Source organism: Psychrobacter sp. BI730, from assembly GCF_013414195.1.
Classification (GTDB): Bacteria; Pseudomonadota; Gammaproteobacteria; order Pseudomonadales; family Moraxellaceae; genus Psychrobacter.
Genome location: NZ_JAATTV010000007.1, coordinates 115,343 through 207,652, shown reverse-complemented (window position 1 = coordinate 207,652; position 92,310 = coordinate 115,343). Strand labels below are relative to the sequence as shown.

Sequence of the window (92,310 nt, the reverse complement as noted above, 5' to 3'; positions counted from 1 at the left end):
TATGTTTGGCATGGTTTCCAGCCAGTTGTGAGTGCATTAGTTATTGTAAAATCCTCTGCCACTTTTGCAAGAGGTCTATTAATCTCTATTATTTCTAATCTTATGCTAAAAACTAGACGTAAAAAAGCCGACATATTTGTCGGCTTTTTTATTTTTAAAGTGAGCTCAATTAGCGGTTTTTACGTGGTAACTTTTCTGGTAGATAACAACGTAAATAAGCAATAAATGCTGTATTTGCTTCTTGGATATACTCTTCAGTAATACTCTGATGGCGGCGATATGACAAGGTGAATATGGCATTTACGATGCTATAAGCAATCAACAAGGTATCTTGGATATCATGGAAGTTTGGCATCTCATAACGCTCTGACAAACGCTTATAGACCAGATCAACGATTTGATGATCCATATCTTCACCAAAGCTGTCACCTTCAAAATCAGGTGTATTGGTGTCATAGATAAGCTTGGCTTTTGTCTCATCGTTATGGAATATCGTAATACAATGATCGATAAGCGCCGTTAAATACCCTTGCCATCTATCATAGTTACCAATATCGACCGTCTCTACCATCTCTAATATTTCAATCGCATTCAAAAAACGTAATGCTAAAAATATTGCTTCAATATTAGGGAAAAAGTGGTAAGCAGAGGCTCTTGGTATACCCGCTTCTTCACACACAGCTGCTAACGTAATATCGTTAATAGCATGCGTTTCGCTCAATTTTTTGGCACCAGCCAATAGTTTTTGACGACGTGCACGGCCTTGTTGGCTAGTAAACTTAAACTTATTAGGTACAAGCTTTTTTGCCAATTCCGAATCTACCAACACATCTTCAATCTTTTCGTCTTTATTATCACTCATTGTGAATCTCTTAATGTTGCGCCCTATTTTATAAATATAATCTTCATTGAATAGTAATTATCCTCAAATAAAGGATAGTTGCCTGTTGGCTAAAATATAAAGCCTGTATGGTCACTACTATATTCAATGCAGAGGCATCATAAACGCTTGCACATTATCAAGCAAGGGACATGAATAGGTTAAAAAACAATACTACGATCAGCAATTTAATAGAGCTAACCGTCTAATTTTATAAAGTTAATCATTGAGTTTTATTTTCGCCCTTATAATACCATGATCAGTGACTCTATCGGCATAGTCCCACTTTAAATGATCATTAAAATAATCGACCCGTTCGACATAACCGAGCGAAAACTTACTATCGGGCAAAAACTCTTCTGAGACAAATAACTGGTCGATAACTTCTGGCATACCTTGATATATATGGGTATAGGCAACATCTTTCATCCAGCCATATCTTGCTTGAATCCGAGCAGCATCAAAAAGTGCAACATCACGCATACTTTTATCGTAATTAACCTCCCCAGTTTCTGTCATTAACTGAGTAGTCACGCTACCTGTGACATCATTCATATCGCCCAATAGAATCAATGGTTCACGGGTATGTTGCAATCGCTCTATAATAGACATACGGATAGAGGCCGCTTCTGCCGCGCGCATACATAAACTACGAAGCTTGGCGCGAACTCGAATATTTGGATCGTCCATGTCTTCTAATAGGTCACCATTTTCGTCACGTAAGAAAAAAGCACGTTTGCTTTTTAGATGCGCTGTAATAATTGTGATGGGCTTCCCGTAGGCGTCAACACGTAATACTAATGGAGGACGGTTGAAGCGTTGATAAGGACCGATATCAGGCACATCAATAATGGCTTTTGGTGCTATATCCTCTAGCAAACTGGTTTCTAACTGTTCAAATCGGCTGATAATACCGACAGCAGGTGTATTCTGTGCACCCATGCCTTTGGTATATATACTCGAGCTATCGTTACTGGCAAGTGGAATGACCGCCTGCTCGGGCTTGAAACCTAGTGAAACAGCCAGCGCTTCTAATGCATCACTATCCCAAACCTCTTGTACTGCGATAATGTCAGCGTGCGCTTTAGCCAATAAATCTGTAAGACCTCGCAGCTTATGTTCATAGGCTTTATCGTTATAAGCTGGCGCATTTTCATAATAAGTTCGATTAGGGTTTGAAAAGTTCAGCAGGTTGGCTGTTGCGATATAAAACTGTTTATTGCCTTCAGTGTTATTACTCATATATTCCCCATCGCTCTCATTATTATAGTACATAATATTCACGTATATGTATACGCTGCAAGTTTTATGCCTAAAAAAACTCCCAAAGTTAAACTTTGGAAGTTTTAAAATAGCATAAATGTTGATAATTAGATTTATTAATAGAACTGGACATACAATTAATCTATTTTAAGTAATGGTATAGCAACCTCTAATATTAGCTAATTACTAAATGCATTGGTTGCCAAGCTGTTTGCCTAACCGTTCTATTAATTATTTAACTTGTCTTATGATACGCGGTTCCATGCATCACGTGATGCTTGACGCGCTTCGTTCCATTCCATACGAGACTCACCTTTTACTTCGTGCCATGAACGCTCTAGGTCTGTTTCATGATCTTCAAAACGAGCATCTACTGGATAACGAGCACGGTTCGCATAACCGACTGCATATGCTGGATGCAAGTCACGGTCGAAATCGTATTCTTCTCTATGGTAGTCAGCGTTTACATACTCTGCACGCCAGTACGCTTCTTCGTGAGTTGGGTCAATAGCTTCTGCTGCTGCATGACCTGCGCCGCCACCAACGATAGCACCAATAGCACCACCGATTAGCGTACCTAGTGGACCTGCCATCGTACCAATAGCTGCACCTGCTGCTGCACCGCCTACACCGCCGATACCTGTACCTACTGGATGTGAACCTGGCTCACCGGTAATGATGTCTGCGTTTAAATCTTCTTTTGTCTCTTTTGACATATGTTTTACTTCACTGCGATCGATAGCATCATGGTTACTCATAGTATTGTCCTTAAATTATTTATTATTTATTGAATTATTTATTTGCTAATTATTAGCGATCTTACTAAATCCAATTGAAGTATAGAAATTTATAGGTAAGTACAGATAGGCCGATTATGTAAACTGTGTCCGTATTGCGATTATCTTGCGTTACAGCCTGTATCTTTATCACATCTGTGTACGGCAGCCTCATACTTTGAGTAATCATAAATGTACGATCACAATAAATTTACTAAGTAAATCAATCTTATAACGGCATTAGAGACCTTTTGATAGCCTGCTGCCATTTAGCAAGATGTCGCTCACGAGCATCAGTCGACATACTTGGTTCAAACACGCGATCTACCTGCCATGAAGCTTTCATTGTCGATTCATCATATAACCCAGTCTTTAAACCTGCGAGTAGTGCCGCGCCCTTCGCTGTAATCTCTGTATCTCTAGGACGTAATACCGGAACACCCAACAAATCTGCTTGGAACTGCATGAGTAAATCATTATTTGCAGCGCCGCCATCTACCCTCAGCTCAGTCAAAGGATGAGGACTGTCCTTTTGCATAGCGATAAGCACATCATAGGTTTGATAAGCAACGGCCTCCAATGCAGCGCGAGCAATATGTGCCTTAGTAGTGCCGCGGCTCATACCAGTGATGCTAGCACTGATATCCGAACGCCAGTAAGGCGCGCCCAATCCAGTAAAAGCAGGTAATAGAACAACATCTTCGCTACTGTCCACTTGACGGGCTAAGTCTTCGACATCACTACTCTGCTGAATCATACCCAAATTATCACGCAGCCATTGAACGATAGCCCCTGCCATAAAGACACTGCCCTCTAGAGCATAAGTGACTTCCTTTTTAGGTGGCTGTAGCATGCGTTTGCCTGACTGTACGATTTGATCAAACGATAAATTATCAGGACGAATTGGTGAGGTTTTACGTTGCCATGCGATGGTAGTTAGCAGCTTATGCTCGCTCAATTTTGGCTGTTGGCCAATATTCATCAGCATAAAGCAGCCTGTGCCATAAGTGTTTTTGGCCATGCCTGCATCAAGGCAACCTTGCCCAAAGAGCGCTGCTTGCTGATCACCCAATACTGCTTGAATAGGTATTTGCTTTGCAAACAGGCCTCTTTTGGTTTTGCCAAAATCACCGTCGGATGGTAGTACTTTAGGCAATATATGCATAGGTATAGCAAATCGGTCACAGAGTGCCTCTGACCACGCCAGCTTATGGATATCAAATAACAATGTGCGAGAAGCATTGGTCACATCAATGACATGCTCCCCGCCTGTGAGCTTATAAATCAGCCAACTATCAATCGTGCCAACCGCTATCTCCCCTCTGCTGGCTCGTACACTCAGCTTCGGGTTATTTTCGAGTAACCAAGCAATCTTACTGGCACTAAAATATGGGTCTAAACGCAGACCTGTAATACGCTGAACCTCATGTGCCATGTTGACGCTATCAACGCTCGGATGCACAGGGTCATTCATACTATTGCCAGCGCTTTCAGCAGCGAGCGTCTTACAGTAATTTGCGGTACGCCTGTCTTGCCAAATAATGGCGGGAGCCAGTGGCTTACCAGTTTGCTTATCCCACATCACAATCGACTCACGCTGATTGGTAATCGCGATACTGGTAACATCGGTGGCAAGCAGTCCTGCCCGATTAATAACATCGTGTGCACAGCTAATCTGAGTTTGCCAAATTTGCTGTGCATCTTGTTCAACGAATCCAGCTCTTGGTGTTTGCAGCGTCGTTGGCTGTTGTACCATTTTGATAGGACGCGCATGATCATCGTACAATATCGCTCGACTCGATGTGGTCCCTTGATCCAACGCTAAAATATACCCTGCCATGACACACCCTCTACTAATATTATTTATTCTACTTAATAGCCATTTAGTGACTATTCATTGACTGATTCTTATTAATTGCTACTTATTGAGCATTTTTTATTTGTTAATTACTGCCTAAATGCTTTCATAATGAGATTAAAAACAAAATCTAACTAAAAATAAATCGCTTGAATCTAAAATACCTTGTTGGCTATGTTGTTACTTATAAACAGATATTTAAAAATTAAATCAAACCTCTATCATACTGCTACTGGTCGCACAATAGAAAACGGCAAAATACTGAGCATTGACCCGTCACCATTGTGGCTCTACAGTGTACCTCTTATGACGAATGACCGCTTGTTAGCGCTTTCAATATAGACGTATTTTCATATTAGAATATGAATGATTTATTTAAGCATCATTCTTTCGCTAGCTAGCAAATAGTCTATAATAGTTCAGCAACTTTATATCCTGAGCAATGAAACTTATCGGTGCTGTTCCTTATTTTATAATACCTTACATTCTAATTAATGGCTTATGTGACTTATGAAATTCATTTTATCAGCGCTACCGACTGCTATGATGACAGTTGCAGTCATGAGTGTGCCTGTCATGACTTACGCGAGCACTGCCGCTGACAGTATAGAAGTATCAGATGATGTTACACCAGTGGCTGTGACACAAATCATAGATGCTGATAGTCCAACTGATAATGATAAACCAGCTGTCGCGCCTTTTCTTACAGTACCAAACCCTCAAAACTTTGAGTCGCAGGCACTGTCTACGCTTGTTGACCCTATTACACATAAAACAGTCGATAACAGCTACGCACTAGACGTCTCAAGCTTTTTAAGCTTAGAGCAAGCGCAAAAGCTGCTGGTACAAGTATCACCTAAAATTGCTGCCAATCAAGCAGCGATTGCTGCCAGCGAATACCAAACTGACGCGCTCAGAACTATCGACAATCCGCTCGTATTTGCTCGAGTATCTGCCAGTGCCTATCATTTAGATGAGGATATAGACTTATCTTCTCTCAGAAGCGGTATCGTCAACGAAGTAAACAATGGCGTAGATAACATAGTCCCTCCTACAGCAGACCTACCAGACTTTGGTGAGCTGGTCGGTGAGCGTATTCCCGACTCTTATAACTTCAAGCGCTCAGGCTCTACGTCGGGTGCAGGTCTTGGTGTCGTTTGGCCTATTTATACTGCTGGGCGTACAGACGCATTGACTGGCGCCTCGGATGCACGTACACAAGAAGCGATGGCTGATAGCGTACTGGATAAAAATGAGCTTTATAATACGTTAATTGAGCGTTATTTTAAGGCACAGCTAGCGATTATCGCTGCTTACTTACGAGAAGACGCTTACGATACATTGCAACAGACCGACCATATGGCCGAGCGTCTGTTTGAAGAAGGTTTTATCTCACGTGTCGATAGACTAGAAGCACAGTCAGCGCTTGCGGATGCCAAGAGTGAATCCGTCAATGCGAATAATGACGCGCGCCTAGCCATGATTGCGCTACAGCGTCTACTACGTACCGACTACCGTATTAAACCGACCACGCCATTGTTTGTCTCTAGTCGCCCTCTACCAGATGTGAGCTATTTTCAGGACTTGGCACTAAACAACCATCCCGGACTGCAAAAAGTTGCAGCCAAGCGGGCACAGGCTCAGCAATTGCATGCGCTATCAGATACGGGCTACAAGCCTACGGTATTGCTATACGGTTATGGTCAGGTAGAGAAAGATCCAAGCTGGGTCGCTGGTATATCTGCCAGTTGGAAACTATGGGGCGGACTCGATAAAGCCGCATCATTAGCATCCAGTAGTGCCAAAATACGTCAGGCCGACCTCTCTGAGATTGAAGTCAGTGACAATTTATTGCTACTGGTAGAAAAAAACTGGCACGATGTCAATAATGCTCAATCACGCTATCAGGCATTGCAAAGTAATGTTGATTTGGCAGCAGAAGTATTGCGATTACGACGCTTAGGATTACAAGAAGGTGTAAATACTACCGTTGACGTGGTGCAGGCACAGACGCAATCGCTGAAGGCACGTACCGAGCAAGCACAAGCTGCCAATGACTATGTACAGTCACTGGCTGCCCTTATGCAAAGCTGTGGTACGCCACTTGCTTTTAATGCTTATCTCAATGCCGCTGATATTCAATTGCCTACTTTATATACTGAGCAATGATTTGATGTGATAAGCCATAAGTCGTGCTGATAAACGCTTTGTATTACCATAAAGCCGTCATCGAAAATACTATTACCAACCCTATTACGAACAGCTGCTTTTATGAAAAAATTGACCTCTAAATCGATAAAAAACTGGCTACAGACGTTACTAGAAACGTGGCGTATTGCCAATAACTCTAATGTTTGGGCGCATTGCGCAAGCGTAGGTTTCTTTGGATTCTTATCAATTTTTCCCGTGATGGCTGTGTTTGTTCTACTTTATGGTCTTGCGTTTTCTCTCGCCGAGATGCAAGAGCAAATCTCGCTTTTGAGTCAATTTATACCTGATACAGTATATGAAGTGCTCAACTCCCGTCTGAACGAGTTGGTTTCTACAACTACGTCTGCTCTGACTTTCAGCCTGCTTATATCGTCCTTGCTCGCACTTTATGCGGGCTCCAAAGGTATCAAATCTTTAATTATTCTTATTAATCTTGCGTTTCATATTACGCAAGAGCGTAGTTTTGTACAAAGCACGATTCGCGCAGTTGGTTTGACCTTTGCAGCAGTAGTCGTATTGATTATCGCGGTCTCCTCTATCGCGATTATTCCTTTGGGGGCGGCCTACTTCCCTTTCCCTCAGATAGCAAAGACAATTGCGCTTTGGAGCAGGTGGCCAATATTGACAGGTATCATATTCTTAAGCTTTTTGGGTCTTTATCGCCTAGCCCCAAATCGTGATGCCGTCGCTCTCAAAAAGTTGATGCCGGGCGCTGCGCTGGCAACGGTTTTATGGATTATATTGTCCATCTTATTTTCAATTTATGTGCAAAATTTTAATAACTATAGTGCTGAGTTTGGCGCGCTTTCAGCTGCTGTGGTCATTATGCTATGGCTCTATTATTCAGCATTTATCGTCGCTCTTGGTGCTATTTTTAATTCTGAAACCATAGACAACGCCAAGCCTTATGCGTTTCGAGTGTACTAGTAATAAACCCTTTATTTTCAACTTTGTTGCTTTAGGAATCTCATTGTCATGACAGAATTACCACGTGAATCAGACGACTCAAATAAATCAACTGATGCAACCGAGTCAGTGACCTCTCAAGATACACAAAATTCAGTCGATCCTGTAGAAGACGTGTCTGATATTAAACCAGAGCAACCGACACCTACTTATAATCGTGACGCCTCTAAAACTGACAAATCTGCACGTATGAAAAAAGGATTACTTGCACTATTCATACTGATTGTCCTTGGTACGATTGCGTACGGCTTATACAAAAGTAATGCGCATAGCGAGCCAGAAGTTATTACGCTACAAGGGCAAATGCAGATGCAGCAAACGTCTATCGCTGCAAAAGTACCAGGGCGTATTGCCCAAATTATGGTAACAGAGGGTGATACGGTAACGGCTGGTCAGCAACTGGTTGAGATGGATTCGCCTGAGATTAATGCCAAGATTAATCAAGCACGTGCTGGTAAGCAAATCGCGCAAAGCCAATTAGACAAAGCAGAAAATGGTGCGCGCCCGCAAGAAATCGCCCAAGCAAAAGCCGCTTGGCAAGCCAATAAAGCCGCGTCTGACTTGGCAGAAAATACCTATCAGCGTGTCAATCGCCTTTACGAAGAAGGACTGATGGCGCGACAAAAGCGCGATGAGGCGTATGCGCAATATCTCGCTACTCAAGACCAAACCGAAGCAGCCCGCTTGCAGTATGATCTGGCGCTAGAAGGCGCACGTACTGAAGATAAGTCAGCGGCCACTGCACAAGTCGCACAGGTCGATGCAAAACTTGATGAGGCGTTAGTAGCAAAAGAGGAAGCGAACCTAAGAAGTCCTATCGCTGGTATCGTTGATAATGTCATCGTGAGTGCTGGAGAAGTCATCGGTCAAGGGGTTCCGCTCCTGACGTTGGTGGATACCAATGACCAATGGGTGGTACTTAACGTCACTGAGTCTTACTTAAATCAATTTGCTATTGGTCAGACATTTACGGGTACTATCCCAGCACTGTCATCAGCGGATAAACCTTATACAAAACAGTTTACCGTCTATGCGACATCGACCCTATCAGACTTTGCCACTTGGCGTCCGACCAATAATGATGATGGTTTTGATGTGCGTACTTTTGAGGTAAAGGCACGACCATCTAAGCCCGATGCTCGTATCCGCTCAGGTATGAGCGTGGTCGTACGTATCAACCCTACTCCTGTCAATCAGAACCAAGAGTAAGCCATGCACTTGACTAAGTTAAGTGAGGCTTTTTTACGCAGTGCAGCCTACGAGCGCCGTTTTTTGGCAAAAAATCATTGGGACTTTAGCATGGTGGTATGGATACCACTGGCAACGGTGCTGCTAATATGGTGGATATTTTCACAGACTCAAATTACCGATTTGCCTATCGGAGTCATCGATCAAGACAACAGCGCTGTTGCCAATACTGCCGTCCGTTACTTAGAGGCCAGTCCTACTTTGACGGTCAGACAGCTGTATTACTCCCAAGCGGATGCAGAGGCTGCCATTTTACAGCGCGATATTTACGCTGTCGTCATTATCCCAGAGGACTTTTCTCGTAATATCTTATCGAGCCAGCCTGCTCCGTTGACTCTACAAGTTAATGCACAGTACGGTACGCACTCTGGTATTATTCAGGCAGGTGTCCAAGCGGTCGCTAGCACATTATCCGCAGGTGTAGAGATCAAACGTTTGGTCAAACAAGGCGTAGCGCCATCACAAGCGATGACGGCTTACGCGCCTATCAGTGTGCAGCGTATTAGCTTGTTCAATGCTGCGACCAATTATCAGCAGTTTTTGGCTTCGACCGTCATACCTGCCTTATTACATATATTGGCGATGGTCATTGGTGCAACGACGATTGGCCGCGAGTTACGTGATAAGAATATCGGTCGCTGGTACCGTTTTATTGATACAAGAAAGCCTCATTTAACGTTATCCAGAGCTACAAAAACGTCATCTTCGCTATCAACCAAACAAGATAGCAGCGATAACAAAACATCATCTTCAAGCGTAAAAGTGCCCAAATCGGTCAGCCTATCAGTGTTGATATTTGGTTTATTGGGTAAATACTTTTGGCCAATACTGGCATATAGCTTGTGGTCAGCGTTGATATTGTGGCTGGCAACGTCCAATCAGAATATCAACATCATGTCTCTCGTGGCAGTTTATGCTGGGTTTTTGTGCCTAATGATATTGTCGTTTTGGCTAGGTGCTATTTTTACTTTGAATTCTTTTTCATTACGTATGGGTCTATCGACCACCGGATTTATTTCAGCGCCTTCTTACGCCTTTGCTGGTGTTACTTTTCCTTATATTGCGATTAGTGATAGTGCGCAATATTGGTCAAATGCTCTGCCGCTAACGCATTACCTAAAGCTTCATATTGCACAGTTACAAATGCAAGCACCGCTCGCCATATCGCTACCTATCGTCTATGGCCTCATGCTTGCAGCCATAATAGCGCTAATACTTGCGGCACTATTAACCAAACGCGCATTGGCGCATCCTGAACGTTGGGGAGCACGCTAATGTCTGCACAATCAAACAATACACACTCAAAAACCAAATCAACAGTCACCCCCGCCCCACAAGGTTTTTGGAACAGCTTGATTCAAACTCTCAAAGACGTCTTTGGCGATAAAGGCGTACTTTTGATGTTGATTATTGCTCCTATTATCTATGGGTTTTTCTATCCTTGGCCTTACTCATCTGAGGTAGTCAACCATGTGCCAGTAGGTATCATTGATCATGACAACAGCAACTTATCGGGTACTCTCGTTCGCTATGCGAGTGCTAGCCCATATTTAGATACTGAACGATTTATCAATGAGCAGGCTGCCAAAGAAGCCATATGGTCAGATCAAATTGCAGGATATATGGTGATCCCAGCTGGTCTCGAAGAGCAAGTTCAGTCTGGAGAGCAAGCGCACGTCAGCGTACTGGGTAATGGCGGTTATTTTATTTTAAATAAAAACGTCCAACTGGGTTTCTCTCAAGCGGTAGGTACGGTATCCGCCGGCATAAAGGTAAAGAAAAGCATTGCGAAAGGCGCTTATGCACCTACCGCAGCACAGAATACGCAAGCTGTACCGCTACGGATTATGCCACTATATAACCAAACCGAGGGCTATGGTGCTTATGTCGTACCTGCTGTCTCTGTTATTATCTTACAGCAGACACTTTTGATGGCGACAGCAATGCTGATTGGCACATGGTATGAGCAGCGCCGTCACAGTACGAGTGTACGTGGCTGGTTAGGACGTATTGGAGCGCTAAGCTCACTTAGCTTTATCGTTGGCTGCTTTTATTATGGGTGGGCGTTTGAGCTACATCATTATCCACGCGGACAAAATATGCTTGGTACGCTGCTATTTTTGGCACTGTTTTGTCCGACAGTCGCAACGCTCGGCTGCGTGCTCGGATTATGGTTCCGGCAGCGTGAGCGCAGTATGCAAATATTAATTTTTATCTCATTACCGATATTTTTCTTAAGCGGCTACCCTTGGCCAGCAGACCAATTGCCTAAAGTATTACAAGTAATACGTTGGCTCGTACCGACTACGCCTGCAATCAATACCTCTGTGCAGCTTAACCAAATGGGTGCCAGTGTCTCTCAAGTCGCTATAGGATTTTATGCGTTGGCTGGCTTGTGGTTGCTCTATTTTGTTTTATTGCTATTTTTACGCAAGCGTATTCCGCAAAGAAGAGCCTACTTGTAAACCTTCAAATTAATGAAACCTATGAGCATAAAAAAAGCGCCTGTACTATTAATAATATAGTAGCAGGCGCTTTTTTATTTATACGATATAAATAGACAATGGTTTAAAACACTCGGTTCAAACCATTCAATGCTGCCACACGATAGGCTTCTGCCATCGTTGGATAGTTGAAAGTCGTATTTACAAAGTACTCAAGCGTATTGTTACTCTTACACTTCATCACGGCTTGACCGATATGAATAATCTCTGAAGCGTGGTTACCATAGCAATGGATACCTAGAATTTCTAACGTATCACGATGGAATAATATCTTTAATACGCCCGAACGTTCACCGATAATTTGGGCACGTGCCAGATGTTTAAAGAACGCCTGACCCACTTCATACGGAACTTTTTCATCCGTGAGCTCTTGCTCTGTCTTACCGATACAAGAGATCTCAGGAATCGTATAAATACCCGTAGGCACACTAGATACTGGCTCAGCATCGCTATCACCGACCATAAAGGCAGCAGCACAGCGCCCTTGGTCGTAGGCGGCAGAAGCTAACGATGGCCAACCGATGACGTCACCAGCAGCATAGATATTGTCGACGTCCGTACAGTAAGTATCATCTACTTTTAGCTGACCACGGCCGTTTGCTTTTAGCCCAATGGCTTCTAAGTTCAAGCCTTCAGTATTACCTGAGCGACCATTTGACCAAAGAATGGCATCAGATTTGATGCGCTTGCCGCTCTTTAAGTGTAAAACCACATAATCATCATGAGTCTCAAGATGATCAATCTCTTCGTTACTACGGATAAGCACACCGAACTGTCTAAAGTCATGCGCGATGGCATCACTGATTTCGCTGTCTAAGTAGTTGAGCAATTGATCTTGGTTATTGATTAGATCAACTTTGTAGCCAAGACCAGTAAAGATAGACGCGTACTCACAACCAATTACCCCTGCACCATAAATGATGATTTTTTTGACCACATAATCCATTTGCAAGATTTTGTCAGAGTCAAAAACGCGTGGATGGTTAAAGTCTAAAATCTCAGGACGGTAAGGACGACTACCGACAGTAATGATGGCTTTATTGAAAGTGATGGTTTCGTACACATTTTCATCGACTTCAATACGTAGCGTATGTGCGTCAATAAAACTTGCCCAACCTTGAATGACTTCAATACGGTTGCGCTCATAAAAACGTGTGTGGGTACTGACTTGACGACGGATAACTTGACGCGCCTTAGCCAATACTTCATTTAGCGGTACTTGTTTATATTCCATCGCCTTGGTAAACATTGGATCGCGGCGGAAATTAATCAAGTTAAATACAGATTGGCGCAGTGCTTTACTTGGAATTGTACCGACGTGAGTAGAGTTACCGCCTACTTGATCACGTGGATCGACAACGACCACTCTTTTACCAGACTTGGTCAGCTTCATAGCAGCGGCTTCACCGGCAGGGCCCGCCCCTAAAACAACGGCATCATACTCATACTCATGATCGTCACTTTTTAGACGGCGAGAGTCTTTGGTAAAACCAGATTTAATATCGATTCGTGTATCATCAAGCGGATTCACTAAGTCAGGATGATGCATGACATCATCAGTCACTTGCTCGTGAGTCTGCTCTATCTTTTCTTTTTTGTTCTTACCTTCGGTATGTTCAGGGCTTGGCACGTGTCCGCTAGATTTATTTGATACTTCGGTATGAATATCTTTACCAGTATCATTGGTCTCGTCGCTTGCACTTTTACTTACCATGATGTCCTCTTTATATTTATTTATCGAGTAAATGTTTGAGATATAAATGAATCAATATGTAGATGAGTTTGTATCATGTAGATAAATGAATGCTGCCCTACTAAGGCATGCCCACCATACGTTGTGACAATATGTTTTGCAATGTCCAGTGACCAGTAACGCTCTGTTGCCTTTCATCAATCTGCGGGCGGGCGCTAATGATGTACTCTGTACCAAGGGTTGGTTTGAAGTCGTCGATCCAGTCATAAGGAATCTGGAACACGCTACCGTCTTTAGACTTAGCAAGTAGGCACTGCATTGGCAGTTCTGAGGCACAGGCCACACGGTTTGGCATGACGGTCAGTGTCTGCGCTTCTCCTAATACGATACTTGGAATATAGCGCGGCTCAGGTACTGGATCCTTTGCAAATGGTGATGTTTGACAAGCACTCAGTAAAGTTGCTGCACTGATTAAACCTGCCATCAACAACGATGGCTTTATAGATTGATAGGCTGAAATCATAATATTCTCTATATGATAATTATCTAGGATGAAATGATGTATGTTTATTAGTGTTTTTTGCGCATTTATTAAAGCTGCCTGAACACTTATTGATACCGATTGAACAGATACTGTTTAAGCTGACATTCACTACCCGATACGGCGTTTGAGACCTGTCATCTGCAAAATACGCGTGGCAATCTCTTCAACAGACATCTCTGATACATCTAAGCTCGGGATACCATGCGTGATATAGATACCCTGAATCGCGCGCTGCTCTTGCTGGCATTGCTGATAGCTAGAATAACGACTGCCTGCACGGCGCTCTTGACGGATTTTTACCAAGCGATCAGTATCAATAAGCAAACCAAATAGTTTGTCTTTGTGCTCACGTAATGCTTTCGGCAACTGATTGTCGTACAAATCATCTTCGGTCAAAGGATAGTTAGCCGCTCGAATACCGAATTGTAATGCTAAATATAAAGAAGTCGGCGTCTTACCAGAGCGCGACACACCCACCAAAATAATATCGGCTGCATTATAGTGACGAGTACGCGCTCCATCGTCATTATCTAAGGCAAAATGCACTGCATCGATACGCTCTTTATAGGTTTCAGAATCGACATCATCATGTGCATGCCCTGAATGACCATCTGGCTCTACGCCAGTCTCTTCTGCAACACGGCCGATCAGACCTTCATACATATCTAAGTTACAGCTGTGTGCTGAGTTGATCTTTTCACGAATCTCAGGATTAACGATCGTATCGAAAACCAATGGCAACGATCCATCGCGCTGATACGCCAGATTGATTTGTTCAACCGCATCTTCCGCACGCTCTAAGCTATCGACGTATGGCAATACTCTTGTCTCAAAGGGAACTGAGGCAAACTGACTCAAAATAGCGCGTCCAAGTGTCTCAGCCGTAATCGCTGTGCCATCTGAGATAAAAAACGCCGTTCTAATGGCTTGTGAGCTGTCCAAGTTTAGCGCATGGCGATTTTGGATAGTGGACTTAACTTGTTCAGATGGATTGCTTGAGTACATATCGTTGACACCTCGGTTGAAAACTCAATAGTGACCTTCATTTAGTTTTTGGTATAGCTCTGGGTATTTGGTATAGATCTTAGTAATAATTCAGACTTGGTAAACGTTTAGCAGTTATTGACTATTAATGGCGTGAATTTTACTCGGCTTCTTATAGCTGCCTTTATAACTCGTATAACTAAGTTTTATAACTGCCTTCTTAAAACGAACCTTTTTCAGCACCTATACTGCACATTTACCATGCAATGTGCATCAACTATCTATGCGCTACATTATACGCATATTAGCCTCTTAATAGAAATCAATGTTACAGGCGTATACTTAGCACCAACATTATTTTTCATCTTGTCACCATAGTTAATTCACCTTTCATTGAGGTATTTTTTTATGCTTCTTCTATTATGCTTTGTTTATACAGATACATAAGATTGAAACATAAATTGTAGAAATACTCTAAATGTGGCTTATTTGAATACATCTATTTTATGCAGTAATTGGCTTTTGAAAGTGCATAACATCGTCACTAGCAATGAGATTTTTTATCTGAGTAAATACGAAACTTGATTAGACTGGCCCTAATTTATGTAGCAAACCCCACAATTTGTATATTTTTAACAAGTTTTTTGGTGAAAACCCTCGAAATTGTCCTAATATGGCGGTATAATTCACCGTTATAATCTTTACTAAATAACCTTATTTTCTGGAGTTATCATGGCAGCGCAATCTACAGCACTTGTAATCAATCTTGATCAGCTAGGAAAAGACGACATCGAAATGGTTGGTGGTAAGAACGCTTCGCTTGGCGAAATGATCAGCCATCTTTCTGATTTAGGCGTTAGTGTTCCAGGCGGCTTTGCCACCACTTCAAATGCATTCAACCGCTTTTTGACTGAAACCGGCTTGCTTGACAAAATCAACAATGAACTAAAAACATTAGATGTTGATGATGTAAAAAAACTTGCAGAAACTGGTAAAAAGATTCGTACTTGGATTATTGAGCAAGAACTGCCAAAAGATCTTGAGCAAGAAGTACGTCAATCATTTGAAACCATGAGTGGCGGCGAAGACATCGCTGTTGCTGTACGTTCTTCTGCTACTGCTGAAGATTTGCCAGATGCGTCATTTGCCGGTCAACAAGAAACCTTCTTGAACATTCGCGGTATTGATAACGTTCTAATTGCTATTAAAGAAGTATTTGCTTCTCTATATAACGACCGTGCAATCTCTTACCGTGTACACAAAGGTTTTGAGCACGAAGGCGTTGCACTATCTGCTGCTGTACAGCGTATGGTACGTTCAGAGACTGGTGCTGCTGGTGTTATGTTCACATTAGATACCGAAAGTGGATTTGATCAAGTGGTATTCATCACCTCAAGCTATGGCCTAGGTGAAATGGTTGTACAGGGTGCAGTTAACCCAGATGAGTTCTATATTTCTAAGAAATTGCTAGCCAATGGTAAGCCGTCAGTTATCCGCCGTAACCTAGGTAGCAAGCATAAGAAAATGGTTTATGGTGATGAAGGTAGCACCGCTAAATCAGTTAAGACTGTTGATGTTGAAAAACAAGATCGCATGCAGTTCTCTTTATCTACTGAAGAGCTAACCTCACTTGCCAAGCAAGCGGTAACGATCGAACAGCATTATGGCCAAGCGATGGACATCGAGTGGGCAAAAGATGGCGATACTAACGAAATCTTTATCGTTCAAGCACGTCCTGAGACTGTGAAGAGCCGTCAAGACAGCAACGTGATGGAACGTTATGTCATCGACACGACTGGCGCAAAAGTATTATGTGAAGGTCGTTCAATCGGTCAGCGTATCGGTTCAGGTAAAGTGCGTATCGTTAGCAACCTAAACGAGATGGACAAAGTAGAAGAAGGCGATGTGCTCGTATCAGACATGACTGATCCGGATTGGGAACCAGTTATGAAGCGCGCTTCTGCTATCATCACTAACCGTGGTGGTCGTACTTGTCATGCTGCTATTATCGCGCGTGAGCTAGGTGTGCCAGCTATCGTTGGTTGTGGCAACGCAACTGAGCTATTGGTTGATGGTCAAGACGTAACTGCTTCTTGTGCTGAAGGTGACACTGGTTTCATTTATGAAAGCCAGATTGATTTTGAAGTGCAGACCAACTCGGTTGAGTCTATGCCAGAGCTCGCATTCAAAGTCATGATGAACGTTGGTAACCCAGATCGCGCCTTCTCATTCACCCAGATGCCAAACGAAGGTATTGGTCTTGCGCGTTTAGAGTTCATTATCAACCGTATGATCGGTGTACATCCAAAAGCGCTGCTAAACATGAACAGCTTGCCACGTGAGATCTCACAAGCCATTCAAGAGCGTATCGCAGGCTATGCCTCACCTGTTGACTTTTATGTTGATAAATTGGTCGAAGGTATCTCAACCCTAGCTGTTGCCTTTATGGATCAGCCAGTTATCGTTCGTATGTCAGATTTCAAATCAAACGAATACGCTAACCTGCTTGGTGGTAAGTTATACGAGCCATCAGAAGAGAACCCAATGCTTGGTTTCCGCGGTGCTAGCCGTTATGTGTCTGATAACTTCCGTGACTGCTTTGAGCTTGAGTGTAAAGCACTAAAACGTGTACGTGATGACATGGGCTTGACCAACGTTGAGATCATGATTCCATTCGTACGTACTGTTGGCGAAGCCAAAGAAGTCATCGAATTACTTGAGAAAAATGGTCTAAAACGTGGCGAAAATGGTCTACGCGTCATCATGATGTGTGAGCTACCAACCAACGCCCTATTGGCAGAAGAGTTCCTAGAGTACTTTGATGGTTTCTCAATCGGTTCTAACGATTTGACTCAGTTAACGCTTGGTCTTGACCGTGACTCAGGTATCGTCTCACATCTATTTGATGAGCGTGATCCTGCTGTTAAGAAGCTATTGTCTATGGCTATCGAAGCTTGCCGTAAGCAAAACAAATACGTCGGTATCTGTGGTCAAGGTCCATCAGACCATCCAGATCTAGCGTTTTGGTTAATGGAGCAAGGTATCAGCTCAGTGTCATTGAACCCTGACTCAGTACTAGATACTTGGTTCTTCTTAGCTGGTGAAGAAGCGAAGTAAACCGCTACGTTTAGTCACAGCGGTCATTCACACAGTCATTAAAGATACCACTATTAGGGTCTATTTGATTTTTTCAAATAGACCCTAATATAATGTCCTAAGACATGACTAACTATGCAGGCAATTATGCAGATTTTCCTTGCTCGAAATAACGTACAAGCTGGCCCATATGAGTTGGAGCAGCTGAATATCATGCTGGCATCTGGTGAAGTATTGCTTGATGATTTGATGTGGCATGAAGGCTTAGCTCAGTGGCAGCGCGTAGGTGATCTTACCAATAACCAAACGGTGTATCGCCCGACCAGTGCTAACACGCCTGAAGTAAACGACTCTATCATCAATAACGTGACCGTCTTCCCTGAAGATACCAATAAAGCGAAAGATGATAAGTCAGTATCGTTAGACAGACTATATGGCAAGCCTGAACGTCCTAAAAACGTAAAAGCTGACATGACGACCAATCGTCATCAAACGCCGCACAACAATGTCTCACTGAATAAGTCTACTCTCAAAAAGGCTGTTGCAGACAATGATAAAGTCGTCGGCAACGTGGTACTTGCGCCAATCATGTCACGCGTATTGGCGACTGCATTGAATGGCCTACTTTATATATTGGCCATACTGCCGCTAGTAATGGCATTGACTAAGATGGATGTGGACTATACCAAGTTCCAAAACATTCAAGATATGGACGCCGCCTATCAATACTCAATGACGCTAATGGAAAGTCTTCCTAGTAGCACATTGATGATGTCACAGGTGATGGTCTTTGGACTATTTGCCTTACAATTGGTATTTATTACCATGCGTGGTCAATCGCTAGGCAAGCTGATCACTGGTATTCGTGTTGTGGATCAAACCACGCATCGCCTACCTTCGTTCATTAAGCTTATCGGTACACGTACGTTATTGTTATTTATTATCTATAACTTACTGTTTTCGTTTACTAGCTTTTTAGGCTTTGTGATTATCGCTATTCATTATTACATGGCATCTAAAAGCCCTGAAAATATTGGTTGGCATGACAAACTTGCCAAAACCTTAGTGGTCAAAGCAGACAGTAGCCAACTGGTAAAGAAGTCAAAATCTGAATAACAGTGTGTTGATTTGGCTATTGGTTTTATAGCTCGTTACACTCAAAAAAGCTGCGTACTATCGCGGCTTTTTTATTTAGCAAAGCTTATTTAGCCTCTTTTTATATTTTATTGGCAGTAGCTTGGTGATTAACCTTTGTGTTAGTTGCCGAGTACTGTTATAATACGGCGCTTTATAAACTAAGCTTATTCTTGATTGTTTTTTATAAAATATGACTAGAATTGGGCTTACCTTATAAATCTCCTTGCTATTAACATAGGGTTAATAGCTACTAATCCGTAAGGAGTCATAATGCGACATTACGAACTGGTGTTACTTGTACACCCAGACCAAAGCGACCAAGTGGTCGGCATGGTTGAGCGCTACATCAAGTTAGTTCAAGACAACAACGGTGTTATCCATCGTCTAGAAGATTGGGGCCGTCGTCAACTGGCTTATCCAATCAACAAGATTCACAAAGCTCATTACGTTCTTTTCAACATTGAAACTGACGGTGAAACTTTAGCTGAACTTGAAGAATTATTCCGTTATAACGACGCGATCATTCGTAGTCTAGTTATGCGCCGTGACGAAGCTGTCACTGAAGAGTCGCAGTTAGCCAAGAATGCCGATGAAAAACGCGCACGCAAAGCAACTACTCGTCGTCCAGACAATCGTGAAAACGATAATGACGACAACGACAACAGTGAAGACTAATTAAAGGAGAATACTCATGGCACGTTTCTATCGCCGTCGCAAATTCTGCCGTTTCACTGCTGAAGGCATCACTCACATCGACTATAAAGATGTTGAATTGCTAAAACAGTACATTAGTGATAATGGTAAAATCGTACCAAGCCGTATTACTGGTACATCTACTAAATATCAGCGTCAATTAGCGACTGCTATCAAGCAAGCTCGTTACTTATCGCTACTTCCATACACTGATAACCATCAAGGTTAACCGCTAACTAGGAATGACTCATGCAAATTATTTTGTTACAGCGTATCGTCAACCTTGGTAAACTCGGTGAAACTGTCGATGTAAAACCAGGTTACGGACGTAACTTTCTTATCCCTCAGGGCAAAGCGCTACCTGCTACTAAAGCTAACATCGAAAAGTTCGAAGCACGTCGTGCTGAACTTGAAGCTGAAGAAGCAAAAGAGATCGCTGTTGCTCAAGAGCGTGCTGATGCATTGACTGACGTTAATGTTATCATGCGTGCTAAATCAGGTGACGAAGGCAAGCTATTCGGCTCTATCGGTACTCGCGATATCGCTGAAGCATTGACTAACTCAGGTCTAGAAGTAGACCGTGCTGAAATCAAGCTACCTGAAGGCACTCTACGTCAAGTTGGCGAATACAATGTTGATATTCAGCTACATCATGACGTTACTGCTAGCATCTTAGTTACTATTCTTTCTGAAGATGGTAACAATGAAGATTCAGCTGACGAAGAAGCTGCTGAAGAAGACTATTCTGAAGAGTAATCTTCTATATAGTTAGACTCAGTCTGTAAAAAGCCAGCAACTTAGGTTGCTGGCTTTTTTACGTGCGTCATTTTTGACATTAGAGTTTATGTATTTAGACAATTTATATCACTAACTTGCACCCCTTTATCTCAATAAATGTGGATTTTATATATTCCTAAACAGCTTAGGGTTCTCAAAAAATCTATTGCTATGATAGCGGTGTTATCTATGCAATGTGTAGTAACTAAATGCAACAACTACCTTAAAAACGCTATACCAAACAACAAGATACTGCCTATATAATCATCTTTATTACTATTAGCAGAATTGATAATCTACTGCTATCTAATGTACTAATAGGGCGCAAGAACATGAAAGAAAATAATAACATCCATACCAATGACAAGCTTATCTGTACCCAAGGTAATGCATACTACTCCGAAGGAGAGGTGTATACAGTTGGCAGAATAGTCAATGACAAATACTTTCAGCTGCTGACCAGTGGCAATGATGATCATTGGTATGCTACGTTGGACGATCAAGGTATTTATGTCAGCTTTGATACTGCAACTGCTACCAATAACAAAGCTTTTTTTGATAAGATTGCCTAACTATAAATAACGGTACTTCTTAGAATACCTATCCTAAAAATAATCATTACTCAGGTAGGTAAATATTGTTTAGACAAAAACTGGTCATTATAAATGGCCAGTTTTTTTTTGGTTTGAAGTATTAGCAATTGCTAGTTATAAAAGTATTTCCACACACCTCTTCGACGTTTTATTACTAACTTCTCTCATTTCAAAATTAAGTATCTCTCGATTTTTTGTCAACAGCGCCAACTATTTAACGAATCTATTTCCTAGCGGCGTCTATTTGCTATAAAGTATGCCCCTTTAAAATTTCGTATCGTTAGTGATGCAGATAGTTGGTTCGATATCGTTTAAATGTAGACATGGTAAAAGCGCTTGAAAGCACTACGCAAAGTAGACTTAGCAAGCTATATACCGTGTTTAATCTCGATATAATTGGCTATATTGGCATTGGTAATCAATTAAGATATAAACCATATTGAGACAGTGATGATTGTATTTTGGCTTGTGCTGACCATTCTTTTTATTATTTTCGCTACCGCAAAACTAAAGTGGCATCCTTTTTTAGTATTGATCTTGTCTGCTTTTTTGGTCGCGCTATTTTATCAAGTACCACTTAACACGGTCGCAAAAACGATCTCTGATGGTTTCGGTGGTATCTTAGGCTATATCGGTCTTGTGATTGTATTTGGCACGATTATTGGCTTAATTCTTGAAAAAACGGGTGCTGCTATCGTAATGGCAGAGTCCGTTATTAAAGTATTGGGGCCACGCTTCCCTACTTTGACCATGTCTATCGTCGGTGCGGTCGTTTCGATCCCTGTATTTTGTGACTCTGGCTATATTATCTTAAACTCTCTAAAAGAGTCTTTAGCTGAGCGCTTACATGTATCAAGTGTCGCGATGAGCATTGCCTTGGCAACTGGTCTATATGCCACCCATACCTTTGTCCCACCTACGCCAGGCCCAATCGCAGCGGCAGGTAACTTAGGTCTAGAGTCAAATTTGGGTTTAGTCATCATGGTCGGTGTGGTCGTGACAGCAGTTGCAGTACTGGCTGGCTGGTGGTGGTCTAATCGCTTCCTTAACGCTACTCCTGACAATATCAATGCGGCAGATGCTCCAGCAGCCATGCCTGAAGGAATGAAAACTCGTGACGATTACAGCCATTTGCCTTCAGCGACAATGGCTTTCTTGCCGATTATCGTTCCTATCATATTAATCTGCCTGTCTTCGGTTGCTAATTTCCCAAGCGCACCGTTTGGTAGTAGCATGGTAGCGGAGATTTTGATATTCATTGGTAATCCGCTTACTGCACTACTTATCGGTTTGTTCTTATCCTTTTTCTTGATTAAATCAAGCCAAAAAACGCAAGAAATCAGCGATAGTATCTCGCAAGGTTTGGTAGTAGCAGCCCCTATCCTATTGATCACTGGTGCTGGTGGCGCATTTGGTGCCATGCTAAAAGTGACGCCGATTGGCGATTATCTAGGTTCGACGCTATCTGCCTTAGGATTGGGTATTTTTATGCCATTTATCGTCTCTGCTGCGCTAAAAACAGCACAAGGCTCAACCACGGTCGCATTGGTCACAACCTCTGCAATGGTTGCCCCACTATTGAGTCAGATTGGCCTAGACAGCGAACTTGGACGTGTGTTCTGCGTGATGGCAATTGGTGCCGGTGCCATGACCATCTCACATGCCAATGACAGCTTCTTTTGGATTGTTAGCCAGTTTAGTCGCATGAGTGTCGCACAAGCGTACAAGGCTCATTCAATGGCTACTGGTATCCAGGGTGTGACTAGCATCGTATTTATCTGGTTGTTGACCCTAGTGTTTATCTAGTTCATGAGATTGGGTACTTGTACAGACGTTTATTTGATGATTGCTAAATAAACGTTTTAAAACATGACACTATCGCAATGATCGTGTCATTAAGATATTCAAAGAGAGCCGTATGAAAATTTTGATCGCCCCTGACTCATTTAAAGAAAGTTTAGAAGCACTGGACGTGTGCCACGCCATTCAATCTGGCTTTAGTCAAGTGTTTCCAGATGCTGACTACAAGCTACTGCCAATGGCCGATGGCGGTGAAGGTACCTCAGCGGTATTGTCTTATGTATTGGGCGGGCGCTGGAAAGAAATCAGAGTACATGACCCATTGATGAGACCGATTATGGCAAAGTATCTGTTATTGCCTGACGCGACCGCTGTTATCGAAATGGCTCAAGCGTGCGGATTGCATCTACTGACAGCTGATGAGCGTAATCCTGTTATTGCGAGTAGTTATGGTGTTGGGGAGCTGATCGAAGATGCGTTAGAAGAAGGTGCTAAGCGTATCGTTATTGGTCTAGGTGGTAGCGCAACCAATGATGCAGGCCTTGGCATGCTAATGGCGCTAGGCATAACATTTCATGACATCAATGATAGCCTGCTGACTCATGGTGGTGGCGCACTTGCCAGCTTACATAAGCTCGATAATACTAGCCTGCATGCAAAGATATCAGACACAGTATTTGAAGTTGCTTGTGATGTGACTAATCCATTATGCGGTCTGCTAGGTGCAAGCGCAGTATTTGGCCCACAAAAAGGCGCTTGTCCAGAGCAGGTTAATACTTTGGACAAGGCACTCAGTCACTTTGCAACCATATGTGGACAGCATGGCTATGAAGACTGTCAATACGCTGAAGGCGCTGGCGCTGCGGGCGGTCTTGGCTATGCGATGATGACTTTCTTTCAAGCTCAGCTGAAGTCAGGCTTTGATACGGTTGCCGAAGTGGCCCACCTGTCACAGCATATCGCAGAGACTGATCTTGTCATCACTGGTGAAGGCAAGCTCGATGCGCAAACCGCCATGGGTAAAGTGGCAGGCGGTATCAGCCAAATCGCTAAGGCTAGCCGTACACCTGTTATCGCTATCTGCGGCAGTGTCGATGGACTAAAACCTGCTCAGACCAGTCAATTCGATGTGGTCATGCCGAGTATCCAAAAGGTAGACACGATCGATAACGTGTTAGGCTCTGCTTATAACAATATTGAAACGACTGCTGCTAATATTGCTGCAAGTATCAAACTTGGGCAGACTTTAAAATAGACGCAATCTTTCATAGTCGCAATTTATCAAAAATTGCATCCTCCACTAAGTGCACAGCTATCAAGCCTTTTATTAACTCTTTGTTAGCTGTACATTTATCATTCTCAACATATCTATAGCCATTTTTTTACTTCATCAATGACCGTATGCATTCTATTAGAGAGTGCCTGCTGTCGTCTGACTGCCAGATATAGCGTTTCGCTAACAGCAACTGGTAAATGATGACTGCTAATCAGCTCAGGCTTCGGATAGGCAGCCACGGCATGTGCTGGCAAAACAGTAAAGCCGATTCCTCTGCTGACGGGCTCTAGTATCAGGCCAATCTGATTCGAAAAGCCTTTTTTCTCAAAGTCATTGATATGCTGAAATTGCTCATAATTGGCAGTCAGTAGCATGCCTGCATGATGGGCACCATCTGGATGATCAATAAATCCAAGTGCCATAAGCTGCTCCCAGCTAGGCTCCACTGAAGTCGCAGGGGTTACTAGTATCAATGCTTCTTGCGCCATAGGCTTGCAGCTAACCGTTTCATCATCTGAGATATCCGTCATAAAGCCAATATCAATTTCGTGATTTGCCAGTGCCCGCTCTATATCAGAATTTGGAGCAAAACGATAATCAATCACTAGTTTTGGGTGCTGCTGCTGTAAAGACAAAAGCTGCGGATATAGTTTAAGTCCCACACTACCTGGTGACATCAACCGTACCAATCCTTCGTAAGGCGGATCTTCACCGATACGCTGTTCTAAATTTGATAATCGCTGCAATATCTCGCCTGCTTCTTTATAAAGCTGCTCACCTGCATTGGTCAATGAAAACTGCTTTCCTTGTCGAATCAACAAGTCCGTATCTAGTTGCTCCTCTAGCTTACTTATATGCTGGCTCACACCGGACTGCGTCATATATAGACGTTCAGCGGTACGGGTAAAGTGCCCAACTTCAGCAAGCGTGCAAAAGGTGCGTAACCATGTGATATTTATCATTACTTTTCATAATTATTTATATAATATTTGATAATTTTACATAATGAATATGCGTTTGTATACTGGCCTCACGTTAAACAAGAATACAGCAAACAGGAGCACAAACTATGAACAACGTTTATCCAAGAAGCTTTTCGCACATCGGTCTGTCAGTACCTGACTTAGATGCCGCCGTAAAATTTTATACTGAGGTGATGGGGTGGTACACCATCATGGAACCAACTGAGATTATCGAAGATGATAGCCCGATCGGTGAGATGTGTACTGAAGTATTCGGTGCAGGTTGGGGCAGCTTTCGTATCGCTCATCTATCTACTGGTGACCGTATCGGTGTTGAGATTTTTGAATTCAAAAATCAAGAAGACCCTGAAAATAACTTTGAATACTGGAAAACGGGTATCTTCCACTTCTGTGTTCAAGATCCAAACGTTGAAGAGTTGGCTGAGCGTATGGTTGCAGCAGGCGGTAAAAAACGTATGGAAAAACCACGCTACTACTACCCTGGCGAAAAACCTTACCGCATGATCTATATGGAAGACCCGTTCGGCAACATCGTTGAAATCTATAGCCACAGCTACGAGCTTATCTATAGCGAAGGCGCATACTAGGTTCAGTATAAATACAGCTTAGTATAAATTTAAATTAGTATAGAGTTAGCTTATAGTCAAGTCTATATAAATCCGCTACAGCGTCATCCTCGCTAAGCATACTAATGTATAACTTGCACTCGGTTTCCTTGTATCGAAATTATATTGAACTGACTATATATCTGACTGAAAAACCAATAGCGTACTCATCATCTGAGTGCGCTATTTTTTTCGTGCGCTTTCTATGTGCTCCATCTATTGTATAGAATATGAGCCATGCTACTATTTAAAACGCTTGATATAAATTCATAGATAGCAGCATTTGCCAAATCAAACCACCCATTATCAAGGATGATAAATGACTCAATCTGACATTACTCTAGACCTAGATGACCTTTTGGTTATTAGAGAAGACACTAAAGAAAGTGGCGTAGTCACGCTCACCTTAAACCAACCCAAACAATTCAATGCGTTGTCCGTTGAAGTTCTGTCTGCCATGCAAGCAGAGCTAGACAGTATCGCTCAAGACGATACGATCAGAGTCGTGGTTATTCAAGCGACGGGTAAGGCATTCTGTGCTGGTCATAATCTAAAACAAATGCGTGCACACTCAGAGGCAGCATTTCACCGCGCCCTATTCCAGCAATGCAGCCAAATGATGCTTACCATCAACCGTATGCCGCAAGTCGTTATTGCAAAAGTACAAGGCATTGCCACAGCCGCAGGATGTCAGCTGGTCGCAGCCTGTGATTTGGCCATTGCCACTGATGATGCAAAATTTGCTACTTCTGGGATAAATGTGGGACTGTTCTGCTCTACACCTGCTGTAGCCGTCAGCCGTAATCTACCTCGTAAGCAAGCATTTGAGATGCTAATTACAGGTGAGTTTATCGATCCACACACTGCCTTGCAATATGGCTTGATCAATCGAGTATCAGCAGCAGAGCAACTCGATCAAACACTACAGTCACTGATAACAGCAATCACTGCCAAATCTCCAATAGCAGTAAGAACTGGCAAAGATATGTTTTATAAACAGCTGGATATGAGTGTCGAAGACGCTTATGACTATGCCAGTGAGGTAATGACTTGCAATATGATGGCAGACGATGTGAGCGAAGGTATTGATGCTTTTATTGAGAAACGCCAAGCAGTATGGAAAGGATGCTAATTCCTATAATAATCATTGTATTGCTTCGCTGACGTTATACGGCGTGTGCTTGGATTAAAAAGCTAGCATATTCCTTTTCAATAATCGAGTTGGCTTATTGCTACGCATAGAAAAGGCCACGATATCATTATCATGGCCTTTTTTATTTCTATTTAATAACGGTACTACAGATACTACGAGCTGTTTATTACTCGGCAGCGATAGCGATCATCTCAACCAATAGCTCAGGACGTGCCAAAGCTGACTCACCACAAGCGCGAGCTGGTGGCTGAATACCTTCAAACCACTGGTCATAAACTTCATTCATGGCAGCAAAGTCAGCCATGTCTTTAATCCAAACCGTTACTGATAGTAGCTTTGATTTGTCACTACCCACTTCTTCTAATAGCGTTTGGATTTTTTCTAGACAAGTCAATGTTTGCGCTTTGATATCGTCTTCTGCATTACCGACCTGACCACACAAATAGATCGTCTGGTTATGGATTACGGTTTTGCTCATACGTTGATTGCTATGTAGCTTCTTAATCATGTCTATACCTTTTATTTATTAATTTAATTCTGTGCTAACTATAGTCAATCCACTATACAAGCGTTACAGCGTTAACCTCGCTTGAAGTATGACATATACATCTGCACTCAGTTGCCTTGTACCGCTCTTAAATTGGATCAACTATATATCAGATACGCGCTTAGTTAGAAAAGCGCTGGGCACTAAATGGTGCAAGATCGACCAATGCAGGCTTATCGTGAATCATTTCTTCAACCAGACGCCCTGTCATTGGCCCTAAGGTAAAGCCTTGATGGCTGTGACCAAATGCGAACCATAGTTTGTCATGCTTGTCAGCAGGACCGATTACTGGCTTCATATCAGGCATACAAGGACGTGAGCCTGCCCATGCTTCACTCTCAACTGCATCTTCTAATGGCAAGATTTTTTTAGCCAGCTTCAATACAGTTTTTAACTGACCAAAGTTCTTTGGCGCATTCATCGTGGTCATCTCAGCACCAGTGGTGATACGGATACCCTGCTGCATCGGCCCCATCACAAAACCTTTGTCCATATCAAACATACTGTGATTGATGGTGTTCTTTTCTGTCACTTTGAAATGCTGATGATAGCCGCGCATTGGGAACAATGGCAAGTTATAGCCAAGTGGTCTGATCAAATCATTAGACCATGGGCCTGCTGCGATAACCAATTTATCACTATAGTAGGTATCGTTATCAGTGATAATTTTCCAACCTTCGCCGTCTTTTATGATTTCTTTCACATCGCTTTCTTTGATCGTACCCTGCATATCTTGGAAGTTTTTTGCATAAGCTTTCACGAGTGAGCTTGGGTTCGATACTTGCCAAGAATTTTTCCAATGAATCGCGCCAACGAAACCTTCAAAATTGGCGCTAGGCTCCATTGCTTTTAGCGCTTCAAGGTTTAGTACGTTATGCTCAACACCTTGGTTAAGTGCGTCGATAGCTGATACTTGCGCTTCTTTGAACGTCTCTTCTGAGCGATGCAATTGCAACCAACCATCACGAGTAATGAGCTCGTCAGCACCAGAAGCGCTAATCATGGTTTGGTGCTCACTGGTACAATGCTCAATCAGCGTCTGCCACTCTGATTCAATTTTTTTGACTGAAGCCGGCGTAGAGTATTTCCAATACTGAAGCAGCGCTTGGTGATAACGCAAAATGGCCGGGATACGATAGCGAATATCGGTCCCTTGGTTTGGCAATACTCTGATCATTTCTGTCAGCTGACGAGGAAAAGGATGTGTATGAATGGCTTCGCGCTGAATCAATCCTGCATTGCCATATGAGGTCTCTGACCCTGGCAATTTTTTGTCTAACAATAATACATTTGAGTTATTTTTTTGTAGATGCCACGCGATTGACGTGCCAACCATACCTGCACCGATAACGATAACTTCGTAGCGCATAACCTATCCTTTTCTTAGGGTGTTAATACAGAGTATCAAATATAAGGGTCTAACAGAATTAGGTGGTAATAGTAACGCATTAGGATAAATTTGAAACCCTTATCTGAGAAATATTTTCGCGTCATATACTTTTGGTTATGGGGTTTTTGAGAAGGTATTTTTGATAGGAATAATATTGGCTTCGAGCAATAATCTAGCAACAAATTTAGTGAAAATAGTGTCAAATTATCCAATATTTTTGCACGTGAAACCTTCGACTATTCGAAAGCTCACTTATCTATATTACTGAATAGCTTTATTAGCTTATGTTTAATTGATTGGATAATCAACTAAACATAGAATATTACCACCAAATGGGATCATCGTCTTCTATCATGGTTCGCCTTGTCGTCTCAACCGTTACCTCGTCCGCAGATAGCTCAGCGATAAAACGTGACGGTTTGTCAAAGTATCCAGAATAACTAGAGAAGTAGTTTGGTGCCGTCAGATATAATTGCGTCTTTGCACGACTACAGGCAACATAAAACAGCTTACGCTCTTCTTCTAATGCTTCAAAGTCATCCAAAGAACGATGATGCGGCGTGATGCCATCTACCAATGAGTTAACAAACACTACTGGCCACTCAAGCCCCTTAGCACTATGAATGGTCGAGATAGTAACTTTGTCATTGCTACTGTCTCGTCCATTATCCGAATTGCCCATCACAGCCACCGAATCATTGGGCGGGTCTAAAGCGAGATTTTCTAAAAAGCTATCAAGGCTTGTGTGCTCTGTCGCTAGGTTCTTTAATACCCGAAAATCTTCGGTGCGCTCACGCCAATTTTCTTCAATCAGCTTTAACACTGGAATATAAAACTCAAGAATATGTTCAATAGCTGTCTCGACCGATTCAGCTTGCTGTGCCTTGGTAAGCGCATGATATAGAGGTTCTAGCTGATCACTTTTTTTCGAAAATGGCGCTGCCAGTAAAGATTCAAATGCATTATTGTCAGCAGTAATAGCTTGAGTTAAGCGCGTCGCCGTCACTGCACCCACCCCTTTAAACAAGGTTAAAATACGATGCCAAGCAATTGTGTCATTTGGGTTATAGAGTATTTTGACAAAGGCCAATACATCTTTGATATGACGTCTTTCAATGAACTTGATACCGCCCACGACGATAAAGGGAATATTGCGCGCCATAAACTCTAGCTGTACATAATTGGACTGAAAAGACGTACGGCATAATACTGCAAAGTCGTTGTAGTCATACTCTGGCTTTAGCGCGACAATCTTATCAGTGATATAGCCCGCTTCTTTTGGCTCATCACTGAGTCGTCGAAATACTGGTTTGTGTCCTTCTATCGGCGCATCAGAATACAGCTGCTTTTGATAGCCTAGCGTGATTTGCGCGGACAACGCGTTGATATAGGTTAAAACTGACGGCGCGCTGCGATAATTTTGCTCAAGCTTAATAAGTTTGGCTTGAGGATAAGTCTCACCGAATAGCAAAATGTTTTCGTAGTTGGCACCGCGAAAGGCATAGATGCTTTGATTGTCGTCACCGACGACCATTAGTGACACCGAATCAGGCTCACAGATCAAATCGATTAGCTGCTTTTGTGGAATGTTGGTATCTTGATATTCATCAACCATGACATAACGATACGTGTTTTGAAGTCGCTGCCTAAAGGTGTCATTGGTTTTTAGATGACGTACTACTTGGCTGATGATGTCATCAAAATCATATAAATGATTGGCGCGCTTATACTCATGAAAATCAATTGCTAATTGCTCGATGATAGGAATATGTACGGCGATATCAGGATAGCTACTTTCTATTAGGTCGCGAATAGGAATGCGTCTATTTCTAGACGTCGAGATGATATTTTGCAGCGTTTTTTTACGCGGAAAGGCTTGTGCCTTGGTTTGAGCAGGATACTTTTTTTCTTTATGCACCAAGTCGATAGCGTCCTCACTATCGCCAGTATCCAGAATCGTAAATCGCGGATTGATACCGAGTAGCCCTGAATATTGACGTAGTAACATATTACAAAACGAGTGAAAAGTACCACTAGTGATGCTATTTAATGCTTTATCAGTTGGCAGCTTATCCTCAGCCAACTCTTCATCTGATAGTTCTTGATTTGAAAGACTGCTTGCCAGCAAGGATTTAGCTCGATCTTTTATTTCATTTGCCGCTTTACGCGTAAAGGTCAGTAGCAAAATCTCTTTAGGCGATACTCCGTTTTCTAATAGATAACTGGTCCGATAGGTCAAGGTTTTGGTCTTGCCCGAACCTGCACCAGCAATGACCAATACTTTGCCGTCGATCGTAGTCGCGGCCATTAGCTGATCGGGATTTAGCTCACTGGCATAATCGACCTTTAACCCCAACCCGCTATCTAGTCTCTGCTTTAATAACTTAAGGTTTGTCGGCTCAGCAGTATCAATTAAGTTCGCTTCTAACTTTTTAATAGCCTGCTCAAGCCGAGTCAATTTAGGCTTCATCTCAAGGAAGTTCTGCGGGTATTTATAGTGGCGTGTGTCAAAAATCGAGGTTGTCATTGTCTAAAATTGCCTTACATTTTATTTTGGCGATATTATCAGCGTATGTCTGACTGTTTATAGCTTTAGGATAAGTATGATTTGCTAAAATTGACAGAGTATATGTGCTGAATTTACGTGAAGTTCAAGCCCTTATCTATGCGTGACAGTTTACCATATTAAAAAATAGGGTTTATCAGCCCACATAAACTACTTATCACTCGTATTGATTCGCCTTATTCATTTTCAAGCCTCAAATATGACCTGCTTTCATCATCAATCTGCGTATCATTATCAGGTAAAAATCTGAGCATATACCGTAACAACCTCACCCCTATTCAGGTAAATTTGCTACAATATGCCCAATTTTGATTTATCATTTAACCAAACTTTATACCAACTGATTTTATTAATACATTGAGAGAATGTTATGGGTTTTAATTGCGGCATCGTCGGCCTACCAAACGTGGGTAAATCCACCTTGTTTAATGCGTTGACCAAAGCGGGTATCGCCGCTGAAAACTTTCCATTTTGTACCAAAGATCCCAACACGGGTATCGTACCAGTACCAGACCCACGCCTAAAACAACTGGCTGACATCGTCAATCCTGAACGCGTATTACCAACGACGATGGAGTTTGTCGATATCGCAGGTTTGGTCGCAGGCGCGTCAAAAGGCGAAGGCATGGGTAACCAGTTCCTAGCCAACATCCGTGAGACCGATGCAATTGCTCATGTGGTACGCTGTTTTGATGATGACAATGTGGTACACGTTGATGGCCGCGTTAGCCCGATTGATGATATCGAAACCATCAACACTGAACTGGCACTTGCAGATTTAGAAGCTGTTGAGCGCGCAATCCACAACCAAACTAAAAAGGCTAAAGGTGGTGATAAGGATGCGCAAGCATTGCTTGATGTGTTCAAAAAAGTTGAACCATTATTAGCAGAAGGTAAAGCGGCTCGTGCTGCTAACCTAGACGCTGATGAGAAAAAACTGATCAGAAGCTATGGTTTAATTACGCTAAAGCCAACCATGTATATCGCTAACGTCGCTGAAGATGGTTTTGAAAATAACCCATACCTTGACGCTGTTCGTGACTATGCCACTGGTGAAGACTCTATCGTCATCGCCCTATGCAACCAAATCGAATCTGAAATCGCACAGCTCGATGAAGATGATAAGAAAGACTTCCTAGCTGAAATGGACATGGAAGAAGCCGGTCTTGATCAAGTAATCCGCGGTGGCTATGACTTACTTGATATGCAGACTTATTTTACCGCTGGCGTAAAAGAAGTACGTGCTTGGACTGTCGCTATTGGTGCGACAGCGCCGCAAGCAGCTGGCGTGATTCATACTGATTTTGAGCGCGGCTTTATTCGTGCTGAAGTCATTGCGTATGACGACTTTATCGAATACAACGGTGAAAAAGGCGCTGCTGCTGCTGGTAAATCGCGTTTAGAAGGTAAAACTTACATCGTACAAGATGGCGACGTGATGCACTTTAGATTTAACGTATAACTTTAAATAGTGTAGCGTGTTTAAAGTTAATTAGCCGATGTTGGATATTCTCCATCATCGGCTTTATTTTGTCAGCATATTGTTATATTATAACATATCTTTATTTTGCTTATTTGAGGGTTCATACTGTGACTAATTATTTTTCTTTTCCTTTTTCTAGACTTGCAGGTATTACGATACTAGGTAGTGTGATGGTAGGCTCTTTACTGGGTTGTCAGCCAAACAGCGATACCGATGCAGCGGTATCTGAAAAAGCAACAGTAGATAATCATGCCGAACATGAACAAGGTCATGAGATGCATGAAGAGCACGACCACGAAGAGCATAGTGATATGGAACATGACCATGAAGGGCCCGATGATGAAGGACACGATCATGAAAGTCATAGCCACGAGGAACATGCGCACGCAGGTCACGATCATGCAGCTCATGCCAACAACAGCACTCCTTTCTCTTGTGAGCCTACTGCTACTATCGGCGTTTCTTATCATAGCGACAGTACACCACAGACAGCGCATTTGCTCATCGATGGTATCGAATACGATTTAACGGCTACTGCTAATAGTGAAACTGATGCTGATAAGGGCATTTATACCAGCGATATTGGATTAGACGATACCCACGGCATCATATGGCAAGTAAATGGAGACAAAGCGACATTGCTTAATAAGACACTGGACAGCGATGTAGCTATCGACAAGGAAGACGTACTTTTTAACTGTCAAAAGTCTTAATATAGTCGTTTCAATATAATTTGGATACAAGCAAGGCGAGTGAAATTACTACCAGTAGTAGGCTAAGCAAGACTGACACCGTATCCAATTTATAGGGCATTAACTCTAGTCAAAGAAGTCAAACGGGTACAAGGCCGCCGACTACAGATTATACAAATAGTACCTCTAAGGAAGGTAACGCCGTAGCCGTTTAGTAGTTCCCTGACTATATAGCTGTACCAAGGGCGCTATTTTGCTATGCTAGAGGCTCCCTTGGTTCCGGATGTTTAATATGCTAAGTACACAAACCTCTTTGCCGTCCCCTACCACACAATGGTCACATCTCCTTAATTCACAACGTCTTGGTGCTTCCAAAAAATTTAACGCCAATACCAGTACTCGTTCTCAGTTTCACAAAGACTATGACAGACTGGTATTTTCTCACTCTTTTCGCCAGTTAAATCAGAAAACCCAAGTCCATCCATTGACCAATCAGCTCGGTATTCATACGCGTCTGACTCATTCGCTAGAAGTCTCTTCTATTGGTCGCTCTTTGGGAATGATGGCTGCCGAAAAAATTCATGATGCACTAGGTAGCGGCCTACCAGCAGGAGTTTCACCAGCAGACGTCGGTGTGATCGTACAAGCAGCTTGTCTCGCTCATGACATTGGTAATCCACCTTTTGGCCACGCTGGAGAATATGCGATCCGTGATTGGTTCAGACAGCCTGAACCGCAAGCGATTTTGCAAAACTTAAGCAGCAACGAGCGATTAGACTTACTGGCATACGAGGGCAATGCTCAAGGGTTTCGCCTATTGGCACGTAATGAGCATCATCCTGACAAGGGTGGCATGCGGCTCACCTGTGCCACGCTAGGCGCATTTATGAAATATCCGTGGTTGGCAACTCACAGTAACGATGTCAATGACAATCATTATAATGTGCAAAAATTCGGCTGCTTTTATAGCGAAGCGTCTCAACTAGAAGAATTAGCTGCGTGTTTGCATTTACCACGCTCAGAGCAACATGATGGCTTTGCGCGCCATCCATTGGCTTACCTGCTAGAAGCGGCAGATGATATCTGTTATGCGCTAATCGATTTAGAAGATGGCATCAATCTGAATATGCTAACCTATAGCGAAGTGGCTACGATATTTTATGAGCTGATTGGTGAGCGTCCAAGCAGCGTAAACTTGCCAGCGCATATGTCTGTCAGACAAAGTCTTGCCTCCCTGCGGGCACGAGCCATGATGCGGTTGGTCAATACCGTCACCGATGCTTTTGTCGCCAACAGTGATGCATTACTAGCTGGCACGTTGCAAGGCAGCCTGTTTGCCCATTGCGATACCAGCGTACAGAATGGTATCAATCAAGCTAAGCAGCTGGCACGCGAAAAAATATTTAACCATCCGAGCAAAGTAAGAATGGAGCTAATGGCCAATCAATGCCTGCATAGCCTATTGAATGCCTTTATGCCGCTCGCTTGGACTGGATCTCAAACTACAACCATGCAGCCGCCGATGTCTTTTGAGCAGCAACGTCTGTTAAGATTACTACAGCCCCATCTTGACGAACATCGCCGCATCTTGTCTGACGATATCTATCATAATGTCTTAAATATTTTGGATTTTATTACAGGTATGAATGACCACGAAGCATATCGACTGGCGCAAGAATTGCAAGGTCATTGGGGCACAGTGGTTTAAAAGACCAGTGCAGGCTTAGTAAATTAACATGAATGGCGTATTTCAGTCGTATTTATGCGTTGAAATGAGTATGATAAACACCTACCGGACAATTTTGAAATATTATGAGCAGTCGCGAACAAAAGAAACTTCAAACTCGGCACGCCTTTTTTAATGCTGTGCTCGATTTATGTATGACAGGGCAATCTTTTAGCTCTATCAGTCTCAGACAAGTAACACGCGAGGTTGGCGTTGTGCCGACTGCGTTTTATCGCCATTTTGATGATATGGAGTCACTCGGGCGCGCTTTGGTCATTGAGGAATTGGGCGGTACGTTGGCCACGTTAAGTGATAGCCTGCAGATTGGCCGCAAACGTAGCTTCGATCGTCAAATCGCAAAAAGTATTCAGCTATTCTTGTATATGGTCAGCGATCAGCCTTATTACTGGCAGTTTTTGGTCAGTGAGCGTTATGGTGGATCAGAAGCAGTACGCAAAGCCATCAATGAGTTGATTAAGATACATGCTCAAGGGTTGGCCGACGACTTAGCGTTGCAGCCAGCGTTTACCCATATCAATGCTTATGACCGTCGCCTATTGGCGGAGGCTGGCGTGAATATGTTCTTCTCTTGGATTATTGATTGGCTAGAGCTGACTTACACGGAAGATCACGATGATGAAATTGATCTAAACGAAATCGAAGAAAACAAGCAGCTAATGCTACATAACTGTACTCGTCAAGCACAGATGCTTTTTTACGGGGCTTATAATTGGAAGTCTAGCGAAGAAACACGCCTAAAAGACTAAATGTTGCTCTCAATACCATCCGCTAAAAGCTCGGACGAAATGCCCATAGTCGCTGTGTTACTACTTTGACTTCCTTGGGCATTTTACCGTCTACCCCACTACTATTACTCGCCTGATTATTATTAGCTGTCTGACTACTATTAACTGCCTGATTATTATCAACGACGGTTTTACTAATCAAAACAGTGGCAAAACGCTCTCTAGCCTGACCGACAGTTGCATTATCAGTCGCTGTGATAAGTGCCATAAATGCTTGGCTATCAACGGCGAGCATGGGTGTTAAAGCCTTTCGCTGCTCATCATTTACACTGCCAAATATCGGTAATTGCCATACTGCATCAATAGACGTCAGCGCCTGCTGTGCGCGCATATCTACCAGTGATTGCATCTGTTGACTGTTAGCACCATCCATTAGTGCGGCTAACAATACAGGACTGGCAGTATTGATATTAATAGGCACATAATAAGGCACCGCGGTAAGATAAGGCCGTAGTACTGCTAGAGTTTCAGCGCTCACCCCTGTCACTTCTAGTAGCTGATCGATACTAACAAAAGGCTGATTTGGCAGAGCATCTGTTGCTACAGCGTTTGACTGCTGCGCATATACCGTACTTTCATCACCACCATCTTGATATACCTCGCCGTCTGCATCTTGCCAATCAAGTATAGCAATAGCGATATCAGGCTCTAGATTTAGTTGCGTGAGTAGTCGTTGGAATACTGCTAAAGCAGTGGTATTGGCCGACCCATCTTGATACAAGTTATTAATGTTAAAACGACCAGACTCATCGCGTAGCTCGACGCTGACACTGTGACTAGCCAATGCATAAGGTGGTATGGGCTGCGCCCAGATATCTTGCGCACTATCAGTATCATTGATGTTGCTATCAGCGCGAATCATCGTCAATGCCAACTGTTGACCTGCATCGATATCTTGCAGCAACTGATTTTGATCGAACAACAAACCACTACGCCTAATTGCAATTTTTTGGCTAGCAAGCATCGATCCTGCAACCACAGTAATACTCACTACCAGTAATAAGATAGTCAGCAGTGCAACACCGCGTTGAGAGTTCGCAGTCATCGACATACATAGCCTTTGTTGTTGAGCAATTGATGCATTTTAACTACTACCTTCTCAATTATTCGTTCCTACATTGCTATCATCCGCACTGCTATTATTGTCACTACCATCATTACCGCTGTTGTCATTATTGGCATTATCATTGCTACCACCCTCTGTATTATTGGCGATGCTTTGACTATTGCTATGCGATATCGGTTGCGGGGCAAGTGCCCATTGCCAAGTGATTGGCATGTCTTGGTATGTAAAGCTAACCGCGACTCCTTTCGGTAATAAAACAGCTGTTGGCTTGGAATTCGCTGTATTCGCTGATTGTACTACTGCTACGCTTGCACTACTGCCACTGTTAATGTCATCGCTCGGAAATCTGGTACTTAGCTCTGGTAGATAGGCTTGCCAGCTCCCTGCTGTGACACCTTCAAGCAATACGCTGTCCAAGCTGACGCTATCACGCCCGCCTTCCATACTGGTATACTGGCGACGTATCAAACGCTCATCCGCAAAAATATATTCGATACGTTGGAGGCTATTGCTACTCTGATATCGTGGATCAGGATCGGCAAAGCGTACAAAGCTGATAATTTCACTATCTAAGCTCATAAAGGGCTCAGGCGCTATTTCGTTCATTTGCTCGCTTGATTGGGAGCTAGTGTTCGCGTTAGTACTATCGCTTGGACTGTTATTCGTCGCACTGACACTTTGAGTAGTAGCCGCTTGATAAGGGATAATTTGACCCATGTCTTGCTGTAATTGCAAATAGGCGTACTGCAAGACAGCCAGATTGTCAGCATGAAATTGCGCGCGCTCACGAGCACGGTTGACCCCATCAAATACTTGCCAGCCTGCAACAGCTAGCATCGCAAATATTGCCATGGCAACCATTAGCTCAAGTAATGTGAAACCACGCTGATGCCTCACAGACCGCCCTCTGCTTGCCCGCTATCACCTGTTGTGCTTAGACCACTTAAATCCAAACTGCCCGTATCTTGCTCAGCATTACTTAGCATCACAGTGATATCAGTGACCGATGTACGCGTCTGTCCATCTATAATAGGCGAAACTGCGATATTTACTTCTTTTAGGGCAGGTGTGATGGCGTCACCGACTGTCATTACTATTTGCCAATCACGCCCTTGTGCATTAACGGTTTGGGTACGGTTGGCTGTCAGCCACGTCTCTTGAATACGCAAATCAGCGGCGGCATTTTGGGCGACGAAGTGAGCAAGCGTACGAGTACGCAATATATCAACTGAACTCAGATATGCACTACTGGCACGGCTCGCCGCGACTGCTACCACTGCCAAAATAGCCAGAGCAACCATCACTTCGATAAGGGTAAAGCCGCTCTCGCGCCCAGACTTGAGTGATATAAATCTTGATGACATAGGCTGGCTTGTCATAGGAGGTTTATATAATTTAGTCACTATACCCCCTGTCCGATTCGCATACTGCCATCTGGCATTATAGTAATCACCTCGCCCACTAAACGCGAATCATGAAGCACTTCAATGGTGACAGGCGTTGCTTGTCCCGTACCAAACCACAAGACTTGTGGTACGTTTTGGTCGCTAAACCAAGGCTGTAACGTTTGGGTTCGTCCCATATTTTGTAAACTACTAGAATCTAAACTTTGAACTCTAATACTTACGCCAGTAGGCGGTTCAGGCAAATTGATGCCCGACTCAACCTCCCAACTTGGCGTTGGTTTTTTCTCATTAGTAGAGCCTGATAGACCAGCCACCTCTGCCGACAGCTCCATAGCATTCTTAGGCTGACTGTCGGTGCTATCTGACATCATCTCTATTGTCTGGTACGCTACATATGGATTTGATAGGGTAACAATGACTGGCTCTACTTGACCTTGCTTATCTGCCTGCATACGCAAACCCATCGGCTGCATACGTTCAGCCGATAATAGGCGAACGTAGCTCAACGAATCGGTCAAATGCTCATAAAAAGCGCGGTTTTTGCGGGATTCACTGCTACCGACAGACAAACTCATTATGCCAGCAAATATAGATAAGATAACCACTACCACCACGATTTCTACCAATGTAAAACCAGTCTGTGTCCGACTGTTTAACGATGAGACTGATGATAAGTGATGGGTATTAGTTGATATGGAGGAGCAGCTGTGACAATGGTCTGTAGGTCTTGTATCTAAGCAGCTTGACTGAGACGTTTGATTAATTAGAGTAAAAGAGCAAGTAGCCGCTGAACTGGACTGAGTCTTGACAGTGACCGGCATATTGCACCTATAAGCCCAATTTTAATTATCGCAGAATGAGAAAGGGTTTTGAAGAATGTAGAAGATATATGAATTCGTGCTGCAATAGTAAGCATTACAACACGATTTATTAAAGCCAAGAAAGGTTCACAACCCAAAAATTACTTGCTACTTTATTAATAACTACTTTAGTAGTTGGTATTACGGTGCTCTTCTGATTCAGTATCGATTTGCTCTACCAGCTCTTGCATATCTTCATCCATGACCTCTTCATCGTCAGCAGGATAATGACTTGGCAACTCTAGTACTTGCTGAACAAAGGCGTAACGCAGCGTATCACGACGACCTAAGTAGCGTTGGTAAAAGCTGGAATTCAATAGTCCTGCACCGCCCTGACCAATTGCCCAAATAGACGATAGATAATCACGAGTACTCAAGTTACTGTGCTCATCTTTTAGGTATGCGCTAATAATATCAATCAAACGCTTCATGCGCTGGCGACGGATATCATATAATTCACCAAACAAACGATTGAGACCAGTCACTGATGCTGCCAAACGCTCTTCGATTTGGTTCAACAGCATGGCTTTTTGCGGGTTGAATAACTGCTGAAAAATCATGCGGGCAACGCCTGCCGACGGGCAGTCATCAATACGGTTAATCTCAAACAATTGCTCTTCGTAACGAATAATAATACGCAGATAAAGCTCATCTTTACTGGAGAAATGCTTGTACAGGGTGCCTTTAGCCAAATCGAGCTGATCTGCCAAACTGTCTAAAGTGATATCACCATCGCCTGACTCAAGTAGCAATTGTTCTGCCATCGCTAAGATGTTCTCTTCTCGTGCCTTGAACTGGTGCTGACGACTCATAATCTCTCCTAAAACATGACAAGATTAAGCATATGACCATCAATTATGTGCGTACATTTGGCAATGAGCGTATAAAACTATACAAGAACTGCTGAAATACCATAAAAGGGATATGCTTATATTTACAAATAGTCATTGATAATCATATAGTTACATTTAGCAATTCAAATACTAAAGGGGATTGAACTATAAGACTATCACATAAATGACTGACTGGTCATAGCATAACCATTTTAGCGATACTGTGCCAGTAAATTTTCAAAGTTTTTTGCGGTTAATGCTCCAACCTCGTTACTATCACAACCGTACATATCTGCGATAAAGCTGGCGACATAAGGTACGTAGGCAGGCTCATTGGGACGACCACGCTTAGGTACAGGCGCCAAATATGGACTGTCAGTCTCAATCAAGATCCTATCTCTAGGCATGTGCCTTGCAGCATCTTGGATATTTTGGGCACTTTTAAAGCTAACAATGCCTGAGAAGGAAATATAAAATCCTAAATCTAAAGCACGTTTCGCAGTCTCCCAATCTTCAGTGAAGCAATGAATAATACCATGCTCAGCGCCTTCACTCTTTAGGATATCGATCGTATCTTCTTTTGCGTCACGCATGTGTATGACAAGCGGTTTTTTTAGTTGCTGACTGGCATGGATATGACGTGCAAGACTGGCTTGCTGCTCTTTTTTATTTTCTGTAGACCAGTAGTAATCTAGCCCTGTCTCGCCTATTGCCCATACATGATCTTTATCAGCAGTCTCTATTAAACGCTCAACCGTCGCTGATTTCAGTACCTCGATATCTTCACAGGGATGAATCCCTACACTCATCCCTAGATTTAGTGTCTCGTCGCCGTAGGTGCTCACAATATTGGCAATCTCGTCATACTCCGCAAAATCACACATGATTGCCATTGCACGGGTAACATTAGCAGTTTTCATGGCGTCAATCGCACCAGATAATTTACCATCGTATTTCGTCAAATCTAAACGGTTGAGGTGACAATGAGTATCTGTAAACATAAATAATCTCGTTGTTAAAAACTTATCAATTAAAAGTATGGGAATTAAAATTTAAATCTTGTTTGCATTGATTGCTGTGAAGGAATCTGTTTTCAAGTATTGTTTAACGGTACACTACATTAATAGCTATCAAAAATACTCTAAATAGAATTTATTCTAAATAAATGGATGATACGAGCTTAGTCGATACGTCATAACAGTCTTTTAAAAACCGAAGCTTCAAAACCTTTATTACCTCTCATAAGTGCCATACTATGAACCATAAAAAAACTATCACTTTACCCCATATCTTCAAAATATTATTGCCCAAGCAACTATATAAACAACGGTTTTTATTACAAGATAAAGGCCATAGTAATTATATTGAAATAGCTAACGACGCACGTATCATTGGAACTCCACAATTACTATTCGTAAAGGTGATAACAATCGAATTACCATTGGTAGTCATGGGAAACTTAATAAACTAAAAATCGATATTAATGGTAATCACAATCAAGTTACCATCACAGAACATGTTAAATTCTCTGGTCAATTATTAGTCGTTGGTAATCATTTACGCATTCATATTGGTGAGTATACCACTGCCATTGACTGCTATATCTTGGCACGTGATAAGAGTGTGACTATTGGTAAATCTTGCATGATATCGCGTGGTATTGAAATTCGTGCTACCGATGTGCACAAGGTCTACAATATAGATACTAACGTACGAGTGAACAAAGCACATTCTGATGTCATTCTAGGAGATCATATTTGGATTGCGGCTAATGTGACTATCTCAAAAAACGTCTCTATCGCTGATGGATGTATCATCGCAGCAGGTGCCTTCGTCAATAAACCAGTCACTATACCAAACTGTATGGTAGCAGGCACACCAGCAAAAATCATTCGCCAACACGTACGTTGGGAACGCTAAACACGACTTCAAATACAATAGTTAATTAAGAGGCACGACTCGCATCACCTCTTCTATGGTTGTCACGCCTTCACTAATACGTTTTGCCCCTGATAAACGTAATGGCTGTAGACCTTCACGATACGCTTGTTGTTTGAGTACATCTAAGTTTGTATCGGCTGCGACCAGTTTTTTTAATTCGTTAGACAACGGCATAATCTCGTATAGGCCGATTCGTCCCTGATAACCAGTGTGTCGACAATGCTCGCAGCCTTGAGCCATATAAATTTGTGCTGGAGTAGGCGCACGCCAAGGTTGTACCAACTCCTGCCATTGAATGGCAACCTCGCTGTCTGGCACAACGTCTACCGCTTTTTTGCAATGCGGGCATAGTGTACGTAATAAACGCTGTGCCATCACACCTAAGATAGTCGCTGACGTCAAAAACGGCTGAATACCCAAATCATGCAAGCGAGTGATTGAACTTGGTGCATCGTTAGTATGTAGTGTCGAGAGCACCAAATGCCCTGTCAATGAGGCTTGTACTGCCATATTGGCTGTTTCAGCATCACGAATCTCCCCTACCATAATGATGTCAGGATCTTGACGCATCAAAGAGCGAATGCCGTCTGCAAAGTTTAGATCGACACCTGGGTTTACTTGCATTTGGTTAAATGCAGGTTCAATCATTTCAATAGGATCTTCAATGGTACAGACATTGACTTGTTCAGTCGCTAGCTGCTTGAGAGTACTATACAAGGTCGTGGTCTTACCCGAACCTGTAGGCCCAGTGACCAAAATAATCCCGTTTGAATGAGCAGTCAATTCATGCCACGTTTCAAGCTGCTTACCCGATAGACCAAGCTGAGCAAAGGAGCGCACCAGTACTTCAGGATCAAATACCCGCATGACCAACTTTTCACCAAACGCGGTTGGCATAGTCGACAAACGAAGCTCTGTCTCTAGTCCCTTCGGCGTTCGCGTCTTTAAACGGCCATCCTGCGGCTTACGCTTTTCTGCGACATTTAGCCGTCCTAAAATTTTGATACGTGCGGTCACCGCGACGATGATTGCCAATGGCATCTCATACACCGTATGTAGCACACCATCAATACGGAAGCGTACCTTACCTGTCTCACGACGTGGCTCTAAATGGATATCACTAGCTCGTTGCTCAAAGGCATATTGCAACAGCCAATCAACAACTCTAACAATATGCTGGTCATTGGCATCAGGATTAGTATTGTCACCCAATTGCAATAATGCTTCGACATTGGTCACATCGGCAGCTGCACGCTTATGGACACTATTTGCGCCTGCAATCGCTTGGGTGACTTGATAGAACTCCTGCCGGTAGCGTTTGATCTGCTCAGGATTGATATAGACCGTACGATAGCTTTTTAATTTGATCAATTTTTCAATACTTGAGTGCCAGTCAGTATAAAAAGGCTGATCCGTTCCGATAATCACTTCGTCTACAGCGACCTCAATCGGTAAAATATGCTGTGAACGTGCATATTCAAATGACATCAATTTTGTGACCGCAGAGACATCAACTTTTAGAGGGTCAATACGAACGAGAGTCATATCTGCTTTAGCCGCCAACCATTGGTTGAGCCAAGCCAAAGTTAATTTATTTTCAGCGCTATTGTCCGTCGCATGGCCATTCGGTAAGCCAAATTCACTAATCGTTAGTAAAGGATGCTGCGCTTTGTCGCGACGGCTAGTAATGACTAGATTATAGCCGCGTTGGTCAATCACTTTATCTGCCAATAGCTCATCTAGACACCAACGCAAATCAATCACTATCGAGTACTGTTGAGCAGACATATCTTTCTTCTTCTGTTGTTTTAAAATGTGTTGTCAAAAACGATATCAATGCAAGCCAGCTACACCGTAACCACAGCGATTATCTGTAGCTGTCCTGATTCTATCAACTGAAAAACCACATCAACGGATTTATAACGCATAACAAATGGCGTAGCGATCTCTGTCCGTCGATAAGCTGGACGCGGGTCTTGGGCAATTAGCTCTTTAATAATGCTCATATCTGAGCCTATCAATTGACTTTGTATATGATGAATTGTAGAAGCAACTGTCGTATTACTCAATCCAGTGTCTGCGTCTTTGATACTTGTATCATTGTTAGCATTACTAGGCTCGCCTGCGCTTACTAGCATCATAAACTGTTCGTTAGCAGCATCGGTCACAGTCACAGTTAATAACTCTGGAGCAGCTGGTGCAAATCCACTCTGTGCTTGGGTCAGCGCATCACTATAGGCCACATATGGCTTTATATCGATGATTGGCGTGCCGTCTATCATATCAGCACCTTTGATAATCAATAATACACGACCTTGAACTATTTTGACTTGCTCGAGCTTAACGACAGATAGGCCTAGTCCTGAAGGACGATACATGCTGCGACTGGCAAATACCCCTATTTTTTGATTACCGCCCAATCTTGGTGGGCGTACTTGAGCGCGAAAACTAGTACTGGTTTCATTGTTATTTTTATATCGATAATTATGATGAAACTGCCAACTCAACCATATATGACTAAACTTGTCCAAACCAACAAATGCAGCTGGCGTATCATATAGCGCTAACATCTCAATGACACTAGTCAAAGCGACTAGGTTTGGCTGGCGCGGCGCACCAAATTTCTGCGAAAGCGGCGCACGATGATAGCCAATAATAGGAGCTTGATGGTAGTTATCTAACAGGGGATTTTCATCAAGCATAGACCAACTCCAGTAATACAAAACTGCCCTGATAAAGCAGTTTTGCCAAATGATACAAAATTACTCACTAACGATATTCCATTTTATCATGCTAGACAATCACTGCTAGACGGATTTTTATTTTAAAGTTTGGTATTATGAGCAAGAAATTTGATGAGAGTCATTTACATTTGGGCGATATGACTAATAATGCTGTCATCGTTGACGCAAATCTACTATGTCTAATGACGTAATAGCTGGCTGTATATAAGCTGATAGACTGGCTCTATTGCGCTTACTCATCATTTACTCGTTCATAAAAATAGCAGTGTCGACAACGATTAAAAGACTAATACGTTTTTATAATGTTCAATCTAACATTGAAAATTCTGATTTAATACTTATTCAAACTTAACACACAAATAACAACTTATTAACGAGGACTTTATGTCAAAACTTCGCACCGAAACGGTCACAGAGGTTCATCACTGGAATGACTCTCTATTTAGTATCAAAACCACTCGTGATGATGGCTTGCGCTTTCGTAATGGCGAATTTGCGATGATTGGACTTGTTGTTGATGGCAAGCCACTATTACGCGCTTATTCAATCGCCAGCCCTAACTATGAAGATCATTTAGAATTCTTCTCTATTAAAGTTCAAGATGGTCCATTAACTTCACGCTTGCAACATATCAAAGTAGGCGACGAGCTGTTAGTCAGTAAAAAACCAACGGGCACACTAGTATTGGACGATCTGCTACCAGGTAAGAACCTTTACATGCTCTCTACTGGTACTGGCCTTGCTCCCTTCTTGTCACTAGCACGTGACCCTGAAGTGTATGAGCGTTTTGACAAAATTATCTTAGTACATGGCGTACGTCATGTTCATGATTTAGCTTATCGTGAAATGTTTGAAAACGAGCTACCTAATGATGAAATCTTTGGTGAATGGTATCGCGAAAAATTCATCTATTACCCAACTGTTACGCGTGAAGAATTTAGAAACCAAGGACGTGTCACTGATTTGATGAAATCAGGCAAATTGTTTGAAGATATTGGTTTACCGCCAATGAATAAGGATGATGACCGTGTCATGCTTTGTGGCAGTATGCCGTTTAATGCTGAGGTTTCTGCCATTTTAGATAACTTTGGCTTGACTGTTTCACCACGTATGGGTGTGCAAGCAGATTACGCAGTTGAGCGTGCCTTTGTCGGCTAGAATGATGCTATTTAGCATTAGTAGAATAAATGAAAAATTGTATAAAATAATACTTGACGCATGTAAATAGGCTGCTATAATACGCAGCCTATACAGTCAACACTGTAGCCCAATTAGATAATATTTAGTCAATAGCTATTATCACCTAACATGCCAGTGTGATGGAATTGGTAGACATGACGGATTCAAAATCCGTTGCCTTTAAAAGCGTGTCGGTTCGAGTCCGACCACTGGTACCATATAGCAGTCTAAGTAAGTCCGAGCAAGTCTGATTAGCCCTTATGTTTCATAGCATGAGGGCTTTTTTACGTCTGTATGTGTCTGTATGTGTCTGTTGTAAACCGAGATTATTAACAGTAAACTTGGCAGTAATTACCGTTTTTACTGTATTTCTGACTGGAATTTACTGTTATGGCTCGCATCACTAATCCGCTGACCAATACCGAGGTGGCAAAAGCCAAGCCTAAAGATAAGCCGTATCGATTGTATGACGGTAACGGTCTAGTGCTGAATATCGCAAAGTCTGGCACCAAGACTTGGTATTATCAATACAGCCGTCCTTATACTGGCATAGCTGATATGTTTAAGTTGGGTCGCTACCCTGCTTTATCACTAGCTGATGCTCGTAAGAAACGCGCTGAGTGTGATGCGCTAATAGAGAATAACATTGATCCGAAGACCGACAATCAAAATCAGATAGCAACCGAGCGCAATAAAATAGCGAATGATTTTAAATCGGTGTTTGATGAATGGTTGAAAACTAAAAACTATTCAGAAACGACATTGAGCAAAACGAGAACGGCTGTTGATGAGATAATCGCGGTTATCGGCAATAAACCAGTAAGCGATATTACAACCGTCGATTGCATGGCGGTATTAAAACCAATTGAAGCGGCTGGACACTTTACCAAGCTGCAAAAGACTCGCACCAAGATTAGCCAAGTGATGACTCATGCTATCGCTACTGGACGCGCTACACAAAATCCAGCTTTGCACCTGCGCGGTGTTTTTGCGACTGGTGAAGTAAAACACGCACCTGCGATATTAAACGAGCAGCGACTAGGCGAATTGGTAACGGCCATAGACAGCTATCACGGCAACTTTTCCACACGTAGGGCCTTGCGCTTTGCAATCCTGACGTTTGCGCGTGTAGGCGAAGTACGGCACCTGAAATGGTCTGATTTAGACTTAGAAAAAGGCGTTTGGATCTACACGCCACCAAAGACAAAGAAAAGTACTGGTGTTGATATGGTATCTCCGCTATCGACACAGACATTGCAAGTCATTGATGAAATGCGCGAATATGCAACTGGTGAATACGTTTTCCCTTCGTCTATGTCAAAAAGCAGGGTCTTGTCCGAGAATACACTCAATCAAGCACTTAAACGAATGGGGTTTGACAGTAGCGAGCAAACGAGCCAAGGCTTTAGGGCAATCGCTCGCACACTACTAGAAGAACGCCTAGAGTTTGAATACGCGCTGATTGATATGCAACTAGCGCATAAGGTGGTTGATGGCAATGGTCGAGCTTATAACCGTTTGACCTGGTTGGACAAAAGACGTGACATGATGCAAAGCTGGGCTGACTACTTGGACAATCTCAAAACCTAGACAAAAAAACGCCCTGCCAAATTAATGACAGGGCACAGGGTAAACCTATTCGAATGCTTAATTATCTTTAGCGGCCCATCTTAGATTGCCAACAATGCGACGTGACCAACCGCGCCCAAAGGTGGGCCATGTCCTCAATTGAGTATAAAACTCTAGGCGCTCAGCATTAAATAGCAAGATGATATCGTTCTGATCCATTGCTTTAACTGCTGCTAATGTACGCGGTCCTATGATGCCGTCATCACTGGCACCGATAGCCCGTTGCAGAAACTTAACAGCGTTACGGTTGCCATGATTGTATGCTGCATCGACTACTTGCCAAGCGACAGCTCGTGGTAACTCATCGCCCTTTACTGCTTGCCAATAGCTCTTATTAGCGATTGCTTGAGCTGTGGATTTTGGCAAACTACGCATTGGACCGTTATAGCCGTGAGCACGAGCAACACGTTTTGTCACGCCCCACATTGTTTCCCCGCCAGGGTCGCTTGGATGGTTGACGTAACCGCCTTCGTGCTCCATCAGTCTATCGAAAAATGCCGTAAACTTGCTCATACTATGCCCCCTGTTTACGCTTGATGATAGTTAGCCATGCTACTGTGCCAATTGATATAAGCGCACCTGCTACTATCTCGACCTGCTCAGCTGTGATGTAACCTTTACTAATCAAGCCACCTGCCACAGCAATCAAGCCATATCTGATTAATGGCGTGACCATTGTTGCTGCGCTCTCGTTAAAAATACTCATTTTTATCTCCAAAAAAAGCCCCGTTATGGGGCGTATTTACTGCATTTATTTGATATCTTCCTAACTTGCATATATGCGCTGTACCTAGTGATTAACAGTAGAGCGAGCACCCACATTACAAACCCTAAGAACCTTGCGAGCGTATAACCCCAGTGCCCTTGATAACCTAATGTGTGCAGTGGTGGGTATGAGGTAATAGCCGACAATGCTAAAAAGCCATATATCGCCCAACTGAGCGCACCTGAACATACTACAGCTAGCTCAAGTATTGGTGTATAGATGCCATCGTCAACGACTCGCATACGTGTGAGCATGACAAACAAGCCTAAGATGACAGCGCATAGCGCCATCGTTAAATCAAGATAGATTGGCGCTATCATTCGCTGTCTCCTTTTTTGTAAGCCTTGTTAATTTGAAAGTCGTCATCTAATGACGTATCTAAACCTGTGCGCTTACGCACCGCTTGATTGAGTGTTTTGTTTATGCGTTTTTGATTGCTGATCCATACCATCGTACCTGCTACCAATGGCGCACTAAATAGACCTGCTAATAGTGCAAACAATGGTAATGCACCTGACTGTGCTTCATTAAATGTATTGACTGCCACACTTAACGCCACGCCACTAGAAAGCCCAATTAAAAATTTAGCGAATGGCGGATAATTAAAACTCTTGTCAATCTCAGGTATTTTGACAAAAGCAGCGCATAGACCACCCGCCGTAGAAAAAACCCATACGCCTGTCCAGCTCAGCAAAAAAGGTGCAGGTAAAACCTTTGCGCCTATGAGTTGGTCAGCAGCCCATGCACTAATTGGGTATGATGCAGCTAGAGCAGCTACGCAAGCCCACCATAGCTGCCAAAACTTAATTTTAAGCATCTAGCCCCCTAATTTTAGATAATTAAAACCCCGATTAAGGGCGGTGTTTAGATGCCGAATAACTCTCTAAACTTAGTATTTATATCACCAGTCCTTAGACTTGCAACAGTAAATGTGCTGATATAAACGTCTTTTTTTCTATCAGAAAATAGCGTATATAAAACACCCTTATACTCTTCAACTTCAGGGTATGCGTACATAGCATTAACTTTTGCAACTTGCACGACATGACTTTTATCTAAAAACAGTCTATCAATCTCAATAACAGCTAAATGCTGTCTGTTTTTTGGCGCGTACATTAAGTAAAGTATATTATTTGATACAAAAAACTGTGAGCGTGACTGAGTTTCGGGGATATAAACTGGCTCGTCCCATGTGCCTCTAACTAAATCGTATTTTGTCAAAAAACCATACGGGGTTTGCTGTTGCTGTCGGCAGTAGTAGTATGCGTAATCATCGTACACGTAGACCGTAGGTTCGTACTGCGCTTTGTGCGGGAAATCAGGGTGTGATACATACTCCCAATTTATAAAGTCGAGCGTTTTTACGATGATGTTAAACGTGCTTGTTGCACCGATTGACGAGTAGTAGTACGTCTGCCCGTTTTCAACACGTGTTGATATTTTTGTCATCAGTACGATGTGAGCATAAAAATCAGGTACGTCTATCAACTCAGCAGCAAACGCTGCGTTAATATTGTCGCCAGTCATCTGTAGCGTAGTATTGCCAACGGTAAAATCAGCTACTCGCACATCACTAAATTGCTGCGTAGTTGTATCAAATGTTTGATGCAACATGGTGTAGTAGCTCTCACCGCTGAATCTGCTATTCCATAGCAAATGCACCGTATCGTCAAGCAAAAATACTGCTGCATCATAATTATGCGTAACTGTTTTGCCCAAGACGGTATCGCCAATATCGCATAAATCGTGGTGCGTAATAGCGGTAGGGTCAGCTAAATCAAAATAACTAAATCTGATAGTTAGCTCAGGTGGGGTTTCGCCCGTGCCACGCGTATTAATCATAAGTGCGTTGTAACAAACATCATCATAAAAAACAAAAGATGGTGTGTGACCAAATTTGTCTGTAGGCTTGGTTATCTCGGTTAAATGGTTGGTTAGCTCGTCAGCAAATTTAAGTCCATTTACATATGCTGATATATTTTCTTCAGGCGTTGGGGTGACAAGCTGCTTGCGCCCTAACTCTCCATCCTCACTCTTAACGACTTCACGAAATGTGTTATCACGATATCTGTACAACACATTGTTAGACAGATACATAACATCAGGTTCAAAAGGGACGTGTTTGCCAGCCATTCCGCCGCCTGACTTAAAAACCCTAAACAACAGCTTTTGGTCTTTATGATAGTAAATATCATTAATTTGTGCGCCATTTGCTAGTGCGTCTGACAGATCAACCATGCTCTTAATCTGTATTATGTCTAACTGTCTGCGTGCATCAGTCAGCACTAACTCAGTTGAGCCTTTATCTTGCACGTACACTGCATTGTCGTATGTAAACAGCGCACCGCGCTCAAACGATGTCGCAATAGATCGCTTAGCGTCTGTATCTACTATCTCAAAAACATCTTCTAAAACATCGCTATAGTAGTAATCACCAACCCCTGCACCGTTTGCCAGTGCATCACCCAAACCAATAAGACTGTACAGTTTTGCAACTTCAACGTCTTTACCTTCGTCCTTCTCTACTGTTTTTTCTAACTTATCGCCCGTGTAAATATAAAAAACATCATTAAATAAATAAACAAACCCATCTTCAAAATTTTGTAAAATTGCTGGTTTGCTGCCGTCTATTGACGCGATTTTGTACAGATATTTAAGATTGCCGTGATAATAATAATCACCTACATCTGCCCCATTTGCTATAGCATCAGACAGGTTGGTCATGCTCTTTAAAAGAAGCAATTTAGTAGAGTTATTATCTGTTAGTCTTAAAAAACCATTCTCGTCACCATAAGTATAAATTTCATTTTTATAAGTAAACAGTGCGCTTTTTCTGAAAATCATTTTGTCAGCGGCTGGCGATTGCTCATCAGTTGACGTAATGACGTAAAAATCTTTTAAATAATTATTGTAATAATAATCACCTACGTCAGCACCGTTTGCGATAGCGTCAGTTAGATCAACAAGACTGTATAATTTAGCATTTGCACCGTTTGCGTATATCTGCGCTTTAGCCAAAGTGCTTTCGGCAGACTCATTGATGGCGCTTATAGCTGTAGCTGTAACAGTCACATCATCAATCGCAATTTTAACGATTGCTGTCTCGCTATCTGAGCCATAAATCCTAAACCATGCTCGAACGTATGCACTGGTGGCTTTTGGAAATATAGGTTCATCAATAACAGTAATGCCATTAGCACTATCTAACGTAAGCGACGATATAACTTGATGTGAGATAGATTGCTTGTATTGGTTTAGCCACTCAACACCCACTTCGACAGTATCATTTAGTGGGTCAGTCGGGTTAACGACACGTAGTAATGAAGCTGAGAGAGTGTAGCTATGACCACTATAAACAGGCACGGCCTTGCGTGTGGCGACATATCCCGCTTTATTTTTAACTGTAAGCACCTTGCCTATTTTGGGTATCTGAGAAATATATAACTGAGAGCCAAGTATGATTGGGTCAGGTTCAGCTTTGATAACGTCGGAAAATAACTCAGGCGCATCACCAACTCTGTCTGTTTCGCTGCTTGTTATCGACTTGATTGTCAAATCAACAGCATCAGCCATGTCTGCCGCTTCATTAGCTTTGGTTAGCGCCTCACCTGATTTTGTGTCTGTGTATGTTTTTAACTGACTTACTGCTGCTGTTCCTACGCCATCTGCGTAAGTCTTGGCACTTACTAAGGCAGCATTAGCAGCAACGTCGGTGTAGGTTTTCTGACGCTCATCAATATCCCACGTAACTTTTGACCATGCCCCTGATTTTTTTAGATACAAACCGCTATTTGCTGTTGTATCATTAGTAACGATTGCATAACCGCCATTTGCTATAGAGCTTGCAGTCATTAACGCTTTGGTTTCAAAAGGCGTAAAACCCACACCCGATTGCGTCATTAACTTAATAGCTTTCTTGACTGTTGGGTAACTTCCCCCAAGTCGCGTCGTTACCTGTGTACTATCATCGCCGTTCACCACCTCTTGCAGTGTTGTGGCATCAACCCTTGTGTCTGCTATTACTTTTGCAATATCATCGGCCATCTTTTAAAACTCCAAAAAAAGCCCTCATAATTGAGGGCGTAGGATGTGTATTTTTTATGCGTATTATATTGATCGCTTTATTTCAGCATCTAACAATGCGCTGTTTAAAAACAGTCCGATTAAGTCATCAATCTCACCTGCTGTTTTCTCACCAACCTCCTGCCCTTCGAGGTTATACAGTGTGATGACCTCAGCTCGCTCATCCGCTGTTACCGGTGCGTTATAGACAAGTATGTCTTTGTCTGTGTGCATCGTAGTGCCGTCAGCTAGATTGATGACCAGCTCTTTATTAAACGTGATTGAGCGTTGCCCATCTTTCGGGTTGTTTAGCACAACCGATTTCGCACGTTCATAACTGTCACCCGCGCTATCTGTCTGTTTGTGTTTTTGTAGTACGTCTGATACATCAATCATCTTATAACTCCTCGTCGATATACACATGGATTTCTGTATTGTCTAACCCTGTTGCTGTTGCTAACTTCTTTATTTCTACACGCTGCTGATTCATGTTTTCAGTGACCTGATAGGCAAAAGGCGGTCTGGTATCTGACGGGTGTATAATAACGTTTCCCGATGTTTTAACCCTCACGTTTGTCAATGTCATCTGATTTGTGCCCTTATTGACAAAGATAGTGCTATCACCAGTGCCAAAAGTTGCAACAATCTTACGCCACCCTCTCTTGTAACTTGCTGCACCTGCCTTTACGCTTGTGACATCAATAGCTTTGCCTGTAAGCGTTGATGCAACATCCTGTGCTAAAGGTATTTGACCACTTGACGTGCCCACCTCACGACTTGCTGCTGCGGTTGCAGGTATCGTCGCACCATTAAACATAACTTTAGTGGTTGGGTGTACCTGTACTTCTGTCGCTCCGTTTATTAGCCCTGTGTCGCCTTTATCGCCTTTATCCCCCTGAGCGCCTGTTCCGACTTTGATTGTGAACTTGTGCTGACGGTCATCAATCTCACCAAACGGTGATTTATTTATTGCCTCAACTTTGAGTAATGGCATATTAAACCTCCTATGGTTTAGTGATAGCAGACACAACGCGCAAAGCGAAGGTCTCGCTTGATAGTCGATTGCCAGATTTAGTAAATAAAATATCAGCTTTATAGCTGCCAATATTTAGCGTTAGGCTTGGCAGTGTAAGCTCGAATATGCCTTGCGCTGCATCAGTTACCGTGACTACCATGACGACGGGCGTTGGGCTTGACTCAGAGTTATCTGCTACCAGCTCAGACTTGATTGTTATGCCTGTTAGGTTTAGTGGCGCTCCTGTGTCGTCTAAATACTCGCATCTAATAGCAATCGTGTCGTACTGCTTGACGCAGATTGTATGTACCCTTGTTTGACAACTCATACTATGTCCTCTATTTTATTGTCTTTAAAATCGCTATCATTTTGGTAATAGCAATCACTGTAATTTGTGCATAAGAGCTTATTTGTCATACCATCAGACGGGTCTTTTTGAGCGACTAAGTAAGCATCGTTGCTGTCATTTTGCGTTTTAACTATCTGATAGACCGCTTGCACTACGCTGTCATAACTTGTTGACACCTCACCGCTTGGCAGACGCAGCAAACGCACACTGTAATCATCTCTAGCGACAACAGGTATGCTCTCAACACCGTTATTGATAGTCTGTATAAACAAGTGATTGTCATCGCTGTCATCAATGCTAACAGGGTCGCTCGTAAACAAAACGATAGAGCCGTCTATAACCTCAATACTGTCAACGCTGCCCTGCTGAATGTTGGCTCGCAGTTGGTCTGCTACGGTAATGCGATTGGTACGCACCACAATGTTAGACTCGTCACCTGCGGTAAATTCGCAAGTCTTGTATGCGTGACGGTCTTTGTTATACAGTCGCATCATGTGAATATGTGCTTGCACCTCGTTACGCACACCGATCAACTTATCCTCATGCGGATTTATCAGGCTATCACTCGGATAGGACAGCGTGACAGTTGCATCATCTGTCGGGTCGGTATATTCAACGGTTACGCCATCATAATCATTTGCAATACCTAGTGACTCGGACGCAGTAAAACTTTCAGGTATTATATTATGCGAGTTAAACACAGCAACCGACGCAGGTACGATACGCTCAAAGTCGAGCATTACCTTATTACCTTGGCGTTTGGCTTGACTAAACACCGCCTTGCCGACTGTTTGCAATGTTTCCTCAGCACTTAGATTGTTGTCATCGAACGTATAGCAAAACTCGCTACACTTTTCAGTGCCAAAGTAAGCAATCTGCTCGTCAATCTCAGCCTTTATTTGAGCAACATCAATTTGCGATAGTTGCAAGTTGCCAATTTTCTCATCAGTCGCTATATGCCTGATAATGTCGTCAGCGCGATTAGATAGCTTGAGCAATCCGCTTGTAGCATCGGTCACGTATCGCTGTACCAATAGCCGTAATTTACGCTCTTTGAGTGATAACGCGCCCTCTGTGCCTAGTGTCTTGCTCAGCACGTTGGTTGTACCTGCCATGTAATCAGTGGCGACCATCGAGCGTATGCCGTAAAAGTCTTTTATCTTTAGCTCATCGACGATACCGCCTGAGCTATCCGTGACTACGTTTGATGTTCTGGCCATTCTCCAACGTAAACGCTTGCCTTTGATGAAGTTTGGGTTATTAATAACAACGGTTTTATTGGCTGCTGAGCGTATCTTGTTGTCACTACTGTCTGTGGTTGCCACATCATAACTTCTATCAACCACCACGCTAGCACCTAAGCCACCGACACTCTTAGGCTCAAACGTAAATCCATCGCTGTTTGGTGACTGTATGCTAAATTGCTGAGTGACAAGCGTGTTGGCAATCGGATTATTGTTAATATCGACAATCTCAGACTCGATCACACCGTACAGTCGCAAGGCTCGCCACCGTCCGCTTGGCTCACCATCGTATAATCCATTGGGTGCAGTAATATTGACGTACGCGCCTTCATGCTCTTTTAAATCAGTGTAATGCCACCCTTGCCAAAACGTATCGCTTTCGGTGGACATTGTGACAGCATCAGACTCAACCGTTAAATCGACATTATCAGTAAGTAGCTGCCAGTCGCTATTGATAGCAGCAGGATTAGACAGTGTTATCTGTTTTTCAGTGACGGTCAGTATCTCGTACTGACCATTTAGGGTGTAAGTTACATCAGTGACATCAGGCTCTACGCCTTCGGTTACGCCATTTGCTGACGCTAGATTATCCGCACCTTCAATGAGTATCGTGTCACCGACTGCAAAGTTGTTTCTAAAGTCTGCATTGCTTGATGTTTCAATGATGTTTGGGTTTTTGAATGTCGTCGCTACCGTCAAATAACTATCAGGCGCTTGCAATGTCTGGCCATTGACCGACGTGTACCGCTTAGCAACCTTGCGTGACCAAGCTGCTTCTTCTGCTGTAAATGCCGATCCAAACTGAAAGGCTGGTGTATCATCAAACGTGGTATCAGGGTCAAAAACCAACACACTTGAGCCAAACACCTGACTGATGGGCGTAGTATCGTCGTAAGCCTCTTTTACGTCATACTTGCCACGGCCTACGCGATAAGCTGACATTTCAACTTCTTTGTGGTCAATATAAACGCTGTAGGTGACGGCTGTTAAATCAGGCACACTATAAACTGTACCGAAAATATCAGGTATGCGACCACCTAAACGCTGCTTATTGGTTCTAGCTGCTAGTGCGTTGTTAGGGCTTGGTGCTGCACTGCTGTTCTGATTAGGCAATGTTGGCACTGGCATCAAAAAAGAGATAGCTACTGATATAAGCGTAGATACAACAATGGCTGCGATAAATGCACCAATACCCATCGGCTTAACAACGGCATAGATACGACCATTTAGGCGCATGATTTTATCTACGTCTTGCGGTGTTTTCGGTGTGATGTCTTTTGATAAGTCGTTATGGTAAAGGCGCACACTGTCCGATAATCCCTGACCACCGAACGCTTGCATCAATAGCTGCTCAACGTCATAGCCTTGATATGACTCAATGTTATTTTGCGGATTAAAAATATCGCGTATCACAACTAACTCGACTGAGCGTTTAAAATACTTACTCACTAAGCTCATAAAATACCACCCTGTCAAAGTCTCGTTTAATGTAATCTAACGGTTGCCATACCACGCCTTGCGGCTCTAAGTGCAACACGCGCCCATCAATCCATAGCCCTACGTGCGCCTTGCCTTTATCCCTAAATAAAACAATCGTATGCTGTGATGGTTCAATGACTGGCACAAACTGGCGCAAATTCGAGGCACTAAAAAAGCCGCTTGTCAGCAGCTTGTTTGATATATCAATTCCAGTGTAGTGTTTGTAAGCATCTATCAAAAAATGCTCACAGCAGTATTTGTCAGCATCGTATTTGATAGCATCCCACATTAGAAACCTCGTAGCGTTGGCGTATTGTCTAGCGTATAAACTTCGCCTGTCTTTGTTAAGTTCATCTGCTTAGCTCGGCAAACGAAAACAGCACCCTCAATCTTTGGCTCGTAGTCGGTGACCTCTAAACCTAGTATGGTAACTTGCGGCTTGGTTAAGTCTGACAAGTTGTATTCACGATAATTTAGCGTTGGTCTAATGTCTGAGTATTGACTTTCTCTAGCAGCTTTCAGTTCATCAGGGAATGTCTCGCCCAAATCGCCAACGCCGATAGTTATTTCTTGATCTAAATCATCTGAATTAGTACCGCGTTGGATTGTCAGTGGTACATACTCATAATCATAGCTAAACGTGTTCTCATGCTGCACTGTGATGCCGTCAGCATGGTTCTGTACTAAACGGTAAACCTTTGACCATGCAGGGTGTGAAACCTCAACACAAAGCAATCTAACGTCATCAGGATTGCCACTGAGCCAATAATTATAATCAGGCATTGTTGACCTCAAATTTTAGGCATAAAAAAACCACCTAAAAAGGTGGCTGTCTTTAGTTAAGTTCACATTATTTTTTCAATGGTTACAGTCATACTTACGTTATGCGCTGTTTTCAACTCCTCACAGCTCGTCAGTTTAAATTTTAATATATCTCTATTTATCTGACTTGTTTCTTTTAATATTTCTGGGTCATTCTTCGGTAGATAGCTTCTGCGCTGCGCCATCAATTCGGTAGCCCACAATGTCATTTTATCTTCTGCTTTATCATCTATATGAAATAGCGCGTCACCAGCTTGACTCCAACCATCGTATATAATTAACCTATAAACTTCCATAGTAACTCCTTATTTTGTAAGGACATAATAACATAATCAGGCATTTAAACTCCCTAGTGCATCAGGCAAATCTTCATTGACCAGTTTTTCAAGCTGATTCATAAATCCTGAAATATCACCGCCTGTCTGCTCGTAGAAATATACAAACGTGGCAGCTAACTCAAGGTCAACAGGCTTGGGAATTACAATTAAGTTAGTGCTAAACTCAAAGACGTTGCCGCCTAGCACGCTATCCTTTGGCATACCGTTAAAATAGCACTGAAACCACTTCATCGTTGTGCCCTTGATTATCAAGCGCATCGCAAATGGCTTAACTTTATACAGCTCCCAAAACTTCCAAATATAATCATGATGCTGTGCTTTATGCCTAAACGTCACCGATATTTGATGCGGTGCGCCTACGTTATTTAGACGTAAACGCGGTGGCCCATTCGTGTATTGAGTGCTTAACACATCATTGCCAATATCTACGTTGTAGTTTTCAAGCAACGGACATAGGATAAGCTGTGGTAAATCATCTTCTATTGCCATGCTCTATCTCCGTCTAGGTGCTTGTACGTTACGATTGATTTGCTTTGACTCGTAGCTGTTAGGGTTTTGCAAGTTGGTAAATCCGCGCTTAACTTCATTGCGAACGTCTGTAATGGTGATTGTTTGACCGTCATCGCTAGCCGTGACTTGAGCTGATGAGTTGTTAACGATGTTAATGCTCACTTTGCTGTCATCATTAGCCGCCTTACCACTACGCATGGCGTTTAGATTATCAACACCAATGCGTTTAGTTGATGCAGCATCAAATACGTATTCTTGACCATGCACTGCACCTGCGACTTGATTAACGCCCATGTTGCCAGTGTAACCACCAGTTTTGAAACCTTTAGGTGATAGCGCCTGAATAGCAGCAGGTATAATCCCAGTTGATAGCGTAGTCGTTGCCACAGCAGGTAGGTTGGCTGGGAATGGTGCAGAACTCCATGCCTTAGCAATAGCCGTGAAGCTAGCTGATTGCGCTTGCACAAAATCATAAGCCTTTTGTACTGCAAACATAGCTTGATAACCCTTGCTTGTCTCACCTAACGCCATGCCAAACATAGCTGCGATTGAGCCGACTGTCTGCGATTGCTTTTGTAGCTCCAAATCTCTAATGCTTTGATTGTAGTTTTCAGTCAACTGTTGGCGTGATGCCTCAGCTTGAGCTTTTTTATCGGTGTGCAATCGCTCGTATTCATCAACAACTGCCATTTTCTCTTGATAGGCAAGGCGTAGCTTCTCAGCCTCGGATTGAGGTTGGTTAATATCAAGTCCATTAAAAGCTGTTTCTGAGTTCTCTGTGGCTTTCTTTAGTTGAGCAAAACGCGCCTGTATAGCGAGCGTTGCCCCTGCTGCCATATTCAATCTTTCAAGCTCAGCTACCATTGCTCGATACTCGTTTAGTTGAGCCTCGCTAGCGCCTTTATATTTACCGATGCCAATGTCGTACTCAAGGTCAGCTAAGTTGCTGTTATTGCCAAATAGCGCAATCTCTTTTTTAATGCGATCAATACCAGTCTGCACCGCTTCAATCGCACCCTCAGCCATTTTCTGCGCTTCGGTTTTGACAGCCTTAGCTTTTGACTTGATACCACCAATGTAACCATCGCCTAAATCTTTACCTAGTTTGATAGTAGCCTTGGCTGGTGAATTACTTTGCTGTCTTTTTCTGACCGCCTCAATCGCGTTACCTGCCATTGTGGACGCTGCACTGACCACGCCTGAGCCGATTGACTTGATACCGTTAATAAAGCCTTGGATAAAGTCACGACCGATGCTGTAGAGCTTTTTACCGTAGTTTTTGATAACGTCGAGTATCTGACCCATCATATTACCAACGATGGTAACAGCGCCTTTCAAACCATTACCGATGATGCCAGGTATCGCCTTAAAGTCACCACTAATCACCGCTTTGATGACGCCTAGCACTGTTGATACCGTGTTTTTAATCAGTGCAAAGCCGCCACTAAACAAGGTAGCGACAAGCTGCAATGCTGTGCTGACTGTGTTCACAATACCGCTAAAGCTAACCTTGATAACACTCCAAACAGCTTGGAATACGCCAGTCGCTATCGTTTTGAATGACTCAAACGTGCCTGAGTAAAGCTCACTCATTAGCGTTAGGTATTCTTTGCCTGTGTTCCAAATAAACATAAACACTTCAGCAATATCACGCCCTGCTTGCTGCAATGGTTCAGGCAATGAGCCAAACACGCTTTTGATGTACTCGTTAAGCTCAGACGCTTTCTCTTTGACGTAATCCCAATTTTGATAGAGCAGTACGCCAGCCGCAATCAATGCACCTATAGCGAGCAACGGTAGCGCAAAGCCACCTGATAATATCGCTAGTCCAGCTTTAGCAGCAGCAAAGCCAACCTTCAAGCCTTCAATGGTAGATCTAACTGCCATGATGCCGTCAGCGAATAGCTTTAGGCCGACAATAGAGCTAAGTAGTACAGCGGTCACAGATATAATCTGCTTTAGTAATTCAGGATTGGCAGCAGTCCACACGCCGATAGCTGTGACAATAGGTGTCATGGCTAGCAGTATGTCGTTGAGCGCAGGAATAAACGCATCACCGATTGATGCAGCCATACCATCGATATTATTCTTAAATAACTCTATTTTGTTTGCTGTCGTGCCGCTGATTGCCTCGAACTCTTTTTGCATTGAACCGGCTGTGTCTGTGGTAGCTGCCAATGCGCTATTTACAGTATCAAGCCCTGTTGCCATTGATGCTATTTTAGCAGCCGCCTCTTTGCCAAATAGGTTGGACAATGCTGCGATGCGGCTTGACTCGTCCAGCATATTTACCGCATCTATAACCTCTAAGATAGCGCCCTTGCCATCAGTTCTTGTTATCTCAGCAAATTCAGCAGTATCAAGACCTAATTGCTGCAATCCAATAATGCCAGACTTACTCAGACCATCTAGGTCAGATAGCGTCATAAGCATACTGTTAAAAGCTGTACTAGCTGTCTCAGGCTGCCAGCCTAACGCAACCAATGCAGAACCAAATGCCGCTGTATCGTCTGCGCTTAGCTTAAATGTTTTCGCTAGTGCTGCTGATCGCATCATGAAGTCAATGATATTTGGTGCTGTTGAAGCCATGCTATTAGATAGCGTGTTAATCGTATCGCCAAGCTCACCGACATTCTCAATAGGTAGTGCAAACACGTTAGCAATCTTTGCCATGCTATCCGCAGCATCCGCTGACGACATATCAAAGGCCACACCCATTTTCGCAATGGTTTCTGTAAACCCAACAATATCCTTCTCAGCAATACCAAGCTGACCAGCTACCGCCGCCACTCCAGCCAATTCCTCAAAGCTCTGTGGTATCTCGGTGGTAAGTGCCTGTAGCTCTTTACGCATATTTGCTAGACCGTCATTGGTCGCAAAATCTACGGTTTTATTCACCTCAGCCATTGCTGACTCAAAAGCGATAGCTTTGTTTACTGACACGCCTATAACACCTGCAAGTGCCGCCCCTGCCAATGCCGCTGCTTTAGCCATGCCATCCAGCGCCTTTTTACCACTAGCTGCTGATGCGTTTAGTCTGTTGGTGTCACGGCTCGCTCGGTCTGCCCGGTTGCCCAAGTCGCCTGTATCATCTGCCGCTTGGTCTGCTGCACCGCCAAGCTCTTGCAACTGCTTTCTAAGCTCTTTGATTCGAGCCTCAGCTTTGGCAGAATCGATTACAATACTGAGTCTGCTTTCTTGTTCTGCCATCACTGACCCCTTATTTTTGGCATAAAAAAAGCCCCTAAATTAATAGAGGCTTAGAAACTGAGTGTTTACTTGTTAATTATTCAAACTTCGAGCTTAGTAGATTGCCGTCATTGTCAAATTCACACATTGCTGTATGCTTTGACTCAGCATTGAATTGATTTTTAGCATAAAACTGAAACCATAGCTCATGATTCAGCTCTTTTTTGTACTTTAGATTACTGTTGATAACGTCCATTGACCGTGGATTACTAAGTTTGTCTTGTATATCAATCTGACAAACAGTGATTAGCTCAGGCTCGGACTTGCCGCCAAGATTGGGTATGCCGCTGCGAGTCTTGACAACCTTTTCGGCTGCCTCGTCTTTATCTTTTGCAGCCTGCTTATCCTCTTTGGCTTGTAACTTCTCAGCTTTAACTTGAGCCTTTTCTACTTCGGCTTGCTTATACTCAGCCTCTCTAGCGGCTGCTTGCTCGTCAGTCTCAAACAAAACCAATACGACACCCAAAGCCATCATTAAAGCAAAAACAATACCAACCCATTTCAAGGCTTTCATCTTATTATCACCAGTCAATTATATGACTCAATAATAACCGATAATTGCCGAATTAACCATCTGATTTGGTTTTGCGATGTTCATCTAGCACCATGTCGTCAATGGCGAATATCACCTTATCTAAAACACCTCTAGGTATAGCGACTGGATGAGCTGTCACGACCTCAGTTATATCCCTAACACTAAGGCGCGTTGGCTGCCCTTCTATGTAGTTTCGGCCTCTAGCAATCAACTGATAAGTTTCTATGATGTCTTGTATGTCACCGTCGAACTGTGGCGGCTCAGGAATTTGCACCCCAAGCCGCTTATAGCTAGCCAACCGCTTTGGGGTTAACTCGCTGCTTTTTTGGTGCCAGGCGAAGACTTCAAGGGCTTTTTTTTAGTCGTAGCAGCCGCCTCATCTTTAGCAGCCGCCTTTTTATTAAACTCGGTAATCATTTCACGAGCATGAGTGAATAGCTCGGATACCACTTGCAGCATATCCTCATCGCGCTCATAGTTAGCTGTCATCATTTTAAGGTTTTGATAACTAGGCTCTAACGGCTCACCTTCTCGCTCGACGTTCCATGATTTAATCATGTACTCACCGATTAAGATCAGCATTAACTTTTCACCAGTAAGAGAGTCTTCGGTGTTGTTAGCCGCCAAGAAGTCATCTTCGGTAGGCTGCTGCATCTTGCCAAACTGCGCCTGAAACTTTTTGATAGCCACTTTAAATTCAGGCGTATCACTAATTTCCAGTTTAGCAATCAGGCCAAGCTCATTCTTAACATCGCGCTTGACCACAATCGGCTTATGCTGCTGAATATCTTTTATTTGAAATCCCATCTCTTATTATCCTATGCTGTAATTCTAGTTAAAATCGGTGATTCATCAACCGCCATATAAGTAACTTCGGCTGTTACAAGCTCGTTACCTGTTGGGCTTGGAATGTCACCGCTAATCTGTACGCGTGGTAATTCAATCGTATAGCCTGTGCCGTCCTCAAATTCGATAGGCACTTCAAGCGACATTGTGCCACCGGTGCGTTGTAGCTCTAAAATATCGTAAGCCTTTTCACTAAATGCAATGGTCATCGAACCTGACGCATTAGCAATCATCGCGTGAATGTTGCCGCCGTACATATTCGAGCCTAAGCACTTCTGAATTTCTGACTGGTTATCAAGCTCAAAGCTGAACGCTTCAACACAGACACCAATAGGATCGCCTTCGTATAAAATATCACCGACACTCAAGCCACTGGCTTTAGCGCCCACAATCGTCGCTGCCGCACCTGCTGAATACGATACCGTTTTCTGTGTCTCATAACCAAGCCCCATCAAGCCAAACGTGATGTTTACGATGCCGTCAGTTGTGATCTCAATGCTTAGCGTATTAACGTGGACACCTTTGAAAGCGTAGTAAACACCGTTAGGGCCAGCATCAGTAAAGTCTTTGGTCACTGCGAACATTTTACGACTATCACCGATGGTCAGCTCGCCACCTTCCGTCCAATCGTTCCAAAAGGCTGCTGCTAGAAAATCATCGTAGATACCATAAGCGAGTTCGGCTGATAGGTCGCCTGTGATTTCACCGCTAGTTACAATTCCGCTAGTCTTAACCCTTGTACCGTTCAGCATTTCGCTGTCAGTCAAGGTTGTGGCGTTATTAAGGCCATTGGTAATGCTAGGTAGCACTTTCCAACCTGTCGTTGGTAGTACGTCTTTATCTGTTTGTGCAACGTATGCACTTACAACTCGGCTTCCAGATGACATATTTCTTACTCCAAAAAAAGCCCTCGATTAAGAGGGCGGATAGTGATTGATTGTTTAGTTGAATCTGTAGGGTATTCTTACATTAAGCTGATAGCCGTTCTCACGCTCAGGCACGTTGATAACTGATGCCGTTAGAAACTCAAGTTTGCCAGTACGGTAATATTGAAAGTGTGAGCCTAAGCTGTCAGCAAGTCGCTTGATTGAGCTTGTCTGTTTGTTGTTTGGGTAAAATACTTGTATGACCACAGCGCCCAGCTCTCTTGTGCAAGGTGTGTCAGCCATACCGACCATCAAGTTAATGCCATGCTGCACTGTCAGTCTGTACCAAATGCCGTCTGACGGTGTTTTAAAGTTCACATTGTCAGTTGCATAGCGTTCAGCGACAAAGCCACTCCACGCCCTCATGTGCTCACGTATGAGGCTGTCAATTAGTGCGTTATTCATCGTCTGCCTCATCAAAGTATGTATCATAAATCTTGTCAGCCATGACAACCATTGCAATCAATAACCATTTCATGTGAGCACCTTATTTTAGGCAATAAAAAAGCCCATCATGTGAGGACTTGGTTTCAGCGAGCTATTAGATGCTAGTATCTATATTAACGCCAGTAATAACATACCTATCAGGTTCGCCTGCGGTCTTAATCAGCTCTATACCAACATCGACATGGCTAACATAAACTCCGGTGTCTTTCTTGAACTCGCTAATAAGCCTTTCATTAGCAGCGCATAAATCCTGCTCTAGCTTCTTCTCTCTTGCGTGCAGTTCTTCGATGTTCATATCAACCGTCCTTGTTTTCACTTGTTTTCACGTTGATTACAATAACAACATTAGTATCATTAGTAGTCGAAAGTTTAACGTTTTTGCTTTCGTAATACCTATCTAAAAATTTGCGCCTTGCTCTATACTCATCTTTACTCATTATATATTCACCGCGCTCAAGGACAGTCCTAATAACACTCTCATTCATATTAACCGCCCTTATTATCTAGCTTTTCACACACTAAGCGCATGGCTTCAATAGGGTTGTAAGATTTTGCTATTAGCAAGTCACCTTTCTTGATGCCCTCGTTGATAACATCAGCCGCTTGGCTTGCGTCCATATCACCAGCGTCTAAGTCATTAACAGCATTGCGATAGTCGTCATCGTATTCCGTTAGGTCTGCAACAGCCAACCAACCCCAGCCACCAAAATGAGCGTATCTGTCATTGCCCATATAAAAAGCGCAATAGTCGTACTCCATTCGCGGTGAGTTGTCGATAAAACGCTCTGTCTTGGTGCTACCATCGTTGTTGACAGTGATGCGTATGCTTTTATTATCCATAATAAACTCCTTGTTTTGAGTCTATTATATCAGGTATAAGCTGCGACCATAGCGTCAAATGCCAATCCATACACCCCTTGTGGGGCTTGGCGTGAAGAACCTGCTTCGAGGTAAATCGCATACTGACTGTTCGTCTGGATAAACACAGTAGGTAGTGCGTCAGGCGTTAAACCATTTATAGCACTGAAAGCAATAGACATACCGCCAATATTCTCAGTATATCGGTAATCAGGACTACCAAAACTAACCACAGTCGATCCGCGATATGCGCCAGTATCTACCGGGGCGAGTAATTGAATGTTATTCAGCACCGTTATAGCCATGCCTCGCTGCAACTTATGAGCATCTGTCATAATATCGTCAGCAAACAAAAATGGCGCTCTATCCCAACCTGACATATTAAACCTCGCTACTTAGACCATTCGCCTATACACTTGCCATGCTTTAGGATATCAAGACCACATTCAGCTTGAAACTCTTTGCCGCATTTGCAGCAAGGCCATCTTACAATCCCCTTGCTGTCTCTTAGTTCCATATCTACGCCTCTAAACTCATGCGAGCAAAACGAAGGACGCTTACGCAGTGACTTTAGGTGGTTAATGATATTGCACATATTAAACCTGCCTTAATTGAATATCATAAGATGTATTAGCTGGATCGGGCGTAACAGTAATAACCCTGTAGCCATTTATCTTGTCGTCAAAATACGGAGCTTCTGTTATTTCGTTCTGTAAGCAGGTTAGTAGTACATCAGTAATCTGTATGGTTGCCGACTCTTTATCTTCGTAAAACTTCTTATCGAATACACCACGGCCTGAATAGGTCAATGTGCTATCAGTCACTGCATCAGGTGGCAACATCCAGTCATCAATCCCATCGTCAGTGTCACTCGCTACTGTGCGTGTGCCTGTGAAGGCTGTCACAGCGTCGCTAAGGTCTGTATTAAACGCATCTGCTAGGTCAGCCTGCAAATCATCACGTAAGCCCATTAGAACCTCCCTAGCTCAACAATAAGCGGTGCTGTTGTCTTGTATGGCTTAATCAATACCAGTGCCATTTGCTCACCTGCGCTCATTGACTGACCATCTACGCCATCAGCATAGGTCTTGCTTGATGACACACTGCCGGCTTTCACGCTCTTTGATACCACAGTGCCCTCTGTGCGCCCTTGATACATCGTACCTGCAATCACCTCTTTTGCAATGTAAGCACCTGCTGCTAGTATCTCACTAGGCACAACATCAGTATAGCTCGGCAATCGCTGCTCATTGAGCCAAGCGTTAGCCATTAGTACGGCTTGTTGCTCGTTGCCTGTTGCTGACCAATCAACATCATTTAGCGAGGCTGCTATCGTTTCACTTGTTACGTAATTCATTGTCAATCTCGCTGTGATTAAACGTATCGGCATTAAGCACTGCCTGAGCAATGCTTAATAACTATAGGTCTAAATACTTACGCACCTGTATCTGGTACTGTAACAGGCTTGGTGACATCAACGTCCTCAATGCCATAATCCGTACCTGACTTGGTGGCATCGGTCATCTTAGCTTCAAGCAGTGTGGATGTGCTTGTGTCCTTGTAATCGCGCTCAGATGGAAACGTCACTTTAACGTCATATTCAACTAAATCTTTTGGCAATCCCATTATCTACTCCTATAGATTTGTGATTAAGAAACGGATACTGGTTTGATTTGCTTCGCCAGTTAACTCCCAGTTTTCTTTTTTCTGTAAGTCAGTCCATGATGCACTGATAGCCTCACGCGCTGTACCACCAGTTAAGGTAGATTCATCAGCAATGAAGTCAAAGCCCTGCGGCTGAATCAGCATATCACGGCGTGTCCACAATGCGGTATGACCTGAACCATTACCAGTAGCAGCAGTGCGCTCTAGCTCTAAATCTTCTGGACCTGCTACCGAACCAACGGCAAACGAACCCGCACCTAGCAGATAGGTGATGTACTGAGCATTTGCACCTGTACCAACGACTGTCTTTTCGTCATCTTCGATAATCAAGCGCCCATTGTAATACTCTAGCGGCGGTAGGTTTGCACTGGTTGTTACATGCTCAAGCAACTGCTGCACACGCATCTTGGCGGCAATCTTACTATGAACAACGATTGAGCCACGACCACGATACATCTTGTGCATCAACGATTCAGCATCAATAAACTGGTTTACATCCCATGAGCTAGCAGCGTTTGGTGAGCTAGTTTTTGACACATCAAGCACAAACTTTTCTTTAAGACCTGCGTTGTTCATCACAAGGTTTTTAAGACCAAACACGGTAGCGACTGCGCGATGCTCTGCTTGTTGCTGCCAATAGTTGTTAATCATGCCCTGCATCATTTGCAGTGGTGATACGCCTAGCAAGTGGCGCTCTAGCGTTGACTCCAAAAAGCCTTCGTTCAACCAAGCAGCACGAGCCTTGCTCTTGCGACCAGTGATTTGGCGTGGTGATGCAACATCGGTGTAAATCGTGTTGCTATAGTTAGCCTCAAGCGCCATATCAATAGGCGTAACGTGTGGAATACTGAACTCAATATCTCCGCCACGTAGTCGGGCCTCAATAGCAGAATCAGTGACAAAAGCGCCTGATTGCAGCATTGGTGATTCAAGTAACGGTTCATCGGTGCGGTATGACAGCATCACATCACGGTTAAAAACTTCTCTTAATGCAGCCATTAGCTACTCCTAAGTAAATAATTGTTTGAATAATTCAGGGTTAGTTTTTGCAAGCTCGATACGTTCAGCTTCGCTCATATCTGTTGCTTTAGTAATTTTTCCAGCTCCGCCGTTTGCACCATTAGCCCCGCTACCTGATGCGCCATTCGCTGCAATAAGAGGCTTAAACGCCTCATTACTGCGAAATTCTTGTTTTAGATCATCGAGTGTCATGCCTGTTTTGTTGCCGTTCATGTCTAGCACTCGTATCTTTTGCTGACCATCTTCGGCTTGCTCTAATGACAATCGATTCTGAATATGTGGTAGCAGTGCAATAGCTGAACCTTTAATCGATAGCTCATTAGCTAGATTGTTCGCTGCTTGCCCTACTGTTAAATCATAAATCTGTTTTTGCAGTGTTGAGACTTTGCCTGTGCTGTCCTCATTGAGCTTTTGAATCTGCTCAAGATATGACTTCTCTAAACTCTCAACATCGCCTCTTGCTCTAGCACTTTCGTTCGCTGCTTCTTTTTGTGCCGCTTCTAGTGCGTTTGCTCTATCCTCGGCGGCTTTGCGTAGCTCTCGCTCTCGCTTAGTCTCACCTAGTAGCTCGTCAGCCTTAGCTTTTAGACCGCTACTATCAGGAATATCTGCATCTAGTCGATAGTTGCCATCGTCTTGTTTGACGTAGAATGGCTGTAATGCGCTATCAAGTGCGCTGTGCTTTTCAGCATCTAGTGTTAATGCTAGTGTCATTAGGCTCTGCCTCTCATTGTTTGACGCTCAGCGTCGTTAGTGTGCAATCACAGATTGCGGATAATAAAAAACCCCACTAAAAAGTGAGGTTGATTGGTTGTTTTTTTGGATGTAGTGTTAAGAAACACCTTCGTTGAAATCTATTGCCATCTGTTTAGCGTCTTCCATTGTTTCAGCTACCCATTCACCACGCCCAAAATTATCTTTGTCGTATTCATGGTCGCTAAAATCACTTGTCCCTCTTAACAACTCATTAGGCACTTCATTGTTATAAGTCCAAGACAGCCTGATAGTCTTGTCGTCAATAACTTTTGCTGTGGTATGGACGTGATATTCGTCATCCCAAAACTTGACTAGGTTCTCTAGCGTGTCATCAAGATTAGCCGGTTCATAATGACAATCGCCTTTTTCACACTTAGAGCCAACAGTAAAGCCATAACAAGCTCGATGACTCCAGCCAAACCATTTGTTATGCAGCGGACTAAAGCCTACGCCATGCGTTAATTCTTCCGTTATTTCTAAGTCGGCAAGAAACTTGACATCATCTTCCATACCTTCGAGAGTGATATAACTACCATCAAACTTGCTGATATACTTTTTTAAACCATCCTCATTCCACGGATGGTCGTTTTCTACAAGACTAGCAACTTGCTCTAAATAACTTTTAACATCCATATCATAACCCTGCCTTTTTAAACGCCATTGGCTCACGACTTCTCATCTCTGCAAGCGTCAACGGCTTAAAGTTTTTATCTAGCTGTAATGCTGCGAACTTGTCAGCACTTAGACCGCCTGAGCGTAATAGCTGACCTCTAGTCTCGCCTAGTACGTCATCTTGAAAGTCTTTAGGCTGCTTGTTTAGCCATGAGTAGTAAGACTCGTTAGCGACTGGCCCGTCTTTACTTGCTCGTTTGTCGATGTTGCCACGACCTGCATATTCGTCTTTTAATACGATGATAACTGTACTGCGACAATTATGGTGGGCAGGAGGTCGAGGGCCTTTGCCAACTTCAAATATTCTCTGATCCAAACTACGGCAGATTGTACTTACGCGGCTGTCCAAAGTGCTTAGCCACTGCTCACCCTTGATAATATCTGCATTATCATTGGCAAACTCAGCCTTGCCCTGCATAGCTGCGTGTTGCACAGTCGTCCGTACAATCGTCTTAGCCTGACGTGCTGTGACTTCCATCAAACCATCTTTATAGCCGTTCTTGCGCGTGCCTCGTATCATCTGCACGATTTGCTGATTGGTCTTGCCCTCATACCTAGCGAGCTTGATATGATTGATGTACTTGTTTGATTCGTTGTTAGCAAGCTCACTGAATAGGTCAGTGACCGTTTTACCCTCGCTGCCAGTGACAGATAAGGGCGTATTGTTGACTATCCTTGCAATCTTAGCTTTCTTTGCATCGTCAATCTTGGTCGATAGCTTAACGTCCTCAAATGCGTTATTAAGGCTCTTAGTCTCAAACTGGTACGTATCTATAGCAATAGCGGTTAATGACGCACCTACGGCAACTGTATAGCCAGTAAGTGAGGTTGCAACGCCTGTCTTGACCGATGTTAGCACCTTGTTAAACTCTGCCAGTGTCAGCTCGGTCATTTCATCGTCAAGCATGAGTGACTTCACAAGGTCGTCTATCTCTTTGAGGTGCGCTGATAGATTATTAATCTCAGATTGCTTTAGGCTTTCAAGGTAGACAATGCGCCTGATTGTTTGATTGAGATATTGCTCGTTCATTTTGACCGCCTGTCTCGCTTGATGATACTACCAACGATATAAACCAATACAGATAATCCAAACGCAAAAAGCAACCATTCAGCAGACGCAATCACAATCTACTCCTCAAAAGCTGTTGCTACTGCACTAGGCAATTCGCTATCAATCAAGCCGTCAATCTCATCGTCTGTCAGCTCAGCATCTATCAAGTTGTACTTGCGCTGATAGTTGTAAGCCACCGATTTAGGCGCTAACGAACCTTGAACCCATGAACCGATAGCCGTCATTGTTGCGCTATCCACTGTTGCACTAACAAAGTCTTGCTTGGCCTTAAATAAATACTCACCGTCTTTAGCTGTGTAGGTGATACCTAGATACTCATAGCACAGTAGGATAGCATCGTGGATCGCTTCGTTAATGTTGGCGATTGCCATACTAGCCGTTGAGTTCTGAGTGCTGCTGTCTTGGTTCGATTGCGTGGCTGTTTTCTGTATTTGTGTATCAGATGACTCCGATAACTTCGCACCTAACGCTTGCATGATGGCGTATTTCTTATCCATCGCTTCACCTGCCAAGTTGTTAGGCTCAGCCTGTGCAAAGCCAAACTTGCCGTTTTCCTCAAGCATAATCAGAGCGCCGGCACCAATGCGAATACCTTGTTTCTCTAAGGCCGTCATACGCTGCTCAGATACACCACTCATCCACGCTTGCACTTGACCGCAAGTAAAGACCGATTGCTCATAGTCTGCACTGTTACGATAGTGTGCAAGGTTCATCTTAGCTAACGACTCAAGCGGTATGTTTTGCTCACACCAATCATTGCTATCTGAGCCGCCGATAACAAACGGTATGCGGTTAAACTTAACATTGCCGCTTTTAGTTGGATAGACGCGCTCTTGATGGATAACAAAGCCGTCTTTATCGCCTTGTTGATTAATAGTCGCTTTACGCCACACCTCGACAAAATAACCTGTCTCATCTAAGCCAAGATAACGCCACTGCTCAACTTGCTCACTACTGAATATATCATCAGGGTCAGTCTCATAGACCGTTTCATACAGCACAATCATGTTGGTGACTGTTTGACCACCGATGACCGTTGTACGCCAGTTAATGATACTCTCAGGCGCATAGAAGTTAATCGTAGGACGTAAAGCATTGCGCTCAACATCAGCTTGACTTACTTCGTCGCTAGTTGTTGGATAATCAACAAATAGACCAAATCGACCACGCTCAAGCTGTGCTTCAAACGCTTTCTGTGCTATCTGATAGATTGATAACCCTGCGCCATTGGCATCACGCTTCATGTAATCGAGCTGCTTATCTACGTTGAGCACTGGATCATCTTTAAAAGCCTGACCTGTATATTTGTCTAACGTGTCTTTTGTGACCTCAACGAATACAGCGCGGTCTTTGTAGTTTGAGTAACGTGCCAATGCCTCTGGTGTGCGAATGTCTTTGTTAGGCATAGGCAAGTAACGCTCACCTGCTGCTTTGATAGCATCCTCACCATTGCACACGTCTGTCATGCGCTGCCAACGTGGGGCTAGTGCGTCATACTGTGGGTGTGTCGTGTTAATTGGCATTTTACATACTCATTATTATGTTTGATGAAACAACTGGTTTCGGTTTGGTCTGATAGACAGCAAAGTACCTAAAGGCATCAGCGTAATGGCTTGACCAATCATGCAACGGTTTATCGCGCCACATTCCTGCTTTCTCGTTCCAATCCTTCTTATAGTTTTCTAGCGCCTTAATACCGTCATCACACTTCACAGCGTCAAACTCACAAAGCGGCAATATCTGCCTGACCATTTCAATATCTGTATTGACCGACGTTGTGCGCTTCACTACTTCAAAGTTGATAGATAAGCGCTCACCATTGACCGTGTAACCTTCACGCGCTTGGTCACGTAAACTCTTAGCGTCTTTAGCGCCTAGAGTACGGTTATCAACATCATGCGGTGCTACGTGGCGACCATAGTTATAGCCGCGCTTTAGTAACACTTCTAAGTAATGATTAAGCCCTTCACCGCTGTTTGAGTAGCAGTCGATAACTTGGAAACGCTCACCAACTTTCTTGATAAACCATATTGTTGTACTGTCAGACACACCTAAATCCCAGTAAGTATCAACTGGTGCGTGTTTGTTGTCTGGTAATTCATCAGCGATTAAGCCTTTCTCGTAAAGCTGTGCAAACTGCTTGGCATAGTAAGCGCCTTCAACTGACTGCTCAAACGCTTCACTAGGCATTGATGGATACTCACGCTTCATGTCAGCGCCTAAACGCTTCTCTTTGCTCAAGTACCAGCTCTTTTGTTCGTCTGTGAGTTTAATACCGTGTTTGTGCTCTAACTTGTAGAAGTAGTCTTGTAGTCGCTCAGGTAATGGCTGCGCTTTGTCTTGGTACTCAGGCATTTGCCACCAAGCAAAGAAAAAGAAACGCCAATCAGCCTTGCCTAATTCCTTGCCAGATAGTTGTAACTTCTCAGCCTCTTGTGAGTAGTCAAAGAAGTAACCTTGCCTACCCTCTGCTGTACTTTCTAATGTAACGTAACCATCTGAGAATACAGCTTCAAACGCACCAGTGACAATCTCACGCGCTTTCTCAGGCTGCTTAGCGCATATCTTACCAAACTCACTAACGTGCAACCATTGAAGCGTACCACCACGGAATGATGTTGATACTGTTACTGATCCACCTTTACTGAAAACGTATTCATCAGTGTTATTAATCTCTAGTGGATTAGCATCACGAATAATCATAGGTAGATTATCGTAAGCGTATTTAACCTTGTTTCTGAATAGGCGCTGTGCGTCTGGCTTAGTATGAGCAATCAAGGCGCATGATGAGTGCTCAAACAATGCAGCGTCTAACTGAATGATGCAAACCTCAGTAGTAAAACCTAGCTGCCTTGCTTTTAGAATAATGTTGAAATAATGAATGTTCTCAAAATAGTAAAGCTGTTCAGGTGTCATCTTAAAGCGGACTTTCTTACCATGCTTATCTTTAATAAAATAGATATTATTCAGCCGCCATAATTTGTTTTTGAACTTCGCTTTATATTCAGGTTTCATTTCCTATTTCGTCCATTAAGTCACTCATGCTAGATACTTCCGCTTTGATGTTGGCGTTAAGGTCTATCGTTTGATTACTTGTCCATGCAGCGACATCAACATGCCTACCGATTAGCTCAAGGTTTTTGACCTTATCAGGGAATTTGAGTTTAACTACTGAGCTGCCTTGACCGTCATCAGCGACTTCAAACGATGATATGTTTTGACGCCAATCCATAGACCATTCACTAATAGGCTTTATGCTGCCTTTATCATCAAGTAAGTCTGCCACGTCCAGTGCATCAATATCCATTAGTCGCTTTAACACATACCCTGCATCAACCCCTAACTGCTCATTACGTATGGCTTTCAACTCATTAAACGCCGCTTTAACATTAACATTTGTTAACAGGCGGCTTGCTTGCGCTGTAGCTGTGTTCTCGCTATAACCTGCCCTGATAGCTGCCTTTGTTTGGTTTAAGTCTCTCATTAATTCGAGCACGAATAGCTGCTGCTGTTCTTCTAACTGATTTAATGCACTCTTATCGCTGTTAGGCGCTTCGTCTGTCATACGCCCTCCATAGACGTTAATATAAAAAATACCCATCAAATCAATGTGGGCAAAAGGGGTTATTACTTGCTACACGCATCAATGATATACAGCTTGTCTCTAGCATCTGAATTACCACACGCTGCACGTTCTTTTAGTTTATCCAACCAATACATCTTGGCAATCGGGTGGTCTGTGTCTTGGTAGCGGTTGTATAGCTGCTCGACTGTATGAGTGTAGTTCATAGCATCCCTGCTAAATAATAGGCATAAAAAAAGCCCCATCGGTTAAGATGAGACTTAGAGATAAACGTGATGACGCAAGTAGATTTTTTAAGTTGTATCCCCAACTGCTGAGTGCACGGTTGTCACGTCAACCCCATACTCGGGAACTTGCATATTTTAACACCGCTTTAAACGTAACTCGCTTAGCGTATCACTAATGTATATTATCCAGGGTACTTTGTCAAGATATATCATAGTGCTTTGCTAATAGCATCTTGCACAGCTCACTAAAACTCAAATCATCATTGCTAGTTGCTTCGTATATCTTGCGCTCAATCTCATTGTCTAAGTTAAGCACTACCTGCGGCTTCTTTGTCTTACTCATGTACTTCCTTGATGCTTTTACCTGCGCTGTCTCAGTCATCACTGCCCTCGTTTATATAGATTGTGATTAATCCCTGCTTGCTCGCTTCTTGCAGCCCGTCTAAGAATGACTCAAGCGCATCATCACGCATTGGCTTGTAGTATCGACTACTTACATCATGAGTGCGCCACGCTTTGACCAATGACTTACTAACCTCGCTGCGCTGACCGCCAAGCTCGAACACTTTAGCAGTCAGCTCGTGATCACGACTTAGATCAAAAGTCGCAAGCAAACGCTGGAATATATAATTGTTATTCATATCCAGCCTCACACTGCTTACCTCTAAGCTCTTTAATAACATCTTCTATCGCTATAATGCCATTATCTCCAAGCCGTCTTTGTACATCTGTCGCTACAGCTATGCGAAAAGCTAAGTGGTCAATCTCTTTGTCTGTCATATCTCGAATATCAAATCCTGATAGCTCGCGAACAATCACACGTAAAAGTAAAACCATTACTGCTTGCTGGTGTTCGTCTGTTTTGTCGTAAGCACTAGCGCCATATTTCAATTCATCAACCAGTGCGCTGACTGTCTTTTTTGAACCCAGCTCAAAATCTTCTGCTAGATTATTATTAACTTGTCCACTTATAATATTCATATCACTTCCTTATTTTTTATAATTAGATTTTAGTAACGTAAACATACTGATATTTATTATCGAAGTCGCCCTTGATTACCTTATCAAACTCTTTGCCGCGACCAGTCACGATATAGCCATGTGCAATTTTAGATTTGTTTAGCAAGCTAGCAAAAGTGGCGCCGTTACTTAACATTGCATCCGCTTCTGAACCAATAACTACCTCAAACGCTTGTGCGCCATTGTTTGTTTTCTTAGCAACTAAACCAAGTTTACGAAACTCTAAAGTAGTAAGTGCTTTAACTGCCATTTGATAAACGGTTTTTAAACAGATTGCGAAAGTTGCAGCGTAGTTATCGCCAGTTTGGATAGTTGCTTTAGTTAGTGCGTGAGCTTTCTTAAAGATGTTTGAAGTATTCATGATAACGCCCTCTGGGGTTTGTTTAAGTGTCTTGCTTGGTATGTGTTCTATTATATAGTCATGACTATAACTATGCAAGAATTATTTCGAAATAAACTAAATTATTTCGCATTTTAACGCATATCTCACAAAACCTTCCGCCCTCGCTAAGTGCTGATACACGATATGCTTACTCACTTTGCGCTTACTATCCTTGCCGTACTTGATAACCGTAAAGTGATTATGTGCTATGTATTCAGGCTTTTGCTGCAAATAGTAGTGCAAGAACACTGAGTTATAAGCATCTACGTCATCGTCTCTTAGCTCAATCAGCACGTCATTCACTCGCATAGCATCGTCATCGTTGAGTATTGCCACACTGCGGTACTGTCTGCACGTTGTCACATCGACAATCGGTGCTTTGTGCATGATAGATTCCATGTTTGACTTGTAGCTCAGATTGTCGAGTCCGCTACGACTCCAAGCGCCCCATTGCTCTAGTAGCTCTACGATATTATCAGTCATTAGTAATCCCGCCCTTTTCCCAGTCAATGTCGCTTGGTATCGTTAAAATCATGCCTAAATTAGTAAAGTGGTCGTGCATCATGTTTAGGTACTTATCGTGCTGTTTGACCGTCATAAGCCTTGTTACGTGCATATCCCACGGTACAGCCATAAACTCCAGCTTTTGCTCATAAGAGAATGGCGGTACTCTATCCCTCACCTTTTCGTCGTAAAGCTCAGCAAACGTGTCGTTCTCGTTTCTCAGCATTGGCACACCAAAGTGCAATTTGCAGTAAGCGCGGTATTCTTCCGCTGTCATGCCTATCGTGTCTTGTTCTGCTGCTTCGTTAATCCAAAGACGTTGTAAGCGGTTCTGATCGCTTGAGCGTTTTTCTCTTATCCCTTTCTCAATCGTAAGAGTGAATGGCCCTTGCATATTGCCAATCAGTAGCTTTAACGCTTTTAAATCATCTTCGTTCTTAATCCATCGTTTGATTTTCTTAGTCATTAGAAATCAACTCCGTTTTGTTCTATCTTGCGTTTCTTCCATTTCAGCAACCGATTTGTCTCACGCCATTTCTGCATAAACCATTCAAGCGACTCATCGTGACTCATAGCCATGTTGTACTGGTCTAGCTTTCCGTGACACGAATGACACAGCGGTATCGTGTATTTATCATCCGCCTTGATACCCTTGCCCTTGCCATGTACGCCAAAGTTGCTGTGCGCTGCTTGACTCCGTGGACTAGCACCGCATTGGCAGCAAGGTAGCGACCTGATTTTCTCAAGTCGCTTTGGGTTACGGTTATTCAACGTCCATCTTCACAAGTTTAATTAACGCCTCAATACTCCCTATAGCTTGCTCTAGGTCTGTGATTCTGTCTTTTGCACCTCGCTCACCAGCATTAAGTAACTTCTTAACTGCTGCGAAAGTACAGCCGCTTGATTCAACATTCCAAACCTTGCATATCGCGTAAATATCCATCGTGTCGTACTGGCTCACGTCTTTGTGATAGTGCGAGTGTTTAGGTTTGGGTTTTTCAAGAAACATAAAATCTTCGATAAAACTCGTTACATGACTGCTTTCTAGGATGTTGTCATCATCTAGGTACTCAACAGTACCGTCTTGCTTATAAAAATCTTTTATCCTCACAACCCAATTCGAGCTATAACTACTGACCCATAAATCACCAACCTTAATCTCACTCATGCTCTACCCCTTAAATCTGTATTTATCAAGAAATGCTTCCACACTGTCATTACAAGTCTCAGCGTTATCATCTAATGCCATAGACTCAATGACCGCCAAGCCTCCGCAATTAATCCAAATGGCTGTGACTTCGCAAAGTACGTTTTCAGCTTTATGTGACCACTGCTGACCGACTGATATTGGTCGTCTTAACTTAACCTTACTCATAACAACTCCTCGAAATCTTGTAAAAAGATAAACTTACGCACTGGCACTGGTGTCTGACTATCTGCCGCTTGATACGTCACTAGCTCATCACTTGCCCATAGCACCAGAACTGATTGCCGCGTTTCCTTGTTAACCCAAATCGTATCTCTATCAATCATCATCAAATCTCTCGTATAAGGCGTTTAAATCACTTCTAGTACCTTTGCATCTAAAAGCAATCTGAACGGCACGTACCCCTGTTAGTGTTGCAATGCTTGCTGTTTTAAGGCCATAAGCTCAAGTAGTTAAGTATCTCGTCCATCGTTTCTTGATAACCCTCTGTCACGACTGCTCGATAACCCTCATCTGTCAGCATTTGCAATCGTTCGACTTGATGCGGTGACACTGTACCGTCGTCAGGCTTCTTAATTTCGATTCTAAGGCCGTGAAAGCCGCCACGAGCTATGTCGATGACCAAATCAGGATAGCCACGCTTCACACCGTTGTGCTTGAGTGCTGCGCCTACTCGCTTACTACGTTTACCGCCATTTGCTACGTGTACGATGTAATCCGCTATTGTTTTATCCTTGTACGGTATTTTCTTAGCTTCGCGGATAACCTTGTTTTGTATTTGCGCTTCTGATAGTTCAGTCATATCAATCCTTAATAATCTCGTTAAAACTTTTGCGTGACATCGTTTCTTTGCTGCCGTCCGTGTATCTGATAACAACCGTGTCGCTCTTGATCCACTCGGTACTTAGTACCGTCTTTTTGTTGATTATGTTTTTCATACCTTCACCCTCGCTATACACTCGTTCTCGTTCCAGTCAGCACCTTGGTTTTCACCCATGATGAACGCACTCGCTTCTTTGATTGCGCCCCATGCTTTGTGAACCGTGTCGGGCTTAATCATCACAGCGTTAGCCTCGATATATTTATCAATACCTATCTGATACATACGCACCGTTATTCTGAATTTGCGCTTCTTCTTCATCACCGTTCTGCCTTGTGTCAACCAATGACCAGTAAAAACGCTTTTCGCTTTCATGCCTTCAAACGTTTCTTGGTTAAGCGGTATGGTCATCGAGCCTTTTTTCGTCAATGGCGGTAAATCTTCCAATTCTTCATCGGTCAGCCATTTGAAATTGGAAATATCGAGGAAGGCAAACGCTGCTTTGAGTTCGTTTTCTAAGTTGCTCATGCTTGCTCTCCTTATCCTGTGCAACCGTTGCCGCAAACCAATACATCTTCATTCTCCATATCGTCAATATCCATCCATGTGCTCATCAACCCTAATGAGTTCTCAGGTAATCGTCTTACCGTTGCCCAAAATTTACCGCTAGGGATATGCTCTGAATCAGGGATACCCTGATCTCTCATGTTTATAAAAAGCTCCTCCTTTTCTTCCAAGTAATAATCTTTATGGATAGAGTGCTTTAGTTCTTCTTCTGCCGCTTTTCCCGCTTCCCACAAATCAGGTCTATTGCAGAACGTGACATACCAATGCTGCCAACCTGCCTTTAAGCAACCATCACAATTTGCGTGTTTGTAATGCGAATAGCGTTGTGGTTTTTCTATTCCTAACTGCTTCATGGTGTCAGTTACTTTTAGCTTTCCCCATGTAATCAATGGGTAGTCAGTCTTACACCCGATTTCACCCATTGCCGCTATACGCCTATTCATTCGCACTCGCTCATCTGGCGTGTTATCAAAGCCGTATAGGTATGTATGTAAATGCTCAGGGTCGTTTGCTTTAATCCATTCATAAAAAGGCTTTGTTTTCAGGTTGTATGTGCAAAGGATTGGGCTGCTTCCAAACTTAAAGCCGCCAATGCTTTTACAGACCTCGATTGGGGTCATGCTTTCAAAATCCTTATGATTAGCGTATGTAATATCTACACCTAAATAATCCGCCACTTTTTCCTTGAACCGCTTAATATCAACATCTTCAACCTTGCTTGATATATCATGATTCAATAAAATTACGTTTTCTTTGCCATGTCTCAACACTGCATTGATTGCACATATCGCACTTGAATGGCCGCCTGAATAACAAACAACGAATTTAGAATCGTAAGATCCAATATTTTTAGTTTCGATTTTCATGCGCTCAATCTCCGTAGTTCTGCTAATTTCTCACTGATTCGCTTATCCGCTTCACTGCCTGCTTGTACTGGTGTGTGGCTGTGTTCTACTCGGTGCGTTTCCGGTACTTTAAAATCTGCGCCTTCGCTGTGTTCTTTGCAGACCTCTGGATAATGCTTTTGCCAAGATTTGTAGCTAATCGATTCAGGCTGTGTCTTGATTTGCCACTCACCGACTCGGTTTGCTGTCTCAAGCGTTACTTCGTGCTTGTAGTTGCCCTGTGCTGCTGCTAGGTACTCTTGACGCATATCAGGATAGTTATTGGCTGTCTCTGTGCGTCCTAGTGCCAAGAAGTCGGCTGGTGCTGTTGGTGGCCATTCAAGCGACATAGATTTTCTCTGTGCTGTAAACAACTCAGTTCGAGTTATCTTTAAGTCAGTCAATGCTATCGCCCAAACTTCGACCGTATCTAACATCCAATCTTCATCCTTCATTTTTGATCTAAAAAGTTTCTTCCATGTCGTAAACGTTTGCTCTATTGCTTCCTGTAGCTGTGGTGTTGGCTGCTTCACGTTGTCTGCGCTGTTCTGCAAGTTTTGCTGCGTAGATGTCTGCACTTGATTGCTTAGGTTGGCTGTTAGCTGATTGATTGATTGCATTTCTATTCACCTGATTATTTGATTGTTGTTTGCGGCTTTTCTCGAAAACACCTTGATACTGATTCATGATCGAACTGTTCAAAGAGTCATTTACATCAAAACCGTTTGCGTCAAACTCTATTAAACTTTTTACTAATCTTTTACATGCTGTCTCTGTAAGTGGTTTTTTAATCTCCTTTCTCATTGCTACAAAATCATTCCAATTCTCTTGCTCGATAAAACTAGGTATTGGATAACTAAGAGCGTCGAATTTTGGTTTAGATTTTTTAGGTTTATCTTCTTGTGTAATATTCTTGTGTAAAGGTTCTTGTGTAGTAGTTCTAGTGTGGTGGTCAGATTGACCATGCTTGTCGGACAAATTGACCATGCTTTCGGACAAAATGACCGGACTTGCGGTCAAATTGACCATGCTTGCATCTTCTAAGGGTGGTCTTTTTGACCATGCTTCATCACCTACCAACTCTCTTATTTTTTCAATATTTAGCGTAAATTCGTGCATATTATTGAAACTTGGTGACATACTAATCACGCCTAAATCAGCTAGTTTTTCTACCGATCTGCGTATGGTTTTTTCACCTAAGCCAGTTCCATACCGCTTATCATTAATAAATTGCGAGTAAGCAATAGTGTCTTCACATTTTCCCCAGCCACCAGTTTTGCACCAGATGAATTGAAGGCAAGCGTAGGTATTGCCATTCTTTAGAACCTTTTGCATCTGCAATATGATGTTTGGCACCTGCATGAAGTCGCTCATAAGTAACTCTTGCCTTTCTTTATCTAACATGATTAAATAACTCCCATTAATCATTCACCTGATTGATGTGACCCACTATTTGCGTAGTGGGTTTTTTATTGCCTACGGATGGACTGTCCAATTCATAAGAGCATCATAAACGCGCTCATCTATGCGACCACGCCATTTGTTAGCGAGTTCTTTGACGTAAGCCTCCTTAGCAACTACATAAGCTTGGTGGGCTTCTTGTGGTGTATCGTAAAACCCTATGCCAATGGTTTTTTTACCAGCAGACATTCTTGCTCTGAACCGACCTTTATGCAGGGTGACACCTTGAGGGTACTTTCCGCGTGAAGCGCCACTATCTGTAAAAAGGTTGTTTATCTCACTAGGCACTAAGCAGCAGTTATCCGCGGAGTAGATTTTGTTGTTAGTTTTTAATATATCCTTGTCTAGCTGATGCTTGCTCGCGTCATAATTGTGATCTGTCATCCATTGCGCGAAGTTTTGAAAATTTAACCAACTATCACAGACGAAGCAGTTTAAGTAAGTAGGTCTCTCTACTAGCCTTTTCTCGCAGTAGCACCTCATTAGCATGTTTCGCCATGCTGTATATATGTCTGTTTGCTTGCTGTTAGCCCTTGAGCTAAATAGCCCTACACCCATGAAGCCAACCCCAAAATTTTTGGGATGGTATGGATTCTCAATACCACCTCTTTTAATGTTTCGAGCTCGCGTTACCAACCTGTGTTTGTTTTTATCTTTAAACTCAACAGTGATACACGAGTGTGTTGAATAGCTAATAACTGCTATCTCATAACCTTGCTTTGTGATAAAAACATCGCCTACTTTAATTCTCATGTGCTATACTCCGCTTACGTGTTTAGTTAGATGCCCTTTGAGTTCACAGCTCTTAGGGTTTTTTAATGTCCGATGGAATGATCCAACCTAATATGGTCTTGCTTTCATAAACCGTGTAAATATCAAGATTGAATAACTTAGATAGGCGCATCATTGAATCTGCAACCAATCTCGTGCTACTGGTGAATTGGTCGGCCGCTACCATCTGACCAGTTGCTAATGCTACTTGTAGTGCTTGCTTTGATTTGTCATCAAAATTACCTACGAGCTTTACGTTTGATTGATAGACTTCAAATTGATTCAAAGTGAAGTAAGACTGTCTATCTAGTGCGCTTGCGATTCTTACTATCTGTAAACCAGTTTGCGCCAATTTCTTTAGGTCAAATCTTTGCTGTCTATACAGGCAACCTGCACCAGTACCGCCTGACCTTTCCGCTACCTCTATCAACTGACCTGCTTTTAACTGGTTGGCTAGCTCATCGCGTCTGATGTTTGATTCAATCTGAATCTGTGGAATGGCTCGACCAGCTTTGTGCTTAGCGCGCTTTCTAGTTGATGGGTAGTTATTCTTTTTGACTTTTTTTGGTTGCTCGCTGGCCTTTTCTTTAATGCGCTGCTCTCGCTTCCAAATAGCTAATTGCTTAGCGATTTCTTTAGCGTCTTGCTGCTCTTGCTTTGCTAGGTTTTTAAGGGCTTGCTTGTGTTCACGTTTAGCCTTAGCGCGTGCAACCTTGCGCTCTCTTGGACTCATTTCACGCAGATATAGCTCTCTGGTGTCCGCGATACTGCGAATGATGCCGCCGTTGGGCTTGTTCTCAGCGCGTTTCTGTGGGAACTGGTCAAGCCATGCTTCTACTGCATCAACTGGCATACCTTTGTTTGTGTTGCTGTAATTGCTGATCGGTGCGAAATACGGTTCGTTGAATGACATGATTAGCTCCAAAACATAATGATTAATCGATAAGCCACCGCTAACACTGTGACTGCGGTAATAAACTTCATGACTCTGTGCCAAAAGATGCGGTTCAGATCACGTTTAAGCTCTCTCTGTGCTTCATTGGCTTCTCTAGCTGCTAACTGTCTAGCGTCTAAGCGGTCTTGCTCTGCTTGCGCTTCTAGTGCTTCACGAGCCATTGCTTCGTTAAATTTCATCTTTGCGTGTCTCCGTTCACATTCGTGTTTATAGGCCAATCGCCACATCATTTGTGCATGACTGATAGCGTGTTCAAATTGCTCGTCGTCTGATTGCAATGTGTATTCGTCAGTCATCGCTTAATCTCCTTCACTGGCACTTGGTAGCTGCTACCGTCTGCGAAAGTTACTGTTTCAAACATCACTTCATTCCTTGTAAGTGTGGATTGTCTTTGGCGTGTTGCTTTCTGACTGCGTTGCTCAATGCTTGAAGACGACTCATAGCTGCTTGTATCTTTCCCTGCAAACTCTCAAGCTCGTTACAATCAATACGGCCATCTTCTAACGCTGCTTGCATTTCATTCATCACATCACCTTGGCAAGCTGACGTTGATACGGCTGTCATCAGTAAACTTTCTTGTGTTACTGCTTCGTCAGACTGTTTGCAGTAAATTCCACCAAGACGTTGAGCCATTGCGTGCATGATTGAATGGTCGTTGGTGAATTCCATGATCGTGACCGCTTCATCTAAACGCAGATGGTGAGTGTCACAGTTAGGATTGACTTTGCTATTAAGGACAGTGCTAGACATACCCATACGTGCAGCAATAGCAACTGATCCGCCATGCTTAGGGTTGTGAACCGTCTTGTGTGCTGCGTCTTCTATTTGCATTTGCGTGTCCTATCTATCTGTAAAAACGTTTTGTGTAAGCCTTTCTTTCTGTAAAGTTAATTACAAGGTGTTAGGCTGGTTCTAAATCTTCTAGCTTAACCAGTGGCGTTACATTCGCCTTTAAAGCACCGCCAGTTTGGATTTCTAAAATTGCTTGTCGTCCTTCTGGTATGCCGTGATTTTTGTAGTAGGTCAGTTGCGCTAAAGCGATACCTGTTTGCTTTTCAATATCTCTATAGCTTTGACCGTCAAAGTAATTTAGTAACTGGTCAAATGTCATGTTCGTATTCCCGTTCTCTTAATGTTCGTATATTAGAACACATTGTTCGTATTTATGTCAAGCTTTTATGTTTTGATATACGAACACTACTAAGGAGGCTTACAGATGAATGATGCAGCAGATAGAATCAGCAAAAGAATGGCTGACTTAAAGATAAGTCAAGCTGACATAAAAAGAGCAACTGGCGCAGGTAAGGCGACTATAAGTAGCTGGGTTAAAGGTGATACCAAGCCATCGGGTGCATACGCTACTGAGCTGGCCGCTTATCTGCGCTGTAATACTGATTGGTTACTATCGGGTATTGGCTCGATGACGGACACACCTACCGACACTGAGCGCGTATCCATAGACCACAACATGAAAGGACAAGTGCCTGTGATTAGTTGGGTAGCAGCAGGTGATTGGGCAGAAGTAATGCCTACCACGCTAGACGATGTAATAGACTGGATTCCAAAGCCGACGCATCTATCAGATAGAGCTTTTGGTTTGATTGTTCGAGGGCGTAGTATGTGGCCTGAGTTTAAGCCTGACGAAATTGTTTACGTTGAGCCAAACATAACGCCGTGGGATTTAAAAGACGGCGATCTGGTCATTGTGCAATGCAATGAAGATACAGATGCGACCTTTAAGCAGCTTGTCATGGGCAATGGTCATGATGATATGTATCTAAAACCACTTAACCCTGACTGGCCTGAACAGAGGATGCAGCCAATGAGCGACTGCACTCTAGTCGGGATTGTGGACAGTAAATACACTCGTTATAGATAGTCAAAACTAAAAGTATAAAGAACACCAAGCCTCGCTATTGCGGGGTTTTTTATTGCCTATGCAAAAATAGTTCGTATTTTAGAACAAAAGTGTTTGACACATCGGTTCGTATATGCGAACATAGCGTTACTGATTAGGCAAATACACCAATCACTGATTATTTAACAGACTGAGACAACAAGAAGTTCCGAAATTATTGGCAGTTATCACTAGCTGTCAATGCTTTATGAACATAACGAGCAATAGCTCACAACCGAGGAGAACAATATGGATATAGATAGTTTCGATAACGCACTTCACGAAATGTTAAGCAGTAATTACAACATTGTTGAGTATGGTTCAAGCGACATTGAGCTGAATGATGATAGCGATGATGAGTTCAACGCTTTAGTTGACATGCTAACCCTACAAATAACTCTCAGCGTGATTTCCGACTTAAACCTGCCTGACCTGAGAGAGCGATTAAACCGAGCACACACTGCGTTACTAGACACCCAGTCCAAAGAAATGCAAGACGATCCGTTCAATGAGGAACTGCTTGGTGGAATTGTTGAACGCATTATGAGCATGAGAGACACCAAATAACACCCACAAAAAAGCCCTGCGATTGGCGGACACCAGACAGGGCTTTACTTAAACAAGCGAGGTAATTATGACAGATTCAATCAGATTAGACAATGACGCTGACCATGAAATCAGCGATTGCGGCACAAGCGGTAAGGTTTACATCGCAATGCCGAACGACGTATCAGTTGAGATTTACTTTGAGACTGACGACAACCAAAACATCAACCTGCTAAGCGTAGGCGATTGCTTTCAAGAGATTAACGGTATCAGCGAAGACTACGCTTACACGCTGCAATTCGAGCATGAGCCGATGATTAAGGCAGTTATCAATCAGTTTCTATACGACCACCCTATCGACGATAGAGAGCCGCAAGACTACGACACAGCAGCTTCACTAGGTTTTTCAAACTCAGACTTTTTATACGGATAAGGAGATTGTCATGTCTAAAGATAATACTGGCTTTGCCATAAAGTATGAATCTAGCTCGGTTGATATGTACGGCGATGAAATCGTGATGTTTTTCACTGGTGCAACACGTAAACACGATGCGCGATGGACTAGCGGAATGCCTAACGCGGTAAAACGCTACGCAACCAAAGAGCAAGCAGAAAAAGCACTAAGACGAACTGGGCGATGGTGGCGATGCGAAGTCATAACTTATAAAGAGGCGCTTGAGCATTCAGCTGAGAACGCCAAAGCAGCGGATGAAGAATCCGCATTAGATGATGCTTACTGCGATGACTATTAAGGAGCATGACCATGTTAGAGACAATCAGAATTTACAGCAAAGACGAAAAGTCACATAACACTTGTAATGTAATCCTTACGTTTGAGTGTGTCGAGTATTCATGTCGTGACCCTGAGTTCTACGAAAAATCGCCATACGCTGTGCTTCATAGAGTGCAGCTAGAACCAACGCCTGATGCTGACCTCAAGGTTGATGTACCGCTAGATAATAGCGACGTGAGAGAGCATTTTGAGAGCTTACTGAGCGTCCACTGCCACGGTTATGACGTACATACGGCGGTGGCAGCATGAAACAAATCATCTTCATATCATTTTGGGCTGTGTTTGGTGCGTTCGTCACGCATCAGGCACTAGCCGACACGGTTATCATCGACAACAAAGAGTTCCAAGTGGTCGAGATTGACGGTCAAAAGCTGGTTAGCAATGAATGGCAGCCGACTACGATTGACGGTTATACAGATGAGTATAGAGCGTCTGAGCAGTATAAAACGGTTAAGGCTGCGAATGAGAGCCTACGCAGAATCAAACAAAGATAAGGAATAAGACTATGAGTAACCAAAATACAGACGGTTTAAGCAACCAAATAGCAGTAATGGCTGAAAACCTAAGCATGAAAAACGTAAGCAATGAGAGCTTGCAAGCAACTTTGTTGAACACGGTTTTTAAAGGCGCTAATTACGATCAGCTTGTGTCGCTAGTAATTGTCGCTAATCAGTACGGTCTAAACCCATTCACCAAAGAGATTTACGCCTTTCCAAGCAAGGGCAGCATAACCCCTATCGTGTCAGTCGATGGTTGGTCGAGAATTATTAACGACAATCCGCAATGTGACGGTATTCAGTTTGAGCAAGACGATGAAAGCGCGACTTGCAAGATTTATCGCAAAGACAGAACGCACCCAACCATCGTTACTGAGTATCTGTCTGAATGTGAAATGACCAATAGTCCAGTTTGGAAAAAGTACCCAAAACGTATGTTACGCCATAAAGCCCTTATTCAGTGTGCGCGTATCGCGTTTGGTTTCAGCGGTATCTATGACGAAGATGAAGCGCACCGCATCAATGGCAGTCAAGTTGACGTTATGAAGGACGTTGAGCCAGTCGATGATGGTTATGATGACTTCTTTATTGAGACACACGCAAAGTTAAGACAAGCCGCCGAAAAGGGCACTGACAGCCTGATAAAAGCACATAAGTTTTTAACAGAGTCAGGCGATAAAGAACACGTTAAGCGTTACTGGTCTGACCAAAGTGCGAACCTAAAAGAAATCGCGCAGCAAGCCGATATTGATAACGCTGAAACCATAGACGATGCGGAGGTGGTCGATGAACCTACTACAGAGGCATGATGAATGGCTCGCTGACAGGGTTGGCAAAATAACTGCCAGCCGTGTCAAAGGTATTGATGCCAAGCCCCAAAAGGGTAAGGCATTGAACCGAACCATGATAGAGCTATTGGTTGAACGGCTAACTGGTGAAGTTGAGGACAGGCACATTAATGCAGCAATGCAGTGGGGCATTGACCACGAACCTGACGCAATCGCAAGTTATGAAAACATCACTGGTGAGTTTGTCGTTGGCTGTGGATTGATTGACCACCCTACTATCTCAATGAGTGGCGCAAGTCCTGACGGTCTAATCGGCAAAGATGGATTGCTTGAAGCTAAGTGTCCGAACCGTGAAACGCACATGAATACGATACTCACGCAGCAAGTGCCTGATGAATATATGCCACAAATCACTTGGCAGTTGGCTTGCACTGGCCGCAAGTGGTGTGACTTTGTTAGTTATGATCCACGATTCAGCGAAAACCTACAGACCGTCATTATTCGTGTGCATGTTGCTGACGTTGATATTGAGGCTATAGAAAACGAAGTTGCAGCCTGCAATGCCAAACTAAATCAAATTATTGAAAATTTAACTAAAGAGAGAGAAACAGCATGAGCTTTAATAAACCAGGTCGCCTAACTCGTGATGTAGAAGTACGCCAAACACAATCAGGTGTGTCAGTCGCTAACATTGGCATTGCTGTTGACCACGGTTACGGTGACAACAAAGGCACGATGTTTATTGATTGCTCGCTATGGGGTAAACAAGCAGAAGGTGGATTGATTAAGTTCCTCCGTAAAGGTCGCTTGATTTATGTCGAGGGCGAACTAGGCGAAAAAGAGTACAACGGTAAAAAGTCGTTGACGCTGAATATTAGCCATATCGATCCATTGTTTAATAAAAATGAAAGTATCGATAATGAGATTAACGGTGGTGGTCAGCAAGGCTATCAGCAGCCGTCTAACAATCAGCAAGCGCCTAGCAACTACGCACAGCAGCAAGCTAATAAAGCGCAAGGTATGCAAGGTCAAGTTAATCAGCAGTTTGCACAGCAGAATCAAGCGCCACAAAACACAGCAATGGCAGGTGGCGGTATGGGTCCAGTAGATGATGATATTCCATTTAATAGATTTTACGATGGTCAGTTATAACATTAAAGAATAACAGTTAAACCGATCAATACGAGCTATCTATTTATTAATGAGGATAATAGGAATGAGTAAAGACAAAGGACTGAAATGGATAAAATCGCCAATGTCTAGCGTTCAATTCCAACAAGCTAGAAGCGGTCGAAATGTTTTATCAATCACAAACCAAGATGGTTTTTACAAGCTGACGCATCAAATTGTTGGTAGTACCGAAACAAGCAAGTTTCATTTTGACACCGAAAAACAAGCGCAAGAATACGCACAATCAATGATTAATTAAGGAGCAAATGATGAGTAATTTACAGCCGTTGAATTGGGTTGATAACGTAGCGACAGCAGCAGGTAGAAGCTACACGATACATAAGACCGTGAGTGGTGAATACTACACTCGCATCTATAACATGATGACGCAAAGCTCAAGCGACAGCGCAATGTATGACACGCTAGAAGGAGTTAAGCACTTTGCAGAGTTTGAGCATTACATACCAAAAACCACGGCGGAATTTTTAAAGCCTGACTCTATCACCGATATTGCAAACTGGTTTAAGACGGCAAAGCCTGAGCCGACAATTGATGATTTATGTGTTCAGATTGGTTGTTGTTTGGAAGAAGTTTGCGAGCTATTGAAGGCTTTAGGTCTTAAAGATTATGACGCGCACGAACAGCTAACCATTGACGCAGATGCTTTTAAAAATAAAAGCAGATGGGTTTTAAATAAATTAATCAAGCTGAGCTACGAGCAAAGAATAGCCATTGTAGATGCTTGCTGCGACATCAATGTTACGTCTGTAGGCGTTATGCAGTTGCTAGGCGGTGTCGATGTGCTAGGCGCTCAACGTGAGGTCATACGCTCAAACAATAGCAAGATGGTTAACGGCAAGTTTGAGTTTGATGCTAACGGCAAGATCATGAAGCCTGATAGTTATAGCAGGCCTGATCTGACTAAATTTGTGGAGGTGACGAAGTGAATAACGAACGCATAAAAGAAATCGCACTGGCGAACGGCTTTAAACTCAAAGAGCAGCCAAACGGTGAAATGGATCTGAATCCGTATGTTTATGATTTTGCAAGAACACTGTTACTGCTGAAACTTGGCGAAATAACAGCCGATATGACTGACTTGATAGATAGCAAGGACACGCTAGAGAGCCAGTCAATGTTAGATAGTTGTGACGATATTATTGACAAGCATATTGCAGAATTAAGAGGGGTGAGTGATGACTAACTTACGACGACTACGGATTGACCAAGTGGCTGACAAGGTAGCTTTGCCGAGGTCAACTATTTATGAGAAAATCAAAGCCGGTACCTTTCCAAAGCAATACAAAGATGGTAGCTCGTCTTTTTGGTTCGAGCATGAGCTTGACGCATGGCTAATAAAAGTGCATGATTTGCACTTAGAGACAGTGACTGAAAACGAAGAAGAAACGGCTTGATATTGATTAATAACAGTAAAATTAACAGTAATTGACCATTAACTAAAATAACAAGTCAATTAAATCAATAGTTTACCTGTTATGTTCGAGTCCGACCACTGGTACCATTATTTAGTACAAATTAGCCTCCTTTATCGGAGGTTTTTTTGTGCTTATTATTTATATTTGTTTTAATAAATTCCTAGCTTGTTTATATCGATACTTCAAATGGCATGACAGCGCTTATCTTAATCGGTACCGCATAACTCCATGGCATGCCAGCACTACAATAAAAATATCCATCATTAAATGACACAATATAAGCGGTAAAATCATTACCACACTGATCTATCATCGCTTGTTCATCGCTTTCATCACACACCGCACACCATATATTTTCATCACCCCGCGCTAGCATTGCTCGTGTCAAATCGCTCCCTTTTAATTCATGACTCATCATCAGCTCCTTAATTATCTTGAACTTTCTCATTAATATTTTTAGAAAGTTAATTTACCAGTATTCAATTCATAAGTTTGGTATGAGCTATAAACAATGTCTTATCAGGTAAATACAATTCCTATAAAAGACCATTTATTACTTTCATAACTATTAATTGTTGTGGTTAATATATTGTAAAACGATAGCATTAGAACTGTAACATATAACTATAATATTCATGATAAAAGGCGATAATATTCAGACAGGCGGTATAGAAAATCTGAAAAACTTGAGGTATGCGCCATACAGAATATATATTAGTGAACATATATTAACCATATTTAATCTATTAGTATTTTAACGCCATATATCTCTGACTATTAACCTTACACTATATTTAATTATTGATATATAAATTATTCGCATATTGCCATATTTTTATGGTTCTATATTCGAAAAATCTCTTTATAGTTTAATAATCGATACTGAAACAGAAGTATTGAGTGATGTAAAATATCAACCATGAAAACTCCTACAGCATCCAGTCCACGTAAAATCATTCATATAGATATGGATGCGTTTTATGCCAGTGTAGAACAACGTGACTTCCCAGAATTACGGGGCAAACCACTAGTGGTTGGTGGAGACCCAAATGGTCGCGGTGTTGTAGCAGCGGCTAGCTATGAGGTTCGTCAGTTTGGAGTGCGCTCAGCTATGTCTTGTTATGAGGCTCGCAAACGTTGTCCAGAAGTCATATTTGTCAGACCACGTTTTGAAGTATATCGAGCTGTTAGCAGCGATATTCGCAATATTATGTACAGCTTAACGCCTCATGTTGAGCCGTTATCGCTAGATGAGGCTTATCTCGATGTCACTGGTCTTACTGTACATAAAGGCTCAGCGACATTAATGGCAAATTGGTTAAGAGCACAAATATTGCAACATACAGGATTGACTGCTTCTGCTGGCGTGTCCTTCAACAAAATGTTGGCCAAGATTGCCTCTGATATCAATAAGCCTAACGGCACCGCTATTATCACACCAGAAGACGCTGATGCTTTTATTAGTACACTGCCTATTGAACGATTTCATGGGATAGGTAAAGCAACGGCAAGACGATTACATGCGATGGGCGTGACTAATGGTGCTGATCTACGCCGTATGTCAGCCGAAGTATTGATTAATGAGTTTGGTAAGCGAGGACAGTTTTATCATGACATCGCTCATGGTCGGGATGAACGCGCTGTCAAACCTGAGCGCCTGCATAAGTCTGTTGGTTCGGAGACTACTTTTAGAGAAAACCTAAACGATGACACGGCGTTACGTGTACAAATCTATGAACAAAATGCGGATGCCTTCGCGCAACTGCACAAAAAAAATCTCGTCGCTCATACTATAACGCTCAAGGTTAAGTATGCTGACTTTACTCAGATTACCCGTACACACACGCTAACCACCGCTTTTAGTAGTGCTGAATCTGCTCATTACTGGTTAGACAAGTTATTCTTAGATATTCCGCGCCAGCTCCCTATCCGATTAGTCGGGGTCACTTTTTCGTCATTGACACCTGCAGCTCAACTATTGCCTCAATTAAATTTATTTGAGTAAAATAAGTGAAAGCTAACGTGATAAACATTAGGACAGTTAAATATTTTTGCTTAGGCTATTTAAGTAATTCAAATATATTTTGTGCACTTTGGCTACTTAGTAAAGCAACCTTTTATAGCAGTATTTCTGCTACAATTATGCCAAAATTTCTATCCATTTAAAGACTGATTATGACCAACGCTCACACTGCATCTTCCGATTCTAATGCCCCGCTTGATACCAATAACAATAGTGACGTCTTAGATTATCTAAGCGTGG

General features: G+C 42.9%; 111 protein-coding genes and 1 tRNA gene (1 of these 112 running past the window's edge). 38 read left to right on the top strand and 74 right to left on the bottom strand.

Annotated elements, in window-relative coordinates:
• Positions 1-169 precede the first annotated feature (169 nt).
• From HCZ91_RS07465 to glpK, 4 genes are all read right to left on the bottom strand, one after another.
• Positions 170-862: a TetR/AcrR family transcriptional regulator gene (locus HCZ91_RS07465; RefSeq protein WP_101205430.1), complete on the bottom strand. Its 693-nt coding sequence runs from the start codon at positions 860-862 to the stop codon at positions 170-172.
• A 237-nt stretch (positions 863-1,099) separates the two neighbouring features.
• Entirely contained in the window at positions 1,100-2,122 is a 1,023-nt protein-coding gene (locus HCZ91_RS07460; RefSeq protein WP_179798887.1) for an endonuclease/exonuclease/phosphatase family protein, read from the bottom strand.
• Positions 2,123-2,388: 266 nt separating this feature from the next.
• On the bottom strand, positions 2,389-2,901 hold the full coding sequence (locus HCZ91_RS07455) for a hypothetical protein (protein ID WP_179798886.1): 513 nt from the start codon (positions 2,899-2,901) through the stop codon (positions 2,389-2,391).
• Positions 2,902-3,148: 247 nt separating this feature from the next.
• Positions 3,149-4,759 carry a glycerol kinase GlpK gene (gene glpK / locus HCZ91_RS07450; RefSeq protein ID WP_179798885.1) on the bottom strand — a complete coding sequence of 537 codons (1,611 nt, stop codon included), beginning with the start codon at positions 4,757-4,759 and terminating at the stop codon, positions 3,149-3,151.
• A gap of 528 nt (positions 4,760-5,287) precedes the next feature.
• Here glpK and HCZ91_RS07445 point away from each other — a divergent pair.
• The 5 genes from HCZ91_RS07445 to HCZ91_RS07425 all read left to right on the top strand — a co-directional run bounded on the left by HCZ91_RS07445 (position 5,288) and on the right by HCZ91_RS07425 (position 11,667).
• A complete protein-coding gene (locus HCZ91_RS07445) occupies positions 5,288-6,946 on the top strand; it encodes a TolC family protein (RefSeq protein ID WP_179798884.1) in 1,659 nt (552 codons plus the stop codon).
• 102 nt (positions 6,947-7,048) lie between these two features.
• Complete coding sequence (locus HCZ91_RS07440; protein ID WP_179798883.1) at positions 7,049-7,915, top strand: YihY/virulence factor BrkB family protein; 867 nt, start codon at positions 7,049-7,051, stop codon at positions 7,913-7,915.
• 48 nt (positions 7,916-7,963) lie between these two features.
• A complete protein-coding gene (locus HCZ91_RS07435; RefSeq protein WP_179798882.1) occupies positions 7,964-9,163 on the top strand; it encodes an efflux RND transporter periplasmic adaptor subunit in 1,200 nt (399 codons plus the stop codon).
• Between the two features lie 3 nt (positions 9,164-9,166).
• On the top strand, positions 9,167-10,477 hold the full coding sequence (locus tag HCZ91_RS07430; protein ID WP_179798881.1) for an ABC transporter permease: 1,311 nt from the start codon (positions 9,167-9,169) through the stop codon (positions 10,475-10,477).
• Positions 10,477-11,667: an ABC transporter permease gene (locus HCZ91_RS07425; RefSeq protein ID WP_179798880.1), complete on the top strand. Its 1,191-nt coding sequence runs from the start codon at positions 10,477-10,479 to the stop codon at positions 11,665-11,667. The genes HCZ91_RS07430 and HCZ91_RS07425 overlap by 1 nt, the downstream gene beginning before the upstream one ends.
• 103 nt (positions 11,668-11,770) lie before the next feature.
• Here HCZ91_RS07425 and sthA read toward each other — a convergent pair whose 3' ends face one another.
• From sthA to HCZ91_RS07410, 3 genes are all read right to left on the bottom strand, one after another.
• Positions 11,771-13,420, bottom strand: a complete 1,650-nt coding sequence (sthA, locus tag HCZ91_RS07420; protein ID WP_057759390.1) for a Si-specific NAD(P)(+) transhydrogenase — start codon at positions 13,418-13,420, stop codon at positions 11,771-11,773.
• Positions 13,421-13,520: 100 nt separating this feature from the next.
• A complete protein-coding gene (locus tag HCZ91_RS07415) occupies positions 13,521-13,922 on the bottom strand; it encodes a DUF4377 domain-containing protein (RefSeq protein ID WP_179798879.1) in 402 nt (133 codons plus the stop codon).
• Positions 13,923-14,051: 129 nt separating this feature from the next.
• A complete protein-coding gene (locus HCZ91_RS07410; protein ID WP_179798896.1) occupies positions 14,052-14,885 on the bottom strand; it encodes a pyruvate, water dikinase regulatory protein in 834 nt (277 codons plus the stop codon).
• Between the two features lie 774 nt (positions 14,886-15,659).
• Here HCZ91_RS07410 and ppsA point away from each other — a divergent pair.
• From ppsA to HCZ91_RS07370, 8 genes are all read left to right on the top strand, one after another.
• Positions 15,660-18,044, top strand: a complete 2,385-nt coding sequence (ppsA, locus tag HCZ91_RS07405; RefSeq protein WP_179798878.1) for a phosphoenolpyruvate synthase — start codon at positions 15,660-15,662, stop codon at positions 18,042-18,044.
• Positions 18,045-18,158: 114 nt separating this feature from the next.
• On the top strand, positions 18,159-19,139 hold the full coding sequence (locus tag HCZ91_RS07400; RefSeq protein ID WP_179798877.1) for an RDD family protein: 981 nt from the start codon (positions 18,159-18,161) through the stop codon (positions 19,137-19,139).
• A gap of 291 nt (positions 19,140-19,430) precedes the next feature.
• Positions 19,431-19,835 carry a 30S ribosomal protein S6 gene (gene rpsF, locus HCZ91_RS07395; protein ID WP_101205443.1) on the top strand — a complete coding sequence of 135 codons (405 nt, stop codon included), beginning with the start codon at positions 19,431-19,433 and terminating at the stop codon, positions 19,833-19,835.
• A gap of 16 nt (positions 19,836-19,851) precedes the next feature.
• A complete protein-coding gene (rpsR, locus tag HCZ91_RS07390; RefSeq protein ID WP_010198808.1) occupies positions 19,852-20,082 on the top strand; it encodes a 30S ribosomal protein S18 in 231 nt (76 codons plus the stop codon).
• A gap of 20 nt (positions 20,083-20,102) precedes the next feature.
• Complete coding sequence (gene rplI / locus HCZ91_RS07385) at positions 20,103-20,609, top strand: 50S ribosomal protein L9 (RefSeq protein WP_057759378.1); 507 nt, start codon at positions 20,103-20,105, stop codon at positions 20,607-20,609.
• A 353-nt stretch (positions 20,610-20,962) separates the two neighbouring features.
• Entirely contained in the window at positions 20,963-21,202 is a 240-nt protein-coding gene (locus tag HCZ91_RS07380; protein ID WP_179798876.1) for a hypothetical protein, read from the top strand.
• Between the two features lie 471 nt (positions 21,203-21,673).
• Positions 21,674-23,029 (top strand): GntP family permease, encoded by a 1,356-nt coding sequence (locus HCZ91_RS07375; protein WP_134292465.1) that lies wholly within the window; start codon positions 21,674-21,676, stop codon positions 23,027-23,029.
• Between the two features lie 112 nt (positions 23,030-23,141).
• Entirely contained in the window at positions 23,142-24,278 is a 1,137-nt protein-coding gene (locus HCZ91_RS07370; RefSeq protein ID WP_179798875.1) for a glycerate kinase, read from the top strand.
• A gap of 113 nt (positions 24,279-24,391) precedes the next feature.
• Here HCZ91_RS07370 and HCZ91_RS07365 read toward each other — a convergent pair whose 3' ends face one another.
• Complete coding sequence (locus tag HCZ91_RS07365) at positions 24,392-25,261, bottom strand: LysR family transcriptional regulator (protein ID WP_179798874.1); 870 nt, start codon at positions 25,259-25,261, stop codon at positions 24,392-24,394.
• 107 nt (positions 25,262-25,368) lie between these two features.
• On the opposite strand from HCZ91_RS07365, the gene HCZ91_RS07360 reads away from it, so the two are divergent.
• The gene (locus HCZ91_RS07360) at positions 25,369-25,869 is read left to right on the top strand and encodes a lactoylglutathione lyase family protein (RefSeq protein WP_179798873.1); all 501 of its coding nucleotides are present in this window, start codon (positions 25,369-25,371) and stop codon (positions 25,867-25,869) included.
• A gap of 337 nt (positions 25,870-26,206) precedes the next feature.
• Positions 26,207-27,019: an enoyl-CoA hydratase gene (locus HCZ91_RS07355; protein WP_179798872.1), complete on the top strand. Its 813-nt coding sequence runs from the start codon at positions 26,207-26,209 to the stop codon at positions 27,017-27,019.
• A 187-nt stretch (positions 27,020-27,206) separates the two neighbouring features.
• On the opposite strand, the gene HCZ91_RS07350 is transcribed toward HCZ91_RS07355, so the two are convergent.
• The 3 genes from HCZ91_RS07350 to HCZ91_RS07340 all read right to left on the bottom strand — a co-directional run bounded on the left by HCZ91_RS07350 (position 27,207) and on the right by HCZ91_RS07340 (position 31,504).
• Positions 27,207-27,545 carry a RidA family protein gene (locus tag HCZ91_RS07350; protein WP_055124581.1) on the bottom strand — a complete coding sequence of 113 codons (339 nt, stop codon included), beginning with the start codon at positions 27,543-27,545 and terminating at the stop codon, positions 27,207-27,209.
• A gap of 163 nt (positions 27,546-27,708) precedes the next feature.
• Positions 27,709-28,956 carry an FAD-binding oxidoreductase gene (locus HCZ91_RS07345; protein WP_179798871.1) on the bottom strand — a complete coding sequence of 416 codons (1,248 nt, stop codon included), beginning with the start codon at positions 28,954-28,956 and terminating at the stop codon, positions 27,709-27,711.
• 343 nt (positions 28,957-29,299) lie between these two features.
• Positions 29,300-31,504: an ATP-dependent helicase gene (locus HCZ91_RS07340; protein WP_179798870.1), complete on the bottom strand. Its 2,205-nt coding sequence runs from the start codon at positions 31,502-31,504 to the stop codon at positions 29,300-29,302.
• Between the two features lie 409 nt (positions 31,505-31,913).
• Between HCZ91_RS07340 and ychF the strand changes: the two genes are divergently transcribed.
• From ychF to HCZ91_RS07320, 4 genes are all read left to right on the top strand, one after another.
• A complete protein-coding gene (ychF, locus tag HCZ91_RS07335) occupies positions 31,914-33,005 on the top strand; it encodes a redox-regulated ATPase YchF (protein WP_101205452.1) in 1,092 nt (363 codons plus the stop codon).
• 128 nt (positions 33,006-33,133) lie between these two features.
• Positions 33,134-33,739 carry a hypothetical protein gene (locus HCZ91_RS07330; protein ID WP_179798869.1) on the top strand — a complete coding sequence of 202 codons (606 nt, stop codon included), beginning with the start codon at positions 33,134-33,136 and terminating at the stop codon, positions 33,737-33,739.
• Between the two features lie 271 nt (positions 33,740-34,010).
• The gene (locus HCZ91_RS07325) at positions 34,011-35,426 is read left to right on the top strand and encodes a deoxyguanosinetriphosphate triphosphohydrolase (protein WP_179798868.1); all 1,416 of its coding nucleotides are present in this window, start codon (positions 34,011-34,013) and stop codon (positions 35,424-35,426) included.
• Positions 35,427-35,530: 104 nt separating this feature from the next.
• Complete coding sequence (locus tag HCZ91_RS07320; protein WP_057759356.1) at positions 35,531-36,211, top strand: TetR family transcriptional regulator; 681 nt, start codon at positions 35,531-35,533, stop codon at positions 36,209-36,211.
• 22 nt (positions 36,212-36,233) lie between these two features.
• Here HCZ91_RS07320 and gspK read toward each other — a convergent pair whose 3' ends face one another.
• The 6 genes from gspK to HCZ91_RS07290 form a co-directional block, all read right to left on the bottom strand.
• Positions 36,234-37,301 (bottom strand): type II secretion system minor pseudopilin GspK, encoded by a 1,068-nt coding sequence (gene gspK, locus HCZ91_RS07315; protein WP_257020000.1) that lies wholly within the window; start codon positions 37,299-37,301, stop codon positions 36,234-36,236.
• Between the two features lie 48 nt (positions 37,302-37,349).
• On the bottom strand, positions 37,350-38,213 hold the full coding sequence (gene gspJ, locus HCZ91_RS07310) for a type II secretion system minor pseudopilin GspJ (RefSeq protein WP_179798867.1): 864 nt from the start codon (positions 38,211-38,213) through the stop codon (positions 37,350-37,352).
• Positions 38,210-38,680, bottom strand: a complete 471-nt coding sequence (gene gspI, locus HCZ91_RS07305) for a type II secretion system minor pseudopilin GspI (protein ID WP_257019999.1) — start codon at positions 38,678-38,680, stop codon at positions 38,210-38,212. Before gspI ends, gspJ begins: the two co-directional genes overlap by 4 nt.
• Positions 38,681-38,718: 38 nt before the next feature.
• On the bottom strand, positions 38,719-39,543 hold the full coding sequence (locus HCZ91_RS07300) for a prepilin-type N-terminal cleavage/methylation domain-containing protein (RefSeq protein WP_179798866.1): 825 nt from the start codon (positions 39,541-39,543) through the stop codon (positions 38,719-38,721).
• A gap of 167 nt (positions 39,544-39,710) precedes the next feature.
• Entirely contained in the window at positions 39,711-40,394 is a 684-nt protein-coding gene (locus tag HCZ91_RS07295) for a TetR/AcrR family transcriptional regulator (RefSeq protein ID WP_057759351.1), read from the bottom strand.
• A gap of 233 nt (positions 40,395-40,627) precedes the next feature.
• The gene (locus HCZ91_RS07290; protein ID WP_179798865.1) at positions 40,628-41,416 is read right to left on the bottom strand and encodes a TatD family hydrolase; all 789 of its coding nucleotides are present in this window, start codon (positions 41,414-41,416) and stop codon (positions 40,628-40,630) included.
• Between the two features lie 604 nt (positions 41,417-42,020).
• Between HCZ91_RS07290 and HCZ91_RS13940 the strand changes: the two genes are divergently transcribed.
• Positions 42,021-42,335, top strand: coding sequence for a hypothetical protein (locus HCZ91_RS13940; protein WP_257019998.1), 315 nt, complete (start codon positions 42,021-42,023; stop codon positions 42,333-42,335).
• Positions 42,336-42,356: 21 nt separating this feature from the next.
• Here HCZ91_RS13940 and HCZ91_RS07280 read toward each other — a convergent pair whose 3' ends face one another.
• Together HCZ91_RS07280 and tsaA are read right to left on the bottom strand one after the other, a co-directional pair.
• Positions 42,357-44,144 carry a GspE/PulE family protein gene (locus HCZ91_RS07280; RefSeq protein WP_179798864.1) on the bottom strand — a complete coding sequence of 596 codons (1,788 nt, stop codon included), beginning with the start codon at positions 44,142-44,144 and terminating at the stop codon, positions 42,357-42,359.
• A gap of 59 nt (positions 44,145-44,203) precedes the next feature.
• Positions 44,204-45,058, bottom strand: coding sequence for a tRNA (N6-threonylcarbamoyladenosine(37)-N6)-methyltransferase TrmO (tsaA, locus tag HCZ91_RS07275; protein ID WP_179798863.1), 855 nt, complete (start codon positions 45,056-45,058; stop codon positions 44,204-44,206).
• Positions 45,059-45,484: 426 nt separating this feature from the next.
• On the opposite strand from tsaA, the gene HCZ91_RS07270 reads away from it, so the two are divergent.
• The 3 genes from HCZ91_RS07270 to HCZ91_RS07260 all read left to right on the top strand — a co-directional run bounded on the left by HCZ91_RS07270 (position 45,485) and on the right by HCZ91_RS07260 (position 47,869).
• Positions 45,485-46,258: a ferredoxin--NADP reductase gene (locus tag HCZ91_RS07270; RefSeq protein ID WP_057759345.1), complete on the top strand. Its 774-nt coding sequence runs from the start codon at positions 45,485-45,487 to the stop codon at positions 46,256-46,258.
• Between the two features lie 152 nt (positions 46,259-46,410).
• Positions 46,411-46,497 (top strand) — tRNA-Leu (locus HCZ91_RS07265).
• Positions 46,498-46,669: 172 nt separating this feature from the next.
• Complete coding sequence (locus HCZ91_RS07260) at positions 46,670-47,869, top strand: integrase arm-type DNA-binding domain-containing protein (RefSeq protein ID WP_179798862.1); 1,200 nt, start codon at positions 46,670-46,672, stop codon at positions 47,867-47,869.
• A gap of 57 nt (positions 47,870-47,926) precedes the next feature.
• Here HCZ91_RS07260 and HCZ91_RS07255 read toward each other — a convergent pair whose 3' ends face one another.
• The 54 genes from HCZ91_RS07255 to HCZ91_RS06995 form a co-directional block, all read right to left on the bottom strand.
• Positions 47,927-48,421, bottom strand: a complete 495-nt coding sequence (locus HCZ91_RS07255; protein ID WP_179798861.1) for a glycoside hydrolase family 108 protein — start codon at positions 48,419-48,421, stop codon at positions 47,927-47,929.
• Position 48,422: 1 nt separating this feature from the next.
• Positions 48,423-48,614, bottom strand: coding sequence for a hypothetical protein (locus HCZ91_RS07250; RefSeq protein ID WP_179798860.1), 192 nt, complete (start codon positions 48,612-48,614; stop codon positions 48,423-48,425).
• Positions 48,615-48,637: 23 nt separating this feature from the next.
• On the bottom strand, positions 48,638-48,994 hold the full coding sequence (locus HCZ91_RS07245; RefSeq protein ID WP_179798859.1) for a hypothetical protein: 357 nt from the start codon (positions 48,992-48,994) through the stop codon (positions 48,638-48,640).
• Positions 48,991-49,491, bottom strand: coding sequence for a hypothetical protein (locus tag HCZ91_RS07240; RefSeq protein ID WP_179798858.1), 501 nt, complete (start codon positions 49,489-49,491; stop codon positions 48,991-48,993). Before HCZ91_RS07240 ends, HCZ91_RS07245 begins: the two co-directional genes overlap by 4 nt.
• A gap of 47 nt (positions 49,492-49,538) precedes the next feature.
• Entirely contained in the window at positions 49,539-52,718 is a 3,180-nt protein-coding gene (locus tag HCZ91_RS07235; protein WP_179798857.1) for a hypothetical protein, read from the bottom strand.
• A gap of 63 nt (positions 52,719-52,781) precedes the next feature.
• On the bottom strand, positions 52,782-53,132 hold the full coding sequence (locus HCZ91_RS07230) for a hypothetical protein (protein WP_179798856.1): 351 nt from the start codon (positions 53,130-53,132) through the stop codon (positions 52,782-52,784).
• Between the two features lies 1 nt (position 53,133).
• Complete coding sequence (locus tag HCZ91_RS07225; RefSeq protein WP_179798855.1) at positions 53,134-53,730, bottom strand: hypothetical protein; 597 nt, start codon at positions 53,728-53,730, stop codon at positions 53,134-53,136.
• A gap of 10 nt (positions 53,731-53,740) precedes the next feature.
• The gene (locus HCZ91_RS07220) at positions 53,741-54,079 is read right to left on the bottom strand and encodes a BppU family phage baseplate upper protein (protein ID WP_179798854.1); all 339 of its coding nucleotides are present in this window, start codon (positions 54,077-54,079) and stop codon (positions 53,741-53,743) included.
• Positions 54,076-56,802, bottom strand: a complete 2,727-nt coding sequence (locus HCZ91_RS07215) for a host specificity factor TipJ family phage tail protein (RefSeq protein ID WP_179798853.1) — start codon at positions 56,800-56,802, stop codon at positions 54,076-54,078. The genes HCZ91_RS07220 and HCZ91_RS07215 overlap by 4 nt, the downstream gene beginning before the upstream one ends.
• Positions 56,786-57,112, bottom strand: a complete 327-nt coding sequence (locus HCZ91_RS07210) for a hypothetical protein (protein ID WP_179798852.1) — start codon at positions 57,110-57,112, stop codon at positions 56,786-56,788. Before HCZ91_RS07210 ends, HCZ91_RS07215 begins: the two co-directional genes overlap by 17 nt.
• Positions 57,112-57,606: a DUF1833 family protein gene (locus HCZ91_RS07205; protein WP_179798851.1), complete on the bottom strand. Its 495-nt coding sequence runs from the start codon at positions 57,604-57,606 to the stop codon at positions 57,112-57,114. The genes HCZ91_RS07210 and HCZ91_RS07205 overlap by 1 nt, the downstream gene beginning before the upstream one ends.
• A 62-nt stretch (positions 57,607-57,668) precedes the next feature.
• Complete coding sequence (locus HCZ91_RS07200) at positions 57,669-57,941, bottom strand: hypothetical protein (RefSeq protein WP_179798850.1); 273 nt, start codon at positions 57,939-57,941, stop codon at positions 57,669-57,671.
• A gap of 36 nt (positions 57,942-57,977) precedes the next feature.
• Positions 57,978-58,472, bottom strand: coding sequence for a hypothetical protein (locus HCZ91_RS07195; protein ID WP_179798849.1), 495 nt, complete (start codon positions 58,470-58,472; stop codon positions 57,978-57,980).
• A gap of 3 nt (positions 58,473-58,475) precedes the next feature.
• Positions 58,476-61,703 (bottom strand): phage tail tape measure protein, encoded by a 3,228-nt coding sequence (locus tag HCZ91_RS07190; protein WP_179798848.1) that lies wholly within the window; start codon positions 61,701-61,703, stop codon positions 58,476-58,478.
• Between the two features lie 76 nt (positions 61,704-61,779).
• On the bottom strand, positions 61,780-62,256 hold the full coding sequence (locus HCZ91_RS07185) for a hypothetical protein (protein WP_179798847.1): 477 nt from the start codon (positions 62,254-62,256) through the stop codon (positions 61,780-61,782).
• 52 nt (positions 62,257-62,308) lie between these two features.
• Positions 62,309-62,551 carry a hypothetical protein gene (locus HCZ91_RS07180; protein ID WP_179798846.1) on the bottom strand — a complete coding sequence of 81 codons (243 nt, stop codon included), beginning with the start codon at positions 62,549-62,551 and terminating at the stop codon, positions 62,309-62,311.
• A 35-nt stretch (positions 62,552-62,586) separates the two neighbouring features.
• Positions 62,587-63,084 carry a hypothetical protein gene (locus HCZ91_RS07175; protein ID WP_179798845.1) on the bottom strand — a complete coding sequence of 166 codons (498 nt, stop codon included), beginning with the start codon at positions 63,082-63,084 and terminating at the stop codon, positions 62,587-62,589.
• An 11-nt stretch (positions 63,085-63,095) separates the two neighbouring features.
• The gene (locus tag HCZ91_RS07170) at positions 63,096-64,010 is read right to left on the bottom strand and encodes a phage tail tube protein (RefSeq protein ID WP_179798844.1); all 915 of its coding nucleotides are present in this window, start codon (positions 64,008-64,010) and stop codon (positions 63,096-63,098) included.
• Positions 64,011-64,064: 54 nt separating this feature from the next.
• Complete coding sequence (locus tag HCZ91_RS07165; RefSeq protein WP_179798843.1) at positions 64,065-64,454, bottom strand: phage tail terminator-like protein; 390 nt, start codon at positions 64,452-64,454, stop codon at positions 64,065-64,067.
• Positions 64,455-64,590: 136 nt separating this feature from the next.
• The gene (locus HCZ91_RS07160; RefSeq protein WP_179798842.1) at positions 64,591-64,791 is read right to left on the bottom strand and encodes a hypothetical protein; all 201 of its coding nucleotides are present in this window, start codon (positions 64,789-64,791) and stop codon (positions 64,591-64,593) included.
• A 191-nt stretch (positions 64,792-64,982) separates the two neighbouring features.
• The gene (locus tag HCZ91_RS07155; protein ID WP_179798841.1) at positions 64,983-65,336 is read right to left on the bottom strand and encodes a hypothetical protein; all 354 of its coding nucleotides are present in this window, start codon (positions 65,334-65,336) and stop codon (positions 64,983-64,985) included.
• A gap of 29 nt (positions 65,337-65,365) precedes the next feature.
• Entirely contained in the window at positions 65,366-65,734 is a 369-nt protein-coding gene (locus tag HCZ91_RS07150; protein WP_179798840.1) for an HK97 gp10 family phage protein, read from the bottom strand.
• Positions 65,735-65,950: 216 nt separating this feature from the next.
• The gene (locus HCZ91_RS07145) at positions 65,951-66,325 is read right to left on the bottom strand and encodes a glutamate 5-kinase (RefSeq protein WP_179798839.1); all 375 of its coding nucleotides are present in this window, start codon (positions 66,323-66,325) and stop codon (positions 65,951-65,953) included.
• Positions 66,325-66,711: a hypothetical protein gene (locus tag HCZ91_RS07140; protein ID WP_257019997.1), complete on the bottom strand. Its 387-nt coding sequence runs from the start codon at positions 66,709-66,711 to the stop codon at positions 66,325-66,327. The genes HCZ91_RS07145 and HCZ91_RS07140 overlap by 1 nt, the downstream gene beginning before the upstream one ends.
• Before the next feature lie 77 nt (positions 66,712-66,788).
• The gene (locus HCZ91_RS07135) at positions 66,789-66,980 is read right to left on the bottom strand and encodes a hypothetical protein (protein ID WP_179798838.1); all 192 of its coding nucleotides are present in this window, start codon (positions 66,978-66,980) and stop codon (positions 66,789-66,791) included.
• 9 nt (positions 66,981-66,989) lie between these two features.
• Positions 66,990-68,018 (bottom strand): hypothetical protein, encoded by a 1,029-nt coding sequence (locus HCZ91_RS07130; RefSeq protein WP_179798837.1) that lies wholly within the window; start codon positions 68,016-68,018, stop codon positions 66,990-66,992.
• A 9-nt stretch (positions 68,019-68,027) separates the two neighbouring features.
• Positions 68,028-68,753, bottom strand: a complete 726-nt coding sequence (locus tag HCZ91_RS07125; protein WP_179798836.1) for a hypothetical protein — start codon at positions 68,751-68,753, stop codon at positions 68,028-68,030.
• A gap of 117 nt (positions 68,754-68,870) precedes the next feature.
• Positions 68,871-69,464 carry a hypothetical protein gene (locus HCZ91_RS07120; protein WP_179798835.1) on the bottom strand — a complete coding sequence of 198 codons (594 nt, stop codon included), beginning with the start codon at positions 69,462-69,464 and terminating at the stop codon, positions 68,871-68,873.
• Complete coding sequence (locus HCZ91_RS07115; RefSeq protein ID WP_179798834.1) at positions 69,430-70,497, bottom strand: phage minor head protein; 1,068 nt, start codon at positions 70,495-70,497, stop codon at positions 69,430-69,432. The genes HCZ91_RS07120 and HCZ91_RS07115 overlap by 35 nt, the downstream gene beginning before the upstream one ends.
• Before the next feature lie 98 nt (positions 70,498-70,595).
• A complete protein-coding gene (locus HCZ91_RS07110; protein WP_179798833.1) occupies positions 70,596-72,062 on the bottom strand; it encodes a DUF4055 domain-containing protein in 1,467 nt (488 codons plus the stop codon).
• A gap of 1 nt (position 72,063) precedes the next feature.
• A complete protein-coding gene (locus HCZ91_RS07105) occupies positions 72,064-73,554 on the bottom strand; it encodes a terminase (protein ID WP_179798832.1) in 1,491 nt (496 codons plus the stop codon).
• Positions 73,544-74,104 carry a terminase small subunit gene (locus HCZ91_RS07100; RefSeq protein WP_179798831.1) on the bottom strand — a complete coding sequence of 187 codons (561 nt, stop codon included), beginning with the start codon at positions 74,102-74,104 and terminating at the stop codon, positions 73,544-73,546. Before HCZ91_RS07100 ends, HCZ91_RS07105 begins: the two co-directional genes overlap by 11 nt.
• Before the next feature lie 62 nt (positions 74,105-74,166).
• Positions 74,167-74,328 (bottom strand): hypothetical protein, encoded by a 162-nt coding sequence (locus HCZ91_RS07095; RefSeq protein WP_179798830.1) that lies wholly within the window; start codon positions 74,326-74,328, stop codon positions 74,167-74,169.
• 220 nt (positions 74,329-74,548) lie between these two features.
• Complete coding sequence (locus HCZ91_RS07090) at positions 74,549-74,692, bottom strand: hypothetical protein (RefSeq protein ID WP_218870081.1); 144 nt, start codon at positions 74,690-74,692, stop codon at positions 74,549-74,551.
• A gap of 31 nt (positions 74,693-74,723) precedes the next feature.
• Complete coding sequence (locus HCZ91_RS07085) at positions 74,724-74,990, bottom strand: DUF1456 family protein (protein WP_179798828.1); 267 nt, start codon at positions 74,988-74,990, stop codon at positions 74,724-74,726.
• Positions 74,983-75,330 carry a hypothetical protein gene (locus HCZ91_RS07080; RefSeq protein ID WP_179798827.1) on the bottom strand — a complete coding sequence of 116 codons (348 nt, stop codon included), beginning with the start codon at positions 75,328-75,330 and terminating at the stop codon, positions 74,983-74,985. Before HCZ91_RS07080 ends, HCZ91_RS07085 begins: the two co-directional genes overlap by 8 nt.
• Before the next feature lie 22 nt (positions 75,331-75,352).
• A complete protein-coding gene (locus HCZ91_RS07075; protein ID WP_179798826.1) occupies positions 75,353-75,730 on the bottom strand; it encodes a hypothetical protein in 378 nt (125 codons plus the stop codon).
• Between the two features lie 96 nt (positions 75,731-75,826).
• Positions 75,827-76,234 (bottom strand): antiterminator Q family protein, encoded by a 408-nt coding sequence (locus HCZ91_RS07070; protein WP_179798825.1) that lies wholly within the window; start codon positions 76,232-76,234, stop codon positions 75,827-75,829.
• Positions 76,227-76,721: a hypothetical protein gene (locus tag HCZ91_RS07065; protein WP_179798824.1), complete on the bottom strand. Its 495-nt coding sequence runs from the start codon at positions 76,719-76,721 to the stop codon at positions 76,227-76,229. Before HCZ91_RS07065 ends, HCZ91_RS07070 begins: the two co-directional genes overlap by 8 nt.
• On the bottom strand, positions 76,721-77,026 hold the full coding sequence (locus HCZ91_RS07060) for a hypothetical protein (RefSeq protein ID WP_179798823.1): 306 nt from the start codon (positions 77,024-77,026) through the stop codon (positions 76,721-76,723). Before HCZ91_RS07060 ends, HCZ91_RS07065 begins: the two co-directional genes overlap by 1 nt.
• The gene (locus HCZ91_RS07055; RefSeq protein ID WP_179798822.1) at positions 77,019-77,423 is read right to left on the bottom strand and encodes a hypothetical protein; all 405 of its coding nucleotides are present in this window, start codon (positions 77,421-77,423) and stop codon (positions 77,019-77,021) included. Before HCZ91_RS07055 ends, HCZ91_RS07060 begins: the two co-directional genes overlap by 8 nt.
• A 3-nt stretch (positions 77,424-77,426) precedes the next feature.
• Entirely contained in the window at positions 77,427-77,630 is a 204-nt protein-coding gene (locus tag HCZ91_RS07050; protein WP_179798821.1) for a hypothetical protein, read from the bottom strand.
• The gene (locus HCZ91_RS07045; protein WP_179798820.1) at positions 77,627-77,791 is read right to left on the bottom strand and encodes a hypothetical protein; all 165 of its coding nucleotides are present in this window, start codon (positions 77,789-77,791) and stop codon (positions 77,627-77,629) included. Before HCZ91_RS07045 ends, HCZ91_RS07050 begins: the two co-directional genes overlap by 4 nt.
• Positions 77,792-77,892: 101 nt before the next feature.
• Entirely contained in the window at positions 77,893-78,264 is a 372-nt protein-coding gene (locus tag HCZ91_RS07040; RefSeq protein ID WP_179798819.1) for a VRR-NUC domain-containing protein, read from the bottom strand.
• 1 nt (position 78,265) lies between these two features.
• On the bottom strand, positions 78,266-78,400 hold the full coding sequence (locus tag HCZ91_RS13935) for a hypothetical protein (RefSeq protein WP_257019996.1): 135 nt from the start codon (positions 78,398-78,400) through the stop codon (positions 78,266-78,268).
• On the bottom strand, positions 78,397-78,810 hold the full coding sequence (locus HCZ91_RS07035) for a hypothetical protein (RefSeq protein WP_179798818.1): 414 nt from the start codon (positions 78,808-78,810) through the stop codon (positions 78,397-78,399). Before HCZ91_RS07035 ends, HCZ91_RS13935 begins: the two co-directional genes overlap by 4 nt.
• Positions 78,811-78,821: 11 nt before the next feature.
• Positions 78,822-79,715 (bottom strand): hypothetical protein, encoded by an 894-nt coding sequence (locus tag HCZ91_RS07030; protein ID WP_179798817.1) that lies wholly within the window; start codon positions 79,713-79,715, stop codon positions 78,822-78,824.
• The gene (locus tag HCZ91_RS07025) at positions 79,712-80,188 is read right to left on the bottom strand and encodes a hypothetical protein (RefSeq protein WP_179798816.1); all 477 of its coding nucleotides are present in this window, start codon (positions 80,186-80,188) and stop codon (positions 79,712-79,714) included. The genes HCZ91_RS07030 and HCZ91_RS07025 overlap by 4 nt, the downstream gene beginning before the upstream one ends.
• Before the next feature lie 7 nt (positions 80,189-80,195).
• A complete protein-coding gene (locus HCZ91_RS07020) occupies positions 80,196-81,137 on the bottom strand; it encodes a hypothetical protein (protein ID WP_179798815.1) in 942 nt (313 codons plus the stop codon).
• Between the two features lie 72 nt (positions 81,138-81,209).
• The gene (locus tag HCZ91_RS07015) at positions 81,210-81,947 is read right to left on the bottom strand and encodes a hypothetical protein (protein WP_179798814.1); all 738 of its coding nucleotides are present in this window, start codon (positions 81,945-81,947) and stop codon (positions 81,210-81,212) included.
• A gap of 52 nt (positions 81,948-81,999) precedes the next feature.
• Positions 82,000-82,878, bottom strand: a complete 879-nt coding sequence (locus tag HCZ91_RS07010; RefSeq protein WP_179798813.1) for a hypothetical protein — start codon at positions 82,876-82,878, stop codon at positions 82,000-82,002.
• Between the two features lie 2 nt (positions 82,879-82,880).
• A complete protein-coding gene (locus tag HCZ91_RS07005; protein ID WP_179798812.1) occupies positions 82,881-83,216 on the bottom strand; it encodes a hypothetical protein in 336 nt (111 codons plus the stop codon).
• Positions 83,217-83,280: 64 nt separating this feature from the next.
• The gene (locus tag HCZ91_RS07000) at positions 83,281-83,751 is read right to left on the bottom strand and encodes a phage regulatory CII family protein (protein WP_179798811.1); all 471 of its coding nucleotides are present in this window, start codon (positions 83,749-83,751) and stop codon (positions 83,281-83,283) included.
• A 70-nt stretch (positions 83,752-83,821) separates the two neighbouring features.
• Entirely contained in the window at positions 83,822-84,031 is a 210-nt protein-coding gene (locus HCZ91_RS06995; protein ID WP_179798810.1) for a hypothetical protein, read from the bottom strand.
• A gap of 105 nt (positions 84,032-84,136) precedes the next feature.
• On the opposite strand from HCZ91_RS06995, the gene HCZ91_RS06990 reads away from it, so the two are divergent.
• From HCZ91_RS06990 to HCZ91_RS06930, 13 genes are all read left to right on the top strand, one after another.
• Entirely contained in the window at positions 84,137-84,799 is a 663-nt protein-coding gene (locus HCZ91_RS06990) for a S24 family peptidase (RefSeq protein ID WP_179798809.1), read from the top strand.
• Positions 84,800-85,066: 267 nt separating this feature from the next.
• Complete coding sequence (locus tag HCZ91_RS06985) at positions 85,067-85,384, top strand: hypothetical protein (RefSeq protein WP_179798808.1); 318 nt, start codon at positions 85,067-85,069, stop codon at positions 85,382-85,384.
• A 67-nt stretch (positions 85,385-85,451) separates the two neighbouring features.
• Positions 85,452-85,796 (top strand): hypothetical protein, encoded by a 345-nt coding sequence (locus tag HCZ91_RS06980; RefSeq protein WP_179798807.1) that lies wholly within the window; start codon positions 85,452-85,454, stop codon positions 85,794-85,796.
• Between the two features lie 10 nt (positions 85,797-85,806).
• The gene (locus HCZ91_RS06975) at positions 85,807-86,115 is read left to right on the top strand and encodes a hypothetical protein (RefSeq protein WP_179798806.1); all 309 of its coding nucleotides are present in this window, start codon (positions 85,807-85,809) and stop codon (positions 86,113-86,115) included.
• Between the two features lie 11 nt (positions 86,116-86,126).
• Complete coding sequence (locus HCZ91_RS06970) at positions 86,127-86,405, top strand: hypothetical protein (protein WP_179798805.1); 279 nt, start codon at positions 86,127-86,129, stop codon at positions 86,403-86,405.
• Positions 86,402-86,650 (top strand): hypothetical protein, encoded by a 249-nt coding sequence (locus tag HCZ91_RS06965; RefSeq protein ID WP_179798804.1) that lies wholly within the window; start codon positions 86,402-86,404, stop codon positions 86,648-86,650. Before HCZ91_RS06970 ends, HCZ91_RS06965 begins: the two co-directional genes overlap by 4 nt.
• 56 nt (positions 86,651-86,706) lie before the next feature.
• A complete protein-coding gene (locus HCZ91_RS06960) occupies positions 86,707-87,462 on the top strand; it encodes a recombinase RecT (protein ID WP_257020001.1) in 756 nt (251 codons plus the stop codon).
• A complete protein-coding gene (locus HCZ91_RS06955; RefSeq protein WP_179798802.1) occupies positions 87,440-88,057 on the top strand; it encodes a lambda exonuclease family protein in 618 nt (205 codons plus the stop codon). Before HCZ91_RS06960 ends, HCZ91_RS06955 begins: the two co-directional genes overlap by 23 nt.
• A complete protein-coding gene (locus tag HCZ91_RS06950; RefSeq protein WP_179798801.1) occupies positions 88,054-88,593 on the top strand; it encodes a single-stranded DNA-binding protein in 540 nt (179 codons plus the stop codon). Before HCZ91_RS06955 ends, HCZ91_RS06950 begins: the two co-directional genes overlap by 4 nt.
• Before the next feature lie 64 nt (positions 88,594-88,657).
• Positions 88,658-88,870, top strand: coding sequence for a hypothetical protein (locus tag HCZ91_RS06945; protein WP_179798800.1), 213 nt, complete (start codon positions 88,658-88,660; stop codon positions 88,868-88,870).
• 10 nt (positions 88,871-88,880) lie between these two features.
• Positions 88,881-89,558, top strand: coding sequence for a hypothetical protein (locus HCZ91_RS06940; RefSeq protein ID WP_179798799.1), 678 nt, complete (start codon positions 88,881-88,883; stop codon positions 89,556-89,558).
• Complete coding sequence (locus HCZ91_RS06935) at positions 89,555-89,815, top strand: hypothetical protein (RefSeq protein WP_179798798.1); 261 nt, start codon at positions 89,555-89,557, stop codon at positions 89,813-89,815. The genes HCZ91_RS06940 and HCZ91_RS06935 overlap by 4 nt, the downstream gene beginning before the upstream one ends.
• Complete coding sequence (locus HCZ91_RS06930) at positions 89,808-90,026, top strand: AlpA family phage regulatory protein (RefSeq protein WP_179798797.1); 219 nt, start codon at positions 89,808-89,810, stop codon at positions 90,024-90,026. Before HCZ91_RS06935 ends, HCZ91_RS06930 begins: the two co-directional genes overlap by 8 nt.
• A gap of 190 nt (positions 90,027-90,216) precedes the next feature.
• Here HCZ91_RS06930 and HCZ91_RS06925 read toward each other — a convergent pair whose 3' ends face one another.
• On the bottom strand, positions 90,217-90,462 hold the full coding sequence (locus HCZ91_RS06925; protein ID WP_179798796.1) for a hypothetical protein: 246 nt from the start codon (positions 90,460-90,462) through the stop codon (positions 90,217-90,219).
• Positions 90,463-90,966: 504 nt separating this feature from the next.
• Here HCZ91_RS06925 and dinB point away from each other — a divergent pair.
• The gene (gene dinB, locus HCZ91_RS06920) at positions 90,967-92,052 is read left to right on the top strand and encodes a DNA polymerase IV (protein WP_179798795.1); all 1,086 of its coding nucleotides are present in this window, start codon (positions 90,967-90,969) and stop codon (positions 92,050-92,052) included.
• Between the two features lie 170 nt (positions 92,053-92,222).
• A protein-coding gene (gene queA / locus HCZ91_RS06915; RefSeq protein ID WP_179798794.1) for a tRNA preQ1(34) S-adenosylmethionine ribosyltransferase-isomerase QueA crosses the window boundary here: on the top strand, positions 92,223-92,310 show its 5' portion. It continues 1,115 nt past the right edge of the window; only the first 88 of its 1,203 coding nucleotides appear in the window; the start codon lies at positions 92,223-92,225; its stop codon lies off the right edge, out of view.

Excerpts from the sequence above, each read along its gene's own strand:
- HCZ91_RS07460 (WP_179798887.1), bottom strand. The coding sequence starts at position 2,122 with ATGAGTAATAACACTGAAGGCAATAAACAGTTTTATATCGCAACAGCC.
- HCZ91_RS07325 (WP_179798868.1), top strand. The coding sequence starts at position 34,011 with ATGCTAAGTACACAAACCTCTTTGCCGTCCCCTACCACACAATGGTCA.
- HCZ91_RS07225 (WP_179798855.1), bottom strand. The coding sequence starts at position 53,730 with ATGCCATTACTCAAAGTTGAGGCAATAAATAAATCACCGTTTGGTGAG.
- HCZ91_RS06975 (WP_179798806.1), top strand. The coding sequence starts at position 85,807 with ATGTCTAAAGATAATACTGGCTTTGCCATAAAGTATGAATCTAGCTCG.
- HCZ91_RS06970 (WP_179798805.1), top strand. The coding sequence starts at position 86,127 with ATGTTAGAGACAATCAGAATTTACAGCAAAGACGAAAAGTCACATAAC.
- HCZ91_RS07110 (WP_179798833.1), bottom strand. The coding sequence starts at position 72,062 with ATGCCAATTAACACGACACACCCACAGTATGACGCACTAGCCCCACGT.
- HCZ91_RS07155 (WP_179798841.1), bottom strand. The coding sequence starts at position 65,336 with ATGGATAATAAAAGCATACGCATCACTGTCAACAACGATGGTAGCACC.
- HCZ91_RS07065 (WP_179798824.1), bottom strand. The coding sequence starts at position 76,721 with ATGACTAAGAAAATCAAACGATGGATTAAGAACGAAGATGATTTAAAA.
- HCZ91_RS07125 (WP_179798836.1), bottom strand. The coding sequence starts at position 68,753 with ATGACACTAGCATTAACACTAGATGCTGAAAAGCACAGCGCACTTGAT.
- HCZ91_RS07440 (WP_179798883.1), top strand. The coding sequence starts at position 7,049 with ATGAAAAAATTGACCTCTAAATCGATAAAAAACTGGCTACAGACGTTA.
- HCZ91_RS07255 (WP_179798861.1), bottom strand. The coding sequence starts at position 48,421 with ATGAGCAAGTTTACGGCATTTTTCGATAGACTGATGGAGCACGAAGGC.
- HCZ91_RS06940 (WP_179798799.1), top strand. The coding sequence starts at position 88,881 with ATGAGTAATTTACAGCCGTTGAATTGGGTTGATAACGTAGCGACAGCA.
- HCZ91_RS07195 (WP_179798849.1), bottom strand. The coding sequence starts at position 58,472 with ATGGCAATAGAAGATGATTTACCACAGCTTATCCTATGTCCGTTGCTT.
- HCZ91_RS06995 (WP_179798810.1), bottom strand. The coding sequence starts at position 84,031 with ATGACATTTGACCAGTTACTAAATTACTTTGACGGTCAAAGCTATAGA.
- HCZ91_RS07075 (WP_179798826.1), bottom strand. The coding sequence starts at position 75,730 with ATGAATACTTCAAACATCTTTAAGAAAGCTCACGCACTAACTAAAGCA.
- HCZ91_RS07080 (WP_179798827.1), bottom strand. The coding sequence starts at position 75,330 with ATGAATATTATAAGTGGACAAGTTAATAATAATCTAGCAGAAGATTTT.
- HCZ91_RS06945 (WP_179798800.1), top strand. The coding sequence starts at position 88,658 with ATGAGTAAAGACAAAGGACTGAAATGGATAAAATCGCCAATGTCTAGC.
- HCZ91_RS07270 (WP_057759345.1), top strand. The coding sequence starts at position 45,485 with ATGTCAAAACTTCGCACCGAAACGGTCACAGAGGTTCATCACTGGAAT.
- HCZ91_RS07400 (WP_179798877.1), top strand. The coding sequence starts at position 18,159 with ATGCAGGCAATTATGCAGATTTTCCTTGCTCGAAATAACGTACAAGCT.
- tsaA (WP_179798863.1), bottom strand. The coding sequence starts at position 45,058 with ATGCTTGATGAAAATCCCCTGTTAGATAACTACCATCAAGCTCCTATT.
- HCZ91_RS07280 (WP_179798864.1), bottom strand. The coding sequence starts at position 44,144 with ATGTCTGCTCAACAGTACTCGATAGTGATTGATTTGCGTTGGTGTCTA.
- HCZ91_RS07170 (WP_179798844.1), bottom strand. The coding sequence starts at position 64,010 with ATGTCATCTGGAAGCCGAGTTGTAAGTGCATACGTTGCACAAACAGAT.
- HCZ91_RS07070 (WP_179798825.1), bottom strand. The coding sequence starts at position 76,234 with ATGACTGATAATATCGTAGAGCTACTAGAGCAATGGGGCGCTTGGAGT.
- HCZ91_RS07240 (WP_179798858.1), bottom strand. The coding sequence starts at position 49,491 with ATGCTTAAAATTAAGTTTTGGCAGCTATGGTGGGCTTGCGTAGCTGCT.
- HCZ91_RS06950 (WP_179798801.1), top strand. The coding sequence starts at position 88,054 with ATGAGCTTTAATAAACCAGGTCGCCTAACTCGTGATGTAGAAGTACGC.
- HCZ91_RS07210 (WP_179798852.1), bottom strand. The coding sequence starts at position 57,112 with ATGTGGGATGCTATCAAATACGATGCTGACAAATACTGCTGTGAGCAT.
- HCZ91_RS07205 (WP_179798851.1), bottom strand. The coding sequence starts at position 57,606 with ATGCCTGATTATAATTATTGGCTCAGTGGCAATCCTGATGACGTTAGA.
- HCZ91_RS07100 (WP_179798831.1), bottom strand. The coding sequence starts at position 74,104 with ATGACAGACGAAGCGCCTAACAGCGATAAGAGTGCATTAAATCAGTTA.
- HCZ91_RS07295 (WP_057759351.1), bottom strand. The coding sequence starts at position 40,394 with ATGAGTCGTCAGCACCAGTTCAAGGCACGAGAAGAGAACATCTTAGCG.
- gspI (WP_257019999.1), bottom strand. The coding sequence starts at position 38,680 with ATGTCATCAAGATTTATATCACTCAAGTCTGGGCGCGAGAGCGGCTTT.
- HCZ91_RS06955 (WP_179798802.1), top strand. The coding sequence starts at position 87,440 with ATGAACCTACTACAGAGGCATGATGAATGGCTCGCTGACAGGGTTGGC.
- HCZ91_RS07345 (WP_179798871.1), bottom strand. The coding sequence starts at position 28,956 with ATGCGCTACGAAGTTATCGTTATCGGTGCAGGTATGGTTGGCACGTCA.
- HCZ91_RS07340 (WP_179798870.1), bottom strand. The coding sequence starts at position 31,504 with ATGACAACCTCGATTTTTGACACACGCCACTATAAATACCCGCAGAAC.
- HCZ91_RS07190 (WP_179798848.1), bottom strand. The coding sequence starts at position 61,703 with ATGGCAGAACAAGAAAGCAGACTCAGTATTGTAATCGATTCTGCCAAA.
- HCZ91_RS07005 (WP_179798812.1), bottom strand. The coding sequence starts at position 83,216 with ATGACTGACGAATACACATTGCAATCAGACGACGAGCAATTTGAACAC.
- HCZ91_RS07355 (WP_179798872.1), top strand. The coding sequence starts at position 26,207 with ATGACTCAATCTGACATTACTCTAGACCTAGATGACCTTTTGGTTATT.
- HCZ91_RS07130 (WP_179798837.1), bottom strand. The coding sequence starts at position 68,018 with ATGGCTGCATTAAGAGAAGTTTTTAACCGTGATGTGATGCTGTCATAC.
- HCZ91_RS06980 (WP_179798807.1), top strand. The coding sequence starts at position 85,452 with ATGACAGATTCAATCAGATTAGACAATGACGCTGACCATGAAATCAGC.
- HCZ91_RS07045 (WP_179798820.1), bottom strand. The coding sequence starts at position 77,791 with ATGATGATTGATAGAGATACGATTTGGGTTAACAAGGAAACGCGGCAA.
- HCZ91_RS06965 (WP_179798804.1), top strand. The coding sequence starts at position 86,402 with ATGAAACAAATCATCTTCATATCATTTTGGGCTGTGTTTGGTGCGTTC.
- HCZ91_RS07090 (WP_218870081.1), bottom strand. The coding sequence starts at position 74,692 with ATGAGTAAGACAAAGAAGCCGCAGGTAGTGCTTAACTTAGACAATGAG.
- HCZ91_RS13935 (WP_257019996.1), bottom strand. The coding sequence starts at position 78,400 with ATGAAAAACATAATCAACAAAAAGACGGTACTAAGTACCGAGTGGATC.
- HCZ91_RS07150 (WP_179798840.1), bottom strand. The coding sequence starts at position 65,734 with ATGTCAGGTTGGGATAGAGCGCCATTTTTGTTTGCTGACGATATTATG.
- HCZ91_RS07235 (WP_179798857.1), bottom strand. The coding sequence starts at position 52,718 with ATGGCCGATGATATTGCAAAAGTAATAGCAGACACAAGGGTTGATGCC.
- HCZ91_RS07050 (WP_179798821.1), bottom strand. The coding sequence starts at position 77,630 with ATGAGTAAGGTTAAGTTAAGACGACCAATATCAGTCGGTCAGCAGTGG.
- HCZ91_RS07465 (WP_101205430.1), bottom strand. The coding sequence starts at position 862 with ATGAGTGATAATAAAGACGAAAAGATTGAAGATGTGTTGGTAGATTCG.
- rplI (WP_057759378.1), top strand. The coding sequence starts at position 20,103 with ATGCAAATTATTTTGTTACAGCGTATCGTCAACCTTGGTAAACTCGGT.
- sthA (WP_057759390.1), bottom strand. The coding sequence starts at position 13,420 with ATGGTAAGTAAAAGTGCAAGCGACGAGACCAATGATACTGGTAAAGAT.
- HCZ91_RS07165 (WP_179798843.1), bottom strand. The coding sequence starts at position 64,454 with ATGAATAACGCACTAATTGACAGCCTCATACGTGAGCACATGAGGGCG.
- HCZ91_RS07160 (WP_179798842.1), bottom strand. The coding sequence starts at position 64,791 with ATGAACATCGAAGAACTGCACGCAAGAGAGAAGAAGCTAGAGCAGGAT.
- HCZ91_RS07260 (WP_179798862.1), top strand. The coding sequence starts at position 46,670 with ATGGCTCGCATCACTAATCCGCTGACCAATACCGAGGTGGCAAAAGCC.
- HCZ91_RS07425 (WP_179798880.1), top strand. The coding sequence starts at position 10,477 with ATGTCTGCACAATCAAACAATACACACTCAAAAACCAAATCAACAGTC.
- gspK (WP_257020000.1), bottom strand. The coding sequence starts at position 37,301 with ATGTCGATGACTGCGAACTCTCAACGCGGTGTTGCACTGCTGACTATC.
- HCZ91_RS07145 (WP_179798839.1), bottom strand. The coding sequence starts at position 66,325 with ATGGGCTTACGTGATGATTTGCAGGCTGACCTAGCAGATGCGTTTAAT.
- HCZ91_RS07415 (WP_179798879.1), bottom strand. The coding sequence starts at position 13,922 with ATGATTTCAGCCTATCAATCTATAAAGCCATCGTTGTTGATGGCAGGT.
- HCZ91_RS07250 (WP_179798860.1), bottom strand. The coding sequence starts at position 48,614 with ATGAGTATTTTTAACGAGAGCGCAGCAACAATGGTCACGCCATTAATC.
- HCZ91_RS07085 (WP_179798828.1), bottom strand. The coding sequence starts at position 74,990 with ATGAATAACAATTATATATTCCAGCGTTTGCTTGCGACTTTTGATCTA.
- HCZ91_RS07320 (WP_057759356.1), top strand. The coding sequence starts at position 35,531 with ATGAGCAGTCGCGAACAAAAGAAACTTCAAACTCGGCACGCCTTTTTT.
- HCZ91_RS07185 (WP_179798847.1), bottom strand. The coding sequence starts at position 62,256 with ATGAAAGCCTTGAAATGGGTTGGTATTGTTTTTGCTTTAATGATGGCT.
- HCZ91_RS07175 (WP_179798845.1), bottom strand. The coding sequence starts at position 63,084 with ATGGGATTTCAAATAAAAGATATTCAGCAGCATAAGCCGATTGTGGTC.
- HCZ91_RS07220 (WP_179798854.1), bottom strand. The coding sequence starts at position 54,079 with ATGAGTTGTCAAACAAGGGTACATACAATCTGCGTCAAGCAGTACGAC.
- HCZ91_RS07300 (WP_179798866.1), bottom strand. The coding sequence starts at position 39,543 with ATGCCGGTCACTGTCAAGACTCAGTCCAGTTCAGCGGCTACTTGCTCT.
- HCZ91_RS07360 (WP_179798873.1), top strand. The coding sequence starts at position 25,369 with ATGAACAACGTTTATCCAAGAAGCTTTTCGCACATCGGTCTGTCAGTA.
- HCZ91_RS07040 (WP_179798819.1), bottom strand. The coding sequence starts at position 78,264 with ATGACTGAACTATCAGAAGCGCAAATACAAAACAAGGTTATCCGCGAA.
- HCZ91_RS07245 (WP_179798859.1), bottom strand. The coding sequence starts at position 48,994 with ATGATAGCGCCAATCTATCTTGATTTAACGATGGCGCTATGCGCTGTC.
- glpK (WP_179798885.1), bottom strand. The coding sequence starts at position 4,759 with ATGGCAGGGTATATTTTAGCGTTGGATCAAGGGACCACATCGAGTCGA.
- ppsA (WP_179798878.1), top strand. The coding sequence starts at position 15,660 with ATGGCAGCGCAATCTACAGCACTTGTAATCAATCTTGATCAGCTAGGA.
- rpsF (WP_101205443.1), top strand. The coding sequence starts at position 19,431 with ATGCGACATTACGAACTGGTGTTACTTGTACACCCAGACCAAAGCGAC.
- HCZ91_RS07020 (WP_179798815.1), bottom strand. The coding sequence starts at position 81,137 with ATGTTAGATAAAGAAAGGCAAGAGTTACTTATGAGCGACTTCATGCAG.
- HCZ91_RS07430 (WP_179798881.1), top strand. The coding sequence starts at position 9,167 with ATGCACTTGACTAAGTTAAGTGAGGCTTTTTTACGCAGTGCAGCCTAC.
- HCZ91_RS07230 (WP_179798856.1), bottom strand. The coding sequence starts at position 53,132 with ATGATTGATGTATCAGACGTACTACAAAAACACAAACAGACAGATAGC.
- HCZ91_RS07435 (WP_179798882.1), top strand. The coding sequence starts at position 7,964 with ATGACAGAATTACCACGTGAATCAGACGACTCAAATAAATCAACTGAT.
- HCZ91_RS07370 (WP_179798875.1), top strand. The coding sequence starts at position 23,142 with ATGAAAATTTTGATCGCCCCTGACTCATTTAAAGAAAGTTTAGAAGCA.
- HCZ91_RS07135 (WP_179798838.1), bottom strand. The coding sequence starts at position 66,980 with ATGGGATTGCCAAAAGATTTAGTTGAATATGACGTTAAAGTGACGTTT.
- HCZ91_RS07375 (WP_134292465.1), top strand. The coding sequence starts at position 21,674 with ATGATTGTATTTTGGCTTGTGCTGACCATTCTTTTTATTATTTTCGCT.
- HCZ91_RS07140 (WP_257019997.1), bottom strand. The coding sequence starts at position 66,711 with ATGAATTACGTAACAAGTGAAACGATAGCAGCCTCGCTAAATGATGTT.
- ychF (WP_101205452.1), top strand. The coding sequence starts at position 31,914 with ATGGGTTTTAATTGCGGCATCGTCGGCCTACCAAACGTGGGTAAATCC.
- rpsR (WP_010198808.1), top strand. The coding sequence starts at position 19,852 with ATGGCACGTTTCTATCGCCGTCGCAAATTCTGCCGTTTCACTGCTGAA.
- HCZ91_RS07055 (WP_179798822.1), bottom strand. The coding sequence starts at position 77,423 with ATGAGTGAGATTAAGGTTGGTGATTTATGGGTCAGTAGTTATAGCTCG.
- HCZ91_RS06925 (WP_179798796.1), bottom strand. The coding sequence starts at position 90,462 with ATGAGTCATGAATTAAAAGGGAGCGATTTGACACGAGCAATGCTAGCG.
- HCZ91_RS07030 (WP_179798817.1), bottom strand. The coding sequence starts at position 79,715 with ATGAAAATCGAAACTAAAAATATTGGATCTTACGATTCTAAATTCGTT.
- HCZ91_RS07025 (WP_179798816.1), bottom strand. The coding sequence starts at position 80,188 with ATGAAGGATGAAGATTGGATGTTAGATACGGTCGAAGTTTGGGCGATA.
- HCZ91_RS07215 (WP_179798853.1), bottom strand. The coding sequence starts at position 56,802 with ATGAGCTTAGTGAGTAAGTATTTTAAACGCTCAGTCGAGTTAGTTGTG.
- HCZ91_RS06960 (WP_257020001.1), top strand. The coding sequence starts at position 86,707 with ATGGCTGAAAACCTAAGCATGAAAAACGTAAGCAATGAGAGCTTGCAA.
- HCZ91_RS07290 (WP_179798865.1), bottom strand. The coding sequence starts at position 41,416 with ATGTTTACAGATACTCATTGTCACCTCAACCGTTTAGATTTGACGAAA.
- dinB (WP_179798795.1), top strand. The coding sequence starts at position 90,967 with ATGAAAACTCCTACAGCATCCAGTCCACGTAAAATCATTCATATAGAT.
- HCZ91_RS06930 (WP_179798797.1), top strand. The coding sequence starts at position 89,808 with ATGACTAACTTACGACGACTACGGATTGACCAAGTGGCTGACAAGGTA.
- HCZ91_RS07015 (WP_179798814.1), bottom strand. The coding sequence starts at position 81,947 with ATGAGAATTAAAGTAGGCGATGTTTTTATCACAAAGCAAGGTTATGAG.
- HCZ91_RS07365 (WP_179798874.1), bottom strand. The coding sequence starts at position 25,261 with ATGATAAATATCACATGGTTACGCACCTTTTGCACGCTTGCTGAAGTT.
- HCZ91_RS07035 (WP_179798818.1), bottom strand. The coding sequence starts at position 78,810 with ATGAGCAACTTAGAAAACGAACTCAAAGCAGCGTTTGCCTTCCTCGAT.
- HCZ91_RS07115 (WP_179798834.1), bottom strand. The coding sequence starts at position 70,497 with ATGAACGAGCAATATCTCAATCAAACAATCAGGCGCATTGTCTACCTT.
- HCZ91_RS07105 (WP_179798832.1), bottom strand. The coding sequence starts at position 73,554 with ATGAAACCTGAATATAAAGCGAAGTTCAAAAACAAATTATGGCGGCTG.
- HCZ91_RS07455 (WP_179798886.1), bottom strand. The coding sequence starts at position 2,901 with ATGAGTAACCATGATGCTATCGATCGCAGTGAAGTAAAACATATGTCA.
- HCZ91_RS07200 (WP_179798850.1), bottom strand. The coding sequence starts at position 57,941 with ATGGAAGTTTATAGGTTAATTATATACGATGGTTGGAGTCAAGCTGGT.
- HCZ91_RS07380 (WP_179798876.1), top strand. The coding sequence starts at position 20,963 with ATGAAAGAAAATAATAACATCCATACCAATGACAAGCTTATCTGTACC.
- HCZ91_RS07445 (WP_179798884.1), top strand. The coding sequence starts at position 5,288 with ATGAAATTCATTTTATCAGCGCTACCGACTGCTATGATGACAGTTGCA.
- HCZ91_RS07095 (WP_179798830.1), bottom strand. The coding sequence starts at position 74,328 with ATGAACTACACTCATACAGTCGAGCAGCTATACAACCGCTACCAAGAC.
- HCZ91_RS06990 (WP_179798809.1), top strand. The coding sequence starts at position 84,137 with ATGAATGATGCAGCAGATAGAATCAGCAAAAGAATGGCTGACTTAAAG.
- HCZ91_RS07000 (WP_179798811.1), bottom strand. The coding sequence starts at position 83,751 with ATGCAAATAGAAGACGCAGCACACAAGACGGTTCACAACCCTAAGCAT.
- HCZ91_RS06985 (WP_179798808.1), top strand. The coding sequence starts at position 85,067 with ATGGATATAGATAGTTTCGATAACGCACTTCACGAAATGTTAAGCAGT.
- HCZ91_RS07010 (WP_179798813.1), bottom strand. The coding sequence starts at position 82,878 with ATGTCATTCAACGAACCGTATTTCGCACCGATCAGCAATTACAGCAAC.